This is a genomic window from Caballeronia sp. LjRoot31 (assembly GCF_964253885.1).
Taxonomy (GTDB): Bacteria; Pseudomonadota; Gammaproteobacteria; order Burkholderiales; family Burkholderiaceae; genus Caballeronia.
Genome location: NZ_CAXURX020000002.1, coordinates 970,736 through 1,084,996 on the forward strand (window position 1 = coordinate 970,736; position 114,261 = coordinate 1,084,996).

Annotated in this window: 103 protein-coding genes and 4 riboswitches (1 of these 107 running past the window's edge); of the genes, 60 read left to right on the top strand and 43 right to left on the bottom strand. The window is 60.6% G+C overall.

Going from position 1 to position 114,261, the window contains the following annotated elements; genetic code table 11:
* Positions 1-1,441: 1,441 nt before the first annotated feature.
* Positions 1,442-2,452 carry a LysR family transcriptional regulator gene (locus ACSQ8V_RS22750; RefSeq protein WP_436207235.1) on the bottom strand — a complete coding sequence of 337 codons (1,011 nt, stop codon included), beginning with the start codon at positions 2,450-2,452 and terminating at the stop codon, positions 1,442-1,444.
* Between the two features lie 197 nt (positions 2,453-2,649).
* Between ACSQ8V_RS22750 and ACSQ8V_RS22755 the strand changes: the two genes are divergently transcribed.
* From ACSQ8V_RS22755 to ACSQ8V_RS22775, 5 genes are all read left to right on the top strand, one after another.
* Positions 2,650-3,477 carry an alpha/beta hydrolase fold domain-containing protein gene (locus ACSQ8V_RS22755; RefSeq protein WP_436207990.1) on the top strand — a complete coding sequence of 276 codons (828 nt, stop codon included), beginning with the start codon at positions 2,650-2,652 and terminating at the stop codon, positions 3,475-3,477.
* A 39-nt stretch (positions 3,478-3,516) separates the two neighbouring features.
* Complete coding sequence (locus ACSQ8V_RS22760) at positions 3,517-4,707, top strand: efflux RND transporter periplasmic adaptor subunit (RefSeq protein WP_436183796.1); 1,191 nt, start codon at positions 3,517-3,519, stop codon at positions 4,705-4,707.
* Positions 4,708-4,834: 127 nt separating this feature from the next.
* Positions 4,835-8,029 carry an efflux RND transporter permease subunit gene (locus tag ACSQ8V_RS22765; RefSeq protein WP_436207236.1) on the top strand — a complete coding sequence of 1,065 codons (3,195 nt, stop codon included), beginning with the start codon at positions 4,835-4,837 and terminating at the stop codon, positions 8,027-8,029.
* 11 nt (positions 8,030-8,040) lie between these two features.
* Complete coding sequence (locus ACSQ8V_RS22770; RefSeq protein ID WP_213762187.1) at positions 8,041-9,603, top strand: efflux transporter outer membrane subunit; 1,563 nt, start codon at positions 8,041-8,043, stop codon at positions 9,601-9,603.
* Between the two features lie 120 nt (positions 9,604-9,723).
* Positions 9,724-9,963 carry a hypothetical protein gene (locus ACSQ8V_RS22775; protein ID WP_213762304.1) on the top strand — a complete coding sequence of 80 codons (240 nt, stop codon included), beginning with the start codon at positions 9,724-9,726 and terminating at the stop codon, positions 9,961-9,963.
* Between the two features lie 12 nt (positions 9,964-9,975).
* Here ACSQ8V_RS22775 and ppk2 read toward each other — a convergent pair whose 3' ends face one another.
* On the bottom strand, positions 9,976-10,872 hold the full coding sequence (gene ppk2, locus ACSQ8V_RS22780; RefSeq protein WP_213762188.1) for a polyphosphate kinase 2: 897 nt from the start codon (positions 10,870-10,872) through the stop codon (positions 9,976-9,978).
* 251 nt (positions 10,873-11,123) lie between these two features.
* Between ppk2 and ACSQ8V_RS22785 the strand changes: the two genes are divergently transcribed.
* From ACSQ8V_RS22785 to ACSQ8V_RS22795, 3 genes are all read left to right on the top strand, one after another.
* Positions 11,124-11,684 carry a DUF2878 domain-containing protein gene (locus ACSQ8V_RS22785; protein ID WP_436207237.1) on the top strand — a complete coding sequence of 187 codons (561 nt, stop codon included), beginning with the start codon at positions 11,124-11,126 and terminating at the stop codon, positions 11,682-11,684.
* 98 nt (positions 11,685-11,782) lie between these two features.
* Positions 11,783-12,730: a bifunctional Delta(1)-pyrroline-2-carboxylate/Delta(1)-piperideine-2-carboxylate reductase gene (lhpI, locus tag ACSQ8V_RS22790; protein ID WP_436207238.1), complete on the top strand. Its 948-nt coding sequence runs from the start codon at positions 11,783-11,785 to the stop codon at positions 12,728-12,730.
* Positions 12,731-12,818: 88 nt separating this feature from the next.
* Positions 12,819-13,154, top strand: coding sequence for a hypothetical protein (locus tag ACSQ8V_RS22795; RefSeq protein ID WP_436183801.1), 336 nt, complete (start codon positions 12,819-12,821; stop codon positions 13,152-13,154).
* A gap of 64 nt (positions 13,155-13,218) precedes the next feature.
* On the opposite strand, the gene ACSQ8V_RS22800 is transcribed toward ACSQ8V_RS22795, so the two are convergent.
* Positions 13,219-13,779, bottom strand: a complete 561-nt coding sequence (locus tag ACSQ8V_RS22800) for a histidine phosphatase family protein (RefSeq protein WP_436207239.1) — start codon at positions 13,777-13,779, stop codon at positions 13,219-13,221.
* Between the two features lie 40 nt (positions 13,780-13,819).
* Positions 13,820-13,981, top strand: a riboswitch (adenosylcobalamin (AdoCbl) riboswitch).
* Between the two features lie 18 nt (positions 13,982-13,999).
* Between ACSQ8V_RS22800 and ACSQ8V_RS22805 the strand changes: the two genes are divergently transcribed.
* Together ACSQ8V_RS22805 and ACSQ8V_RS22810 are read left to right on the top strand one after the other, a co-directional pair.
* Positions 14,000-14,233, top strand: coding sequence for a CbtB domain-containing protein (locus ACSQ8V_RS22805; protein WP_255631152.1), 234 nt, complete (start codon positions 14,000-14,002; stop codon positions 14,231-14,233).
* Positions 14,234-14,241: 8 nt separating this feature from the next.
* On the top strand, positions 14,242-15,009 hold the full coding sequence (locus ACSQ8V_RS22810; protein WP_436207240.1) for a CbtA family protein: 768 nt from the start codon (positions 14,242-14,244) through the stop codon (positions 15,007-15,009).
* Positions 15,010-15,093: 84 nt separating this feature from the next.
* Here the strand turns inward: ACSQ8V_RS22810 and ACSQ8V_RS22815 are convergent, their stop codons facing one another.
* From ACSQ8V_RS22815 to cobA, 5 genes are read right to left on the bottom strand one after another with little or no spacing between them, the layout of a single operon-like run.
* Positions 15,094-15,342 (bottom strand): DUF1289 domain-containing protein, encoded by a 249-nt coding sequence (locus tag ACSQ8V_RS22815; protein WP_436207241.1) that lies wholly within the window; start codon positions 15,340-15,342, stop codon positions 15,094-15,096.
* Positions 15,339-16,637 carry a cobyrinate a,c-diamide synthase gene (locus ACSQ8V_RS22820; protein WP_436207242.1) on the bottom strand — a complete coding sequence of 433 codons (1,299 nt, stop codon included), beginning with the start codon at positions 16,635-16,637 and terminating at the stop codon, positions 15,339-15,341. Before ACSQ8V_RS22820 ends, ACSQ8V_RS22815 begins: the two co-directional genes overlap by 4 nt.
* Before the next feature lies 1 nt (position 16,638).
* A complete protein-coding gene (cobO, locus tag ACSQ8V_RS22825) occupies positions 16,639-17,241 on the bottom strand; it encodes a cob(I)yrinic acid a,c-diamide adenosyltransferase (protein ID WP_213762293.1) in 603 nt (200 codons plus the stop codon).
* Positions 17,241-17,648, bottom strand: a complete 408-nt coding sequence (locus ACSQ8V_RS22830; RefSeq protein ID WP_436207243.1) for a cobalamin biosynthesis protein — start codon at positions 17,646-17,648, stop codon at positions 17,241-17,243. Before ACSQ8V_RS22830 ends, cobO begins: the two co-directional genes overlap by 1 nt.
* A complete protein-coding gene (gene cobA, locus ACSQ8V_RS22835; RefSeq protein ID WP_436207244.1) occupies positions 17,645-18,418 on the bottom strand; it encodes a uroporphyrinogen-III C-methyltransferase in 774 nt (257 codons plus the stop codon). The genes ACSQ8V_RS22830 and cobA overlap by 4 nt, the downstream gene beginning before the upstream one ends.
* 154 nt (positions 18,419-18,572) lie before the next feature.
* Positions 18,573-18,902, bottom strand: a riboswitch (cobalamin riboswitch).
* A 159-nt stretch (positions 18,903-19,061) separates the two neighbouring features.
* Positions 19,062-19,328, top strand: a riboswitch (cobalamin riboswitch).
* Between the two features lie 172 nt (positions 19,329-19,500).
* Between cobA and cobW the strand changes: the two genes are divergently transcribed.
* From cobW to ACSQ8V_RS22855, 4 genes are all read left to right on the top strand, one after another.
* Positions 19,501-20,589 (top strand): cobalamin biosynthesis protein CobW, encoded by a 1,089-nt coding sequence (gene cobW, locus ACSQ8V_RS22840; RefSeq protein ID WP_436207245.1) that lies wholly within the window; start codon positions 19,501-19,503, stop codon positions 20,587-20,589.
* A 3-nt stretch (positions 20,590-20,592) separates the two neighbouring features.
* Positions 20,593-24,366, top strand: coding sequence for a cobaltochelatase subunit CobN (cobN, locus tag ACSQ8V_RS22845; protein ID WP_436207246.1), 3,774 nt, complete (start codon positions 20,593-20,595; stop codon positions 24,364-24,366).
* Positions 24,363-25,361 (top strand): ATP-binding protein, encoded by a 999-nt coding sequence (locus ACSQ8V_RS22850; RefSeq protein ID WP_436207247.1) that lies wholly within the window; start codon positions 24,363-24,365, stop codon positions 25,359-25,361. Before cobN ends, ACSQ8V_RS22850 begins: the two co-directional genes overlap by 4 nt.
* 146 nt (positions 25,362-25,507) lie before the next feature.
* Complete coding sequence (locus tag ACSQ8V_RS22855; protein WP_436207248.1) at positions 25,508-26,035, top strand: vWA domain-containing protein; 528 nt, start codon at positions 25,508-25,510, stop codon at positions 26,033-26,035.
* A gap of 1 nt (position 26,036) precedes the next feature.
* Here the strand turns inward: ACSQ8V_RS22855 and cobJ are convergent, their stop codons facing one another.
* The 4 genes from cobJ to cobG are packed head-to-tail and all read right to left on the bottom strand — an operon-like array spanning position 26,037 to position 30,338.
* The gene (gene cobJ / locus ACSQ8V_RS22860) at positions 26,037-27,722 is read right to left on the bottom strand and encodes a precorrin-3B C(17)-methyltransferase (RefSeq protein ID WP_436207249.1); all 1,686 of its coding nucleotides are present in this window, start codon (positions 27,720-27,722) and stop codon (positions 26,037-26,039) included.
* Complete coding sequence (locus ACSQ8V_RS22865) at positions 27,710-28,435, bottom strand: precorrin-2 C(20)-methyltransferase (RefSeq protein WP_436207250.1); 726 nt, start codon at positions 28,433-28,435, stop codon at positions 27,710-27,712. The genes cobJ and ACSQ8V_RS22865 overlap by 13 nt, the downstream gene beginning before the upstream one ends.
* Complete coding sequence (locus tag ACSQ8V_RS22870) at positions 28,436-29,062, bottom strand: precorrin-8X methylmutase (RefSeq protein WP_436207251.1); 627 nt, start codon at positions 29,060-29,062, stop codon at positions 28,436-28,438.
* Entirely contained in the window at positions 29,055-30,338 is a 1,284-nt protein-coding gene (gene cobG / locus ACSQ8V_RS22875; RefSeq protein ID WP_436207252.1) for a precorrin-3B synthase, read from the bottom strand. The genes ACSQ8V_RS22870 and cobG overlap by 8 nt, the downstream gene beginning before the upstream one ends.
* 122 nt (positions 30,339-30,460) lie before the next feature.
* Positions 30,461-30,637: riboswitch (cobalamin riboswitch) on the bottom strand.
* A 135-nt stretch (positions 30,638-30,772) separates the two neighbouring features.
* Here cobG and cbiE point away from each other — a divergent pair.
* The 5 genes from cbiE to ACSQ8V_RS22900 are packed head-to-tail and all read left to right on the top strand — an operon-like array spanning position 30,773 to position 34,981.
* Entirely contained in the window at positions 30,773-31,981 is a 1,209-nt protein-coding gene (gene cbiE / locus ACSQ8V_RS22880; RefSeq protein ID WP_436207991.1) for a precorrin-6y C5,15-methyltransferase (decarboxylating) subunit CbiE, read from the top strand.
* A 24-nt stretch (positions 31,982-32,005) separates the two neighbouring features.
* Positions 32,006-33,097, top strand: coding sequence for a cobalt-precorrin-5B (C(1))-methyltransferase (locus ACSQ8V_RS22885; protein ID WP_436207253.1), 1,092 nt, complete (start codon positions 32,006-32,008; stop codon positions 33,095-33,097).
* Entirely contained in the window at positions 33,094-33,846 is a 753-nt protein-coding gene (locus ACSQ8V_RS22890) for a cobalt-precorrin-6A reductase (RefSeq protein ID WP_436207254.1), read from the top strand. Before ACSQ8V_RS22885 ends, ACSQ8V_RS22890 begins: the two co-directional genes overlap by 4 nt.
* Positions 33,847-34,575, top strand: coding sequence for a precorrin-4 C(11)-methyltransferase (gene cobM / locus ACSQ8V_RS22895; protein WP_213762206.1), 729 nt, complete (start codon positions 33,847-33,849; stop codon positions 34,573-34,575).
* A 10-nt stretch (positions 34,576-34,585) separates the two neighbouring features.
* Positions 34,586-34,981, top strand: a complete 396-nt coding sequence (locus ACSQ8V_RS22900; protein WP_436207255.1) for a DUF4186 domain-containing protein — start codon at positions 34,586-34,588, stop codon at positions 34,979-34,981.
* A 63-nt stretch (positions 34,982-35,044) separates the two neighbouring features.
* Here ACSQ8V_RS22900 and ACSQ8V_RS22905 read toward each other — a convergent pair whose 3' ends face one another.
* The gene (locus ACSQ8V_RS22905; protein ID WP_213762208.1) at positions 35,045-35,788 is read right to left on the bottom strand and encodes a TerC family protein; all 744 of its coding nucleotides are present in this window, start codon (positions 35,786-35,788) and stop codon (positions 35,045-35,047) included.
* A gap of 314 nt (positions 35,789-36,102) precedes the next feature.
* Between ACSQ8V_RS22905 and ACSQ8V_RS22910 the strand changes: the two genes are divergently transcribed.
* The 5 genes from ACSQ8V_RS22910 (at position 36,103) to ACSQ8V_RS22930 (ending at position 42,675) form a co-directional block, all read left to right on the top strand.
* Entirely contained in the window at positions 36,103-37,230 is a 1,128-nt protein-coding gene (locus tag ACSQ8V_RS22910) for an OpgC domain-containing protein (RefSeq protein ID WP_436207256.1), read from the top strand.
* A 484-nt stretch (positions 37,231-37,714) separates the two neighbouring features.
* Positions 37,715-38,275: a fimbrial protein gene (locus ACSQ8V_RS22915; RefSeq protein ID WP_213762210.1), complete on the top strand. Its 561-nt coding sequence runs from the start codon at positions 37,715-37,717 to the stop codon at positions 38,273-38,275.
* An 86-nt stretch (positions 38,276-38,361) separates the two neighbouring features.
* Positions 38,362-38,664, top strand: a complete 303-nt coding sequence (locus tag ACSQ8V_RS22920) for a hypothetical protein (protein ID WP_436207257.1) — start codon at positions 38,362-38,364, stop codon at positions 38,662-38,664.
* Between the two features lie 180 nt (positions 38,665-38,844).
* The gene (locus ACSQ8V_RS22925) at positions 38,845-41,535 is read left to right on the top strand and encodes a fimbria/pilus outer membrane usher protein (RefSeq protein ID WP_436207258.1); all 2,691 of its coding nucleotides are present in this window, start codon (positions 38,845-38,847) and stop codon (positions 41,533-41,535) included.
* A gap of 582 nt (positions 41,536-42,117) precedes the next feature.
* On the top strand, positions 42,118-42,675 hold the full coding sequence (locus ACSQ8V_RS22930; RefSeq protein ID WP_436207259.1) for a fimbrial protein: 558 nt from the start codon (positions 42,118-42,120) through the stop codon (positions 42,673-42,675).
* Between the two features lie 113 nt (positions 42,676-42,788).
* Here ACSQ8V_RS22930 and eutC read toward each other — a convergent pair whose 3' ends face one another.
* Entirely contained in the window at positions 42,789-43,610 is an 822-nt protein-coding gene (eutC, locus tag ACSQ8V_RS22935; protein ID WP_436207260.1) for an ethanolamine ammonia-lyase subunit EutC, read from the bottom strand.
* On the bottom strand, positions 43,595-44,974 hold the full coding sequence (locus ACSQ8V_RS22940) for an ethanolamine ammonia-lyase subunit EutB (protein WP_436207261.1): 1,380 nt from the start codon (positions 44,972-44,974) through the stop codon (positions 43,595-43,597). Before ACSQ8V_RS22940 ends, eutC begins: the two co-directional genes overlap by 16 nt.
* Positions 44,975-45,304: 330 nt before the next feature.
* On the opposite strand from ACSQ8V_RS22940, the gene mnmH reads away from it, so the two are divergent.
* Both mnmH and ACSQ8V_RS22950 read left to right on the top strand, forming a co-directional pair.
* Positions 45,305-46,372, top strand: a complete 1,068-nt coding sequence (gene mnmH, locus ACSQ8V_RS22945; RefSeq protein WP_436207262.1) for a tRNA 2-selenouridine(34) synthase MnmH — start codon at positions 45,305-45,307, stop codon at positions 46,370-46,372.
* Positions 46,373-46,411: 39 nt separating this feature from the next.
* Entirely contained in the window at positions 46,412-47,467 is a 1,056-nt protein-coding gene (locus ACSQ8V_RS22950) for a permease (protein WP_213762217.1), read from the top strand.
* A gap of 145 nt (positions 47,468-47,612) precedes the next feature.
* On the opposite strand, the gene ACSQ8V_RS22955 is transcribed toward ACSQ8V_RS22950, so the two are convergent.
* The 3 genes from ACSQ8V_RS22955 to ACSQ8V_RS22965 are packed head-to-tail and all read right to left on the bottom strand — an operon-like array spanning position 47,613 to position 50,173.
* Positions 47,613-47,771, bottom strand: coding sequence for a hypothetical protein (locus tag ACSQ8V_RS22955; RefSeq protein WP_436183827.1), 159 nt, complete (start codon positions 47,769-47,771; stop codon positions 47,613-47,615).
* The gene (cydB, locus tag ACSQ8V_RS22960; RefSeq protein ID WP_436207263.1) at positions 47,749-48,750 is read right to left on the bottom strand and encodes a cytochrome d ubiquinol oxidase subunit II; all 1,002 of its coding nucleotides are present in this window, start codon (positions 48,748-48,750) and stop codon (positions 47,749-47,751) included. The genes ACSQ8V_RS22955 and cydB overlap by 23 nt, the downstream gene beginning before the upstream one ends.
* A gap of 1 nt (position 48,751) precedes the next feature.
* On the bottom strand, positions 48,752-50,173 hold the full coding sequence (locus tag ACSQ8V_RS22965; protein WP_436207992.1) for a cytochrome ubiquinol oxidase subunit I: 1,422 nt from the start codon (positions 50,171-50,173) through the stop codon (positions 48,752-48,754).
* Positions 50,174-50,634: 461 nt separating this feature from the next.
* Between ACSQ8V_RS22965 and ypfJ the strand changes: the two genes are divergently transcribed.
* Entirely contained in the window at positions 50,635-51,546 is a 912-nt protein-coding gene (gene ypfJ / locus ACSQ8V_RS22970) for a KPN_02809 family neutral zinc metallopeptidase (protein WP_436207264.1), read from the top strand.
* A 335-nt stretch (positions 51,547-51,881) separates the two neighbouring features.
* A complete protein-coding gene (gene waaC / locus ACSQ8V_RS22975; protein ID WP_436207265.1) occupies positions 51,882-52,892 on the top strand; it encodes a lipopolysaccharide heptosyltransferase I in 1,011 nt (336 codons plus the stop codon).
* Between the two features lie 32 nt (positions 52,893-52,924).
* On the opposite strand, the gene ACSQ8V_RS22980 is transcribed toward waaC, so the two are convergent.
* Positions 52,925-53,575 carry a DsbA family oxidoreductase gene (locus ACSQ8V_RS22980; protein WP_436207266.1) on the bottom strand — a complete coding sequence of 217 codons (651 nt, stop codon included), beginning with the start codon at positions 53,573-53,575 and terminating at the stop codon, positions 52,925-52,927.
* Between the two features lie 223 nt (positions 53,576-53,798).
* Between ACSQ8V_RS22980 and ACSQ8V_RS22985 the strand changes: the two genes are divergently transcribed.
* Complete coding sequence (locus tag ACSQ8V_RS22985; protein WP_158934984.1) at positions 53,799-54,017, top strand: hypothetical protein; 219 nt, start codon at positions 53,799-53,801, stop codon at positions 54,015-54,017.
* A gap of 151 nt (positions 54,018-54,168) precedes the next feature.
* Here ACSQ8V_RS22985 and ACSQ8V_RS22990 read toward each other — a convergent pair whose 3' ends face one another.
* Entirely contained in the window at positions 54,169-55,509 is a 1,341-nt protein-coding gene (locus tag ACSQ8V_RS22990) for an NAD(P)/FAD-dependent oxidoreductase (protein ID WP_436207267.1), read from the bottom strand.
* Positions 55,510-55,712: 203 nt separating this feature from the next.
* Here ACSQ8V_RS22990 and ACSQ8V_RS22995 point away from each other — a divergent pair, with 203 nt between their 5' ends.
* The 3 genes from ACSQ8V_RS22995 to ACSQ8V_RS23005 all read left to right on the top strand — a co-directional run bounded on the left by ACSQ8V_RS22995 (position 55,713) and on the right by ACSQ8V_RS23005 (position 58,041).
* A complete protein-coding gene (locus ACSQ8V_RS22995; RefSeq protein ID WP_346730437.1) occupies positions 55,713-56,144 on the top strand; it encodes an OsmC family protein in 432 nt (143 codons plus the stop codon).
* Between the two features lie 447 nt (positions 56,145-56,591).
* Complete coding sequence (locus ACSQ8V_RS23000) at positions 56,592-57,683, top strand: calcium:proton antiporter (protein ID WP_436207268.1); 1,092 nt, start codon at positions 56,592-56,594, stop codon at positions 57,681-57,683.
* 208 nt (positions 57,684-57,891) lie between these two features.
* Positions 57,892-58,041, top strand: a complete 150-nt coding sequence (locus ACSQ8V_RS23005; RefSeq protein WP_213762224.1) for a hypothetical protein — start codon at positions 57,892-57,894, stop codon at positions 58,039-58,041.
* A gap of 169 nt (positions 58,042-58,210) precedes the next feature.
* On the opposite strand, the gene ACSQ8V_RS23010 is transcribed toward ACSQ8V_RS23005, so the two are convergent.
* The 3 genes from ACSQ8V_RS23010 to ACSQ8V_RS23020 form a co-directional block, all read right to left on the bottom strand.
* Positions 58,211-59,605, bottom strand: coding sequence for an NCS2 family permease (locus ACSQ8V_RS23010; protein WP_213762225.1), 1,395 nt, complete (start codon positions 59,603-59,605; stop codon positions 58,211-58,213).
* Between the two features lie 330 nt (positions 59,606-59,935).
* On the bottom strand, positions 59,936-61,663 hold the full coding sequence (gene ggt / locus ACSQ8V_RS23015) for a gamma-glutamyltransferase (RefSeq protein ID WP_213762297.1): 1,728 nt from the start codon (positions 61,661-61,663) through the stop codon (positions 59,936-59,938).
* Between the two features lie 278 nt (positions 61,664-61,941).
* On the bottom strand, positions 61,942-62,871 hold the full coding sequence (locus tag ACSQ8V_RS23020) for a LysR substrate-binding domain-containing protein (RefSeq protein WP_213762226.1): 930 nt from the start codon (positions 62,869-62,871) through the stop codon (positions 61,942-61,944).
* A 511-nt stretch (positions 62,872-63,382) separates the two neighbouring features.
* Here ACSQ8V_RS23020 and ACSQ8V_RS23025 point away from each other — a divergent pair.
* The 6 genes from ACSQ8V_RS23025 (at position 63,383) to ACSQ8V_RS23050 (ending at position 70,708) form a co-directional block, all read left to right on the top strand.
* Positions 63,383-65,083 (top strand): peptide ABC transporter substrate-binding protein, encoded by a 1,701-nt coding sequence (locus tag ACSQ8V_RS23025; RefSeq protein WP_436207269.1) that lies wholly within the window; start codon positions 63,383-63,385, stop codon positions 65,081-65,083.
* A gap of 93 nt (positions 65,084-65,176) precedes the next feature.
* Positions 65,177-66,097 (top strand): ABC transporter permease subunit, encoded by a 921-nt coding sequence (locus ACSQ8V_RS23030; RefSeq protein WP_213762228.1) that lies wholly within the window; start codon positions 65,177-65,179, stop codon positions 66,095-66,097.
* Between the two features lie 30 nt (positions 66,098-66,127).
* Positions 66,128-67,030: an ABC transporter permease subunit gene (locus ACSQ8V_RS23035; protein ID WP_213762229.1), complete on the top strand. Its 903-nt coding sequence runs from the start codon at positions 66,128-66,130 to the stop codon at positions 67,028-67,030.
* A 5-nt stretch (positions 67,031-67,035) separates the two neighbouring features.
* Positions 67,036-68,034: an ABC transporter ATP-binding protein gene (locus ACSQ8V_RS23040; RefSeq protein ID WP_436207270.1), complete on the top strand. Its 999-nt coding sequence runs from the start codon at positions 67,036-67,038 to the stop codon at positions 68,032-68,034.
* The gene (gene oppF / locus ACSQ8V_RS23045) at positions 68,027-69,010 is read left to right on the top strand and encodes a murein tripeptide/oligopeptide ABC transporter ATP binding protein OppF (RefSeq protein ID WP_436207271.1); all 984 of its coding nucleotides are present in this window, start codon (positions 68,027-68,029) and stop codon (positions 69,008-69,010) included. Before ACSQ8V_RS23040 ends, oppF begins: the two co-directional genes overlap by 8 nt.
* Positions 69,011-69,301: 291 nt before the next feature.
* Positions 69,302-70,708, top strand: a complete 1,407-nt coding sequence (locus ACSQ8V_RS23050) for an OprD family outer membrane porin (protein ID WP_436207272.1) — start codon at positions 69,302-69,304, stop codon at positions 70,706-70,708.
* Positions 70,709-72,150: 1,442 nt separating this feature from the next.
* On the opposite strand, the gene ACSQ8V_RS23055 is transcribed toward ACSQ8V_RS23050, so the two are convergent.
* The 5 genes from ACSQ8V_RS23055 to ACSQ8V_RS23075 all read right to left on the bottom strand — a co-directional run bounded on the left by ACSQ8V_RS23055 (position 72,151) and on the right by ACSQ8V_RS23075 (position 76,995).
* Complete coding sequence (locus ACSQ8V_RS23055; RefSeq protein ID WP_436207273.1) at positions 72,151-73,050, bottom strand: ABC transporter permease; 900 nt, start codon at positions 73,048-73,050, stop codon at positions 72,151-72,153.
* Positions 73,047-73,877 carry an ABC transporter ATP-binding protein gene (locus ACSQ8V_RS23060; protein WP_436183838.1) on the bottom strand — a complete coding sequence of 277 codons (831 nt, stop codon included), beginning with the start codon at positions 73,875-73,877 and terminating at the stop codon, positions 73,047-73,049. Before ACSQ8V_RS23060 ends, ACSQ8V_RS23055 begins: the two co-directional genes overlap by 4 nt.
* Positions 73,878-74,079: 202 nt before the next feature.
* Positions 74,080-75,153, bottom strand: coding sequence for an ABC transporter substrate-binding protein (locus tag ACSQ8V_RS23065; protein ID WP_213762235.1), 1,074 nt, complete (start codon positions 75,151-75,153; stop codon positions 74,080-74,082).
* 55 nt (positions 75,154-75,208) lie between these two features.
* Positions 75,209-76,084, bottom strand: a complete 876-nt coding sequence (locus ACSQ8V_RS23070) for a TauD/TfdA dioxygenase family protein (protein ID WP_436207274.1) — start codon at positions 76,082-76,084, stop codon at positions 75,209-75,211.
* Positions 76,085-76,308: 224 nt separating this feature from the next.
* Positions 76,309-76,995, bottom strand: coding sequence for an HD domain-containing protein (locus ACSQ8V_RS23075; RefSeq protein WP_436207275.1), 687 nt, complete (start codon positions 76,993-76,995; stop codon positions 76,309-76,311).
* A gap of 109 nt (positions 76,996-77,104) precedes the next feature.
* Between ACSQ8V_RS23075 and ACSQ8V_RS23080 the strand changes: the two genes are divergently transcribed.
* From ACSQ8V_RS23080 to ACSQ8V_RS23090, 3 genes are all read left to right on the top strand, one after another.
* Positions 77,105-77,272, top strand: a complete 168-nt coding sequence (locus tag ACSQ8V_RS23080; protein ID WP_436207276.1) for a hypothetical protein — start codon at positions 77,105-77,107, stop codon at positions 77,270-77,272.
* Positions 77,273-77,417: 145 nt separating this feature from the next.
* Positions 77,418-78,389: a GlxA family transcriptional regulator gene (locus ACSQ8V_RS23085; protein ID WP_436207277.1), complete on the top strand. Its 972-nt coding sequence runs from the start codon at positions 77,418-77,420 to the stop codon at positions 78,387-78,389.
* Positions 78,390-78,756: 367 nt separating this feature from the next.
* Positions 78,757-79,197, top strand: coding sequence for a hypothetical protein (locus ACSQ8V_RS23090; protein ID WP_436207278.1), 441 nt, complete (start codon positions 78,757-78,759; stop codon positions 79,195-79,197).
* Positions 79,198-79,215: 18 nt separating this feature from the next.
* On the opposite strand, the gene ACSQ8V_RS23095 is transcribed toward ACSQ8V_RS23090, so the two are convergent.
* From ACSQ8V_RS23095 to ACSQ8V_RS23110, 4 genes are read right to left on the bottom strand one after another with little or no spacing between them, the layout of a single operon-like run.
* On the bottom strand, positions 79,216-80,007 hold the full coding sequence (locus ACSQ8V_RS23095) for an amino acid ABC transporter ATP-binding protein (RefSeq protein ID WP_436207279.1): 792 nt from the start codon (positions 80,005-80,007) through the stop codon (positions 79,216-79,218).
* 2 nt (positions 80,008-80,009) lie between these two features.
* A complete protein-coding gene (locus ACSQ8V_RS23100) occupies positions 80,010-80,675 on the bottom strand; it encodes an amino acid ABC transporter permease (protein WP_213762241.1) in 666 nt (221 codons plus the stop codon).
* 26 nt (positions 80,676-80,701) lie between these two features.
* Positions 80,702-81,448, bottom strand: coding sequence for a transporter substrate-binding domain-containing protein (locus tag ACSQ8V_RS23105; protein ID WP_436207280.1), 747 nt, complete (start codon positions 81,446-81,448; stop codon positions 80,702-80,704).
* Positions 81,449-81,497: 49 nt separating this feature from the next.
* Entirely contained in the window at positions 81,498-82,238 is a 741-nt protein-coding gene (locus ACSQ8V_RS23110) for an IclR family transcriptional regulator (RefSeq protein ID WP_213762243.1), read from the bottom strand.
* A gap of 207 nt (positions 82,239-82,445) precedes the next feature.
* Between ACSQ8V_RS23110 and ACSQ8V_RS23115 the strand changes: the two genes are divergently transcribed.
* From ACSQ8V_RS23115 to ACSQ8V_RS23180, 14 genes are all read left to right on the top strand, one after another.
* Positions 82,446-83,342: a LysR family transcriptional regulator gene (locus ACSQ8V_RS23115; RefSeq protein WP_213762299.1), complete on the top strand. Its 897-nt coding sequence runs from the start codon at positions 82,446-82,448 to the stop codon at positions 83,340-83,342.
* A 125-nt stretch (positions 83,343-83,467) separates the two neighbouring features.
* Positions 83,468-83,890, top strand: a complete 423-nt coding sequence (locus ACSQ8V_RS23120) for a MarR family winged helix-turn-helix transcriptional regulator (RefSeq protein ID WP_436183847.1) — start codon at positions 83,468-83,470, stop codon at positions 83,888-83,890.
* A 61-nt stretch (positions 83,891-83,951) separates the two neighbouring features.
* Positions 83,952-85,052, top strand: a complete 1,101-nt coding sequence (locus ACSQ8V_RS23125; RefSeq protein WP_255631154.1) for an HlyD family secretion protein — start codon at positions 83,952-83,954, stop codon at positions 85,050-85,052.
* Positions 85,049-86,623 (top strand): DHA2 family efflux MFS transporter permease subunit, encoded by a 1,575-nt coding sequence (locus ACSQ8V_RS23130; protein WP_436207281.1) that lies wholly within the window; start codon positions 85,049-85,051, stop codon positions 86,621-86,623. Before ACSQ8V_RS23125 ends, ACSQ8V_RS23130 begins: the two co-directional genes overlap by 4 nt.
* 8 nt (positions 86,624-86,631) lie before the next feature.
* Entirely contained in the window at positions 86,632-88,035 is a 1,404-nt protein-coding gene (locus ACSQ8V_RS23135) for an efflux transporter outer membrane subunit (protein ID WP_436207282.1), read from the top strand.
* 76 nt (positions 88,036-88,111) lie between these two features.
* Positions 88,112-89,050 (top strand): LysR family transcriptional regulator, encoded by a 939-nt coding sequence (locus tag ACSQ8V_RS23140; protein ID WP_436207283.1) that lies wholly within the window; start codon positions 88,112-88,114, stop codon positions 89,048-89,050.
* Positions 89,051-89,154: 104 nt separating this feature from the next.
* Positions 89,155-90,348, top strand: coding sequence for a CaiB/BaiF CoA transferase family protein (locus ACSQ8V_RS23145; RefSeq protein ID WP_436183851.1), 1,194 nt, complete (start codon positions 89,155-89,157; stop codon positions 90,346-90,348).
* A 93-nt stretch (positions 90,349-90,441) separates the two neighbouring features.
* Positions 90,442-91,791: an MFS transporter gene (locus ACSQ8V_RS23150; RefSeq protein WP_436207284.1), complete on the top strand. Its 1,350-nt coding sequence runs from the start codon at positions 90,442-90,444 to the stop codon at positions 91,789-91,791.
* Positions 91,792-92,356: 565 nt separating this feature from the next.
* Positions 92,357-92,737 (top strand): hypothetical protein, encoded by a 381-nt coding sequence (locus tag ACSQ8V_RS23155; RefSeq protein ID WP_346730439.1) that lies wholly within the window; start codon positions 92,357-92,359, stop codon positions 92,735-92,737.
* A gap of 67 nt (positions 92,738-92,804) precedes the next feature.
* A complete protein-coding gene (locus ACSQ8V_RS23160) occupies positions 92,805-93,089 on the top strand; it encodes a hypothetical protein (protein ID WP_213762250.1) in 285 nt (94 codons plus the stop codon).
* Positions 93,086-93,370, top strand: a complete 285-nt coding sequence (locus ACSQ8V_RS23165; RefSeq protein WP_213762251.1) for a DUF6723 family protein — start codon at positions 93,086-93,088, stop codon at positions 93,368-93,370. Before ACSQ8V_RS23160 ends, ACSQ8V_RS23165 begins: the two co-directional genes overlap by 4 nt.
* A gap of 281 nt (positions 93,371-93,651) precedes the next feature.
* Positions 93,652-93,855: a cold-shock protein gene (locus ACSQ8V_RS23170; RefSeq protein ID WP_031362000.1), complete on the top strand. Its 204-nt coding sequence runs from the start codon at positions 93,652-93,654 to the stop codon at positions 93,853-93,855.
* A gap of 391 nt (positions 93,856-94,246) precedes the next feature.
* Positions 94,247-94,471, top strand: a complete 225-nt coding sequence (locus tag ACSQ8V_RS23175) for a hypothetical protein (RefSeq protein WP_213762252.1) — start codon at positions 94,247-94,249, stop codon at positions 94,469-94,471.
* 575 nt (positions 94,472-95,046) lie between these two features.
* Positions 95,047-96,765 (top strand): methyl-accepting chemotaxis protein, encoded by a 1,719-nt coding sequence (locus ACSQ8V_RS23180; protein ID WP_436207993.1) that lies wholly within the window; start codon positions 95,047-95,049, stop codon positions 96,763-96,765.
* A 533-nt stretch (positions 96,766-97,298) separates the two neighbouring features.
* Here the strand turns inward: ACSQ8V_RS23180 and ACSQ8V_RS23185 are convergent.
* Positions 97,299-97,760, bottom strand: a complete 462-nt coding sequence (locus tag ACSQ8V_RS23185; protein ID WP_213762253.1) for a response regulator — start codon at positions 97,758-97,760, stop codon at positions 97,299-97,301.
* 266 nt (positions 97,761-98,026) lie between these two features.
* Between ACSQ8V_RS23185 and ACSQ8V_RS23190 the strand changes: the two genes are divergently transcribed.
* The gene (locus ACSQ8V_RS23190) at positions 98,027-98,731 is read left to right on the top strand and encodes a response regulator (protein ID WP_213762254.1); all 705 of its coding nucleotides are present in this window, start codon (positions 98,027-98,029) and stop codon (positions 98,729-98,731) included.
* Positions 98,732-98,854: 123 nt separating this feature from the next.
* Positions 98,855-99,046 carry an AbrB/MazE/SpoVT family DNA-binding domain-containing protein gene (locus tag ACSQ8V_RS23195; RefSeq protein ID WP_436207285.1) on the top strand — a complete coding sequence of 64 codons (192 nt, stop codon included), beginning with the start codon at positions 98,855-98,857 and terminating at the stop codon, positions 99,044-99,046.
* Positions 99,047-99,139: 93 nt separating this feature from the next.
* Here ACSQ8V_RS23195 and ACSQ8V_RS23200 read toward each other — a convergent pair whose 3' ends face one another.
* Positions 99,140-101,167, bottom strand: a complete 2,028-nt coding sequence (locus ACSQ8V_RS23200) for an ATP-binding response regulator (protein WP_436207286.1) — start codon at positions 101,165-101,167, stop codon at positions 99,140-99,142.
* Between the two features lie 234 nt (positions 101,168-101,401).
* Between ACSQ8V_RS23200 and ACSQ8V_RS23205 the strand changes: the two genes are divergently transcribed.
* Positions 101,402-102,175 carry an SDR family NAD(P)-dependent oxidoreductase gene (locus tag ACSQ8V_RS23205; protein ID WP_436207287.1) on the top strand — a complete coding sequence of 258 codons (774 nt, stop codon included), beginning with the start codon at positions 101,402-101,404 and terminating at the stop codon, positions 102,173-102,175.
* Between the two features lie 116 nt (positions 102,176-102,291).
* Here the strand turns inward: ACSQ8V_RS23205 and ACSQ8V_RS23210 are convergent, their stop codons facing one another.
* Together ACSQ8V_RS23210 and ACSQ8V_RS23215 are read right to left on the bottom strand one after the other, a co-directional pair.
* Positions 102,292-102,675 carry a VOC family protein gene (locus ACSQ8V_RS23210; protein WP_436207288.1) on the bottom strand — a complete coding sequence of 128 codons (384 nt, stop codon included), beginning with the start codon at positions 102,673-102,675 and terminating at the stop codon, positions 102,292-102,294.
* A gap of 1 nt (position 102,676) precedes the next feature.
* Positions 102,677-103,651 carry a hydroxymethylglutaryl-CoA lyase gene (locus ACSQ8V_RS23215; protein WP_436207289.1) on the bottom strand — a complete coding sequence of 325 codons (975 nt, stop codon included), beginning with the start codon at positions 103,649-103,651 and terminating at the stop codon, positions 102,677-102,679.
* Between the two features lie 188 nt (positions 103,652-103,839).
* Between ACSQ8V_RS23215 and ACSQ8V_RS23220 the strand changes: the two genes are divergently transcribed.
* Positions 103,840-104,244: a PaaI family thioesterase gene (locus ACSQ8V_RS23220; RefSeq protein WP_213762260.1), complete on the top strand. Its 405-nt coding sequence runs from the start codon at positions 103,840-103,842 to the stop codon at positions 104,242-104,244.
* A gap of 93 nt (positions 104,245-104,337) precedes the next feature.
* Here the strand turns inward: ACSQ8V_RS23220 and ACSQ8V_RS23225 are convergent, their stop codons facing one another.
* Entirely contained in the window at positions 104,338-105,474 is a 1,137-nt protein-coding gene (locus tag ACSQ8V_RS23225) for a glutathione-independent formaldehyde dehydrogenase (RefSeq protein WP_213762261.1), read from the bottom strand.
* Positions 105,475-105,863: 389 nt separating this feature from the next.
* On the opposite strand from ACSQ8V_RS23225, the gene ACSQ8V_RS23230 reads away from it, so the two are divergent.
* Positions 105,864-107,222, top strand: coding sequence for an MFS transporter (locus ACSQ8V_RS23230; protein ID WP_436207290.1), 1,359 nt, complete (start codon positions 105,864-105,866; stop codon positions 107,220-107,222).
* Between the two features lie 1,056 nt (positions 107,223-108,278).
* Here ACSQ8V_RS23230 and ACSQ8V_RS23235 read toward each other — a convergent pair.
* From ACSQ8V_RS23235 to ACSQ8V_RS23260, 6 genes are all read right to left on the bottom strand, one after another.
* Positions 108,279-109,343 (bottom strand): zinc-binding metallopeptidase family protein, encoded by a 1,065-nt coding sequence (locus ACSQ8V_RS23235; RefSeq protein WP_436207291.1) that lies wholly within the window; start codon positions 109,341-109,343, stop codon positions 108,279-108,281.
* A gap of 117 nt (positions 109,344-109,460) precedes the next feature.
* A complete protein-coding gene (locus ACSQ8V_RS23240) occupies positions 109,461-110,045 on the bottom strand; it encodes a TetR/AcrR family transcriptional regulator (protein WP_436207292.1) in 585 nt (194 codons plus the stop codon).
* 143 nt (positions 110,046-110,188) lie between these two features.
* Entirely contained in the window at positions 110,189-111,685 is a 1,497-nt protein-coding gene (locus ACSQ8V_RS23245; RefSeq protein WP_436207293.1) for an efflux transporter outer membrane subunit, read from the bottom strand.
* Complete coding sequence (locus ACSQ8V_RS23250) at positions 111,682-112,728, bottom strand: efflux RND transporter periplasmic adaptor subunit (protein ID WP_436183863.1); 1,047 nt, start codon at positions 112,726-112,728, stop codon at positions 111,682-111,684. Before ACSQ8V_RS23250 ends, ACSQ8V_RS23245 begins: the two co-directional genes overlap by 4 nt.
* A gap of 7 nt (positions 112,729-112,735) precedes the next feature.
* Positions 112,736-112,945 (bottom strand): DUF1656 domain-containing protein, encoded by a 210-nt coding sequence (locus ACSQ8V_RS23255; RefSeq protein WP_165104258.1) that lies wholly within the window; start codon positions 112,943-112,945, stop codon positions 112,736-112,738.
* Between the two features lie 40 nt (positions 112,946-112,985).
* Positions 112,986-114,261, bottom strand: the 3' portion of a protein-coding gene (locus ACSQ8V_RS23260; protein WP_436207294.1) for an FUSC family protein. The gene runs 854 nt beyond the window's last position; only the last 1,276 of its 2,130 coding nucleotides appear in the window; the start codon falls outside the window, past its right edge; the stop codon is at positions 112,986-112,988.

A 114,261-nucleotide genomic window follows, 5' to 3' on the forward strand; every position in this document is an offset into this window, starting at 1 on the left:
CCTAAGCAACGAAAGAGAATGACATCGACTAATCGACGGGCCGCGCTGCGACAGGATGAAATGTAGTCAAGTGAGCGCTGCGGATAAATGATCGTTAAGCGAAAAGATTAATCGCGCTGCGCGAATAATCGAAGGAGCCCTTATGGAAAGGGCTTTTGCGACAGAACCACTATGAGTGAAAGGGATTTAAGCCCATACCGGTGGGAGGGTCGCTCGCGCCGGTGGACGGGGTGGGGTTTGGGTTGTTTTTGGGGTTAGTGGTCGGGGGTGATGCCGGGGTGGTCGGTTGTGGGGGTAGTGGGCGGGGTCTATGCCGGGTTGGTCGGTTCTGGGGTTAGTGGTCGGAGTCTATGCCGGGTTGGTGCTTTCGGCCTTAGTGGTCTGCGAGAGTCGGATTTTCTCTTTATCACTATTAGCCACTGTGCGTGGCGGCACGTCATTTCTTTGTCCAAAGCGACAAAGAAACGAAGCAAAGAAAGCGCTTTAACCGCTCTACCCTAAGTGTCCACAGCGTGCAGTTTTGATTCATAGGTGCCCCAAAAGCACGGTGCTCGCCAGAGCGGAGGATGTGTGAACCCCTCCTTCTCCGAACACGGATACCCACACGCTTCGCCACCAGTGATTGAACCTGCCCAAGGAGCACCCCGCGCTATCCGCGGACGACCGACCACCGAATTTGTATGCACGACGAACCACGTCGCCAACCTACCGGGTAATAAAGCCCCAAAATATGTAAGGCCGTAACCGATGAAAATAATCGTGTAAGCACGCAGCCAACTCACCAAAAACTGAAGCACTAAGCACGCATCGAGTTGCTAGGCACCACGCTGTGATCCACGAATATGGCCGTACGAACCGGGCCGCTAACCCATCAAAAACCACGGTCGGCAGTACGCGTGAGGCCGCGCGGGTTCCTTGGCAATGGTGCTTGCCCGAGAGCGTACGGGGCGAAGCGTGTTCGTGTCAGGATTCGCGAGAAGGAGGGGTTCAAACATCCGTGGCTCTGGCGAGCACCGTGCTTTTGGGGCACCTATGAGTGAAAACTGCACGCTGTGGACACTTAGGGTAGCGTGTTTTGAAAGCGTTTTCTTTGCTTCGTTTCTTTGTCGCTTTGGACAAAGAAATGACGTGCCGCCACGCACAGTGGCTAATAGTGATAAAGAGAAAATCCAACTCAGGCAGACCACTAAGGCCGAAAGCAGCAACCCGGCATAGACCCCGACCACTAACCCTGAAAGCAGCAACCCGGCATCAACCCCGACCGCTAACCCCATAACCGACCAACTCAGCACTGACCCCGACCGCCGCTTCCAAACCCATCATCCCTCAAACCCGTCCACCGGCGCGAATGAAAATCAATTTCGCAACAGCGTCAAAGAGCGAGGGACCCAACCCGAACAAGGACCGTAAGCAAGACAAAACAAAACAAAACAAAACTAAACTAAACCACCACCTCAGCGGTGCCGGCAACATCCGGCGTCCCATGCTTGACGATTGATTTCGCTGGCGTAGCCGTCGGCAGACAACGCTGCTCGGCATCCTCCTGCCCAGAAAGCAGCGGACACCGTTCAAATAACTCCGCAGCCCAGTCGACAAAAACCCGCACCTTAGGCGACAAATGCCGGTTATGCGGATAAACCACTGAAATCGGCATGGGCAACGGTTTCCACTGCGGCAGCACCTCGACCAGTTCACCGGAGCGCAAATGCGGAAGGGCCATGAACCTCGCTATCTGAACGATTCCAACCCCTTTGACGCCGCACGCGATATAAGCCTCGGCATCATTCACGGCAATCTTCCCGCGCATCTTCACGTCGACCGACTTTCCATCGACGACAAAATCCATATCCATCACGCGGCCGGTGCGGCTGGAGAAATAATTCACGGCCGTGTGCTGCTGCAAATCATCGATGGTGTGCGGTACGCCATGAAGCTCGAGATAATCCGGACTCGCCGCGGTCAGGCCCTGAAATACGCCGATCCGCCGCGCCACAAGACTGGAATCCTGCAGCGTTCCCACGCGAATGACGCAATCCACACCTTCCTGGATCAGGTCGACCGGTTTGTCGCCGAAACCGACCATCAACTCGATGTCCGGATAACGCGTATGGAATTCACAAAGCTGGGGCATGACGATCATGCGCCCGATCGAACCCGGCATATCGACGCGTAATTTGCCGCGCGGACCCTTGCCGGTATTGGCGAACGAACTCTCGGTTTCCTCGATGTCCGCCAGGATCCGCACGCAGCGCTCGTAATACGCGGCGCCGTCCGGCGTGAGGTTCAGGCGTCGTGTCGTGCGTTGCAGGAGACGCACGTTGAGGAACGCTTCGAGGTTCTGAATGATCGTTGTCACCGAGGCGCGCGGCATGTCCAGCGTGTCTGCCGCGCGTGAAAAACTATTGGTGTCGACAACTCTTGTAAACACGTGCATAGCTTGTAGCCGGTCCATTTTTCTCTCACCGTCAATGCTTTGCGGCGTCCGGAATAAGGATGCCGCTCAGACAGGAATGGGCAGTTTCGATTGCGATTGTTCGGTGCGACCGAATTGTGTTGCCGGATTATAGGCATTTATTTCAAATGTCGTTGCCCCCAGAATTCGTTCCATCGCAACTCGGGTGGGATGGCGCGGACGCGCTGAAAATAATCATGGTATCGACGCTGGATCTGGGCCTCTGCATAGAGGATGTTCGAATCGCGGGACATGCGCAACCCATAACCTTGCGCAGTTATCGCCCCGCCTCGGACGGTACCGTCCTGCCTGTCGTGCTCTATTTCCATGGCGGCGGCTTTGTGCGCGGCACGCTCGATGACGCCGACGTTACCGCCAGCACCATTGCCCGCGATACAGCCGCGTGGGTTATTTCGGTGGGCTACTCACTGGCCCCGGCTTTCCCGTTTCCCGCGGCTCCCGAGGATGCTTACCGGGCGGCGCAATGGGCCGTGGCGAACGCTCGTGCGCAACGCGCGGATGCAAACCGCATCGGGGTCGCGGGGCACGACGCAGGCGGCAACCTGGCCACGTGTCTCGCGGCGATCGCGCGGGATCGCGGCGACATCGTGATCCTGGCGCAAGCGCTGCTCGCGCCGTTGCTCGACCCAAGCATGACGCGCATGGCCGACGAGAACAAGGTGCGGTCGCCCGACATCTGCATGACGGAGTGCGCGCAGTGTTATCGCGCGTATCTGCCGAACGCTTCACAACGGCTTCATCCGTATGCAGCGCCGCTGGAATCGCGGCGCCTGGCCGGTCTGCCGCCTGCGCTGATCGCAAGCGCGCAGCATGACCTGCTGCATATCGAGGCAGAGAAATATGCCGGCGAACTGATTGCCGCGGGCGTACCGACGGAAGTCACGCGGCACGTCAATGCATCGCATAACGCGCTTGCAGCGGACCCGGCCGCACTCGCCGATGTGGTGGCGTTCTTCAAGAAACGGCTTCGCGCGCAGACGCTTGCGCCGCTCGCGGCACACTAAAAAATTTAATAAATCTCAACGACTTAATCGGAGCAACGCATGTCCATCACTCGCAAACGTCTTACCGTCGCGCTAGGTGCCGCGCTGGTCGTCGCAGGCATCGGAACATTCACTGCCATGCACGGTTTCGGCCGCGGCGATCTGCCGGTGAACGGTGCCGAAGCTGCCATCAAGCCGTCGGCGCCCGCCACGGAAGTGGATGTCGCCACGGTGGTCTCGAAGACCATCACGGACTACCAGAACTATTCGGGCCGCCTGGAAGCGATCGACAAGGTTGAGATCCGTCCGCTCGTGCCGGGGACTATCGTCGCGGTGCATTTTGCCGATGGCGCACTGGTGAAGAAGGGCGATCCGCTCTTTACCATCGACCCGCGGCCGTACGTGGCGCAAGTCGATCAAGCTGCGGCGCAACTCGCGGCGGCCCAGGCGCGCAACGGTTATACATCGACCGATGCCGCGCGTGCGGAGCGCTTGCTGGCGGACAACGCCATTGCCAAGCGTGATTACGACGAGAAGCAGAACGCTTCGCACGAAGCCGCGGCGAACCTGAAGGCTGCACAAGCGGCGCTCGAGACGGCGAAGATCAACCTGACGTACACGCAGATCGTGGCGCCGGTGTCGGGCCGGGTGTCGCGTGCGGAAATGACTGTTGGCAACATCGTGTCGACGGGTTCCAGCGCGCCGCTGCTGACCACGCTGGTGTCGGTGTCGCCTATCTACGCCTCGTTCGACGTCGATGAACAAACCTACCTGCGTTATCTGAGCCGCGACTCGCGTGCAAGCGTGCCGGTCTCGCTCGGCCTCGCGAATGAAGACGGTTTCTCGCGCGAAGGCAAGGTCGCATCCGTCGATAACCAGCTCGATACGGGCTCGGGCACGATCCGCGTGCGGGCACGTTTCGATAACGCCGACGGCACGCTTGTGCCGGGCCTTTATGCACGCATCAAGGTAGGCGGAGGCACGCCGCATCCGGCTGTGCTGATCGACGATGCGGCTATCGGGACCGACCAGGACAAGAAGTTCGTGATGGTGGTCGATCCAGACAACCGCGTGCAGTACCGCGAAGTCACGCTCGGCACGTTGAGCGACGGCCTGCGCGTGATCGCGAAGGGCTTGCAGCCGGGCGAACGCATCGTGGTGAACGGCCTGCAGCGCGTGCGCCCGAACGATGTCGTGAAGGCCAATTCCGTAGCAATGGCGAGTGCGTCGCCGGCTAAAGACGCTTCATAAGACGCGCTTCATAAGACGCTTAACAGCGGCTCCTCGTGTGTGTAGTACGTGGCGGGTTCGTTCCTGACGGGATCGACCGGCCGGCGGCTACGCGCGCGCAGCCTCTCATGCAGATAAAGAAAACGTCATGAACATTTCCAAGTTTTTCATCGACCGCCCGATCTTCGCGGGTGTGCTGTCGGTGCTCCTGCTGCTAGCGGGCATCATTGCCATGTTCAAGCTGCCGATCTCCGAATATCCGGAAGTCGTGCCGCCGTCCGTGGTCGTCCATGCGCAGTATCCGGGCGCGAATCCGAAGGTGATCGCCGAAACGGTGGCGTCGCCATTGGAAGAGCAGATCAACGGCGTGGAAGACATGCTGTACATGCAGTCGCAAGCCAACAGCGACGGCAACCTGACCATCACGGTGACGTTCAAGCTCGGCACCGACCCGGACAAGGCGCAGGAGCTGGTGCAGAACCGCGTGTCGCAAGCGCTGCCACGTTTGCCGGAAGACGTGACGCGGCTCGGCGTGACGACCATCAAGTCGTCGCCGACGCTCACCATGGTGGTTCACCTGAACTCGCCGAATAACCGCTACGACATGACGTATCTGCGCAACTATGCGCTGATCAACGTGAAGGACCGGCTTGAGCGAATCCAGGGCGTGGGCGAAGTTCAGCTGTGGGGTTCAGGCGATTACTCCATGCGTATCTGGCTCGATCCGCAAAAGGTCGCGCAGCGTGGCATGACGGCAACTGACATAGTCAACGCGATCCGTGAGCAGAACGTGCAGGTGGCGGCCGGTGTGATCGGGGCGTCGCCGACTTCGTCGAACGTACCGCTGCAACTGAACGTGAATGCGCAAGGCCGCTTGCAGACCGAAGCGGAGTTCAGGGATATCGTGCTCAAGACGTCGCCTGACGGCGCGGTCACGCATCTGGGTGACGTGGCACGGGTCGAGTTGGCTGCATCGGAATATGGCTTGCGTTCGCTGCTCGACAACAAGTCGGCGGTCGCCATGGCGATCAACCAGCAACCTGGTGCGAACTCGCTGCAGATCTCCGATTCGGTCCGCGAGACCATGAAGGAATTGAAGGCGGACATGCCGGCGGGCGTCGATTATCAAATCGTCTATGACCCGACGCAGTTCGTGCGTTCGAGTATTGAGGCGGTGATTCATACGCTGATCGAAGCCATCGCGCTGGTCGTGCTGGTGGTGATCGTGTTCCTGCAAACCTGGCGCGCGTCGATCATTCCGTTGCTGGCGGTGCCGGTGTCGATCATCGGTACGTTCTCGCTGCTGCTGGCGTTCGGCTTCTCGATCAACGCGTTGTCGTTGTTCGGGATGGTGCTGGCGATCGGGATCGTGGTGGATGATGCGATCGTGGTGGTGGAGAACGTTGAACGGAATATCGAGGCGGGGTTATCGGCGCGAGAGGCGACCTATCAGGCCATGCGCGAAGTGAGCGGGCCGATTATCGCCATCGCGTTGACGCTGACCGCCGTGTTCGTGCCGCTCGCATTCATGTCCGGCCTGACGGGTCAGTTCTACAAGCAGTTCGCAATGACCATCGCCATCTCTACGGTGATCTCGGCGTTCAACTCGCTGACGTTGTCGCCGGCGTTGGCAGCCCTGTTGCTGAAGGGCCATGACGAACCGAAGGACTGGCTTACCCGCGGCATGGATCGTGTGTTCGGTGGTTTCTTCCGCCAGTTCAACAAGGTCTTCAAGCGTGGTTCGGAGAATTACGGCAAGGGCGTAACCGGTGTCATCAACCGCAAGGCGCTGATGATGGGCGTGTATGTCGTGCTGCTGTGCGGCGCTGTGCTGATGAGCCGAGTCGTGCCGGGCGGTTTCGTGCCGGCGCAGGACAAGGAGTATCTGATCAGCTTCGCGCAATTGCCTAACGGCGCGTCGCTCGATCGTACCGAGGCCGTGATTCGCCAGATGACGGATATCGCGAAGCAAACGCCGGGCGTACAGAGCGCGGTGGAGTTTCCGGGCTTGTCGGTGAATGGCTTCACGAATTCATCGAGCGCCGGCATTGTGTTCGTGACGCTCAAGCCGTTTAGTGAGCGCAAGGGTGCAGCGCTTTCGGCAGGTGCCATTGCGGGTTCGTTGAATCAGAAATATGCGGCGATCAAGGGCTCGTTCATTGCTGTGTTCCCGCCGCCGCCGGTGCTCGGCCTGGGGACGCTGGGCGGCTTCAAGCTGCAACTGGAAGACCGTGGCGCGCTGGGCTACGCCGCACTGAACGACGCTACGCAGGCGTTCATGAAGCGTGCATCGGAGGCGCCTGAACTGGGCCCGACGTTCTCCAGCTATCAGATCAACGTGCCGCAACTGAACGTGGATCTGGACCGGGTGAAAGCGAAGCAACTTGGCGTATCCGTGACCGATGTATTCAGCACGATGCAGGTATATCTCGGCTCGCTGTATGTGAACGACTTCAACCGCTTCGGCCGTGTCTACCAGGTCCGGGTGCAGGCGGATGCGCCGTTCCGGTCGAGTTCCGAGGACATCGGTCTGCTCAAGACTCGTAACGCGAATGGCGAGATGGTGCCGCTGTCGTCGCTGGTCAAGGTGACGCCGACGTATGGTCCCGAGATGGTGGTGCGCTACAACGGCTACACCGCTGCCGACATCAACGGTGGTCCGGCTCCGGGTTATTCCTCGGGCCAGGCGCAGGCTGCGGTTGAACGCATTGCGGCTGAAACGCTGCCGCGCGGCATCAAGTTCGAATGGACCGACCTGACGTACCAGCAGATTCTTGCGGGCAATGCGGCCATGTGGGTGTTCCCGATCAGCGTACTGCTCGTGTTCCTCGTGCTGGCTGCTCTCTACGAAAGCCTGACGCTGCCGCTCGCCGTGATCCTGATCGTGCCCATGAGCATTCTCTCGGCGCTGGTCGGCGTGTGGCTCACGAAGGGTGACAACAACATCTTCACGCAGATCGGCTTGATGGTGCTGGTGGGCTTGTCGGCGAAGAACGCCATCCTGATCGTGGAGTTTGCGCGCGAACTGGAAATGCAGGGACGTTCGATCGTGGAGGCGGCTATTGAAGCCAGCCGTCTGCGCTTGCGGCCGATCTTGATGACGTCGATCGCTTTCATCATGGGCGTGGTGCCACTCGTGCTGTCGTCGGGCGCGGGGTCGGAAATGCGTCATGCAATGGGCGTGGCGGTGTTCTTCGGCATGCTCGGCGTGACGCTGTTCGGCCTGATGCTCACGCCGGTGTTTTATGTGCTGTTGAGAAAGCTGGCTGGCGGCGAACATCTCGTCGACAAGCATGGCCACAATCCGCACATGCGCGGTGTCAATGCTTCGCTCGAAGCATGAGAGAGATTGAAATGAAAACGTTGAATACAAAGCGATGGCTGGGATTGTCGGCGTTACTTGGGCTCTTGCTGGTCGTCGCGGGCTGCTCGCTTGCGCCGACCTACACGAAGCCCGACGTGAACGCGCCGGCAGCCTTCAAGGAAACACCGCAGGAAACAACGCAGCAAACGGCGTTGGCCCCTTCAGAACAGGGCACGTGGAAGACCGCACAACCGTCGGAACAGGTGCTGCGCGGTGAATGGTGGACGGTCTTCAACGACCCCACGCTCAACGATCTGGAACATCAGGCGCTTGAGGCGAACCAGAACCTGAAGGCAGCGGCCGCGCGGGTGAAGGAATCGCGCGCGATCAACCAGACCGCGCGGGCAGGCTTGTTCCCGACTCTGGATGCAGGCTTTGGTCCGACGCGCGAGAAGGTCTCGCCGTCCTCGCAGTTCCTTCCGGCCAACGCGAACGTACCGGCACAGACTTTGTGGCGCGCGGAGGGGAGTGCGTCGTATGAAGTGGATCTGTTCGGTCGCGTGTCGGACTCGGTGAGGGCTGCAAACGCCGACACCGAGCAAAGCGAAGCGCTGTTCCGGTCCGTGCAACTTGCGTTGCAGGCAGACGTGGCACAGAACTACTTCAACCTCCGCGAGCTCGATTCGGAAAGCGATGTCTTTACGCGTACCGTCACGCTGCGCGAGCAGGCCCTGAAGCTCGTGCAGAATCGCTTTAACGAAGGCGAGATCAGCGAGCTCGACGTGGCGCAGGCCAGGTCGGAACTTGCCACAGCCAAGTCCGACGCCATGACGGTGCAGCGCTTGCGCGCCGCATCCGAGCACAGCCTCGCGGTGCTGCTGGGTAAGTCGGCCTCGCAGTTCTCGATGGCGGCCAACCCGCTGAATCCCGTCGATATCAAGATTCCGCCGGGCCTGCCTTCTTCGTTGCTCGAACGCCGGCCGGACATCGCGGCGGCGGAACGTGCAATGGCGGCGGCGAACTCGCGTATCGGCGTGGCGAAGTCGGCGTTTTTCCCCTCGCTCAACATAACGGGCTCGGGTGGATTCGAATCGGCTACGCTTGGCGATCTCTTCAACTGGTCGAGCCGTACGTTCCTGCTCGGACCGTTTGCGGGCACGGCGTTGTCGTTGCCGATCTTCGACGGCGGACGTCGCAAGGGCAATCTCGCGAACGCACGCGCGATCTACGAAGAGGATGTCGCGAACTATCGGCAGCAGGTGCTGGTGGCGTTCCAGGAGGTGGAGGACAACCTCTCCGAGCTGCGCATCCTGCAGGATCAGACACGCACGCAAGCAGAAGCGGTAAGCGCGTCGAACCGGGCAGCGCAGCTCTCCCGCTCGCAGTACACCGAGGGCGCGGTCACTTATCTTGACGTGATCGATGCCGAACGTACCGTGCTGCAGTCGCAGCGCGCGGCGGTGCAACTGGCGGGTGTGCAGGCTACGTCGACGGTGAACCTGATCCGCGCACTGGGCGGTGGTTGGGGCGAGTTGCCGGCTGCGCCTGTCTCGCCTGCCGCACCTGCTACACCTGTTACGCCCGCCGCAGATGCAAGCGTCGCGTCGCGCTAGGCATTAAACGCTGCACTGGAAGCGCGATTGTTCAACCCGCGCGACAAGTGTCTTCGATTACAGCGGGTTTATCCGGAGGCTCCCGATCCGTAGAATTACAACATGGATACGGGAGCCGTCATGAAAGCTTTAATCGAACGACAACTCTACCGACCCGCCGTCGTTCTACCGTTGTTGGTCTTGATGCGCCTGATGGTGACGCTCGATTTCAACCTGATGCAAGTGACGTTCGTCGTGGTCATGAAGGGTTCGCAATACATGTTTCAAGCGGTATTCAGGCGTCGCCACGATCAAGCCGATCGTAGCAATGTCCGCGCGCCGCAGGTCCATGCCCTGCATGAGAAGACCTGTCACTGCTAACACTTTTATCGCTCAATATATTTCCGGCACGATGATGCTTTCGGGCACGGGCTGCCGCAGGTAATCTTCGTTGTACACGCGGTCGGGCAATTCGATCGTGGGGTGCTCGATCTCGTGATACGGCACCTGACTCAGCAGATGGTGAATGCAGTTGAGCCGAGCGCGTTTCTTGTCCACGGCCTGCACGACCCACCACGGCGCTTCGGGAATATGCGAGCGGTTCAGCATCTCCTCCTTCGCGTGCGTATAGGCTTCCCAGCGACGACGGCTTTCCAGGTCCATCGGACTCAGCTTCCACTGTTTTAACGGATCTTGAATACGCGCCTGGAAGCGAACTTCCTGTTCGTCGTCGGTGATCGAGAACCAGTACTTCAGGATCTGCACACCGCTGCGCGCGAGCATCTTTTCGAATTCCGGCACGGAGCGAAAGAACTCTTCGTACTCGGCGTCGGTACAGAAATTCATCACGCGTTCCACGCCCGCCCGGTTGTACCAGCTGCGGTCGAACAGCACGATCTCGCCGCCCGCGGGCAGATGCGAAACGTAGCGCTGGAAATACCATTGGGTGCGTTCGCGATTGTTCGGTGCGGGCAAGGCAGCGACCCGGCAAACCCGCGGATTCAGCCGCTGCGTGATGCGCTTGATCGCGCCGCCCTTGCCGGCGGCGTCGCGTCCTTCAAAGATCACCACCAGCCGGTGGCCGCTGGCGACAACCCAGTCCTGCAGCTTGACGAGTTCACCTTGCAGGCGGAACAGTTCGCGAAAGTAGATCTTGCGCTGCTCGCGCGCTTCGGCGGAAAACGCGCCCTCGCCGTCGAGGATGCGGTCGTCGACTTCCATCTCGAGTTCTTCGTCGTAACTGTCGATCAGGTCTTCTTCGAAGCGGCGCTGTTTATCCTGCGAAATCATGGGAAGCTCCGTTGGTTGGGCGTGTTGACCGCGTTGACTGGTCCCTGCAGGCAATACAAAACCCGGCAATCCTGCAAATTATCGATTATCCGGCCCGATAATTTCAGGAATGTTACGACAGGAGCGTCAAAAACGAAGCAACGGTTAGACGAATGATCCGCTTATCCGCGAGCGCCATGCGTGAACAGCCGGCCGCGATATGCGGTAGCGTTATCAAACTTTGCGCACTTTGCCCGGAAACCGGAAACCGCATGCACGACTCGTCCACTGGCACGCGGCACCCATCAACGGCCGAACGCTGGGCGCCCTACGTCTATTTCGTGATCGGGCAGCTCGGCTGGTTTGCCTGTGTACTGAGCGCCGCACGCGACGTGCCGTGGATGGGCGTGGCAACAACCATTGTGCTCCTCGCCGTGCATCTGGCGCGGGTTGAGCGGCCGTTGCAGGAGTTCAAGCTGCTGGTCAGTGTGCTGGTGGTGGGCGCGATCTGGGAGAGTGTGCCGGTCGCCACCGGGCTACTGGTGTATCCGAACGGCGTCGTGTTTCCGGGTATTGCACCTGACTGGATTCTTGCATTATGGGCGCTGTTCGCGGCCCAGTTCAACACCGCGTTCGGCTGGCTCAAGCAACACATGCTGCTTGCTTCGGTGCTTGGCGCCATTGCCGGACCGATGTCGTTTCGCGCCGGCGCAGCGCTCGGCGCGGTACGCTTTGCGCAGCCATGGCCCGCGACGATCCTGCTGGCTATCGGCTGGGCAATCCTGATGCCGGTGATGATCCTGCTGTCGCGGCGGTGGGACGGAGTTCACTGATTGCGGCTAAGGGTCAGTGGAAGTCAAGGCCGGCGCGTATTTTGTTTGCCTTTAGAATGCCCCGTTGTCGTTGCCAACGGCATTCTCCTTTGACCGCCATGACTGATACCTCTTCGCTTCCCGCTTCGCTGCCCCGTTTCGACGACGCGCAAACGGCGCGCTTGCTGCCCTTCGATCGCCTCGTCGATACCCTGAAGCTCACCATGCTCGACTATGCCGATGGCCTTATCACGAGCCCCGAGCGCATGGTGGTGCCGCTTCGCGACGGCGCCGTGATGCTCTCGATGCCCGCTGCCGCCGCCGATCTCGCCATGCACAAGCTCGTCAACGTATGTCCGAAGAACGGTGCGCTCGGGTTGCCGACCATTCACGGCCAGGTCACGGCTTTCGATGCTGCGACCGGTGTGCCGCTCTTCATGCTGGACGGTCCCACGGTAACCGGCCGCCGCACGGCCGCGGTCACCATGATCGGCATCCAGGCGCTGCTCGGGCGCGAGCCCTCGGCCGTGTTGATCATCGGCACGGGCAAGCAGGCTGTGTATCACGTCGAGGCGCTGAGCGCGCTGTATCCGGCCGCGCAGATCATCGTGCAGGGCACGCGGGCCGAACGCGCCGAAGCGTTTTGTGCGGAGCATGCGGGGTTATCGACGAAATTGAGTGCGCTAAAGGACGCTGATATTCCTGCGTCGATCGACGTCGTTATCGCGACGACCACCAGCAAGACGCCGGTCTATACGCTGCCGCCCATCCAGGGCCGGCTCTTGATCGGAGTGGGCGCATTCACGCCTGATGCGGCTGAAATCGCGGCATCGACGGTGCTTGCGAGCGATGTGTTTGTGGACGATCCGGCGGGCGCGCGGCATGAGGCCGGGGATCTGATTCAGGCGGGTATCGACTGGGATGAGGTACGGCCGCTTGCCAGTGCGTTGAGCGTTCAGGCGGCTGATTCAGCAATCAAGCGGCCAGTCGTGTTCAAGAGCGTTGGATGCGCGGCGTGGGATCTGGCAGCGTGCAGGGTCGTCCGGGCGATGCTCGGAGCAGGTTGACAAGCTGAGACACGCGCGCGTATTCAAGCTGGAATAGTCCTTGCTAACTATCTCATGGTGATCCGAGGATTATTTCAGGGCTTGATTGATGACTAGTCGAAACGAATTTGAACTGAGAGAAACGGATTGGCGCGGCCAGTCCGATGTAGCAACCATTGCAAAACAGGCATGGTCAGACGCGATACCCGCAGCCACGCCAACGGCGCCGTCTCGCGCTACGCCACCGGCGACGTACTTCATCTCGGTGCTCGAACTGGCGACGGGCGAGAAGCTTGGCAATGACGAACGGCTTCGCGCCATCGCGATTCTTGAAGCGCATTTTGCAATGGGCCGTCCCCGCACGTTGAAAGAAGCAATCAGAATCTGCGCGGGCGCGATCGATTCTTCGACGCTTCAGCGCATGGCGCGCGGAGCGATGGGCTGATTGCTTGTGCGCTTGCAGCGTTACTTCGGTTTTTCACGCCGCTGGTAAGAACGACGTGTTTTTATCATACGGAAGACTTGCATCGAAGGCGCCATGCTTCGCCTGAGCGGGTCAGCGTGATTGCCGAAAGCGGTTCCAGATCCATGCAATAGATTGCCGTAAGCGGCGCTTCCAGCACGCTCGCCAGCACGGTCTTGACTACGATTGCATGCGTCACGATCAACGTGACTCCCGCCTCTCGATTGCTCTCCAGCGCGCCCCATACCCTTGTTTGAAGGGCTTCCAGGCTCTCGCCGCCATGCGCCGCGCTTCCCGGTTCGGAAAGCCATGCGCCTAATCCGGCCGCGTCTTCATCATGAATCTCACGGATCGGACGGCCTTGCCAAAGACCGTAATCCAGGTCGCTCCATGACGCGTCAACGCTCGTCGTAATTCCGACCGCTCGGCCCGTTTGCATGGCAGCGTGTGCCGGGCTGGTGACGACGCGATCGGGTTGAAACATCGAAGCAAGGTGCGGGAGTCGGGCTAACTCAAGCTCATCGATGGCGTCGCCGGTACTCGGAAACGAGCCAGTTTTCATGGCGTGCGTGGTCGCATGGCACAGCAAGATAATTTCGGTTTTCATGGCGCTCGATTAATAGATTGCTTTACATTCCACTCACTCATTTTAGAATGACAAGCTTGCAGCGCGAGGAAGCCGGTGAAAACCCGGCACGGTCGCGCCACTGTGAGCAGATGTCGAATGGGACTGGTAACGCTTCAGCCTTCTTTCCGCATCTGCAAGTCAGACCCCCGCTGCAGCCTTTCTTTTGTCTTACGGGACGCGCATTCCCTTGGAGTCGTTCATGAACCATCCTGCCGTAGCCGCCGGTTTGTCCGGCAATAATCCCGCATTTGATGCACCCATACCCATTCCGGTGCGTGAAGTGTTGCCCTGGGCTGTCTTTATCGGCCTGCTTTTGCTGATCGCGATTTATTTTGTCGGTGCCGAACAGGGCGCGACTTCGATCTTCCAGGGCATGTATATCCACGAGTTTGTCCACGACGGTCGCCATCTGCTCGGCTTTCCCTGCCACTGAGACCGACCATGATCCGAAATCTTTTGATACGCGGCATGATCGCGGGACTTGTTGCGGGCCTGCTCGGCTTTTGCGTTGCTAAAACCTTTGGTGAGCCTGCGGTTGATCGCGCGATTGCTTTCGAGTCGCAGCAGGACAAGCTGCGCGACCAAGCGGACGCAGCGGCCGGGCATCCACACGATCCCGCCGACGATGTCGAACTCGTCAGTCGCGGCACACAAGCGGGACTGGGATTGCTGACCGGTGTCTGCGTGTTCGGGACAGCATTGGGCGGCCTGTTCTCGCTCGTGTTCGCTTTTTCGTATGGGCGGCTCGGCGCTTTGCGCGCACGGGGTACGTCGGCGTTACTCGGCTTGTTCGGCTTCGTGACCGTCGCGATCGTGCCGTTCCTCAAGTACCCGCCTAATCCGCCTTCCGTGGGCAATCCTGACACTATCGGCGCACGGACCGCGCTGTTTTTCGGCATGGTCGCGATCTCGCTGATCGTGGCGGTGTTTGCTGTGCGACTGCAGCGTCGACTGCAAGCGCGCCACGGCAACTGGAACGCGGTGCTGATCTCCGTTGCGGTGTATATCGTGCTGATGGCGCTGGCGTACCTTGCTCTGCCGCCGATCGACGAAGTGCCGAAACTGTTTTCAGCCGCGCTGCTGTGGAAGTTCCGCGTGGCGGCAATCGGTATTCAGGCGGTGATCTGGACCACGCTCGGTTTGCTCTTCGGCGTGCTCGCGCAACGTGAAATGGAACAGGCGCCGGCCCGGAGGATTGCTTCGGCCTGAGCGCTTCGTTAGTGCGTTAGGGCTTTAATGCTTTAGTGCTTTAGTGCGGATCCAATGAGAGGCGGCTTGCGGGCCGCCTCTTTTTCATAGCGCGCTCTTGCGTGCAAGCAGGGTATCGAACAGGGCGAGCTTGTCGCTGTCGGCCATCGTTTTCCATACCTTGATTTCTTCGCGGCTTCTGAAACAGCCTTCGCAATGACCTGTGGTCTTGTCGAGCCGGCATACGTCCGTGCACGGCGAGCCGACGGGTTGAAGCTGTCTGGCGCGCTCGATGGTGAACGTGAGTTCGAGCGGTACGTCTATTTCCATCGGCAGTTCCGTAGGCGTTGTCATAGCATTTCGCCGCGAAAGAGGGCGGCGGCGGCCACCGGATTCGTCGGCCAGTAAGTGTGCATGTAGGTAGCCGTGATCGGGCCGTGTCGATAGATCGCCTCACCTTCCACGCCGGTAGTCGCGTGCGTCGCGGTGAGCAACGGCGACATGCTGGTCGTCATCGACGAGTAGTGGAAAGTGTGGCCGGTATGGGTGCCGTGGCGGCTTTCAACACGCTGCATGGCGAGCCGGGCCAGGCGTTTTTGCATCTTCGCGTGGCCGGGCAGAAGGGCAAGCATGGCATGCTGAGAACCTTCGATATCCGTCAGTGAGTCGAGCAGATACAGCATGCCGCCGCATTCCGCGACCACCGCTTTACCCGCCTCAACGTGCGCTCGAATCGAGGCCGCGCTCGCAAGGTTCGCTGCAAGCCGGGCCGCGTGCAGTTCCGGATATCCACCCGGCAGATAGAGCGCATCGGCATGCGTGGGAACGGGTTCATCGGCGAGGGGGGAGAAAAACGCGAGCGTTGCGCCCATCGCCTCCAGCAGATCGAGATTAGCAGGGTAGATGAACGAAAACGCAGCATCGCGGGCAATGGCGATGTGCATGCCTTTCAGCAAACGGGGCGGTTGTTCAAGGGCGGCGTGATTGAACATGACCGCGGGCGGCAGCTCGCGCAACGTTGTTTCGCCGATGGCGTCTGCTGCCCGATCCAGCCGCGTATCGATGTCGGCCACCTCCGCTGCCTGCATGAGGCCCAGGTGCCGCCCGGGTAGCGCAATGTCGTCGATGCTCGACAGATGCCCGCAGTATCGAATGCCTTCAGGAATGGCTTCGCTCAACATTTGCGCATGCCGTGCCGACGCCACGCGATTGGCGAGCACACCGTGAAAGGACAGATCTGCGCGATAGCGCGCGAGCCCGAACGCCATTGCGCCGAAGGTCTGCGCCATGCCGTGCGCGCCGATCACGGCGAGCACCGGGACGCCGAACGTGGCCGCGAGATCGGCGCTGCTGGGCGTGCCGTCGAAGAGGCCCATCACGCCTTCGATCAGGATCAAATCGGCTTCGTCTGCTGCTTGCGCGAGCAGCGCGCGGCAGCCGCTTTCGCCGACCATCCACAAATGCAGCGAATACACCGGCGCGCCGGACGCGCGTTCCAGGATCATCGGATCGAGAAAGTCGGGGCCGGTCTTGAAGACCCGTACCCGCAAGCCAAGCCGTGCGTGATAGCGCGCGAGACCGGCGGTGACGGTGGTCTTGCCCTGGTTCGACGCGGGGGCGCTGATGAATAAAGCGGGGCAGGCGCGCACGTCAGAACTCGACGCCGCGTTGCGCCTTCACCCCTTGCTCGCGATACGGATGCTTGATCGGACGCATCTCCGTCACAAGATCGGCCGCTTCGATCAGCGCCTCGGGCGCATGGCGGCCCGTCACAACCACATGCAGCATCTCGGGCCGCGCGGTGAGCACCGCGAGCACTTCGTCGAGTGGCAGGTACTCGTATTTGAGCACCGTGCACAGCTCGTCGAGCACGACCATCTGATACTCGCCGCTTTCAATCATCTTGCGCGCGGCGTCCCAGCCTCGGCGAGCCGTCGCGATATCGGCATCGCGATTCTGCGTGTCCCACGTGTAGCCGTCGCCCATGGTGATGAAATCGCAGTTCGCGATTGCGCCGAGGAAATCGCGTTCGGACGTATGCAGCGCGCCCTTGATGAACTGAACCACGCCGAGCCGCATGCCGTGTCCGAGCACGCGTACGGCCATGCCGAAGGCCGCCGTGGTCTTACCCTTGCCCGTGCCCGTATTGACGATCAGGAGGCCCTTCTCGCGCGCGGCGGCGGCCTGCTTTTTCTCGTGACCTTCCTTACGTCGCTGGGTCATGCGCAGATGCGATTCTTCGTCCGTTTTCATCATGTTCTCTGGTTGTCAGTTTGTTGTTTGATTTCTTGTCCGAGGTCGTCTTCGGCAATCGCGACGGTCACGCCATCGGTCACTCTTTTTGGCACGATGATTCGCCCGTTGCGCGACGCGAGCAGCGCGCAGGGTTCGCAGACGCCGTCGATGCCTAGCAGCGCCTGAACCCGTTCCGACGCGCTGGTTTCAACCTGCGCGATGCGTTGCTTCGAGAAAAATTGCAGCGGCAAACCGTGGCGAGCGGCGAATTCGAGCAGGGCGGTTTCGTCCTTCTTGCTATCAATCGATGCCAGCGCTCGAGTGCTCGCCAGCGACCGCGTCCCCAGCGCCGCGAACACGGCGGCATGAATCTGTTCGACGCTTACACCGCGCCGGCAGCCTATGCCGATGACCCATGTGCTCATGATTGCTGCGCGACGTAATCCAGCGCGCTCGCAATCCCCAGCCCGGCGACCGAGCCGATCACGACGATCGCCGGTGCGCCGATTCCCGCGCGCTCCACCGCTTCCGCCAGATGCCTGAGCGGCGCTCGCAGATGCCGTTGATCGGGACGTGTAGCGCGTTCTATGGCGGCAGCCGGTGTCTCCGGATCGAGCCCTGCATCGACCAATGCGTGGGTGATATCCGTGAGCCGCCGTACGCCCATGTACACGACCAGCGTCATTTTCGTCGCGACCAGCGCGCGCCAGTCGGGCTCGGCTGCATGGTCGCCCGCTTCGCGGCTGGCACCGTGGCCGGTGACAAACACGACGCCCATGGTGTGATCGCGATGCGTGACCGGAATGCCGACGGCGGCCGGCGCGGCAATGCCCGCCGTGATGCCGCAGACCACCTCCACTTGCACGCCCGCCGCATGCAGCGCCTGGACCTCTTCGCCACCGCGCCCGAAGACGAATGGATCGCCGCCTTTCAGCCGCGCGACGACGTGGCCGGCGCGCACATGGGCCAGCATGTCTTCGATGATCGCCGCTTGCGGGGTAGACGGATGTCCGCCGCGCTTGCCGACGTAACGAATGACCGCGTTGGCGCGGGCGAACTTCAGCACATCGGGATTCACGAGGTCGTCGACGAGGACGACATCGGCTTCCGACAGCGCGCGCACGGCTTTGAGCGTCATCAGCTCGACGTCGCCGGGGCCGGCGCCGATCAGCCAGACGCGGGCGGGCGTGCTCATGATTGCGCCTCGTTGGCACGACCCGGAAACAGGCTGCGTAGTGAGCAGAACGGTTGGAGCGAGAGCGGGCGCAAGCGTTGCAAAATTGGATTCATGTAAGACGATATAAGCATTACGTCCTTCATCCGTCCCTCGCGGATGCGGCGTCCGGCGCGCTATTACAGCTAGAGCGGCCGGTATCCGGGCTTGGCGACCGCATTCCGCTCGTTTTCCCGCTCGCTGGAGCAGTGGCTGTGGAGGAAATGAACGCTCGATTCGAATGAGAGTCATGAGTGAGAGTCACGAATGAGAGTCAGTCGAAGCGGGCGCGGGTCGCTTGACCGTTGCGGGGACAGCACAGGTTTTTGTCGACACGGCGCGTGAGGCCTCTCAAGCGTAAGCCTTGAGCCTTGGGCCTTGAAAATAAGCGCGCGTGCATCCTGTTTCCCGTTTAACTACGCGCGCGGGAAAAGCGCGCGTGAGCACCAGACGCGGGCCAAAGATAGCACAGCGGGTGTTGGTTGCGCTGGGCTTTTACAGGCTGGAACCGGCCCGCAGTGCAGGTTTAGTGCGCGCGCACCGGCAAGATTTCTCGTTCGCAGGCAGGGCCTGAACCTACACTCAGGCGCTGTCCAAACCTTGACGCTAACCCCCCATCAGCCTAGACTTCGCGGTAGTTTCTGGTGCTCGCGCGCGGTCTCTGCTGCGCGCAGTTAAACGGGAAGCAGGAAGCGTTGCCGGAACCCCGGCCGTGCCAACCTGCGCTGCCCCCGCAACGGTAAGTGAAAATCGCGCGACGTGGTTTTACCCTGATTCACGCCACCTCGCACGGTAAAGCCGGCTTCGAAAAACCACTGCATGGATACATCATGTGGGAAGGTGAAGCGGCACTTTCGCCAGCCCGGATACCGGCCGGAACGAGTCAACACCTGAAGCGGACGTTTGTCGCGGGGATGCGGCATACGGTCGACACTTTTCACCATGCTTTTCCGGATTGCCATCCTGCATCGCGACATCCGCGCGCGCATTTCATTGCTCGCTTGGTTCAGGAAAGGGCGACGCATTCCGGCAGCAAGCAGCCAATCGATACTACGGAGCAACGGATGCAAATGCGCAAAATCCCGGTCACGGTCGTAACGGGCTTCCTCGGCAGCGGCAAGACCACGTTGATGCGGCACATCCTGCAAAACGCGAAAGGGCTGCGGATCGCGGTGATCGTGAACGAGTTCGGCGAACTGGGCATCGATGGCGAGATCCTGAAGGGCTGCAACATCGGCTGCGAGGACGAAAGCGCCACGGATCAACCGAATCTGTATGAGCTGTCGAACGGCTGTCTCTGCTGCACGGTGCAGGAAGAGTTTTATCCGGTGATGGAGCAACTCGTCGAGCGGCGTGATCAGATCGACCATGTGCTGATCGAAACCTCTGGGCTCGCGTTACCCAAACCGCTCGTGCAGGCTTTCAACTGGCCGTCCATCAAGAATGCATTCACCGTGGACGCTGTCGTGACCGTGGTCGACGGTCCGGCGGCGGCAAGCGGCCAGTTCGCGGCGAACCCGCAAGCTGTCGACGCACAACGCCGCGCCGATCCGAATCTCGATCACGAGTCTCCTCTGCATGAGTTGTTTGAAGATCAGCTTGCTTCAGCGGATCTGGTGATTCTCAACAAGACCGATCTGATCGATGAAACGCAGCAGCGTGCGGTGGAAGCGCTGATTCGCGGCGAGATTCCGGCAGGCGTGAAGATCGTGCCGGCGCAGATGGGGCAGCTTGATCTGCATGCGCTGCTCGGACTGGAGGCGGCATCGGAAACGACTATTCATTTGCGTGTCGATCATCATGGTTCCGTCGACGACGAAGGCCACGCCGATCATCATCATGACGACTTCGATTCAGTCGTGGTGGAAGCGCGGGTCGAGTCGCGCGACGCCGTGGTAGCCGCGCTGCGCTCACTGGTCGATGCAAACACGATCTATCGCGTGAAGGGTTTTGCGGCGTTGCCGGGCACGCCAATGCGGCTTGTCGTGCAGGGTGTAGGCCAGCGCTTCGATACCTACTTCGACCGCCGCTGGACCGCTGAAGAAGCCGCCAGCGAGACCAGCCGGTTCGTGCTGATTGGTGAGGATCTCGATCAGCCGCGTCTGCAACAAGCACTGGTTGCCGCGCTCGCCAACGCACCCGTACAGGCCTGATCCATGCATCTGCTACGCACGACGCCCGGCGGTTTTGTCGACGACGCAGCCGGCGTCATGCGTATCGACCAGACGCCTGCGCCGATCGTTGTGCTCAGTTCGGCCGACACAACGCTCTCGCTACTCGCGAGCGTCGTGCCGCATCTGGAAGCAGACTTTCCAGCGCTGCGGCTCGCCAATCAGGCGTTCTTGCGACAACCGGCATCGGTGGATTTTTACGTCGACGACGTGCTGAAACATGCACGCGTGATCGTTATCGATCACCTTGGCGGCGAAGCGTACTGGCCTTACGGAATCGAGAGCATCACCACGCTCGCGCGCCGCCATGGCCAGATGCTCGTGATGTTTTCCGGCGATCTGCAGGAAGATCCGAACCTCGTGGCAAAGAGTACGGCCGAGCCCGCATTGTGCGACCAGCTCTGGCGTTATCTGCGTGAGGGCGGCGCGAAAAATGCCGAAGAGTTTCTTCGTTGCATCGCGTTTCGGGCGTTGGGGTATGGGCGTGAAGCGCGTGCACCGAGTCCGCTGCCGGCAGTGGCAATCTATCATCCGGCGCGGCAGATCGCGACCATTGACGACTGGAGAACGCGTTGGGTTCAAGGTGCGCCCGTCGTCGCCGTGCTGTTCTACCGGGCCCATTTGCAGTCCGGCAATACGGATGTGTTCGATGCGTTGATCGAGGCCCTGGAAGCGCAGGGCCTCAACCCACTGCCGATCGCGATGGCGTCGCTGAAAGACCCGTTGAGTCGCGAAGTCGTGCAGCAGCTTTGCGCGGATCACGGTGCGTCGCTGGTGCTGAACACGACTTCGTTTGCTGCCGGCGTCATAGACGACCCTGTGCCTTTCGAACTCGCGGGCGACGCGCCGGTACTGCAAGTCATCCTTAGCGGGGGCAATCGCGAAGACTGGCTCAAGGATAACCACGGGCTGAATTCTCGCGATGTCGCCATGCATGTCGCGCTGCCGGAAGTGGATGGCCGCATCATCACCCGCGCGATCAGCTTCAAGGGGCTCGCGTATCGATGCAAGATCACGCAGGTGGATGTCGTGCGATATCAGCCCGATCTAGAACGGGTGCGTTTCGTGGCCGAGTTGAGCCAACGCTGGTGTCGCTTGCGGCAACTCGACAATGCCGAGAAACGCATCGCGCTCGTGCTCGCGAACTATCCGCTGAGTGAAGGCCGCATCGGCAATGGCGTGGGTCTCGATACACCCGCGTCCGTCGTCAACATCCTTTCGATGCTCGATAAAGAAGGGTATCGAGTGGATGACATTCCCGCCGATGGTGGCGCGCTGATGCAGGCGCTAACCTCGGGCGTGACGAATGATCCCGTGGTTCGCAACTTGCGTCCCGCGTTGCAAAGCCTCGCGCTTGACGATTACCTCGACGCTTTCGCGAAGCTGCCGGACAACGTCCAGCAGGAGTTGAATACGCGCTGGGGACCGCCCGAAAGCGATCCCACGATCCGGCGCGGCCGCTTCATGATCGCGGGCTGGCGCTGCGGGCATGTGTTCATCGGCATCCAGCCGGCGCGCTCGCGTGAGCGCGGCGACTACGCGAGTTATCACGACGCGGAGCTCGTGCCGCCGCACGCGTATCTCGCTTTCTACTTCTGGCTGCGGCTGCGATTCAACGTGGATGCGATCGTTCACGTCGGCAAGCACGGCAACCTTGAATGGCTGCCGGGCAAGAGCGTTGCATTGAGCGCGTCGTGCTGGCCTGACCTGACGCTGGGCGCCATGCCGCATCTATATCCTTTTATTGTCAACGATCCGGGCGAGGGTAGCCAGGCGAAGCGGCGGGCGCAGGCGGTCATTATCGACCACTTGATGCCGCCGCTCACGCGCGCTGAAAACTATGGTCCGCTGCAGGATCTGGAGCGTCAGGTCGACGAATATTATGAAGCGCTGATGGTCGACCCGCGCCGCGCGAAACTCCTGCGCAAGACGATTCTGGCGAGCATTGTTGAACATCGGTTACATGAGGAACTCGGACTCGATAAACCTCGCGATTCCAATACTGAAGATGCATTACTGACCCGCGCCGACGCATATTTATGCGAGCTCAAGGAGGCGCAGATCCGCGATGGCCTGCATGTGTTCGGTGCGTCGCCGCAAGGCGTGCAACGCCGCGATACCCTGCTTGCCCTCGGCCGTTATCCAACCGGCGACGCGCAAGGCGCGAACGCGAGCGTGCTCACCGCACTGGCTCGCGACTTGAATCTGGGCGACACGTTCGATCCCCTCGATGCCGACTGGAGCGCGCCGTGGACAGGTCCTCGTCCCGCTGAACTCGAAACGGTGATCGATGCACCGTGGCGCCATCATGGCGACACCCGCGAGCGTCTCGAACTGCTCGCAACGTCGTTGCTCGACAAGCCATCCGACACGGCGGGGCCGAACACATCGCAGGTACTCAAACGCCTGAACGGCGACTTGCTCGCACGGCTCGACGCTTGCGGCCCGCAAGAGTTAAAGCAGCTTCAACGCGGTCTCGACGGGCGTTTTGTGCCGCCGGGCCCGAGCGGATCGCCATCGCGTGGAAGGCCGGACGTGTTGCCGACTGGCCGCAATTTCTACTCCGTCGATACCCGCGCCGTGCCAACGCGCGCAGCATGGACGCTCGGCCTGAAGTCGGCCAACCTGCTGATCGAGCGCCACCTTCAGGAGCACGGCGACTATCCGCGCGCGATCGGCTTGTCTGTATGGGGCACGGCCACCATGCGCACCGGCGGCGACGATATCGCCCAAGCCATGGCGCTGATCGGCGTGCGACCGAAGTGGGCGGCGGGCAGCAATCGCGTGACTGATTTCGAAGTCCTGCCTATCACCATTTTCAATCGCCCGCGCATTGACGTGACGCTGCGTGTGTCGGGATTTTTCCGCGATGCGTTCGCCAACCTGATGCATCTCTTCGATGCCGCCGTGCAAGCCGTGGCCGAACTCAACGATGAGGCCGAAGACATCAATCCGATCCGTGCGCGCATCATGCGTGAACGCGACGAACACATGGCGCGCGGACTTGACGAGAAGGAAGCGCGCTTGCGCGCGGGTTGGCGCGTATTCAGCACCAAGCCGGGCGCATACGGGGCGGGTTTGCAGGAAATGATCGACGCCAAGCAATGGCAAAACGATGCTGATCTCGCGCGCGGTTTCCAAAGTTCAGGCGGTTATGCGTATTCGCAAAAGGGCGATGGCGTGGAGGCCCGCGACACCTTTGGCGCGCGCCTGTCGACCATCGACGTGGTGGTGCAGAACCAGGACAACCGCGAACACGACTTGCTGGATTCGAACGACTATCACCAGTTCCAGGGCGGCATGGTGGCGGCCGTGCGGCATCTTTCGGGTACCCAGCCGCAAGCGTATAACCCCGATCACAGTAATCCGGCCGCGCCCCGCATCCGCACGTTGCAGGAAGAAATTTCGCGCGTGATCCGCTCGCGCGTCGTCAATCCGAAATGGATCGACGGCGTGAAGCGGCATGGTTACAAGGGTGCGTCGGAACTCGCTGCAACGGTAGATTATCTGTTTGGTTACGATGCCACCGCGCGGGTCGTATCGGATCATCAGTACGCGCTTGTTGCCGACGCCTACGTCAACGACGCCGACACCCGCGAGTTCATGCAGCAGCATAATCCGCACGCGCTGCACTCGATCTGCGAGCGTTTGACCGAAGCGATGCAGCGCGGCTTATGGCAAAGTCCAGGCGCGTATCAGGACCAGATCGAACGCCATCTGCTGGACGCCGAACAGCAACTCGAAGGGCAACGAACGTGAACGAATTCATCTTCCCGTTTGCCGCATTGGTCGCTCAAGAACCCTTGCAGCAAGCACTTTTACTCGCCGCGGTCGATCCGGCGCTGGGCGGCGTGCTGGTCAGCGGTCCGCGTGGGACCGCGAAATCGACGACTGCACGCGCGCTTGCCGAACTGCTGCCCGAAGGGCAGTTCGTGACTTTGCCGCTGGGGGCAAGCGAAGAACAGTTGATCGGTTCGCTGGATATCGAAGCTGTCTTGCGCGACGGCGGCGTGCGCTTTTCGCCGGGTTTGCTCGCGAGGGCGCATAAGGGCGTGTTGTACGTCGATGAAGTGAATCTGCTGCCCAATCAACTCGTGGACCCGTTACTCGACGTAGCCGCGAGTGGGGTGAACGTGATCGAACGCGACGGCATTTCGCATCGGCATGAAGCGCGGTTTGTGTTGATCGGAACCATGAATCCGGAGGAGGGCGAACTCAGGCCGCAATTGCTGGATCGCTTCGGCTTGGCGGTGGAATTGCAGAATTGTTTCGATGCTGAAAAACGCCGTGAGATCGTCAAGGCACGTCTCGCATTCGATACGAATCCTGACGCTTTTCGCTCGCGATTCGCTGGACAACAAGATGCCTTGGCTTTGAGACTTCGCCAAGCCAGAGCGACGCTTCCGATCCTCGAATTCGACGACGCAGTTCACGCGCGCGTCAGCGAGTTATGTATCAATGCTCATGTGGACGGCTTGCGCGCCGATCTCGTCATGCTGCGCGCAGCGAGAGCGCTGGCAGCCTTTGAAGAAGTTTCAGCGGTGAACGTGGAACACGTTGAGCGCGTGGCTGAATCGGTGTTGCTGCATCGGCGCAAGGCAGGCAGTGCGCCTAGCAATCAAGGCTCTTCTGAGCCTAGCCCACGACAACGTCCCAATGACATTGACGAAGCAAGCTTCGGCTACATGCCTCCCGAGCCCGTAGACATCACAGCAGTCAAGAACGTAAGGCCGCTTGCAGCAAAAAAATCCTGAGCCGTCGAAGACCGGATGCACAGGCCGAACCCGGCCGCCTTCGATGGCTAGAACCTTCCTCGCTGGGTGGAACACGATCACGCGCAGGGGAAGCGAGCACGCGCATCGACTGGTTGCAAACGCTGCTGGCGAAACGCAATCATCCTTTGGATAAAACGCATCTGAGGTTTCATCGCGAGCAAGGCGACAGCACCGCGCTGCATTGCTTCGTGCTTGATTGCTCCGGCTCCATGCTAAGCGGCAAGCGGCTTGCGCTGGCTAAAGGACTGGTCGTGGCGCTGTTCGACCGGGCGTACCGTGAGCGTGCAGAGGTGGCGCTGGTCTGCTTCGGCGGTGCGACGGCGCAAGTGCGTCGCGAACCCGGGGCGGCACATTGGTGGAACGATCGCTGGCTTGCGCCGATAGGTGGCGGCGGAGGAACGCCGCTCGCGCTGGGCGTACGCACTGGCGCCAATGTGCTTCTGAAGGCAGCACGTCGCCGCCCTTCGCAGCGGCGTTTCCTGTGGCTGCTGACCGACGGCCGCAGTCCGGAAACGCCATCGCGTCCCGACGCAGCGGATCAGATTGTCATCGTCGATTTCGAGAGCGAGGCGGTGCGTTTAAGGCGTTGCTTGACGCTCGCCGAGTCTTGGCAAGCCGAGTACCGTACGGCCGCTTCCATGACTTCCGCCTAGTTCATTCGTACCAGCGTGGCGTGTATACCCAGTCTCCATCGCCGTTGGTCCGGGGAAAGCTACGCGTCGTGGTCGAGCCAACAATCACCATCGTGCGCATATCGACCTGGCTGGAATGAAGTTTATCCAGCGTCGTGGTAGTCAGTGTTTCACCCGGCCTGCCGATGTTTCGACCCAGCACGATCAGGGTCACGCCACTCCGATGCTCACGCACGATATCCAGCGCACGATCGAGTTGCCACGGCCGTGCGCGCGAGACGGGGTTATAAAACGCCATCACGAGATCGGCTTGAGCGGCGTGCCGCAAGCGCGTTTCTATCACGGTCCACGGCTTGAGGTTATCCGAAAGCGACAGCATGCAGAAGTCGTGGCCGAGCGGCGCGCCGGCCCGGGCAGCGGTGGCGAGCGCGGCGGATACACCCGGTACGACTTGCAATTCCACCGCGTTCCACTGCTCGTTATCGCGGGCCTCATCAAGCGCTTCGAGCACGGCGGCGGCCATTGCAAAGACCCCGGGGTCTCCCGACGATACAACCACTACATTACGTCCGGTACTCGCCAGTTCGAACGCGTGACGCGCGCGCTGCATCTCTTCACGGTTGTCGGTGCAGTGAAGAGTTTGATGCGGCGCGAACGGACCGGCCATGCTCACATAGGTCTCGTAACCGAGCACATCGTCTGCTTGCGACAAAGCCTGTTTTGCCGCGGGCACCATCAGATTCGCGCTACCGGGGCCGAGACCAATCACGGTGAGCGTGCCACGTGCCTGCCCGAGCGTTGAAGGATCGACCGGTTGTGGCGCGAGGGCAATCACGATGCCATCGCCACGGGACTCAAGCGTTTCGAAGCCTGCTGGAAGCGTTCCGAAGCGCAGCGGCAAGTCCAGCGTCCGTGCGGCTTCTGCAAGCGGTGCAGAAGCCATCATGCTCAAAGGCGCGAGGACTGCCGCCAGCGACATCGGTGAAAGGCGATGTCCACGCAACATGAGACGCACACCTTCGACGATCGAGTCTTCCGACGACAACGCCGTCACGTACACAACCGCGCAGCGCGGATGAATCATCAAGTCGCCCGCAACCTCGCTGGTATGCGGCGTGATGCGGATCGCCAGGCCTGCGTCGGCAGCGCGTGGCAAGTCTGCTGCGTCGAGCCACGGCGCATGACCTTCAACGCGCGTCGTGGCGCCCGCAAGCAGGTCCGACACAAAACGTTTCCCATGCTCGATATCGGCAAGCACATAACCCGCCGGCGGATTCAGCAAGCACGTGCCGAAGCGTAGTTCTCCGCTTGTGGTGATCGCTGGTGCAACGTCCAGCGCCGCCGCGATTTCGCGGGCCATCACGTTCACCCCACCCAGTCCACCAAGCAAAGGCACGACTGCACTTCCGTCCTCAGCCACGGCCAGCACGGGCGGTTCATGGGTTTTGTCGGCGAGTGCGGATGCGAGGCATCGAATCACGATACCCGCCGCGCATAACGCGACAATCGGCGTGTTGCGGCCATAGAGTTCGCGCAGATGCGAACCAAGCTCAGTGAACGCGACATCGCCCTGCACGCGGCTCGCGAGACCATGAACGAGCGAACCCGGATACTGGGCCTGAATGCGGCGCGCGGTATCGATTGCCCCCGTCCCCAGCACCACGATTGCCACAGGAACCCGATCGTTCAACGCGGTTACGCCTGCCATTTTTCCCCCGGCACGACGAGCAGCGAGAAGTAGGGCGACGCCATGGGATCGACTTCTTCCAACGGCACGATGCGCTGGTTCGCCATGGTCGCGCGCTCGACATACAACGCGCGTTTGTCCAGGCCCAGTTCGGTGAGCACGCGGCGCACTTTATCGAAGTTGCGACCGAGTTTCATGATCACGGCGGCGTCGACGGTGGCGAGGCGTTCCCTGAGATCTGCTTCCGGCAGCACGCCCGATAACACCGACAAACTCTGGTTCCGGTACACGAGCGGCACGCCCAACACGGCGACGCCGCCCAGCATGGAGCAGACACCCGGCACGACGTGCGCTTCGAAGCGTTCGGCCAAACGGTCATGCAGATACATGTACGAGCCGTAGAAGAACGGATCGCCTTCGCAGATCACGGCCACATCGCGGCCCGCTTCCAGATGATCCGCGATGCGGATGGCGGATTCATCGTAGAAGTTGCCGATGATCGTTTCATAGCAAAGCGGCGGCTCCAGCGCTTCGGTCGTGACCGGATACACCAGCGGCAAACGCGTTTGCGTCTCGTTGAGATGCCCTTCAATGATCCCGAACGCATTGCCTTTCTTGCCCTTCGCCACGAAGTAAGCGACCACCTGCGCGGAGGTCAGCAAACGCAGTGCCTTTACTGTTATCAGCTCGGGGTCGCCAGGACCGACACCGAGGCCATAGAGGCGTCCGCTCATCTATTCAGTCTCCGTTGCCAGTGCGTTCACGGCCGCCGCCGCCATCGCGCTGCCGCCACGCCGGCCGCGTAACGCGACGAAGGGCACGCCGCGGCTATCGGCGGCAAGCAGTGCCTTCGATTCCGCCGCGCCGATAAAACCCACCGGAAAGCCCAGGATCAACGCAGGTTTGGGCGCGCCCGCGTCGAGCATGTCGAGCAGATGGAAGAGCGCGGTGGGCGCATTGCCGATCACCACCACGCTGCCTTCAAGATCCGGCCGCCACAATTCGAGCGCGGCGGCCGAGCGCGTGTTGCCAAGCGCGCGAGCGCGTTCAGGCACGGATGGATCGTTGAGCGTGCAGATCACGCGGTTGTTTGCCGGCAATCGCGCACGCGTGATGCCTTCGGCGACCATGCGTGCATCGCAGAGAATGGAGGCGCCTTGACCAAGCGCTGAGCGGCCTGCCGTGCCCGCGCCGGGTGAGAACACGAGGTCATCTATCACATCCGTCATGCCACATGCATGGATCACACGCACGGCAAGTTTCTCGAGATCGGCTGGAATGGCCGAGAGGTTGGCCTCGGCGCGGATAGTCGCAAACGACGCGCGATAGATCGCCTGGCCGTCGCGAATGTAGTCAAGCATCAGAGTGGCTCCGGGCTAGCCAGCGGGCTGCCTGTTCAATGGTGAGATGGCGGGCAACGGCCTCAGGCGCATTGCCGTAAAGATCGTAGCGACCGGGAGCGACGGCAATCAAGGTGGTTTCCACACGGTGCGCCGCCGCGCATGAGCGCGGGCAGCCGCTAAGGTGGACGTTGCCTGCTGGTGGCATGGACCGCGCGAGAAGGTGCGCGTCGGCTTTGGTATCGGCGAAACTTTTCGCGCAGCCTTGCGAACCTGTACACGCAATCAGGCGCGCGAATGGTTCGTCGGGGTCTGTCGCGAGGCCGAGTGCAGCGAGTTGTTCAACCACCGCTTGGGCCTCGGCAGACGGAACATCGAGCAGCATGGCGCTTTGCCACGGCGTCATGCGTAATCGTGGCGCGAGATCGGCAAGTGCGAACAGCGTCGCGGCATCCAGGCGCCCGAGCGGGACTTGCGCACCAACGCACACGCTGTCGCCCGTCCCTTGACGATGCACGCCGAAACGCAGCCTTGCATCGGATATGGGACGGCGCCAGTGTTCAACGTCACGATCCAAAGGGAAACCAAGCTTCTCCTGAACGCGGCCAAGAATGTCTTCGATGGAACACGTCGTCAGCAGATCGCGCATTCTGGACTGCCAGGGCTGCGCGAGATCGAGGAAGGTATGCAACAGCGCATCGACCAACGCGGGGACGTGGCCGGTTTTCACCGCAGCCAACGCAGGCGCATCGTTTTCAAACCGCGGTGGACAGCCCGCAAGCCCGAATACAAACCGTTCCGCCGATATCGCTGAAAGCCAGACATCATGAGGATGATCGAGCATCGCAAGGCGCTCGCCACTATCCACCATCAACGCAAATTTCGGCGATAGCTCGTGCAACCGCGCGTCGCGCTGCATCTGCCCGATTAACGTGGAAACGAGCGATGCGGCGTCGAGCAAGGCGTGCGGATCGAGGCCCGCCAGCGGACTGGACATGACGTTACGCTGGTCGTCGGAACCTGGCGTGAGAGGGCCGAGTCCCGCGTCGACGAGCCGCGAGACGAGCACTTCCTGCGAGTCTTCCCTTACGCCGCGGATCTGCAGATTCGCGCGATTGGTCACGTCGATGAAACCTGAACCGAACGTCCGCGACGCGTGCGCCACCACCCGCGCCTGCGCCGCACTCAGTTCGCCCCATGCGAGGCGAATGCGGCACAGGCCGCCGTCACGCGCAGGCACAATCCGCATCAGCCCCGGGCAAGCCGACGGCCGCGATGCTTGCGGTAATAGGTGCATAGTAGTGAGTGGTTCGTTCAAAGCGTGACCCGTTCGGTCTCGCGCGGCGCCTCGAGCATGCCGGACCCTTTGAGAGGATGGCACGTTCGCGGCATCGGTACACCCCGCCCGATGCTGGCTTGCACGAAGAATTCCGGTCGGCAGGTCTCTTGGCTTGCAGGTCGCCGTCCGTACCGGCCTTCCCAGTCGAAACCAGTGGCAGTGGAGCGCGGACTCGCTGCGTACAATTGCGGGGGCAGCCACAGTTCTGCTGTGTTCCCTGTTAGGCCCGTAAGGGCACCGACTAACCGCGGTATTATGCCCGTTTTTGCGGCGGTTAAAGCGCATTGGCGGCAGGCCGGATGTGCTTTAACCGGATTGTCTCGACCACGTTGCAGACGCGGCGTAATCAGTGAATGAATCAAGCAGTGAATGAATCAAGCGAGGATCGGCGGATGTCACCGTGGTTGACCGTGGTAGGGATCGGGGAGGATGGCTGGCGCGGCCTGAGCCGGCACGCGCGCCAGGCGCTGCTTGCTGCCGATACGATTTTTGGCGGCGCGCGTCATCTCGCGTTGTTGCCCGCCCGGATTGGCGGCGAACGTCGCGTATGGCCTACGCCGTTCACGATCGCGTCGGTACTCGAACATCGTCACGAACGTGGACGGGTGTGCGTGCTTGCAAGCGGCGACCCGATGATGTTCGGCGTCGGCACGACGTTCGCCCGCGAACTGGCTGCGGATGAATTCAGCGTAGTGCCCGCGCCATCTTCGTTGTCGCTGGCCGCCGCGCGTTTGCACTGGGCGCTCCAGGACGTCGCGGTGGTGTCGCTGGTTGGGCGGCCGGTCGCGGCGCTCGAAACGCAGCTTCATCCCGGCGCGCGCCTGATTGTTCTAAGCGCTGACGCTGCGAGTCCCGCCGCGGTCGCTGGGTTGCTGACAAAGCGCGGCTTCGGCGCAAGCCGCCTGAGCGTGTTCGAGCATCTCGGCGGCGATGAGGAGCGCCGTATCGATCGCGTGGCCAGCGCGTGGACGGCAAGTGACGTGGCCGCGCTCAATCTGGTGGCGATCGAATGCATTGCAGAGAGCCACGCGCTGCGCTTGCCGCTGACGCCCGGTCTTCCCGACGATGCATACCGGCACGACGGCCAGCTCACGAAACGCGATGTCCGCGCGATCACGCTGTCGCGGCTTGCGCCCGAGCCGGGCGAACTGCTGTGGGACGTGGGCGCGGGATGCGGGTCGATTGGTATCGAATGGATGCGCACGCACCCGAGTTGCCGTGCCATCGCGATCGAAGCGAATGGTCAGCGTCAACGCCTGATCGAACACAATCGCGATGCGCTCGGCGTGCCCGGACTACAACTGGTCGAGGGCGAAGCGCCGGGCGCGTTGGCCGGACTTCCCGAGCCCGATGCTATTTTTATCGGCGGTGGAGTGACCACGCCAGACATGCTTGAGACGTGCTGGTCTCATCTGAAGAAAGGCGGCAGGATGATCGTCAACGCCGTCACGATCCAGAGCGAGGCGACGCTGATCGCGTGGCGCGCGCTTCATGGCGGGGAGATGACGCGTATCGGCGTTGCCCATGCACAGCCGTTAGGCGCCTTCGATACCTGGCGTCAGGCATTGCCCATTACGCTGCTGCACGCGGTTAAACCATGACGTTCATGCTCATCCGATACCACCATGCGTGACGAAACGCCCGAACAGCCCGCGCCGCTACGCACTGGACTGACCACGGGCAGTTGCGCGACCGCGACGTCGCTTGCGGCGGCGCGATTGCTGCTCGCGGGTCACGTCAGCGAGCACGCGGACATTACGTTGCCGAAGGGGCAACAGGTCGTGATGCCGCTCGTGTTCTGCCGTCTTGCCGGAGACAATTGCGCGGAAGCAGGTACCGTGAAAGACGCCGGCGATGACCCCGACGTCACCCACGGCGCGATCGTTTTTGCACGCGTTCGCTTGCTTGAAGAACCGGGCGTGCGGTTTCTCGCGGGACCGGGCGTGGGCACCATCACGCGCGCCGGACTGGCACTTCCCATAGGCGAGCCCGCCATCAATCCCGTGCCGCGCAAGATGATGACGGATCACCTTTCGGCACTCGCAACCGAGCACGGGTACGGCGGCGGCTTCGAAGTCAGCATCGGCGTGGAAAACGGTGCCGAACTCGCACTCAAGACGATGAATCCGCGCTTGGGGATTGTCGGCGGGTTATCGATTCTCGGCACGACGGGCATTGTCCGGCCGTTTTCCTGCTCGGCTTATATTGCTTCAATTCATCAAGGTATCGACGTTGCCCGCGCGAACGGGTACGTGCATATTGCGGCGTGCACGGGCAATCAGAGCGAGGACGCCATGCGTGTGCGTTACAGCTTGCCGGACATCGCGCTGATTGAAATGGGCGATTTCGTGGGCGCTGTGCTCAAACATTTGCGGCGGGCGCCGGTCGAGAAGTTGAGCCTGTGCGGCGGCTTCGGCAAGATCAGCAAGCTGGCCGCGGGACATATGGACCTGCATAGCCGTCACTCGAGCATCGACCTGCCGCAGCTCGCCGGCTGGGCTGCGAATGCGGGTGCAAGCGACCGGTTGCAACAGGCCATGCGCGTGGCCAACACGAGCCAGGAAGCGCTGCTGCTCGCGCACGAACAGGGGGTGCCGCTCGGCAACACTGTCTGCGAACACGCGCGGCAATTTGCGTTGAGCGTGGTGCCTGAAGGGATTGCCGTGGAATGTTTTGCGATCGACCGGCAGGGACGCATCGTGGGGGCAGCGCAATGAAACGGGTCTTGCTATTGGGCGGCACCGGCGACGCATTGACAATCGCGCGCCGTCTCGGCCCTACTCATATCTATAGCCTCGCGGGGTTGGCCCGCACACCGGGCGATCTGGCCTGCGGCGTGCGCGTGGGTGGTTTTGGAGGCGTAGAAGGGTTAAAGGAATTCATTGACGCAGAATCCATCGGCTTGGTAATCGATGCCACGCATCCTTACGCCGCGCAAATGAGCCGTCACGCGAGCGTGGCCAGTGCGCAGAAGTCCGTTGGATGCTGGGCGCTTCGCCGCGCACCGTGGCAACCGCAAACCGGAGACGATTGGCGGGAGGCCGCAGATTTCCCGGACATAGTCCACGCCCTCGCGCCTTTTAAATATCCGCTCTGGACGCTCGGCCGCGAACCGCTTGCGCATCTTGATGAGATTCCCCCTTCGCAACACTGGACCATTCGCTGTCTCGACCCACACCCCGGCAACGCGCGCGCGACAATCATCGGTGCGCGTGGACCGTTTTCGCTCGATGGCGAACGCGCGCTCTTCGACGCACAGCAAACCGATGTTCTGGTCAGCAAGAACAGCGGCGGTGCGGCCACCGAAGCGAAACTGGCGGTAGCGCGGGAACGAGGCTTGCGCGTGGTCGTGCTGCAGCGGCCGATCCTACCGCCGGTCGAACGCGAGTTCTCCGATACAAGCTCGCTTCTGGACACGCTCGCTGCATGGCTCCATCCGCATCCACTTTTCGATAAAACCCCTTAAATGACGGTCTATTTCATTGGTGCCGGACCCGGAGATCCCGAACTCATCACGGTGAAGGGGCAACGCCTCATTCGCACGTGCCCGGTCATCTTGTATGCCGGATCGCTCGTGCCGGAAGCCGTGTTGAGCGGGCATGGCGCACAAAGCGTGGTAAATACGGCGGATCTTCACCTCGACGAAATCGTCGCGTTGCTCGAAGCCGCGCACGCTAAAGGGCAAGACGTCGCGCGCGTGCATTCCGGCGATCCGTCGCTATACGGCGCAATAGGCGAGCAGATACGGCGTTTGAATATGCTTTCTATTCCTTATGAAATCGTGCCCGGCGTCACGGCTGCTGCGGCATCCGCTGCGTCGCTGGGCTGCGAATTCACGTTGCCCGGCATCTCGCAGACGGTGATCCTTACGCGTTTCGCCACGAAGACATCAATGCCCGAAGGCGAGCAACTTGCCGATCTCGCACGTCATCGCGCGACCATGGCTATTCACCTTGGCGTGCGTCATATTGAACGGATAGTAGTTGATCTGATTCCGCATTACGGCGCGCAGTGCCCTGTCGCTGTGATCTTTCGTGCAAGCTGGCCCGACGAAGAGAAGGTACTCGGTACGCTCGCCGATATCGCGGGAAAAGTGCTCGAAAAAGGCATCGAACGGACAGCGCTGATCGTGGTCGGGTATGTGCTGAATGCGGAAGGTTTTACGGATTCGTCGCTGTATCGCAAGCCATCCTGAGCCACGTGCCATGCGCGATCTCGACACCGTTTTCGACGCCTTGTCGCATTCGAATTTTCGAATGCGTTTCCGGCTTGGTGCGCGTGAGCAAGCGTATTTGCGCGAGCACGGCATGACGGAAGTGATCGGCCACGCGCGTGAATTGATCACGCGGCGGCTTGCACCTGAACAACCGCCCAACGACGGCAAGCAGACGCCGTTTCGTGGCCACCCGGTGTTTATCGCGCAGCACGCCACCGCGACTTGCTGCCGGAGTTGCCTCGCCAAGTGGCATGGCATAGAAGCGGGGAAACGACTGGACGATGACGAACGGGATCATGTCGTGCAGGCAATCGAACGTTGGCTGAAGGCGCAAAAAGTGACGGGCGCCGATAAACCGCCACGTCAGCCCGACTTGCCGTTCTGATAAGGAACCGAAGACCCCGCCGCACGGTTTTGAGCCGCGCGGCGGGGTCGACTTATCGCGTCATCATTCCAAAGCGCGTTTCTTCTTCGCCCGTCGCGACAGCATGTTCAGCGCCTCGACCAACGCCGAGAACGCCATCGCTGCATAAATATAGCCCTTGGGAACGTGCGATCCGAACCCTTCGGCGACCAGCGTCATCCCGATCACGAGCAAAAAACCGAGCGCGAGCATCACGACAGTCGGGTTCCTTTCGATGAAACGCGACAGCGGTCCCGCTGCGAACATCATCACTGAAACGGCCCCGACCACCGCCACGAACATGATGGGAATGTGCTCCGTCATGCCGACCGCGGTCACGATGCTGTCGATGGAAAACACGAGATCCAGCACCAATATCTGGCCGATCGCCGACCACGGCGTGAGCGTGGAGGTCTTCACGGCACCGCCGTCATTGCCACCTTCACCCGCGACGTGATGATGGATCTCAGTGGTCGCCTTCCATACGAGGAACGCACCGCCGGCAATGAGGATCAGGTCGCGCCACGAGAAGTCATGTCCGAACGCGGTGAAGATCGGGGCGGTCAGGCGCACGATCAGCGCGACCGTGCCGAGCAGGCCAAGCCGCATGATCAGCGCCAGCCCAATGCCGAGCCGCTGCGCACGCGCACGATGCGCTTCAGGCAGTTTGTTCGTAAGAATGGAGATGAAGATCAGGTTGTCGATGCCGAGCACGACTTCCATGACAAGCAGCGTCGCCAGTGCGGCCCACGCGCCTGGGTCGCTTGCCAATGCAACTAAATAGTCCATGAGATCCAAGGGTCTTGGGGAAGTAGGAAGAACCGATTACGGCGCCTACGCGGCAGCCGTTCGCGATGATACGTGACGCGTCAAGCAAAAATGTAAGCTTAATGAAATAATTGAGAGCGCTGCAGAGCCAAAAAGTTCGACGGATGCAGGGTTGATATCGACAAATCCATCAAAATGGTGCGACGCGAAAATGCGGGTAAACTCTAGTGCTGCGCGCCATATGGTAACTGTGCACTTACTTTAGCCGGAACCGTACCGGAACCCACGCCTTCAATCTTCACTGCCCGCGTCCGGCAGCATTTTTCAGGTTTCACATGCAGGGAAAATCCCAACGCCTGGTTGAATTGGACTTTTTTCGCGGTCTCGTACTGCTGGTGATTCTGGTCGATCATATTGGCGGCAGCATGATATCCCGCGTGACGCTTCACGCGTTCGCGCTCAACGACGCCGCCGAAGTCTTCGTGTTCCTTGGTGGATTTGCCACCGCGACCGCCTATGTGTCAATGTCGGGCCGCCGCTCCGAATCGGCCGCGCGGGCACGATTTTTCCGGCGCGCATTCGAAATCTATCGTGCGTTTCTCATCACTGCGGCCCTGATGCTGGCGACAAGTTTCGTGCTGCGGCCATTTTTCGGCAGTGCGCCGAATCTGGCTACCGCCGACCTGGACAGCTTCCTCGCCGCGCCGTTTACCGTGCTTGCCGACGTGCTGCTTTTGCGCCGTCAGCCGTATCTGTCTTCCGTGCTGCCCATGTATGCGTTCTTCGCGCTGGCCGTGCCGCTGGTGTTGCCGCTGGCTCGCAGCAAGCCGTGGCTATTATTGGGCGCCAGTATCGCGTTGTGGACAGCGGCGGCGCCCGTTGCCGAGTATTTGCCGTCGGCGGATGACTCGCTGTGGGACTTTAATCCCGCCGCATGGCAGTTGATGTTTGTTCTCGGTGTGCTCGCGTGCTGCCAGCCGGTCTATCAGCGGGTGAGTTCGCACCGGTTCGGCTGGGTGGTGAGCGTTGCTGCGCTCGCGATTGTCGCGGGCATGGCGTATTACAAACTGCTCGTGCTCCCCGTTTCCTTCGATGGCGATTTCAAGCGCAATCTGGCCGGCGCGAGAATTGTCAATTTCTTGGGCATCGCGTGGCTTGCGGGCGACCTGGCACGCTACGGAATAGTGAAGCAGATTGCGCGGCGCTTGTCGTGGGTCGGCGCGGTCGGCCGCGATGGACTGATGTGCTTCGTAGCGGGCGCGGTGATCTCGTTGTGTGTGGATTCGGTATTGTTCACGCTCACTGGCGGACTGATTGATGTCCCGCTGGGTTTCGCCGCCGACGCTGTCGCGCTGGGTCTGTTGCTGGCGATTCCACATCGCCAGCGTGTCCTTGACGTGATCGGTTTAAGACCGGTTGTGCCGGTCGCGAAGAGCGAAGGGGAAGGGCGCGTGGTTCGATGAACGGCGGCCGACCTCGTCCTTCGTTAAGTAAGAACGCGCGACTAACGAACTACGCTGCGTAGCATCCGCTTGCTACGCGGCACATCATTGCTGGATCGGGCGGGTCCTCATAACCACAACAATTCCCGCACAAGCCTCGGCTCCCGAAAACCCTCACTCATCTGAACCTGTACGAAAGCAAAAAAGGCGTCCGCACCACGGACGCCTTTTTTGCATTCAAAGACCCGCGCCAGGTCACCCCCCGTTTCATTTTTAGGAATTCTCAGTTTTGTCCTAATTCTTTAAGAGAGCTCCGAGGGTCATCTGAGGAGCCCCGTCTTAATATTCATTCACTCGCAGACGAACCGGTTCATCGCCTCCCACACGAATCCAGACGATGAAAAAACAGGTGGCTCGCACTGCGCGCTCAGCATCGTGGGACGAAGTAGTCCTAAGCGCTGTAAGTGTCTACAAACCCACATTCATTTCTCTATTGGAAACGTTCATGAAATCCTTCATCTCCACCCTCGCTGCTGCTGCAACCTTGGCCACCCTGGCGCTCGCTTCAACCGGCGCAAGCGCTGCTGACGGCACGATCACTTTCACGGGTGCCGTGACCGATACGACTTGCTCGATCGATGCAAAAACCACTGGCGCCGCTGACAAGAACGTCACGTTGCCGACGGTGACGGGCAGCGCGCTGAGCGCCCCAGGCGCAACGGCCGGCACGACAGGCGCGACCGACCTGACCTTTGCGCTGAGCGGCTGCTCGACCGAAACGAAGGCGGTTGCCCGTTTCGAGAACGGTCCGACGATCGACCAGACCACCGGTTATCTGATGAACCAGGCACCGGCCGGTGCGCAGAACGTTCAGGTTCGTTTGCTCAACGCATCGCGTCTGCCTATCAACGTGGTCACAGGCGCAAACAATGACCTGGCAGGCAACGGTGTCGCAATCGTGTCGGGTGCCGCGAACCTGCAGTACTTCGCTCAGTACTACGCCACCGGCAAGGCCACAGCTGGCCCGGTCAACACCTCGGTCCAGTACACGGTCGACTACCAGTAAGCCGTATCAGCAGGCATCTGCGGGGTGCAGATGCCTGTTTTTTTACCGAAATTTCGAGATACGTTTTTCACGGAGAAATATCAATCATGAAGTCCATTAGTCGAATTGCATGTGGTTTGGGTCTGGTCGTGGCCCTCTTGGCCGGCAGTGCGGGCGCGAGCGTGACCGTGAGCGGCACGCGGGTGGTGTATCCCCTTGAAAATCGTGAGTTGGCGATGGGTGCAGGCCAGACCTATACGAACGACATTGGCGGGATGGTCGAGCCGCGCGGCACCGCGCAGTTTCCGATCAAGAACCTGAAGACGGTTCCTGCCAACGCGCACGTCAAGTACCAGGGTATCAGCGATTTCGGCGGCGCCCTGCCGTTCGAAGCACCTATGACCCCGTAAGGCCCCGCAAGACTCGCCGTAAGGCTTCGCCCCGCGCCGGGGCGAATTGAAGGTGTCGCGGGCCATATCGAGCCGACGCCTTCCCCCAACACTCAACACGCGTTTTACCGAACGGACTGTCCCGAACAGCCCGGTGGGTCAAGTCGCGTCTGAATTGACCTAACCATCGCAGGCTGAATCATGAAACTCGCTGCTCAAACCGCATTCAATGCTCAGTACCCGGTCGCATTCCGGCTGCGCCTGAAGCCGCTTGCCGCGATCGCTTTCTCGATGATGGCGTGCGGTGCGATTTCTCAAGCCGTGGCGGAGGCCGCGACAACGCCGCAAACCCAGACCGGCGCCGTCGATGAAGTCAGTTTCGACAACATGTATCTGCGCGGGGACGCGGGTACGGCCATCGACACCAGCCGTTTCACGCGCGGCAACGCGGTGACCCCGGGAACGTATTCGGTCGACCTGATCGTGAATGGCGCGCGTCTGGCGCGTGAAGACATTCGCTTTGTTTCAACCGACGGCAAGCTGGGCTCAACGCCTTGTTTCAACCGCGCGCTGTTGCAGCGCGCGGGCGTGGATCTGGCGAAGGCCGATGCGGCCGCGGGACGTGGCGCGGCAACGACTGCGGCAACAACTACTGCCCACGCCGACACCTGCGCTGAAATTGGCGCCATCGTACCGGGCGCGACGGTCGATTTCGACTTCACGCAGCAGACGCTCGAACTGAGCGTGCCGCAAGCGTTCATGAAGAACTCGGCACGCGGTTATGTGCCGCCCGAACAGTGGGACCAGGGCGTCAACGGTGGTTTCATCAGCTACAACGCGAACACGTATCACACGGCGAGCTCGGGCGTCGGTTCGAGCCAGAGCTACCTCGGCCTGAGCGCCGGCCTGAACATTGGCGCGTGGCATATCCGCCACCAATCGTCGATATCGACCGGAACCGGTCAAAAGACGCAATTCGACAACATCGCGACCTACGCGCAGCGCGACGTGACGAAGCTCGGGTCACAACTGACCGTGGGCGATACGAGCACGACCGGCGAGATCTTCGACAGCGTATCGTTTCGCGGCGTGCAACTGGCCACCGACGACCGCATGCTGCCTGAATCGATGCGCGGTTACGCGCCGGTCGTACGTGGTACCGCGGAAACGAACGCCCGCGTGACGATCCGTCAGAACGGCCAGGTGCTGGAGGAAACGAACGTCGCGCCGGGCCCGTTTGAAATCAACGATCTCTACTCGACCGGCTACGGCGGCGATCTGGTGGTGACCGTGACGGAAGCCGATGGCCGCAGCAAGGAATTCACGGTGCCGTTTGCGTCGGTGGCGCAATTGCTGCGCCCCGGCGTCACGCGTTTCAGCGCGACCGCCGGCCAGTTGCGCAACGATTCGCTCGATACGAAACCCGTCTTCGCCCAGTTCACGATTCAGCGCGGCCTGACCAACACGGTCACCGTTTACGGCGGCGCGGTCGCGTCGAGCGGGTACGGTGCAGTGAACGTGGGCGGTGCGTTGAACACGGGTATCGGCGCATTCTCGATGGACGTGACGGGCGCCTTCACCAGCATCCCGAACGCGCAGTCGATGCACGGCACGAGCTTGCGCGTGGGTTACAGCAAGTTCATCGCGGCAACAGATACGAACGTGTCGGTCGCGGCGTACCGCTTCTCGACGGCGGGTTACATGAACCTGAACGATGCCGCGTCGGTGCGGGATATTGCAGATCACGGTGGCGATATCAACTCGGTTTATCGGCAGCGTAACCGCATGCAGGTGTCGATCAATCAAAAGCTGGGCGACCACGGCACGATGTTCGTGACGGGTTCGTCGCAGAACTACTGGAACCACGGTGGTAACGACACGCTGTTCCAGGCCGGCTACACCAACGCGTTCAAGTACGGAACGTACAGCCTGACGGCTGGACGCACGCGGTCGATGGACGGCCAGATGTCGAACGAATTCATGCTGAGCACCACTATTCCGCTGGGCCACAAGGCGCATGCGCCGATGCTGACCACGACCGCCTCGCATACCTCCGACGGCGCGACGAACATGCAGGCGAACGTGAGTGGTTCGCTGGGTGAAACGAACCAGTTCTCGTACAACGGATATGGTACGTATAACGCGGGCGGCAGTTCGGCCAACAACGGCAACGCGGGTTTGAGCGCGACGTATCGGGCGCCTTATGCGACGTTGAATGCATCGGCGAGCGCGGGTGGCGGCACGCGTCAGGTGTCGGCCGGCGTGCAGGGTTCGGTGGTGGCGCATCCGGGCGGGGTGACTTTATCGCAGACGGTGGGCGACACGATCGGGATTGTAGAGGCGCCTGCTGCAGCCGGTGCGATGGTGACGAGTTCGCCGGGAACGAAGGTGGATTCACGCGGTTATGCGGTGGTTCCGTACTTGTCGCCTTACACCATGAACGAAGTGGATATTGATCCGAAGGGCACGTCCACCGATGTCGAATTTAAATCGACGTCAGCGCAAGTGGCGCCGCGTGCAGGCTCTATAGTGATGATGAAGTACGAGACGGTGAGTGGTCGGGCTGCATTGATTCAGGCGCCGAAACTGGGTGGTGGGACGTTACCATTTGGAGCGAGTGTGGAAGACGAACAAGGCAAGAGCGTGGGTGTGGTCGGTCAGGACAGCAGAATATTTGCACGGGGTCTTGAGGATCAGGGAGCGCTGACGGTGAAGTGGGGAAATGGCCCGGTCGAACAATGCCGGATTGCTTATACGCTGCCGAAGAAAGATGCGAAGGCGTATAACCCCGGGTATTTGTCGCTGCAGTCGCATTGCGTGTTGGGAAGTGAAATGGTGGCGAGTGGGAGGGGGGCGGTTGCAACAGTCGTTCCCGCGACCGCCGAGCGATAAGGCCATTGAAGGGGCCGCGTTCTCGACACGTCAGGCGGTAGGCAAACATCACATAACCGCAAGGTCACGTTCACGCGGTGTCAGGTGCCAAACTATGAGACGACGAATTTCATGTTGAAACGACTTGTGATAATCCTGTTTTGCCTGCTTCAGATAACGGTTGGCGTGTCAGTGTCGGTTGCAGCGACCACCGTGTGTTCTATAACGGGAGGCCTCAACTATGCTCCTGCCGTCACCGACAACCTTTTTCCGCGTGACGCTCCCATCGGCACGCAAAGTCCGCCTTACTCCACAACGGTGCAAATTGGATGCATTCCAGACAGCTCAAGTCACACGATACAGTTATATATATACGCGCCCAATGGCGTAAACGTAGCTGGAAACCAGTACTACTTCCAAACGAATCTCCCAGACGTTGCCGTTAGGTACATTATTGAAAATGCAACAGGCACCTCTTGTAGCCCGTACTCGGAAGGCTGGCCGTCGCAGGTCAAACAAGGTAAACGAACCATCAACTGCCCACTCGCGGCTTCCAGTACAGGCATTCCGCAAATATTCAGTCTAAAACTGACGGCTTATTTTTTGAAGCTCGGCACAGCTACAACCGGCAATTTGACGACGATCGCGCCAGTCATCATTAACGAATATTTGCCGGACGTTGGTGGTACGTTTAACCTGTTCTCAGGTGCCGCAAGTGGTACGTTTTCCATCGCCGCATGCACGGTCACGACACCTTCCATTGCCGTGACCATGCCGAAGACCTACACCTCCCGATTGCCGAACGTCGGATCAACCGATGGTGAAACGAGCCTGAACATAGGCCTGAACTGCGACGCAGGTGTCAAGGTGTACACCACGCTAACCGACGTGAGCACGCCTTTGAACAACACGACAACGCTGTCGCTCAGTTCGGACTCGACTGCGCAAGGTCTCGGTTACCAAATCCTTTATAACGCGACGCCCGTCAAGTTTGGCGTTGATTCGTCGGTACCGGGAAACGCGGGTCAGTTCGTGTTGACACCCGCGCAAACCACGGGCGGCACGGTGACAGTTCCGCTAACCGCCCGGTACATCCGTACAGGCAAGATTGGCAGCGGATCGGTGAACGCGAAGGCGACCTTCACCATGTCGTATCAATAGGAAACGTGAGCGGGACAAGGTCTATCACGAGACCGGCAGAGCGAAGCAACGGTATCGCACAATGACGCCGTTGCAAGCGCTGCGTGCGATGACTTCCGCCTTCGCGCTTTGCCTTAACGCGGCAACGCCGAGCCCGATTCTCCCGCCGCCGGCAGCAACGCATCGCTGTCGTCCTTGAGCTTGACGCCTGTCAGCTTCAGACGCCTCGCTTCGGTCAACAGGTAATGCAGCTTGAACGCTGCCGCGTCGTAACCAAGTCCTTCAGGCCGGACGTTTGAAATACAGTTGCGCTCCGCATCGCTTTTGCCGATGCGCGGCTCATAGGTCAGGTAGATACCGAGACTATCGGGCGAACTCAAACCCGGCCGTTCACCAATCAGCATCACTACGATCCGCGCCCGCAAAAGCTCACCGATACCATCGCCGAGTGCAACCCGCGCCTGCCTGGCGACGACAATCGGACCGATGCTGACGCCTTCCAGCTTCGAGCGCATCCGCTCAAGCAGCGGTACGGCATGACCCGCGACGGCATAGGCCGACAAACCATCGGCGACGACGAATACGATATCGAACGCAGCGGGCGCCGCGGCCGCGTAATCGCGCAGCCGTGCGGCGCTTTCATCGTTCAGTTTTCTGCCCAGATCCGGGCGCCGCAGATAATGATCGCGATCGGGGGCAGCGCTTTCAACGTCGAGCGTATCAAAACCCGCTGCACGCAACGATGCATGCAGGGCGTCTACATCGAGCGGTTGATGCACGGCGTCGCGGGCTTGCGCATGCGAAAGATTAAACGCAAGCAGCGGCGCCGTCGGCAGGCTGCTGCCCGCCCGGCCCAACGCAATGCGCGCATTGGTGAAGCGGCGCAACGCGTCCCACGGATTGGTGCTGACGGAAGAAGGGGGATCGTCGAAATCGGCCATCAGGCGCTTATCCATTCAAGCAGCGGTTGCGGTGCGGACTGGTTCAGCAATCTGCCGCGCGAATCGGCGATTCGCATCGATTCAAGCCAGGCCTCGAACTCCGGCGCGCGCCGCAAGCCGAGCACATTGCGAACATACAGCGCGTCGTGAAACGAGGTGCTTTGATAGTTCAGCATGATGTCATCCGCGCCGGGAATGCCCATGATGAAATTGACATTGGCGACACCGAGCAGCGTGAGCAGGTTGTCCATGTCGTCCTGATCGGCTTCAGCGTGATTCGTGTAGCAGATGTCGCAACCCATGGGGACACCGAGCAACTTGCCGCAAAAGTGATCTTCCAGTCCCGCGCGAATGATCTGCCGGCCGTCATACAAATACTCGGGGCCGATGAACCCGACCACCGTGTTGACCAGCAGCGGGCTGAACTTGCGGGCGACCGCGTAAGCGCGCACTTCGCAGGTTTGCTGATCGACGCCATGATGGGCATTGGCGGACAACGCGCTGCCCTGACCGGTTTCGAAATACATCAGGTCGTTGCCAACGGTGCCGCGTTTGAGCGACAACCCGGCTTCATGCGCTTCCTGAAGCAGCGCCAGCGAGACGCCAAAACTGCTGTTCGCTTTCTCGGTGCCTGCGATCGACTGGAACACGAGATCGACCGGCGCACCTTTCTCGATCGCGGCAATCGTGTTGGTCACATGCGTGAGCACGCATGATTGCGTGGGGACCTCGTAGCGTTGCCGGAAGTCGTCGATCATTACGAGCAGCGTCGTGATCGCGCTCAACGAATCCGACGCCGGATTGATACCGATCACGGCGTCGCCGCAGCCGTACATGAGGCCGTCGAGCATCGATGCGGCAATGCCCTTGACGTCGTCGGTCGGATGGTTCGGCTGCAAGCGCACCGACAGATGTCCGGGCAAGCCGATCGTATTGCGAAAGCGCGTGATGACCGGCCGTTTTTTCGCGGCGAGGATCAGGTCCTGGTTGCGCATGAGCTTCGATACGGCCGCGACCATCTCCGGTGTCAGCCCCGCGCTCACGCGGATCAGCGCGGCCGAGTCGGTGGTGTCCGCCAGCAGCCAGTTGCGGAAATCGCCCACGGTGAGATGCGAAATCTCGGCGAAAGCCTGGGGCGAATGATCGTCGATGATCAGGCGCGTGACCTCGTCACTCTCGTACGGGATCACGGCCTCGTTGAGGAAGGTGCGCAACGGCACTTGCGCCAGCGCCATCTTCGCCGCTACGCGTTCTTCTTCGGTATCGGCTGTCACGCCTGCCAACTGGTCGCCGGAACGCAGCGGGCTGGCTTTCGCCAGCAGCGTCTTCAGGTCGTCGAAACGGTAAGTCCGCAGACCGATGGTCTCGTTATAGGTCATCGTGTGATCCTTGTTCCAAGGCTTCTCCAGGCACTTATCCTGCGCTCGCCGGCCGGGTAGCACATCCGGCATCCGGCATCCGGCCGGCGAGCGCAGGTTGAGCCGCATCCTTCGGCGATGACCGGGGCCGGTGGCCGATCCAGGCGTCGATCTCGAAGTATGCGGCGAAACGATGAACAGCCAAAAATGCGGAAATGGTAATTTGAATGGAGCAGGCAGTGTATCCATGCCGGATCGCCGGTCTGGACGGCGCGCCGGGCGCATCGCGACCCGATTTTCCGCGTGCGATAATCCCGATCTTCCCATCCGGCCACTTTTGCGCGGCGCACCTTGAAAAACCTGCTTGTTTCCCTCGATCGCCTGGCCGATTTCGACGAGATCGTCGACGTCCGCACGCCGCTCGAATTCGCGGACGACCATATCCCCGGCGCGATCAACGCCCCCGTGCTGAGCAATGAGGAGCGGGTGCTGGTCGGTACGATGTACAAGCAGGTGTCGCCGTTCGAAGCGTCCCGCGTGGGCGCTGCGCTGGTCGCGCGCAATATCGCGCAGCACCTCGATACGACCTTTGCCGACCGGCCGCGCAACTGGCGTCCGCTGATTTATTGCTGGCGCGGCGGTACCCGGTCCGGCTCCGTTACCACGGTGTTCAGCATGATCGGCTGGCAGGCGCGGCAACTGGCGGGCGGGTATAAGACCTACCGGCGCGCGACGCTCGATACGCTCGACCATTTGCCCGCCACGTTCCGATATATCGCGCTGACAGGCCCCACCGGCAGCGGCAAAACGCGTCTGTTGCACGCATTGCACGAGGCCGGTGCGCAGACGCTGGATCTGGAACAACTGGCGGCACATCGCGGCTCCCTGCTCGGCGCGTTGCCGGGTGAGCGGCAACCATCGCAGAAATGGTTCGACACGCTGCTGGTCTGCGCGCTACGCGGCTTCGATCCGGCCCGGCCGGTGTTCGTCGAGGCGGAGAGCAGGCGGATCGGCACGATCTCCTTGCCCCTCGCGCTGCTGGACACGTTTCACCGCGGCGCGTGTGTCGAGGTCGAGGCAAGCCGCGAGGATCGCGCCACATTCCTGCTGCACGATTACGCTCATCTTTTCCAGGATCCGGAGTCATTCAAGCAGCAACTGTCGCGGCTGATCGGGCTGCATAGCCGCGAGCGGGTGAGCGGCTGGCATGCGTTGATCGACGCGGGTCGGGAGGCGGAGCTTGCCCGCGAACTGATCGACCTGCATTACGATCCGGCCTACGCGCGCAGCAGTCACCAGAATTTCAGCGAATTGCCGCACGCCACGCACATGCTGTTCCGGCCGAACGACGCCGATGTGGTCGAGCAGGCAAGGGCGCTGCTGGCACGGCTTGAGGCCGTGCCTGTTACCTCAGCCTGATGCCGTTTCAATCCAATCCAATACAAACTACCCAAGACCATGCAATCCACTCTTCGACAACCCCGCGTCGCGCTCGGCTGGATCACGTTCCTGCTGATCGCGGTCGTGGGCCTGTTTTACGTCAAATGGTTTCCTTACTACAACCGTGCGTTCGTGGCGGCCAGTCAGCATTCCATCGGCAAATCAATCCTGATGGGCACCGCCGCGAGCGCGCCCGCGCCGTCGTGGCAGGCGGCTATCGACTATGCCATCGCCTATGGCAAGGCGATCTGGCAGGCAATGGTGCTGGGGCTTCTGCTCGGCTCGGCGGTGCAGGCGCTGATTCCGCCGCAATGGGTGGCGCGCGCGCTCGGCAAGAGCGGCTTCGGCAGCGTGGTGAACGGCGGCCTGATGTCGCTGCCGGGCATGATGTGTACCTGTTGCGCCGCGCCGGTGGTGGCCGGCCTGCGGGCGCGTCAGGCGGCGCCGGGAGCGGCTATCGCGTTCTGGCTCGGTAACACCGTGCTGAACCCGGCCACGCTGATTTTCATGGGCTTCGTGCTCGGCTGGCAATGGATGGGACTGCGGCTCGCGCTTGGCGTACTGATGGTGTTCGGTCTGGGTTACGCCGTGAACCGGATGGTGACGCCCAAGGAAGCTGAAGCGTCGCGCATCGAGATGGCGAAGCTGGTCACAACGGAAGATCCGGGTACGGCATTCACGCGCTGGGTTCGCATTCTCGGACGCATGACGATCCGGCTTGTGCCCGAATACATTGTGCTCGTGCTGGTGCTTGGTGCCGCGCGGGCGTGGCTGTTTCCGCATATTGGTCCGAATATCGACAATAGCGTGCTGTGGATTGTGGGACTTGCTATTGCCGGCACGTTGTTCGTGATCCCGACAGCGGGCGAAGTGCCGATCATCCAGGCAATGCTGTCGCTCGGCATGTCCGTCGGTCCCGCAGGCGCGTTGCTGATGACGCTGCCGCCGGTCAGCTTGCCGTCGGTCGCGATGCTCGGCCGTTCTTTTCCGCCGCGCGTACTGACGTTCGTGGCCGTTGCGGTGGTGGGGTTCGGGATTGTCGCGGGGCTGCTTGCTGTGGCGCTGGGGTTCTAGGCGCGCGTGATGTAATTCGTAGCGTCCACGACACGAGAGGCCGGTTTCAACGCGAGTTGAAACCGGCCTCTTTTTCATGAGTATGAGTATCAGTATCAGCTGCTGATTGCAGCGGATGCGCGCGGCTGAATGCCCCTGCCACGTTCTAACGCGTAGCCGCCTGAATCAGCAGCTTGAACGGCAGCGCCAGCAGCATCGCGCCGCCTACGCCGACGCACCAGAGCGCGACGAACCACAACGTACTCTTGAGCCGCGAAGACCCGCGGCGGTCGCCGCCATTCTTAGTGATAGTGATGTTCGCCATGGCGCACCTTGCCGCGAAAAACCCAGTAACCCAGCGTCGTGTAAGCGATGATCACGGGCAAGATCACCGCCGCGCCAATGAGCGTGAACATCTGGCTCGAATGCGGAGCCGCGAGTTCCCAGAGGGACACGCCGGGGAAGATGGCATGGGGCGAAATGCTCGCCACCAGGCCGCTATAACCGAGCAGCACGAACGCCAGCGCCATCATGAATGGCCGTGTTTCGTGCCGTGAACGGATGGACCGGCGCATCAGCCACGCACACGCGATCACGAGCACCGGTACCGGCAGGAATCGATAGAACCAGGGGGTATCGAACCAGCGCGTTGCAATGCCCGCGTCCTGCAGCGGTGTCCAGATACTGACAACCACAATGGTCCCGAGTTGCAGCAGCGTCAACGGCCACACGATCCGGTAAAAGCGGCGTTGCAGATCGCCTTCCGTTTTTGCGATCAGCCAGCAGCAGCCCAGCAGCGCATAGGTGACCACGAGCGCGAGTCCGGTGAACATGCTGAACGGGGTGAACCAGGTGAAGGCATCGCCGGAAAAACGGCCATCCGTGACCGGAATGCCATTGAGAAATGCGCCGAGCGTCACGCCCTGGAAGAACGTCGCACCCGCCGATCCGCCGATAAACGCAAGATCCCACATGTGCTTTGTACGAGTCGCCTTCGATCTGATCTCGAACGTAACGCCGCGAAAGATCAGGCAGACCAGCATGAACATCAACGGCAGATAAAGCCCGGACAGCACGGTTGAATAGATCATGGGGAACGCCGCGAACAGGCCCGCGCCGCCCAGCACGAGCCAGGTCTCGTTGCCGTCCCAGACCGGTGCGACGGTGTTCATCATGACGTCGCGATCACGCGCTTCGGGGAAGAATGGAAACAGAATGCCGATGCCGAGATCGAAGCCATCGAGCACGACATACATCAGCACGCCCAGCGCGATGATCGCGGCCCACGTCAGGGACAAGTCCATCTCATGCTCCTTCGATTGAATGCGTCGCGGCGGACAGCGGCCGGCGCGCGGTAAGGTTGTCGTCGTCCATGCGCGGTGCGTGCGTGATCGTGCCGTGCGTGCCGGGCAATGCCGGGCCGGTTCTAAGCAGCTTGAGCAGGTAGTAGATGCCGGTACCGAACACGAGCGTATAAACAATCACGAAGATCAGCAGCGTCACGCCCACTTGTTGCGCGGTCACCGGCGACACGGCCTGCGCCGTGCGCATGACGCCGTACACCACCCACGGCTGACGACCCGCTTCCGTCGTCACCCAGCCGGCGAGCAGCGAGATGAAACCCGACGGTCCCATCACGAGCACGAAGCGCTGGAACATCTTCGATTCGAACAGGTTATTTTTTCGCCGTAGTACGAAGCCGGCCACGCTCATCAGGATCATCAGGACACCTAGCCCGGCCATGACCCGGAAGCTCCAGAACACAATGGTCGAGTTCGGCCGATCCTCTTTCGGAAACGACTTGAGCCCGCGGATTTCACCGTCCCAGCTATGCGTGAGGATCAGGCTGCCCAAGTGCGGAATCGACACGGCGTATTTCGTGGTTTCGGCTTCCATGTCCGGGATGCCGAAGAGGTTCAGCGCAGTGCCGCCTTTCTCCGTATCCCACAGGCCTTCAATAGCCGCGATCTTGGCCGGTTGATATTCGCGCGTGTTGAGGCCGTGCTGGTCGCCGACCATGGCCTGAAGCGGGGTGAGCACCAGCAGCAGCCAGAGCGACATCGAAAACATCTTCCTGATGGCCGGGTCCTTGCGTCCTTTCAGCAAGTGATAAGCCGCGCAAGCGGCCACCACGAGCGCCGCGACAATGAACGCCGCGATCGCCATATGCGAAAGCCGGTATGGAAACGACGGGTTGAAAATGATCTTGAACCAGCTCACCGGCACGACATGATCGCCTTCGATACGGAACCCCTGCGGCGTCTGCATCCAGCTATTCGATGCAAGAATCCAGAATGTCGAGATCAGCGTGCCGATGGCGACCATCAGCGTGGCGCCGAAGTGCGCTTTCGGACCGACCTTGTTCCAGCCGAACAGCATGATGCCGAGGAATCCCGCTTCCAGGAAAAACGCGGTCATCACTTCATAGGCGAGCAGCGGGCCGGTGATCGGGCCGGCAAAGCTCGAAAAGCCGCCCCAGTTGGTGCCGAACTCGTAGCTCATCACGACACCGGACACCACACCCATACCGAACGCGACGGCGAACACCTTCGACCAGAACAGGCATAACTCCTTGTAGACCGGCTTACCGGTTTTGAGCCAGGCGCCTTCGAGCACAGCGATAAAACTCGCCAGCCCGATGCTCAGCGCCGGGAAAACGATGTGGAAAGAAACCGTAAAAGCGAACTGGATACGCGCTAGATCGAGCGCTTGCTGAGTGGCATGCATGGCAGGTTGTGCAGCCATCGCGGGCGCGCTCGAAACGAGCTCGCGGGCGGGCGCTGGTTGGTTGGACTGAGTACGACGGAAGCGACTCTAAGCCAGTTTTTGAGATGAATGGTGCGGCGCGGCAGGGGGCAGGAATGTGCGGAAATGTCGCAATTTTTAGGATGGGTGATCTGTAACTAGCTGTTTATAAATTGTTTTTTTGAGAGATCGGATTAATGCCCAAAACCGGCGGTCTTCCGATTCCGCGACAATCAACCGCACTGCGTCAAAGACGGTCCGCCGCGTGGCGGCGACGAAGGGCGCGTTTGGCGCGTAGCATGCCGCGAGGTTATCAGCGCGATTCTCCGGTGGTGTGCCGGCATACGCCGGGTACCATGACGGAACAGCATCGCAGGCGTTTTCCGGGCCGGAATAACCGCTCTGCAGCAAAGCCAGCCAAACACCGCGACGGGAGAAAAACCATGCGTCTTGATGACGAAGCAGAGAGCCGCAATGTGGAGGACCGGCGTGGGGCCGGGGGTGGCGGATTTCGCATTGGCGGAGGGCGCTCGATCGGTATCGGCACGATTGTCGTGGCGTTGGCGGCCGCCTATTTTTTCGGTATCGATCCCATGCTGATCCTGAGTGGCGGTTCAACCGGGCAGAGTGGTTCATACAGTCAGCAGCAGCCGCAGACGCAGCAACGGCAGATGGACCCGCGCGCTCAGCCGCAGGCAAGCGCGAGCGATCAAGACGCCGTGTTCGTGCGCCGGGTGCTCGGCAACACCGAGCGCACGTGGCAGCAGATTTTCCGGACCCGCTACAACCAGGATTACCCGGCGCCCAAGCTCGTCCTCTTCACCGGCGGCACTGCGACCGCGTGCGGAACCGGCCAGTCAGCCATGGGGCCGTTCTATTGCCCGAACGACCGGACGGTGTACATCGACTTGTCGTTCTATCGGGAGTTGCGCGACCGCTTTGGTGCGGGCGGAGATTTTGCGCAGGCGTACGTGATTGCGCACGAAGTCGGCCACCATGTGCAGAACGTGCTCGGCATCATGAATAAAGTCGATACCGCCCGGCAACGGATGTCGCGGGAACAGGCCAACCAGTTGTCGGTGCGTGTCGAGTTGCAGGCGGATTGTTTCGCGGGTGTCTGGGCCAACGTGGCGCAGAGGAACAACGCGAAGCTGATCGAGCCCGGTGACTTCCAGGAAGGGCTGAACGCGGCGGGAGCAATAGGCGACGACCGGTTGCAGAAGGAGACGCAGGGACGCGTGGTTCCGGAAGCGTTTACGCATGGCACGAGCGCGCAGCGGCAGCGCTGGTTGAATCGCGGACTGGCGACGGGCGATCTGGGGCAGTGCGACACATTCGGCGCCAGAACGCTCTGAGCGCTGTGTTTTGCCAGCAGCCGCATGACGCAATTTTCAATGCGAAGGCGCTCGCACGTTCGGCGCTTTGTTCATGAAAGACCGTGAAACAGTAGTGAAAACCGCTATTTCGACGGATAATTCGGGCAGAACGCGCAGCGCAGAACTTACAAATACTGACAGCGCGGCTTTACGCCAATTTACAGAATTCCGGCTTTCAAATCGATCTTGACCCGAACGGCTTTCGATCTGCCGAACGCGGCACGGGTCAAGCGAGCCAGCCGACCAGCGCCACGGATTCAGGTGTTCCATCTGAATCCGTGGCGCTGGCGAAATAAAGGTCCCATAGCATCCCCATGAAGCGAATCCTGATTGTCAAGGTGACATCATTGGGCGATATCGTAGAGACGCAGCCTGTGGTCTCCGATCTTCGCCGTGCATTTCCGTCCGCCAAGATCGACTGGGCGGCAGACGCGGCCTTCGCCGACATCATTCGCTGGAATCCGGCCGTGGACCGAGTGTTGAGCGCGCCGCTGCGCAAGTTTAAAAAAGCGCGCAGCTGGGCGGATTTGAAAGACATTGCCGCGTCTATCGGAGAACTGCGGGCCGAGAAGTACGACGTTATTCTCGATATCCACGGCGTGTACAAGAGCGCGATCATTGCGTTCCTGGCTCGCGGGCGCCGGCGTTATGGCTACAAGAACAAGGATCTGGGCGAACTCGGCGCGGCGTTTGCGTACAACAAACGCTTCGGGCCGCGGCCGAAAACGGACGCGTGGCGCGGCATGCGCGTGAGCGTGGCCGACGCGCTGGGTTACACGCTCGACGAAACCCCTGACTTCAATCTTCGTCTGCCGCCGCTGGCTACGCCGTTGCAGCTTCCTCAGGGCGCGCCCATCGCCATGCTGTTCCACGCTACCTCAGCCGATGAAAAGAAATGGCCGATCGACCGATGGGCCGAGACGGGGCGTTCTCTGACGGCGCGGGGTTATCGGATCGCGTTGCCGTGGGGTACCGAAGGCGAGCGCCGGGAGGGCGAGCAGATTGCGGCGCTCGTGCCGGGTGCGATCGTTTTGCCGAAGCTGACGGTGACCGAATGCGCGCATTGCATCGAGGCGTCGGCGCTGGTCGTGGGCATGGATACGGGGCTGGTCCACCTGGCGTATGCGCTGGGCCGGCCCACGGTGATGATTTTCACGGCAACGTCGCGCGGGCATTTCGGCATTGGCTCGTCGACGCATTCGGTGTCTGTCGGCGACCAGCGTGCTCCGCCCGATGTCGCGACGGTGCTGGAAGCAATAGAGGGCGTGTTGACGGGAACGGTGGCGTCCGCAGCGCACGATGTAGCGACGGGCGCCGTGTCTTGATTCGAGTCGTTAAAGCATCCCGACGAGCGCGTTCAAGCGGCCGAAAACCCTTCCGGGAACAGGCGTCCGAGCGCTGCTTCAAAATGTTCGATGGGCGCCGCGCCGCGCAACGCGATGGGCGGCGGCGGTTCCTGATCGCCCACGCCGTCACGCGACAGCACGACGAACGGCACGCCTGTCACGCCGAGCTTCTTCGCAAACTCTTCGTCTTCGATCACCGCGTCGGTGAGTTCATCGCCGAGCAATGCTTCTTCCAGCGATTCCGGATCGATGCTGCAGGTAGCGGCAATATCCAGCAGCGCATCGGTATCGCCGATATCGATGCCATCCTCGAAATACGCCTTGAAGATTGCACGATGCACAGCGTCGAAACGGCCCGATTCGCGCGCGAAAAATGCGGTCTCGAACGCCTTGCGGCTATTCGGTTGAACCGGCGGGAGGCGCAGCAACAAACCGCGTTCGTTGGCTATCGGGTAGACGGAGTTTTCCCAGGTTTCATGCAGGAAGTCGCTATTCGGATCGAGCGGGGGCGTGGGTTCGGGGCGCAGTTCGAACGCGTGCCAGCGGACTTCAACCGCGTCGCCATAGGTCTGCTTGAACTGGTCGATAACTGGCACTTCCAGATAGCAGAAAGGGCAGACGAAATCCGACCAGACGTCGAGGTACAGCTTGGAGCTTGTCATATCAGGGCGGTCCAGAATTGGTCCAAATTAGTCCAAAATTCTACCCGACATTGGACTTTAGCCCCGTCCGCTCTTTACGCGGGCTTTCGCGGTCAGGCGATGTCATTTCTGCTGGCTGCCGGTCCACAAGCTGGGTTCCTGGATGCTTTCGGATAGTTGTCGCCGAAAGGGAGACGACACCCGTTCGTGATAGGATCCGCCCACTATTAAACAGGGGGCCGCAATGGCATTCAAAGAAACGAAGGGCAATAAGACCGTTGAGGCACTCGTAATGCCGGCACCGGGTGCAATGTTCAAGGGCTATATCCGCGTTGTCACGGAACACGTAAACGGGCCCATTGGGCAGACAATTGGACGTGGATGTGGTCGTCCGGTCAAAACCGAGCAGGCTGCGCTTGAACTCGCTGAGATCGAAGCACGCCGGGTAATCTCGGGCAAGTAAGTTGGAAAAGCAGCTCTGAGCGACCGCTCGGAGCTGGCTGGAGGCGTCACGTTTGTTAGTATCTGCCCCGCGTCCATGCTGCAAGGGCTTTCGAAGCTATAAAAGCCACAAACACCCTCTGTAAAATTCTGTATTCCTCTGCTTTTCGCGCTTAAAACCCACCGTCCAGTTCGATCTTCGTGCCGTCGCTGAAGCGGCTCAGCCGGAATGCTCGCGGGTCCACCAACGGTTTGTCGTTCGCGACCAGATCGGCCATCAGCTTCCCGGCACCCGGCCCGATCCCGAAGCCGTGACCCGAAAAACCGGTGGCGATAAACATGCCCGGAACCTGTTCTGCGGCCGATATCACCGGCACCGCGTCCGGCGTGACGTCGATATAACCCGCCCACGCCTGCGCCACTTTCACGTTTCCAAGCGCCGGAAAGAGGGCACGGAACGCGTTGATGGCGACATCGTTGAATTTTTGGGTGGGTGCCGGATCGAGCGTGCGCACGGTTTCGAAGACGGTCGGCTGGTCGAGTCGCCATGTCCGAGGCTGGCGCAACGCCTCGAAGAATCGCTCGCCGAACGCGAAGTCCATCGACCTGAACTGGCTTTTCAGCGCCGGGAGGTATTGGCTGAATAGCCGGAAGCTGTCGGGGGTAATCTCGGCCAGGCTGCGGAACGCATTCGCGATCGTGTAGCCGCCATCCAGCCGTTTGCGGTATCCGACCGTCTGGTTGCAAGCACTGACTTCGGGGCCGCCGTCGACCGGTTCCGTGCGCAGTACCGACGACCTCACACTCAGCTGCGGCAGTTCAACGCCAACGCTGCCGGCGAACAAGCGTGTCCACGCACCGCCCGCTACCACCACGCTCGAGCAGCGGATCGGGCCGTATTCGGTCACGACGCCACTGATCGCACCCGCGCTCGTTTCGATGCCGCGCACCGCGCACGGCGTTAAAACCTTTACGCCCTTGGCGCGCAGCGCGTGGGCAATGGCGGGTGCCGCGCGCTGCGGTTCCGCCCGGCCGTCGGAAGGCGTGTAGATGCCGCCGGGAAACTTGCATGCGGCGCCCGGCATCAGCGCGGCCGTCTCGTCGCTCGATGTGATGCGTGAGTCGATACCCTCGCGGCCCACCAGCCCGACAGCGCGTGCCAGCCAGTTTTCGTGATCGGCGAGGCCCTTGAGGTCGTCGGCGGCGTAGAGGATGCCGCATTGCCGGAAACCCGTGTCAATGTCGAGCGTCCGGTCCAGCTCGCGCCACAGCTTGAGGCTTTCGAGACTGAGTTCCAGCTCGCGCAAATCGCGGTGCGTCGCGCGGCACCAGCCCCAGTTGCGGCTGGATTGCTCGCCGGCAATATGGCCTTTCTCGCAGACGGCTACCGAAATGCCCTTCCCGGCGAGAAAAAGGGCCGTGCTCACACCAATAATGCCGCCGCCGATAACGACAACATCGACACGCTCGGGTAAATCACGATCTTCGATGACTTCAACTACTTGTGGACCCATCTATCCTCCTTAATAGGGCAGGCGCGAGTGCAGGCTCGGGAAAATGGGCCTCGGCAACTGCCCGCTGTGCTTTCGGGCATCCTGTGTGCTTTGCTCTACCGATGGCCCGTCAAAAGCCGACCCTTGTGCAACCGGCTTGACGGTCGATTCCATGCTGCGGCGTTATGCGCGGCATATCCCCCCTGACTTTCTGGAGAACACTTGTGCAAAAGACAGCATCGGCCAAATGGAGTGGCGGCATCAAGGACGGTAAAGGTTACATTTCGACGCAAACCGGCGTGTTGAAGGACGCGCCCTACGGTTTTGCATCGCGCTTCGAAGGCGGCCCCGGTACGAATCCCGAAGAACTGATCGGCGCCGCGCATTCGGGTTGTTTCACGATGGCGCTGTCCCTGCAACTCACGCAGGCGGGCCTCACGGCGGAAAGCCTCGAGACGAAGTCTACCGTGACGCTGGAGAAGGACGGCGACGGGTTCTCCATCACCGCCTGCCATCTGGATTTGAAAGGTAAAGTGCCCGGCACAGACAAAGCGACGTTTGAGAAGCTCGCGAACGCGGCGAAAGAGGGCTGCCCGGTGTCCAAGCTGTTCGCTGGAAACGCGAAGATCACGCTGAACACGGAATTCGTTTCCTGAGTTTCGTTTGACCGAGGCACTCAAGGGCGCGTCCGCGAAACCGGGGGCGCCCTTTCTTTTTGCAGAGCCTGCCGTCGGTGGTCATCGTGTGCTGCAGACAGAACCCCGCGGACCTGCCCACAGATACTCAACGGACATACGCTACCGACTAAAATCAGACGCGCGACTTATCCACATTTTTTGTGGATAGCCATGTGGACAACGTGCGGGAGCGGTCTCCAACTCATTGACGCATAACGGTTTACGGTTCCCCAACGTTTCGCAGGCAGGAACGCTGTGCGCAGCCGGCCATGCATCTTCGGGCAGTTGTTGCAAGCCCTGAAACCGACCGTTCCGGCCAAGAACCTGTAATCTGACGGCACTTTCAAGCAAATGGCCGGACTAGACCGTGGAGCCGGCCAGCTTTCCTGAATTTCCGTCCACACGCAGCACCGCCCTGGAGCATCGATGAAATTCAAGCTGGACTGGACGTGCATTGCGCCATTTGCCGCACTTGTGATCCTGGGACTGACGTTCGCCATGCCGAACGGCTTCCTGTTCGTACTCGCCGCTATCGCACTCGCGGCGGCCGTATTCGCCGCGGTCCATCATGCAGAAGTGGTGGCGCACCGTGTTGGCGAACCGTTCGGCACGCTGGTGCTCGCGATCGCGGTGACAGTGATCGAAGTAGCGCTGATTGTGTCCGTCATGGTGTCGGGCGGCCCGGAAAAAGCGGCGTTGCCGCGCGACACGGTGTTCGCCGCGATCATGATCGTGTGCAACGGTATTGTCGGGCTCTGCCTGCTCGTGGGCGGGATGCGCCATCACGAGCAGAATTTCCAGTTGCAGGGCGCAAGCGCGACCCTCGCTATCCTGTGTGCGCTGTCGGTTCTGACAATGGTTTTGCCCAACTTCACCAGCACGGTGATGGGGCCGGGGTTGTCGACGTCGCAACTGGTGTTTGTGGGCGTGACGTCGCTCGTGCTTTACGTCGTGTTCGTATTCGTGCAGACGGTACGGCATCGCGACTATTTCCTGCCGCCAGTGCCGGCGCTCGATCCGAATCGAGCCGAATCCGACGACGTTCATGCTCCGCTGCCGACCAATGGCTACGCGTGGACCTCCGGCGGTTTGCTGCTACTTTCGCTGATATCAGTGGTTGGGCTGGCGAAATTGCTCTCGCCGGCGGTCGAGGCGGGCGTTGCCAGCGCCGGAGCGCCCGAAGCCGTGGTTGGTGTGGTGATCGCTGCGCTCGTGCTGCTGCCGGAAGGCGTCGCCGCATTGCGCGCGGCGCGACTGAACCGGTTGCAGACGAGCTTGAATCTGGCGCTTGGGTCGGCGCTGGCGAGTATCGGGCTGACCATTCCGGCCGTGGCGGTCGTGTCGCTTGCGATCAGCCAGCCGATCGCGCTCGGCCTCGGTTCGAAGGAAATCGTACTACTCGCACTGACCTTGATAGTGAGCGTCCTGACGCTCGGCACCGGACGCTCGACGGTGCTTCAAGGCGTGGTTCACCTGGTTATTTTCGCTACCTTCCTGTTTCTTTCCGTCGTGCCTTGAGTACTTCGGTGCGAGAGGCGGCGCGTCTTCGGCCCGGAACCGCTTTTGAAAACAAGGGCCGACCAATCCGGGCAGGAGCCAAGCGCTGTTGTTGTGCAGACGCTTCATAGCTATCGCCGATCTCAAAATCTTTTGCATTGCAGCATCGAATGCGTATAATAAGGGTATTCCCTAACGGGTAATCCCTGATTCGCACTGAGGTGCTCTCATGAAAACCACCGCTCAAAGTTCGCTTGTCGTTTCGTTCGGTTCCTGGTTCCGCAAGGCGAAGGCTGTCGTTCGCCGCGAAGCTGCCCACGCACTGAACCTGCATCTGCAAAATTGCGCAGTGCTGGCTGAAGCGTATCGCCGGAAGTAAATCGGTTGCGGCTTGGCCAATCGACGTGCCGATCGAGCCGTTTCATCGCTCTCGAACGTCGGTTAGCATGCCTTTGGTGGCGTTAAAAAGGTTGCCGGGAAAATCGCCGGCAACCGCGGTGCCGATACTGAACGTGCTGACTGCGCTAAATGCTTTTTAGCCCGTCAGGTCAGATTGCCCATCCGCCGAGATAAAACACGGCAAGCACTGCGGCAATCATCACCGTGCCAACGTTCAGCTTCTTGTATTCGCCGGCAACTACGCGCCCGATCACGAGCGTACAGAAACCGAGCATGATGCCGGTCACAATATTTGCCGACAGCACAATGAACACGGCGCAGACAAGACCCGACATGGTGTCGACAAGATCGTCCATGTGAAGTTTGCTCACGCTTGCAAGCATCAGCAGACCGACATACATCAGTGCCGGAGCCGTCGCGTAGGAAGGCACGAGTCCGGCGAGCGGCGAGAAGAACATCACCAGCAGGAACATCACGCCAACGGTAGCGGCCGCCAGGCCCGATTTTGCGCCTGCCGCCACGCCCACCGTCGATTCAATATAGGCCGCAGCCGGCGCACCGCCGAGACACGCAGCAACAATTGAACTGACCGAGTCCGCCGTCAATGCCCGGCCGCCGTTCACAATCCGGCCTTTCTCGTCTATCTGGCCTGCCTGGCCTGCGACCGCGCGAATCGTGCCGGTGGCGTCGAAGACGGCGGTCATCACCAGTGCAAACACACTAGGCAGCACGGCCAGAGACAGCGCGCCGCGAATATCCATGGCGCCGATCAGCGAAGCATGGCCGGGCGCGCTCAGCGAGGGCAACGCGAATACGCCGGTGAAACGAACGGCGGGATCGAAGGCCAGTCCCAGCGCCGACAACCCGACCACCACCAGCAGGATCCCGCCCGGCACGCGCCGGCGTTCCAGCCCGATGATCGCAGCGAGCCCGAAGACCGACATCAATACGGGAAACGCCGTGATATGACCGAGCGAAACGGGCAAACCCGCGCCCGGATTCTTGACGATCAGGCCGACATCGTTCGACGCGATCAGCAACAGAAACAAGCCGATCCCGATCCCCGTGCCATGCGCCACGCCTGCCGGCAGATTGCGCAGGATCCACGAGCGCACGCCGGTGACGGAGATTGCGGTGAAGGTGACGCCCATCAGGAAGACGGCGCCGAGCGCGACGGAGGGCGAGAGCCCTTTGCCCAGCACCAACCCGAACGCGGTGAACGCGGTGAGCGAGATTGCACAGCCGATCGCGATAGGCAAGCGAGCCCAGATGCCCATCAGGAGCGAGCCGAACGCAGTCGTCAGGCAGACCGCCACGAAGACGGCGCGGGTGTCGAATCCGGCCTTGCCGAGCATGGCCGGGACGACGAACACGGAATAAACCATCGCCAGGAAGGTAGTAATCCCGGCGATCACTTCGCGCCGCTGGGTACTGCCGCGCGCACTGATTTGAAAGTATCGGTCGATCAATCCGCCTGATTGGGACGCGTGTGCGTCATCCTGGATGTCGATGCCGCCAAGCGGCTGGATGTGGGGTTCCATCATGAGCTGTTCTCCTTTATCAGCAGGCTGAAACAAGCGGACCGGATGGTCTTTGCAAGACCGGGTGCGCCGTCTTCAGGGTCGTCTCGATAGGTTTATTTATAGTGTTGGCGGGAGCCAACGCATTGGACTGGGGCCAGCACAGAGACTAGGGCAACATTAAGCCGCCTCCAATCTCAAAAATGGGATTCCAGTCATGCCGCGATCCTTATAAGGTTCGTTTCAATACGGCTTTGACGGAGCAGGCGTACGATATAAAAGCAAAAAGGGCCAGGTCTCGAATGACCTGGCCCTTTTGTCTGTCCGGAACCGACCTGAAACTAATGCAGCCGCTTACTGGATCACGCGCGTCACGCCCCGGCCACGCGGATCGGCAACAGGTTCCGGCGTCTTGTCATCGATCTTGATGACCTGGATATCGCCGTTGAAACCCTGTTTCGCGAGCGTATATCCCTTCGCCTCCAGTTCCTTCGCGAGATCGCCGTCAATGGGCTTGTACGGCTCCCAGAAAATCGTGTTCGGCGGCAGCAACTGATGATGAAAGCGCATTGCCGCGACGGCTTCAGGCAAGGGCATGGAGAAGTCGTAGACGTTGCTGATCACCTGGAAGATCGATGTAAAGATACGCGAGCCGCCCGGCGTCCCGATCACCATGGCAACCTGATCGTCCTTCGTGAGGATGGTCGGGGTCATCGAGGAAAGCGGGCGCTTGCGCGGTTCAATGGCGTTGGCGTCGCTGCCCACTACGCCGAACATGTTCGCCACGCCCGGCTTCGAGGAGAAGTCGTCCATCTCGTCGTTCAGCACGACACCCGTGCCGTCCACCACCACACCGGAGCCAAAATAGCCGTTGATGGTGTACGTATTCGATACCGCGTTGCCCCACTTGTCGACCACCGAGAAGTGCGTGGTTTCAGCCTTTTCCGGCATCGTGGTGCCCAGGCCCGGAACGACGCTCTTGGTGTCCGACGGTGTGTCGGGATTGACCTCGGATGCACGCTTCAGGATGTAGTCGTCGTCGATGAGCTGCGCGATCGGCACCTTGTAGAAATCGGGGTCGCCAAGATACTGGGCGCGATCCGCGAATACGCGTTTTTCAATTTCCGCGGTCAGGTGGATGTACTGCGCGGAATTGAGCGGCACGTTCGCAAACTTGTCCTTGAGATCGGCCTTCATCTTCAGCAACTGAACGAGGCCGATACCGCCGGAACTCGGCGGCGGCGCGGTAATGATGCGATAGCCGTTCCAGCTCGCGAGAACCGGCTGCCGCCAGACCGCCTTGTATTCCTTCAGGTCCTGCGTGGTGATCAGGCCGTGGCCGGCCATGGCGGTTGCGATCATATCCGCCGTCTGGCCTTCATAGAAGCCCTTCGCACCCTTGTCCGAAATGCGTTGAAGCGTCGCGGCCAGTTCCGGCTGCTTGAAGTTCACGCCTTTGTTCAGGGTTCCGAAGTAACTGTCGAAGTTGGTCTTGCCGGCGAAGTCCTTGGACGCTGCGTCCTTGCGTTCCTGCAATTGGTCGCTGACTTCAAAGCCGTCCTGTGCATACTTGATCGCGGGCGCGACGACCTGTTTCCATTTCAGCTTGCCGAAGCGCTTCTGCGCTTCCCACATGCCCGACACCGTGCCCGGCACGCCGACCGCGCGATACCCATACAGGCTCATGCCCTTGATGACTTCGCCTTTGTCATCGAGATACATGTTCTTCGTGGCTGCAATAGGGGCGCGCTCACGATAGTCGAGGAAGTACGGACGATGATCCACGTAGAGCGTCATGAAACCGCCGCCGCCCAGGTTGCCCGCTTCCGGATACGTCACCGCCAGCGTGAAGGCGATCGCGACGGCCGCATCAACGGCATTGCCGCCTTCCTTGAGGACCTGCTCGGCGGCGTCGGCTGCGAACTTGTCGGCGACTGCCACCGCCGATGCCGTCAGGACAACGGGTTGCGCCGCGACTTTTGCGTAGGCGGGGGCGCTTTCGACAAACCCGAACGAGAGCGAAAACGCCATCGCAGCGAGCGTTCCAAGGGCGAACGGACGGGTGCGATGCAGCGAACTCATGGACTTCTTCATGGACATCTTGCTCCTCCTGAAAATGGGTGCCCGCCTTGGAGTATGGGTCTTTCCCTGTCGCCTTTTCCGACGAAGGGCTTAGGCGGAGACGCTCCGGGGCTTATACCACGGGCGTAATTGATTCCGAAAGGGCGGGAAGCCCCGTGCTTGACCGGGAGCCAGGCGTGATGGTCCGGAGAGCGTGGGCGGTCGATCGTGACCGGTGCTGACGGTGTCTCGCCACTCCGTGAAAGCGTGAAGCGCTCCCGCGGAGCAGGACCCGTGCGTCAAGCCTCTGCGCTCGCGGATGCCGGCGCTTCGTCGAGGGAGTACGTTGCCACCACACGCAGCACGGACTCGCGGAACGACGCAACCAGATCCGAGCGTATGCCGCTGCTCGGATACGACAGCACGTACTCGTATTCGATCGCTGCATCGAACGGCCGCACGACCACGCCGTGCGCGCGCCACACCTTGGCTGCAAACGGTTCGACGATCGACACACCCAGGCCGCCCGCGACCATGGCATAGCGCGTGTGCGCGGTGTCGGTCAACACCGTGTAGTTCGCCCGGTCTTCGCCCGCCGCGAACAGCGATTGCTCGGCCTCATAAGGTTGCCTTGAATTCGGCACCCAGCCGATGATGCGTTCGCCGCGCAGATCCTGCGCCCGCACGGTTTTTTTCTTCGCCAGCCGATGCGACGCCGGCATCGCGCACTGCGCCTGCGCGCGCAGCAACTTCTCCACCTCGATCCCCGCGACCTTCGCAAACGCCTGGCTGATGGCGACGTCTGCCTTGTGGTTTTGCAGGATCGTGAGCACCTCGGGGACTCTTACCGAGTCGACGCGAATGGGCACACCCGGATGGCGCTCGACGAAGTCGGCCAGGATGGGCGGCAGCAGGGTGCTCGCGATCACCGGCATGCACGCAACGGTCAGCCCTTCGGACGCCTCGTCGCGAATGATCTCGGCGACCTGTTTCAGGCGTTCCAGCCCCAGGAAATTCTCTTCAACCGACTTATAAAAGCGCAACCCGGCGTTGGTCGGATTCAAGCGCCCGCCGACGCGGCTGAACAGGCTGAAACCGAGGTCAGCCTCTAAATCCGCGATCAGGCGGCTGATGGCGGGCTGCGTGACGTGCAGCGCGCGCGCGGCCCCGACGCTGGTCCCCATCATGATTAACGAGCGGAAAGCTTCTATCTGGCGAAAACGGATCATTATCTTGAATTACCTTGCACGAACCTCAAGGACGCCGATGGTAGCGCGAACTACGCGCGCCTGGTGATTTACGGTCGCGCGCGCGTATATGAAGCGCAAGTGAAATCGTTCGCCGCCTGCCTATACCCAAAACACATGGACTATAAGCACATGTGAGTGGATTCCACTTTATTGCTCTGAAATACTCCCGGCGAACCTGGTTCCGTCGTCAGTTCGTAGGGCGTGTGTAATGATTTTTGAAGCTGACTGTTGGCGACGGAAACGGAGACGGATAGGCGACAAGGGCGGGCACACGATGCCAACCCTTGAACGGCATATTCGAAAGTGAAATGTTAGGTGGGCTAAGATGCTGGCCGCCGTCCGTCTGCTATCCGTCCGCTTCGGCACGCGAACCGCGGTACATAGCGGCTGATAGCCGCACATAACGGCACGCATCGCCGTTGCACAGGGTCAAAAGCCCTTATGCTCCAGCGCTCAGTGCTTGATGAACACATAAATAATAAGGATCCCCATGACGTTGTTTGCAGCTCTTGTTGCTCGTAGCACCCGCATTGACGCGTGTTTTCGTCCGGGCGATGCTGTTCATCGCCGCGTTTCAGGCAAGTGGCTTCCTGCCCTTGCCGCGAGTGTCTGCGTTGCGGCCGCAAGCAACGTTCATCTGGCTCATGCGGCTATCGTGCCGCCCGGCGTGCAGCTCGCGGCCAAGCAGGAACTGGTGCGCAACAACGCGTCCGAGGTCGAGACGCTCGATCCGAACCTGGCTGAGACTGTGCCGTCCAACAATGTCACGCGCGACCTGTTCGAAGGGCTGACCGCAACCGATGCCGACGGCACCGTCGTGCCGGGCGTGGCGGAAAAATGGGAACAGAAGGATGCAACCACGTGGATTTTCCATTTGCGAAAGAATGCGAAGTGGTCCAACGGCGAGCCGGTGGTCGCGAACGATTTCGTGTATGGCTGCCAGCGCCTTGTCGACCCGAAGATCGCCTCGCCCTACGCCAGTACATTCGGCATCTTCCTGCTGAACGGTGCCGACATTGTGGCGGGTAAAAAATCACCGGACACGCTGGGCGTTCGCGCAATCGACCCGTACACGGTCGAAATCAAGACACCGTATCCGGTGTCGTTCATCCCGGAACTGATGTCGAATACGAATCTCGGACCGGTCAACAAGGCCGCCGTCGACAAGTACGGCCGCGACTGGACCAAACCCGGCAAGCTGGTGAGCAACGGCGCGTTCATGCTTAAGGACTGGCAGGTCAACAACAAGCTCGTGCTGGCACGCAACCCTCAATACTGGGACGCCGCTCATGTGCAGTTGTCGCAAGTGACGTACCTTCCGGTCGAAAGCGAGACCACGGACATCAAGCTGTTCCAGTCGGGCGACAACGACTGGGTGTATCAGTTGCCGTCCGGCATGTACCCGAAATACAAGCAGGAGTTCGCCGCCGACATGAAGATCGCGCCGATGCTCGGACTGCGCTACTACTCGTTCAATAACAAAGACCCGTTGCTCAAGGACGTGCGCGTGCGCCAGGCGCTCTCCATGGTGATCGACCGCGACATCCTCGCGCGACGTGTCACCGCGGACGGCCAGATCCCGGCGTATGGCGTCATTGTGAAGGGTGTGAAGGGTGCGGACGTGACGGCTTACGACTGGTCGACATGGCCGATGGCCAAGCGCGTGGAAGAAGCGAAAAAGCTGCTCGTGCAAGCCGGCGTGAAACCGGGCACGACGCTGCACTTCGCAACGAACACCAGTGACTATCACAAGAAAATGGCTATTTTTGCGGCCTCGGAATGGAAAACGAAGCTCGGCCTGGACACGCAGATCGACGCGATGGAGTTCAAGGTCCTGCTGAAGAAGCGTCATAGCGGCGACTACCAGATTGCACGCAATGGCTGGGTCGCGGACTATAACGACGCGACCACGTTCCTGCAGCTTGTGCAATGCGGTTCGGACCAGAACGACAGCGGCAATTGCAATCCGAAGGCCGACGCGCTGATCAAAGAAGCGAACGAAAGCACGGACCAGGTTAAACGCACGCAGTTGCAAACCCAGGCCGCGAAGCTCGTGATGGACGACTATCCGATCCTGCCGCTGCTGCAATACACCACGGTCAGGCTGGTGAAAAGCTACGTGGGCGGGTATTCGCTGAAGAACCCGATGGACCGTTACCGCAGCAAGGACATGTATATCGTGGCGCATTGAGCGCGACGCACTGCCCCCCAATACTATCCAGCAAACAGCAAGAGGCGGTTGCCGTGACGCGCTCTGTCGCGGCGCCGCCAGGAGAGATGTCCCATGTGGTCCTATACGTTAAGGCGCGTGCTGCTGACGGTGCCGACGCTGCTGATTGTCATTACCGTCTGCTATCTGCTGCTGCACGCTACACCGGGCGGTCCGTTCGACGGTGAGCGCAAGGTCTCCGCGGAGGTGCTCGCCAACCTGCAGGCGAAATACCATCTCGGCGAGCCGCTGTGGAAGCAGTATTTGCTGTATCTCAACAGCTTGCTGCACGGCGATCTGGGGGCATCGTTCCGGTACGCGGACTGGAGTGTCAATGACCTCGTGCTGCGTGCGTTGCCGGTGTCCCTGACTATCGGCGGCGTGTCCATGGTGCTCGCCATTGTGCTCGGCGTCGTGCTTGGTATCGTCGCCGCGCTCTATCGCAACAGCCCGGCAGATTATCTGCTGATGATCATCGGCAACGCGGGTAGTGCGTTTCCCTCGTTCGTGATCGGACCTGTGCTGATCCTTGTGTTCGCGATTACGCTGAAGTGGCTGCCGGCCGGCGGGTGGAACGCCTTCCATGTGCGCTACATGGTGTTGCCAATCGCGCTGCTCACCATCATCAACGTGGCGACCGTGGGACGCGTGACACGCGGCAGCCTGATCGAGGTGATGAACACCAACTACATCAGGACGGCCTATGCCAAGGGCTTGTCGCGCTGGACGGTCGTGCTGCGCCATGCGCTGCGGCCGACCATGATTCCCGTGGTCTCGGTGATCGGACCGCTCGCGATCGGCTCGATCACGGCAGCGGTCGTGACCGAGTCCGTGTTCTCGTTGCCGGGAATCGGCAAGCTGATCGTGAACGGCGCTGCCAACCGCGATTACACGCTCGTGCTGGGACTGGTCGTGCTGGTGACCGTGGTCGCAGTACTGCTTAATCTGCTGGTCGATCTCGCGTATGCGTGGCTCGATCCGAAAATCCGCTACTGAAATAATGAGTCAACCAGCATGAGGTCCGCAATGAAACAAGGAACGCTCGTCCCCGCGCTCGAGAGCGTGCTGGCCGTGCCGGTGGAAGGCCGCAGTCCGTGGCAGGACGCCCGTATGCGCTTCGCGCGCAACAAGGCCGCCGTGGCCAGTCTCGTGATCCTGCTGCTGATCACGCTGGCCTGTGCGATCGGGCCCATGCTGCTGCCGAACGCCTTCGATTCCACCGACTGGAACATGATGAGTTCCACGCCGACGTTTGCAAACTGGCATCTGTTCGGCACGGACGATACCGGCCGCGACCTGCTCGTGCGCTGCCTGGTGGGTGGCCGCGTCTCGCTGCTGATCGGCGCGCTCGCGACGCTGACGTCGGTCACGCTCGGGATTGTGTGGGGCGCTATCGCTGGCTTCGTAGGCGGCCGCGTGGACAACGCGATGATGCGCATTGTCGACATGATGTACGCGATCCCGTACCTGCTCATCGCCATCCTGATGGTCACGCTGCTCGGCCGGGAGTTCTACCTCGTGGTACTCACCATCACCGTGTTCTCGTGGATGGATATGGCGCGGGTCGTTCGCGGGCAGACGCTGGCAATCCGGTCGAAGGAATACATTGAAGCAGCGCGCGCTATTGGCGTTTCCACCAGCGGCATCATCCTGCGCCACATCGTGCCGAACCTGCTCGGCATTGTGGCTATTTACACAACGGTTACGGTTCCTGGCGTTATTCTTACGGAGTCCGTGCTATCGTTTCTGGGACTCGGCGTTCAGGAGCCCATGACCAGTTGGGGCGTGCTGATCCAGGATGGCGTTGGTGTGATGGAAACAGCGCCCTGGATTCTCCTGTTCCCGGCGGCGTTGTTGTCGGTGACGCTGTATTGCATCAACTTTGTTGGCGACGGTCTGCGCGACGCGCTCGACCCGAAGGATCGGTAAGCACCATGTCACTGCTCAAGGTAAGTAATCTGGAAGTCGCCTTCGACTCGCCCGACGCCGTGGTCCGCGCAGTCAACGGCGTGAGTTTCGACCTGGAAGAAGGCAGCACGCTGGGCATTGTCGGTGAATCGGGGTCGGGCAAGAGCCAGAGCATCCTCGCCATGCTCGGGCTGCTCGCGACCAACGGGCGCGCAAAGGGTAGCGCGATCTATCAGGGTGAGAACCTGTTGACCATGCCGGCGAAGAAGTTGAACCGCATTCGCGGCAATCGGCTTTCCATGATCTTCCAGGACCCCATGACGTCGCTGAATCCGTATCTGACGATCGAACGCCAGATGACGGAAGTGCTTGAACTGCACAAGAACATGACGCGCCGCGCTGCGAAGAAACGCTCGATCGAGATGCTGGAAGCGGTGCGTATTCCCGAAGCCGCACATCGTATCGATCAATACCCGCATGAACTGTCCGGCGGCATGCGCCAGCGCGTGATGATCGCCATGGCGCTGTTGTGCGAGCCGCAAGTGCTGTTCGCCGATGAACCCACCACCGCGCTCGACGTCACGGTCCAGGCGCAGATACTTCAGCTCCTGCGCAACCTGCAACATGACTTCGGCACGGCGATCGTGCTGATTACGCATGACCTTGGAGTGGTCGCCGGTCTGTGCGAGCAAGTGATGGTGATGTACGGCGGCCGCGTGATGGAACAATGCAACGCGGACAACCTGTTCGCTCGTCCTTCGCATCCCTACACAATCGGTTTGCTGCGCGCATTGCCGCGGCTCGATCAGAGCGACGCGCCACTTGTTGGTATCCCCGGCAATCCGCCGAATATGGCGCATCCGCCGTCGGGCTGTCCGTTCCAGGAGCGCTGCATAGATGCGAGCCAGCGTTGCGCTGAAGCAGTCCCGCCGCTCGAATCGTTTGGCGGTGACACCACCTGGCTGCGAGCCTGCAATCGCCCGGTCGAGCAGATGAAGTCGTTGCACGAGGTGGCCCATGTCTGAGCAAACCATCCTGTCCGTCCGCGACGTCCAGGTTCATTTCAGCGTCAAGGCGAAGAGCAAGTTGCCGTGGGCACCGTCGCGCACGCTGAAGGCCGTGGACGGCGTGAGTTTCGATCTGAAGGCCGGCGAGACGCTCGGCGTGGTGGGTGAATCGGGTTGCGGCAAGTCGACCTTGTCGCGTGCCATCCTCAATCTCATTCCCGCCACGCACGGCGAAATCGTGTGGATGGGCAAGGATCTCAGCGGCGCCACGGCGAAACAGTGGCACGGAGTGCGGCGCGACATCCAGATGATTTTCCAGGACCCGCTGGCTTCGCTCGATCCGCGCATGACCGTGGGGCAGATCATCGCGGAACCTTTGCGTGAACATCGGCCGGGCATGTCGAAGGACGAAATGAACCAGCGGGTGCGGGCGATGATGGCGAAGGTCGGTTTGCGCGAGCAGATGATCAACCGCTACGCGCACGAATTTTCAGGCGGCCAATGCCAGCGGATCGGGATTGCGCGTGCGTTGATCGTGGAACCGAAGCTGATTGTCTGCGACGAACCCGTGTCGGCCCTCGACGTTTCGATCCAGGCGCAGATCGTCAACCTGCTCAAATCCTTGCAGCAGGAAATGAAGCTCGCGCTGATCTTCATCGCGCACGATCTGGCCGTGGTCAAACACATCTCGGATCGCGTAATGGTCATGTATCTCGGCCACGTCATGGAGCTCGCCGACAAACATTCGCTTTACGCGCGTCCTCGGCATCCGTACACGCGCGCGTTGCTTTCCGCGGTACCGGTGCCAAATCCGGCCATTGAACGGACGAAGGTCGTGCAGATCCTCTCCAGCGATATTCCCAGTCCGATCAATCCCCCAACGGGTTGTGTCTTTCATACCCGTTGCCCCATAGCGGAGGCGCGTTGTTCTGTTGAAGTGCCGCCGCTGCGCACGCTTGAACATGGAGTCGCGGCAGCCTGCTTACTCGCCTGATGATTGGCGTGGTTATTGGCGTGATGATTGGCGTGGTTAATCGCTTGATTTAACGGTCGTTTCGACACTCCCCGGCCAAACCCGATGGTCCCCATTCTTGACGGGGGCCGGGGAGTCGTTCGCTCGATCGTGAAGTTTTCGTAGTCCCGGTAGTCCCAGTAGTTCCTGCTGTCACAACCCTCCGGTGAGTCGTTCCGAGCCCGGCGTGAGCTTTTCCGTTCGCGCTGAAATTATATGAGAACGGCCATCGGCCTATTTACTCGCCGCCCGTTAGAATTAAAAGACAAGCACATGAAACAACAAAAGCGTTCACTCGCTCTATCTCTAATTGTTTTCACTGGTTTGATGAACCCGGCCATTTCTGCTTTTGCAGACGATGATGATGTTGAAACACGTCATACTGAGGCACCTCCGAGTTCGCCGCCAAATTCCGAGGCGAATGCGCCGATCAGTAATCAGGCGAAGTCCCAGGGGTTTATCGAAGATTCACATTTTAACCTTCTGTTTCGCAACTATACTGAACACTTCGAATCAGAGGGTATCAAGAAGAAGGACGCTTCGGTTCTTGCCAATCAGGCGGTATTTGAATCCGGGTATACGCGGGGATTATTCGGTGTCGGTTTTGACGCGTCGTTGTTCAGCGCGTTCAAGCTGAATGGCGGTCAAGGCGCCGGTAACCGTGTGCATTTGAATCACGACGGGCAAAGCGGGCAGAATCAGCTTGCCTGGACCTACCCGGGCGTGTGGGACGTGAAAGCGCGAGTATCGAATACGGTTGTTAAATATGGTCAACAGTTATTCGATAGCCCCTTTCTCGTTCCTCACGATAACCGCGGATTGCCGCCAACCTACCGTGGCGTTTCCCTCGCGAGCGATGAGATCAAGAACCTGACGCTGAAGGCGGGGAGTGTGGACGCGGTGCTGGCACGCGGTCAGACCAGCGTCTCGTCGTTGTCGACCGAGTATGGTGGAACGCACTTCAGCCGCTTCACGTTTGCGGGCGGTGACTATACGCCTAACGACGATACAGCCGTGTCGTTATATGGAAGTCGTGCTGAAAATGTGTGGGATCAATATTATCTGTCGCTCTCGCGCAGTATTGGGGATCCGTCCCAGATCCGCTGGACGGGCGGCCTGACTTATTACTACACCCATGACGTTGGGCAGAGTCGCGAAGGCTCCATCAATAACCACGCGTATAGCTTGCTGCTCTCGGGTACGCATAACGCGCACACGGTAGCGGTGGGATTCCAGCAGATCGCGAGCAATCAGTTCTTCGATTATGTCGGCCAGTCCGCGGGCGATTATCTGGCGAATTCGTTGGACGTCGACTACAACGCGCCGCATGAAAAATCATTGCAACTCAGTTACACGGTCAACATGAGCGGGTATGGTGTTCCGGGTTTGAAAATGACGTTGTGGAGCGCGTATGGTTGGGGTGCGGATGCTTCGGACATGGCGAATCGGTACGCCGATTCTTCAAACGCCTTGCATGATCTCTACTGGAAGAATGGCGAGCCGGTTCATGGCACCCATTACGAGTTTGGCTTCATTCCTTCCTATACGTTCGGCTCAGGAAAGCTGAAGGGAACCACTGCAAAGTTTTATTACATGCATCACCACGGCAGCACGTACTATTCGGATTCCAGTAGCGATGTTTATCGGTTGATGGTGAACGTTCCGGTTAATGTTTTTTGAAGCGTGTTTTGAAGGTCTTTTAAAAAATCGATGGTCATTGGATGGCCAAAAGGGTGCGGTGAGTGGCGTGATGGGCGTGGCTCCACGGCATGCAACCCAGTCGATAAAGCGTGGATCTTCAACCGCGCGTTCAGCCCGCCAGGTGTGCCCCCCGGCGGGTTTTTGGGGCCTGGCGCTAAGAGGTTATTGCGGAATTGGTTTTCGTTCGCACTGGGGGGATGAGGTCCGCTGGCGTTTGGTGGTCAGGGGTCAGGGGTCAGGGGTCAATGCCGGGGTGGTCGGTTCTGGGGTTAGCGGTCGGAGTCTATGCCGGGTTGGTGCTTTCGGCCGTGGTGGTTTGCGAGAGTCGGATTTTCTCTTTATCACTATTAGCCACTGTGCGTGGCGGCACGTCATTTCTTTGTCCAAAGCGACAAAGAAACGAAGCAAAGAAAGCGCTTTTAAACCACGCTACCCTAAGTGTCCACAGCGTGCAGTTTCTATTCATAGGTGCCCCAAAAGCACGGTGCTCGCCAGAGCGACGGATGTGTGAACCCCTCCTTCTACGAACACCGATACCCACACGCTTCGCCACCAGTGATTGAACCTGCCCAAGGAGCACCCCGCGCTATCCGCGGACAACCGCCCGCCGAATTTGTACGCACCTCGAACCACGCCGCCAACCCACCAAGTAACAAAGCCCCAACAATGCGTAAGGCCGTAACCGACGAAAATAACGGTGTAGGCCGCGTAGCCAACTCACCAAAGACTGAGGCAGTAATACGCGTCGCGTCGAGCTGCGGTGGATCAAGCTGTGACCCGCGAGAAAAGCGAGCCGACCAAGCAGCCACCCCAAAAGACGCGTGAGGCCGTACCGGTTCCTTGGCCACACGTGCTTGCCCGAGAGCGTACGGGGCGAAGCGTGTTCGTGTCAGGATTCGTGAGAAGGAGGGGTTCAACCATCCGTGGCTCTGGCGAGCACCGTGCTTTTGGGGCACCTATGAATGAAAACTGCACGCTGTGGACACTTAGGGTAGCGTGGTTTAAAAGCGTTTTCTTTGCTTCGTTTCTTTGTCGCTTTGGACAAAGAAATGACGTGCCGCCACGCACAGTGGCTAATAGTGATAAAGAGAAAATCCGACTCTTGCAGACCGCTAACACTGAAAGCAGCAACCCGGCGATGACCCCGACCACTAACCCCAGAACCGACCGCCCCGGCATCAACCCCGACCACTAACCCCAGAACCGACCGCTAACCCCAGAACCAACCACTAACCCCAGAACCGACCACCCCGGCATAGACTCCAACCGCTACCCCAAGATCCCGGCAACTCGGCACTGACCTCAACCACCAACTCCAACGACCAAAGCACCGCCCTAAGCCGCACCGGTAAACCCAAACCAAAACCCAAACCCCGAGCAGTGCGAACGAAACCCAATTTCGCAACAACTTCCAAGACCCTCTAACGCTGCACGCCCCAACGACGCACGGTGAGCCGTTCGAACGTATCGAACACCAGATGCTCGACGATCAGACCGATCACGATCACCGCCGCCAACCCTGCGAATACCTTGTCGGTATACAGCTCGTTACGATTTTGAAAGATGTACCAGCCGAGCCCGCCATTTCCGGAACTGGCGCCGAACACCAGTTCCGCCGCGATCAGCGTTCGCCATGCAAACGCCCACCCCACACGGAGCCCGGCCAGGATCGAAGGCAAGGCTGCGGGGACCAGAATCAGCAGCACATGCCGAAGCCCCTTCAGCCCGTAATTTCGGCCGGTCATGCGCAGCGTTTCCGGCACGGATTGAAAGCCGGAGTAGGTGTTCAACGCGAGCGGCCACAACACCGAATGCACGAGCACGAACAACAGGCTTCCAGTCCCCAGGCCGAACCACAGCAACGCGAGCGGTAGCAGCGCGATGGATGGCAAAGGATTGAACATGGCTGTCAGCATGGACAGCAGGTCGCGGCCAAAGCGCGTAGACACGGCAAGCGATGTCAGCACGAACGCCAGCGCCACGCCGAGCAGATAACCTCTCAACAGCACGGACAGGGAGATCGCCGTTTTAGCGATCAGTTCGCCCGACCAGATACCTTGCACGAACGCCGTCAATGTATCGGTGAAGGTAGGCAACAGCAGGTCATTGCCAACCGCTCGCGCTGCCACTTCCCATATTCCGATCAGCACCAGAGCGATCAACGCCTTGCGTAACCACGTCTGATTCGAAAGCCGCTTGCCGAACGGTAACGGTACTTCTACGGCGACATCCTTTAGCGGTTCGGGAATCCGTTCGTATTCTTCGCGAACCGGTGGCACGAGCGCGGCAGGTTCCAACGAGGGGATGGTGGGCGTGCTCATTGAACGGCCCCCGTGTCTTCAAACAGCAACCGATGAATGCGCGCAACGCTTTGCTGAAAGTCGGTGCGCCCCGAGCTGTCCTTGTTGAACTGGTGGCTGTTCAATTCGGCGCGAACCCGGCCAGGATGCGGTGTCAGCAGCAAGATGCGGTTGCCGACAATCAGCGCCTCCTCGATCGAATGCGTGACGAACAGCAGCGTGAAACTCGCCTCTTCCCATAAACGCAGCAGCTCCTCCTGCATCTTGCGGCGCGTGAGGGCGTCGAGCGCGGCGAACGGTTCGTCCATCAGCAACACGCGGGGTTGCATCGCCAATGCGCGAGCGATCGCCACGCGCTGTTTCATGCCACCGGAAAGCGTGTGCGGGTAGGCATCGGCGAAAGCAGAGAGGCCAACCTTATCGAGGAAATGCAGCGCTTGTTCGCGCGCCTCCGCGCGGCTCAACTTCTTGCCTACGCGCAACGGAAACGCCACGTTTTGGAGCACGGTTTTCCACGGCGGCAACTGATCAAATTCCTGGAACACGACAATGCGATCCGTACCGGGACCTCGCACGGGTTTATCGTCGATCCGGATCGTTCCCGCGGTCGGTTCGATGAAGCCAGCGACCGCTTTCAGCAGCGTTGACTTGCCGCAACCGGATGGTCCGAGCAGCACGAAACGGTCGCCGCCATACACGTCGAAGCTGACCTCGTGCGTCGCGCGCACGATGCGCTCGCGGGTGCGGTACTCGAGGCTGACTTTATCGACGGTGAGAAGCCTGGCGCTCGTCGCGGGAGAATCACTGTGCCCGGGCGGCGGATAAAGAACGGTAGGATTGGCGGCCATGGCTGTGCGTATATGCATAAAACACGACCTTAGCGGCGCGTCGCGCGCGCGTGAACCAATCATTGCGCATATTCAAAACACGCCGACGCATAAGCGACGGTTTTGCCGTTCCAGTGCCGTAATCGTACGTTCAGGCGATGATCGAAAAAACGCCCGCTGGCGCTGCGGGCGTTGTTAAAACGGGGCCATGCGGCAGGCAGGTTCAGCTTCCGTTGCCGAGCGCCGGATCGGCGAAGAAATAGTCTTGCCATGACTTTGGCTCGTTCTTGATCGCGCCGACCCGGTACATGAACTGGGCGAGCCCAAGCGTATTTTGCGGCGTGATCTTGAACTGCGTGTCCGGGTTCTTGATGATCCCGATCAGCAGCTTGCGATCAATCCTGGCATTGTTCACGCGGATATAGGTATCCGCAGCCGCTTCCGGATTCGCCGAGACGAAACGCGCGGCATCCGCGAGCGCGGCGATGAATGCGCGATACGTCTTAGGATTGTTATCGCGGAATTTTTCGGTCGCGTAGAGCACGGTGGACGAGCCTGGGCCGCCGAGGACATCGTAGGAATTCAACACGATATGCGCTTTCGGATTGCCCGCCAGTTCCTGCTCCTGGAACGGTGGATTGCCAAAGTGCCCGGTGATCTCCGTCCCGCCGGCAATGATCGCCGCGGCGGCATCCGGGTGCGGAAGGGCTTGCGTCAGCTTGTCCAGGCGATCGTAGTCCTTGTCGCCCCAGCGCTTCGCGGCGGCGAACTGCAGCACGCGCGATTGCACGGACACCGATACCGCCGGCACCGCAATGCGGTCTTTCTCCGTGAAATCGGCGATGGTCTTCACGTTCGGATTATTCGATACGAGGTAGTACGGCAGGTTGCCCAGCGAGGCCACGCCCTTGACGTTCTGCTTGCCGTGCGTGCGATCCCAGATCGTCATCAGCGGCCCGATGCCGGCGCCTGCGATATCGATGGAACCGGACAACAGGGCGTCATTGACAGCCGCGCCTCCGGATAACTTCAGCCAGTCCACCTTGATATCGATGCCGGCTTTCTTGCCTTCCTGTTCGATCAGGTTCTGGTCGCGCGCGACGTTCAGCAGCAGATACACCACGCCAAACTGTTCCGCGATCCGGATGGTGCCCTCGGCGTGCGCAGGCGTGGCTGCGGCAAGCGACGAGATGGCAACGGATAAGGAAACAAACGCCGCAGTGAGCGAGCGCAGCGACGAACGGGAACCCCCTGGTCCCCGCCGAGAGAGGGACGCAAGTGAGAACGGAAGCGGCATCGAAAGTCCGAAGAAGTGTTTTTAGAATTGAATGTGAAACAGGGTCTAAGGACGCTCAGAACGGCGTATCGCCTTCGATCGTCGTTCGATACATCTTCCGGCGCAGATGGTCAGGCGTGCCCGCTGCGAGATGCATGAGGGAGCGGTTGTCCCAGAACACGAGGTCGTGCTCGCGCCATACGTGCCGGTAGATATGCTCGTCGCGCACGCTGTGTTCAAAGAGGGCTTGCAGCAGGTCGCGGCTCTCGTCTTCGGGCAGGCCGATCACGCGCGTGGTGAAATGCTCGCTCACGAACAGCGCCTTGCGGCCGTTTTCCGGATGCGTGCGAATGATCGGATGAACGACCGGTTTGACCTGCGCGATCTGTTCGGCGGAGAGGTTGGGGCGCCACGGGCTGCGCTTTTGCAACTCGGCGTATTTCGCCAGATAGGTGTGCTCGGCAGAGCGCCCCTCAACGGCGTCGCGGAGCGCTTGCGGCAGCGTATCCCATGCCAGATGCATGTTGGCGAACAGCGTGTCGCCGCCTTCCGCGGGCAATTCCTGCGCGTGCAGCAACGAACCGAGGCTCGGTGTTTCCTTGTACGACAGGTCCGAATGCCAGAAATGCCCGGCATCGCCGAGACCAATCGGCTTGCCGTTTTCCATCACATTGGAGACGATCAGGATCTCCGGGTGGCCGGTCAATTGGAACTGATGCAGCACGTGGATTTGCAGCGGACCGAAACGGCGGCTGAAGCTGATTTGCTGGTCGGGCGTGATCCGCTGGTCGCGAAACACGACCACGTGATGGTCGAGATGAGCGCGGTGAATGCGCTTGAAATCTTCGTCGGCAAGCGGCTGGCTCAGGTCGAGACCTGTTACTTCAGCACCCAACGGTGAGCTTTCAAACGGCGTGATCTCGATGGTCTGGTGTGGGGATAAGGTCGTCACGCGGGACTCGTTAGTTCGATTAGGAGCGTCAATTCGGGGCGGGAACGCTTGAGGCAACGCGTCGCTCAAGCACCGACAACATACGCCGCAAAAGTCCAAGGTCAGACCGCGAATCTAAGATCCTGTGCGAACCAGGTCAACGAACCAAATCCCATACGCTTATCTGTTTTAACGATAAACGGGCCGCTCCAGTGGAGGAGCGGCGATTCCGCCTCGCCGAATCATCAATGATCATGCGCCGGATCGCTGCAATGAGCGCACCCGGCGGCGCTGTCATTCCACGACGACCCCAGGATCAGGCTGCAGAAATTGAGGCGCTTGTAGGTGGGGTCCTTGAGGGCGAGCACATCGGCCTTCACGTTGCCGAACGTGCTTTCCGGCTTCTTGATCGTGCCGTGAGCGAACGCATCGATGATCCCCTCCTTGAAGTTCACCTCACGCGGATGCACGGAGATGACCTGTTTGCGCTGGGACTCGGTGAACTCGTCGTAAGCGAGTCCGAGCACGTCCATCTCCACGCCCGCCGTGACCAGCGCGACCACCGGCTTCTTGTGCTGCGGAATGCCCGGCGTGGTGTGCAATGCGATTGAATCCCAAACCTGTTCTATGTCGTGTTCGCCAATGCCGTAACCCTTGAGGAAGTCGCGCGCGGCGTTCGCACCGTCCACTTCGAAACGATCATTCGCGCTGCTGTACGCGTCGATCAAGCCCATGTCATGGAACATGGCCCCTATGTAAAGCAGTTCCGCGTCATAGGCCAACTGACGCCGTTCGCCGGTCAACGCGCCAAACAGGAACACGCGGCGCGAGTGGTTATACAGCAGGTCCGGCTCGGTGTCGCGAACGAGTTCGGTCGCCGCGCGCGCCATGGCGCTGTCGGGAATGCGGATGCCGGCGATGGTGGTAGTCATGTTCAATGTTCCTTGAGTGTTGGGCTTCTCCACGATGCCGCGTTCGATGCCGCGAACACCTTGCTAAAATGCGCTGTTCGGAGCGGGTCATCGGGAGAAACGAAAGAGGGTGGACGACAAATTCAGTGTGGCCGCGCGCCGCCACGGCCGCAATGCATTGGGTCCGTCGAAGTCTGCCAACCGCACGGCGTCTGCTGCCAAGCGCGTAAAACGCGTGAAAAAACAGCCCTTTCCGTGGGACTGGAGTAAAGCGCTATGGGACCTGAGTAAGCGCTAAAGCGCCAACTCTGGTCGACACGCTTACTCCGGTCGACCGCAATGAATTGCATGGGACGGGAGTAAGCGCTATGGGACCGGAGTAAGCGCTGAAGCGCTAACTCCGGTCGACACGCTAACTCCCGTCGACAAAGGAGCATGACCTCATGCGTAGCGTCGCTATCGCGATTTTTCCGCAAGTGCAGGCGCTAGATGTAGCGGGTCCACTCGACGTATTCGCCGAGGCGAACGGTTTCGTCGCGCCGGATGCGGGGTACGCGATCACGCTGGTCAGCGCGGACAATGCGCCGGTGCGCGCATCGAATGGCACCCGAATGCTGGCGGACACGACATGCGAGGAGCCGCGGCAGCGCTACGATATCGCCCTCGTGGCGGGTGGTCCCGGGCTGCCCTTCGATCCCCCCGATCCGCGCCTGAGCACGTGGCTGCGCGACGTTGCTTCTCGTTGCGAGCGCTACGGTTCGATCTGCACCGGCGCGTTCGCGCTGGGTCATGCCGGTCTGATCGATGGGCGTCATGTCACAACGCACTGGCAAAATGCGCCGCAACTCGCACGGCAATTTCCGCTGGCCCAGGTTGAGCTCGACCGTATACATATTCGCGACGGCAACCTGGTGACATCGGCGGGCGTGACGGCGGGGATTGACGTTGCCCTCTCGCTTGTTGCCGAAGATCACGGCTCGCGTATCGCGCTCGCTGTCGCCAAGCGTCTGGTGGTATTTGCGCAGCGCCGCGGCGGCCAGTCGCAATTCAGCCCGTACCTGAGTGCGCCTGCCGACGAAACGTCGCCCGCAGCCAAGGTGCAGGCGTACGTGATGGAGCATATTGGCGAACGCATGACGGTGGAAAAGCTGGCGCAGATCGCGGGCATGAGCGAGCGCAATTTCGCGCGCGCGTTCGTCGAGGCGACCGGAGTGACACCGCATGATTTCGTGGAGCGCGCGCGTATTGATGCAGCGCGCAACGCGCTGGAAAGCAGCACGACGCCGTTGAAAACGATCGCGTACGAGTGCGGCTTCGGAACGGCGGACCGCATGCGAATTGTGTTCCGGCAACGCCTGGGGGTGTCTCCGAATGATTATCGTCTGAGCTTTCAGAAACTCGGGGCGGACGCTTGACGATGGCTCACCGGCGCATGCTGCCTAGCCGTCATGTGTTCCAGACACTTCGGCGCGGACGACTTGATGCAACACACGAACGCACGTCACGCGCGGGGCGATGATCGTCTATGGCGATGTCAAACTCCGGCCGAGCGTTTCGCGTTATCGCTTACCGTATGCTGGACCACTTCATGCTCATGCAAGACATGAGCATCCGCGAGTGAACTGCTGTCTTTTCGACACTCTCGGGACATGTCAAACCGCAACACAATGACCGAGGCCGCCCCGCCTTCCTGTCAATCCGAGAGCGTTTTTCCTCATCTGGCCGACGCCATGGTTCCTTCTCGAATCGCTCGGAGCCGGTCCAATGAATCTGGAGATTTTAATGAAAGATGCTTATGAACGGCGTGCGCTATTGCTGCATCTGGGCGATGTGCTGGAGGCGCTGTCGTGCTTGTCGCGTAGCGACCGGCGCCACGCTACGCTCGGCGACGCGATTGCCCGTGAGGACTCGCTTGCCAGTTTCACATGGCTGGGATATCTCGATGCCGCCCTGACCCCGCAACAGGTGAACGAACGCGCGACCGCGGCATTTTTCCTCTGGCCAAAAACCCTGCTCGATGAAGACCTGAACCGGTCATTGCTGGCGTCGACGGTGCAGCATGATCTCTTCGCCGGCAATACCCAGGGGTGGGAGCGTTACGTCAAGGAGCGCAGAACCGACGTGGCATGGTTTGCGGAAGGTTTGCAAGCACCGTCAGACGAAGCCAGACCGGAATCGCGTTTTAGCCGCTGGCCGTGGCCGGCAGAGACCGGGGCATCCTGAGGCCTTAAAGTTTTTTGCTCATGCCGCCTGTTCGCGCGACAAGACCGCCTGCAAAAAACTGCGTGTGCGGGCTTCGCGCGGCGCCCCGAAGATCTGTGCCGGGAGTCCCGCCTCGATCACGCTGCCATGGTCCATCACCACGACCGTGTCAGCCACATCGCGCGCAAAATTCATCTCATGCGTAACGATCAGCATGGTCATGCCTTCGCTCGCGAGAGCCTGCATGACCTGCAGCACCTCACCGACCAGTTCGGGATCGAGCGCGGACGTGGGTTCATCGAAGAGCATGACTTGTGGACGCATCGCAAGCGCCCGTGCAATCGCTACGCGTTGCTTCTGCCCGCCGGATAAAGTGCCCGGATAAACGTCTGCCTTATGACCGAGCCCGACCTTCGCCAGCAGGGCGCGCGCCTGGGCGTCGGCCTCCGCCGCGCTCACGCGGACCAGCGAGCGCGGCGCGAGCGTGACGTTCTGCAGCACGGTCAGATGCGGAAACAGGTTGAACGATTGAAATACCATGCCGACATCCCGGCGGATTCGGTTCAGGCCGTTCTCATCGATCATCCGGCCGTTGTCCACCAGCGCATGACCGCAGATCCGGACCGTGCCTTCTTCGGCCGTTTCCAGCCCGTTCAGGCAGCGCAGGAAGGTGCTCTTGCCCGAGCCGCTCGGCCCGATCACCACAATCACCTGAGATGGCTGCACGTCCATATCGATACCGTTCAGCACGCGGTTGGGTCCGAACGACTTCGCCAGTTGCCTGACTGAAACAATGGGCTCATTCATACTCATATTCACGGTCGTGCTCATGGTCAGACTCTCCCGTCGGCACGCAGTGATTTTTCTGTCTTGCGCAATACCAGCGACGTCGCGCTCGTCAGGATCAGGTAGATGAACGCGATCACTATGTACACCTCGAGCGACCGGTACGACACGCTAATGATCTTCTCGCCTTCGTGCATCAGGTCGTTGATTGTCAGCAGGGAGACCAGCGCCGAGTTCTTGATCAACGCGATGAACTCGTTGCCGAGCGGCGGAATCATGCGTACGAACGCTTGCGGCAAGATCACTTTGCGCATGGCCATTCGATAAGGCATCCCAAGCGATCGCGCGGCTTCCATCTGGCCACGATCCACTGATTGAATCGACCCTCGCACGATCTCCGACACATACGCGCCGCTATAAACGCCGAGTCCGAGCACACCGCACGCGAACGCGGGCAGCATGATGCCGAACTGCGGCAGGCCGAAGAACAGGATGAAAAGCTGCACGAGCAAGGGCGTGCCGCGTATGAACGTGAGATAGGCAGTGCAGATGCCATAGACCACGCGGCGCTGCGGCGCGAGCCTGCCGATCCCTACCAGCAGGCCGAGCACGCAGCCGAGTACGAGTGAGCAGGCCGTGACTTCGACAGTCGTCGCAGCGCCGGTCGCGAGTGCTTCCCAGCCTGCCCATACGGGTGAAAAATCGAGCGTCATCGGTTACTCCGGTAAGGACCGCCGCGTTACTGCTTGCCGAACCACTTCGTGGTGAGCGCGTCGTAGGTGCCGTTGGCGCGCAATGTCAGCAGCGCCTTGTTCATCTGCGCCGTCAGCGCGGTTTCGTCCTTGCGCAGCGCGAAGCCGTACAGCTCGGTGGTGAGTCCCTTGTCGAGTACACGCACGTTGGGTTGTACCTTCGCGTATTCCACGGCAGCGGGACGCCCGGTGACCGCGGCATCGGCGCGGCCGATGTTCACCAGATCGAACATCTCCTGGTTCTTTTCAACTTCCACGCGCTGTACCTTCGGATAGTTGTCTTTCAGGAAGGCGACCGATTTCGTGCCGACCTGCACGGTCACTTTCTTGCCGTCGAGATCCGCGGGCGTCTTGATCGACGTATCGTTCTTGCGCACCAGTACAACGAGGCCGCCCTTGTAGTACGGATCGGTGAAATCGACGACATTGCGGCGTTCGTCCGTCATGTAGATGCCCGACGCGGCGACGTCGAAGCGATTCGCGATCAACCCTGGAATCAACCCTTTGAAGTCGATGTCCACCCATTGCACTTTCTTGCCCATGGTCTTGGCCATGGCTTCGATCAACTCGATATCGAAGCCGGTGCGCTTGCCGTCCTTGACGAATTCGAGCGGGGGAAAGGTCGCATCGGTCGCCACGCGGATGGTGTCATCGGCGGCGCGGGCGGCGGGCGCGGCGGCCACACCAACGACAACAGCGAGCGCGAGGGCGGAGAGTGCCTGGATCAGTTTCATGCTGGTTTCCTTGGATAGCGTGGACCACGCAAAGTTGAAAATAAGGGGCTCAAAGCTTGTAGCCGATGCGATCTGCGGCAGCGCGCGTGAGTTGCGCCAGTTCGGCTTCACGTCCCGCAATGCGAGCAACGGGCGCCATCAAGGTAATGGTTCCTTCCAGTCGTCCCGCATCCGATATAAGCGGGGCGCTCACGCCCCATACGCCTATATCGACTTCACTCTCGCTCGTCGCAAATCGCCGACGGCGAATCTCCTCCAGTTGCACCCGTAGCGCGGCGGCGCTTTCCGCGTCGTCGGGTGCGCTGCCGGCGATCAGGACATCGGCCTTGGCTTCGGGCAGGAACGCGAGCAGTGCTTTCGCCGAGGCGCCGCGTGTCAGCGGATGCGCGCGGCCACGGGCGAACGAGCAGCGCAGCGGCTGGTCGCTTTCAATCATTGAGAGGCACACGACCGCGTCGTTGATCGGTACAAGCAAGCCGACACTCTCGCCGGTCCTTTGCACGAGCGCCTGGATCTCATCGCGGCTTTGAGTGACGAGCTGCGCGTTCTGGTCGAAACCCCATGCGAGTTGTACGCTGGACGGACCCGGTTCGAACAGGCCGGAGTTCGCATGCTCCTGCAAGAGTCCCCACTGCTTGAGCGAGCCCAGCAGCCGGTACACAGTGGACAAAGGTGCGCCAATATCCGCGGCGATCTGCTTGGCGCCGATCGGCCGCCCCGCACGTGCGACGCTGGTCAGCGCGTGCAGGACGCGATCGATGACGGAGGAGGATTCGGCCGGATGCTTCATGACGGAAGTTTCACTCGCCAATTCTCAAAAAAAGAAATCAATTCTTATCGGATGAGAAAATGACCCGATGAGGCGAGTTTCCCTTCGGCGCTGCACGATGATCGGCAAAAAAGTCCGGCTTGCAGGAGAATCCGGGCGTTGCCCAAAGGAATTGCCTGGCTGCAAAGCCGACTGAAAGACCCCGCGCTGCACCCCAAGGACCGAGACATGGACTATCTGACAAGCCTCAAAGTGTTCCGCGCGGTCGTGGAGGCGAAGAGTTTCACGCGCGCCGCCGATCTGCTTGGCGTGTCGCCGCCGGTCGTGTCGCGCGCCATCGCCACGCTTGAGCAACGGCTGGGCAACCGGCTCTTTCACCGCACCACACGCCACATCTCTTTGACCGAGACCGCCGAGCAATTCTTCGCGGGCTGTTCACGTGTGCTGGATGAACTCGACGCGCTGGAGGCGCAGGCGTCGGATCGCACCAGTGATCCGACCGGCATGCTGCGGCTGGTCGCTCACACGACGGCGACGGTCAACCGGCTGGTCCCGCTGATCGCCACTTTCCGCCGTCGATACCCGCTGATCGGACTCGACGTCACGCTGACCGAGCGTCCCGTGGACCTGGTGGCGGACGGTTATGACCTTGGTGTCGTGCTGCCCTTCATGCTGACCAGCGACACTACTGTCACGCGCCTGCTCGAGCGCATTCCGCTCGTCATTGTGGTGACGCCTGGGTATCTGGAAGGCAAGCAGCGGCCGATGCATCCGTCCGCGCTCGCCGGGCTTGAGTTCGTCGCGATGCATGCGTCGATCCGCAAGCCCATGCTGACGTTCCGGCTGGACGGAGGCGAACAGATCACGGTGCCGCTGAAGGCGGACGTGACGTCGAACAACGCGGTGCTCAACCGCGAACTGGTGCTGGAGGGCTTCGGCCTGGGTGTATTGCCTTCTGCGCTGGTTCGCGACGAACTGGCGTCCGGCAAGCTGGTGTCGTTGCTGGACGACTTCGAGATCGTCGATGGCGCGATCGAGATTCGTTTGGCTTACAGCAGTCGCACATTGCTGCCGGCCAAGGTGCGGGCGTTCATTGAACACGCGGTGGAATTCTTCGAAGCTTAAGCGAAGCGGCCAGGCTTTCATTTTAATTTCACATCAATTTCCTTTCGATTGTTGACGGATTCGTCATTAATTTGATGCGCGCGATAACGGTTGACCACGTGCATATGCACACTTAATCTGTGCACATGCACACACGACCTTCCAGACACGACGACTGTTTTGCGGTTCGCCAGGCTGCGCGGCACATCTCGCAGTTGTACGAGCGGCATTTGTCGGCGGTGCAGATCACGCCGACGCAATTCAGCATCGTCTCCGCGCTTGCACGCACGCCGGACATGACGATGGCGGAACTCGCGCAGGCCATGGTGATGGAGCGCACGACGCTGGTCCGGGTGCTGCAGCCGTTGCTGCGCAGCGGGCTTGTCCTGGCGGAGCTGGGCGGACCTTGCCAGCGGCGTTTGCAGTTGACGCTGACCGAAGGCGGACGGACCAAGCTCGCCGACGCGCTGCAGCACTGGCAGGCAGCACAAGAAGAATTCGAGGCGAAGTTCGGGCGCCGGCAGGCGGCACGTCTGCGGCGCGAACTGTTCCGCCTGACCAGCGAGTGAGCCACGCGAGCCATTCGTCACCCCCGCATGAAGAATTCGACGCAACCAACAGGACTCACCGATGACCACTCCTTCCACGCCGATTATCTCCACCGCCGCGCCCACGGCTGAGCGCGGAGCGCGGCGGCCTTTTCGACTCGGCTGGATGCCGCTCGCGATCATCGTGGTGGTGATCGTGATCGCTGCCGCGGCGACGTACTGGTTCACCGTGTTGCGCTTCGTTCAAAGCACGGACGACGCGTATGTCGGCGGCAACGTGACGGTGATGGCGCCGAAGGTGAACGGCTTCGTTACCGAACTGCTTGTCACCGATAACCAGCGCGTGAAAGCGAACCAGGTGCTGATCCGGCTCGACTCACGGGACTACGACGCGAGGCTTGCACAGGCCAATGCAGACGTGCAGGGCGCGCGTGCCGCAGTCGCGGAACTCGAAGCGAAGCAGCAACTACAGGCCGCCGTGATCAACCAGAGCCAGGCAGAGGTGCGGGCATCGGCGGCGGAAGTTACGCGCAGTGCGTCCGACCAGGTGCGTTACCGGCAACTCGTCAAGGACGAGGCGGTATCGGACCAAGTAGTCGAACGCGCCGACGCGGATTACCTGAAGGCCCGCGCCACGCTCGATAACAGCAACGCAGCGGCACTGGCCTCGCAACGCCAGCTCGCCGTGCTGGCCGCACAGATAGACGACGCCCGCGCCCGTGTCGCGACCGCTGAAGCGTTGCGGCGCGTAGCCGAACTGAACGTGGAGTACACGACCATCCGCGCGCCTGTGGACGGTTATGTCGGTAACCGGACGGCGCGCGTGGGCATGCTCGCGAACACGGGGGCGTCGCTGCTGACGATCGTGCCCGCCGACGGCTTGTGGATCGATGCGAACTTCAAGGAGGACCAGCTCAAGAAGATGCATGTGGGCGACCGCGTGGACGTTGAACTCGACGCCTCCAGCGGGACCTTTCAAGGTCATGTAGAAAGTCTGGCGCCAGCGACCGGTGCGACCTTCAGCGTGCTGCCGCCCGAGAACGCGACCGGCAACTTCACGAAGATCGTGCAGCGCGTCCCGGTGCGGATTCGCCTCGACGTACCGAAGGACATGCAGAACGTGTTGCGCGCCGGCCTTTCGGCGACGGTCAAGGTTCACCTCGACAGCGCGAGCCGTTCATGAGCCCCGCCGTTCCACTGAACCCCGCCAACCAGCCCACGAGACAGCGTATTTTCGCGTTCGCACTGATGTGCCTGGGCTTTTTCATGGCGACGCTGGACATCCAGATCGTGGCGTCGTCGCTGAAGGAAATCGGCGGCGGTTTGTCGGCGAGCCAGGACGAACTTTCGTGGGTGCAGACCTCGTATCTGATCGCGGAAATCCTGGTGATCCCGATGTCAGGCTGGCTCTCGAAAGTGTTCTCCACGCGCTGGCTCTTCGTGGCTTCTGCGGTCGGTTTCACCGTCACGAGCATGCTGTGCGGCCTCGCGTGGGACATCAATTCGATGATCATTTTCCGCGGCCTGCAAGGTGCGCTCGGCGCGGCAATGATCCCGACGGTCTTCACCACGGCATTCGTGCTGTTCCCCGGCAAGCAGCGGCTGATTGCATCGACGACGATCGGCGCGCTCGCTTCTCTCGCCCCGGCGATTGGCCCCGTGATCGGGGGATGGATCACGTCGCAATGGTCATGGCACTGGCTGTTCTATCTGAACCTCGTGCCGGGACTGGTCGTCGCGATCATGGTGCCGAAGTTCGTGCACATCGACGAACCGGACCTGTCGTTGCTGAAGAAGGGCGACTACCTGGGCATCGCATTGATGTCGGGTTTCCTTGGTTGCCTTGAATATGTGTTGGAGGAGGGCCCGCGCAAGAACTGGTTCGGCGACGATGTGATCATCACGTGCACGTGGATCTCCGCTATCTGTGGCTTCCTGTTTCTTGTGCATGCATTCACTGCGAAAGATCCCGTTGTCGATCTGCGCGCGCTCGCGGTCAGGAACTTTGCAATTGGCTGTTTGTTGTCGTTCGTGACGGGCATCGGCATCTTCGTCGCTGTATTTCTCACGCCGCTGTTCCTCAGCCGCGTGCGTGAACTGGATTCGCTGCAGATCGGGATTGCGTTGTTGTCGGTAGGTGTCTTTCAGTTGCTTGCGCTCGGCGCCTATGCGTTCGCTTCCCGTCTGGTCGACATGCGCTGGTGTCTGCTCTTCGGCCTCGTGTGTTTTGGTCTTGGCTGTTATTTCTACGTGCCGCTTACGAACGACTGGGGCTGGCAGCAACTGCTATTGCCGCAGGCGCTGCGCGGTATTGGCCAGCAGTTCGCGGTGCCGCCTATCGTGACAATGGCGCTGGGCTCGCTGCCGCAATCGCGCCTGAAGTCGGCGAGCGGACTGTTCAACCTGATGCGTAATCTCGGCGGCGCGATTGGCATTGCGGTCAGCGCGACCATGCTCAACGACCGGCTGAATTTTCACTATCTGCGCATCAGCGAGCGCGTCACGACGGGCAGTCCGGAGACGGAAGCGTTCTTGTCGAGGCAATTTACGCACTGGGGATCGGTGGCCGGAGATGCGCTGAACGCGACCAACGCGGGCCTTGCCAACCTGCATGCACTGGTGTTCCGCGAAGCGCTGGTGATGACCTTCTCCGACACCTTCTACGTACTCGCAATGTGCTTCGCGGTCGGCATAGTCAGCGTGCTTTTCGTGCGGCCCATTGGCGCCGCGCCGCCTTCTCCTGACGCTCATTGAGGTCGACCATGTATAAGATTTTATTGGCACTGGCAGCAAGCATGACGCTCGCGGCGTGCGCCGTGCAACCCGCGAGTCATGCGGATTTACCGTCGACCGTACAGTCGATAGCACCCGCTAACTGGAGCGCCGACGCGCCGCAAGACAACCTGGATGCCGCCGCGTGGTGGCAGCAATTCGGCGACCCGGTGCTGCATGAATTGGTGAGCTCGGTGCTGAGCCAGAACCTGGATGTTCGAGCTGCACTGGAGCGGGTGAAGCAGGCGCAGTCCGTGACCACGCAGCGTCGCGCGGCGCTTCTTCCGGAGCTTGACGCGACCGGCACCGCTGCTGATGCACGCCAGAACGCGCCGCCGCCGCTGGGCTATGTTCGTCAGGCTGGCTTCGGTGTAACACTCGGCTGGACGCCCGACGTATTCGGCGGCGAGCGCCTTGAGTTGCTGGCGGCACAAGCGCAATTGACCGGCCGTCAACATGATGTCGATGCGCTTCGTCTCGCGCTGGCGGCAAATACGGCATCGGCGTATGTGGATCTGCGCTGGGCGCAAAGCGAGCAAAAGATCCTGCAGGACAATATCGCGATCCGGGAACGTGCGCTGCGCCTGACGCAAGAACGCATGCAATACGGGCTCTCGCCGCGCCTTGACGTCACACGCGCGCAGAACCAGTTGAGCGAGTTGCAGGCGCGTCTGCCGCGTGCCGGCGCCACCATTCAGCATCAGCTAAGTTTAATCGCGGTGTACTCGGGTCGCACGCCGGAATCCGTGGATGCATTAGTGCTCGCGACGCCGGGGACCATTCCGACACCGTCGAACGCGGTGCCCCAGATGCTGCCCTCGGAAGCGCTGCTGCGCCGTCCCGACGTCCGCAGTGCCTACGCCGAGCTCACGCAACGCGCAGCGGAAGTGGGCGTCGCGCAAGCGGACCGCTATCCGAAGTTCTCGCTGCAACTGACCGACGGTTTGCTGGCGTCGTCGTATCTTGGCTTGCCCACGCTCACCGACAACCTCTTCAGCGCGGCGCTCAATGCGACCAGTCCTATCTTCAATGCGGGACGCATCACGGCTGGCATCGAGCAGAGCCAAAGCCGCATGCGTGAGTCCGATCTGCGTCTCCGGCAGACCATGCTGCAAGCGTTGAAAGATGTGGAGGACACGCGAACCGATCTTGTCAGCACGTCGGAACAGGCCGACCGCCTGAAGGAAGCATTGCAATCCTCCGACCAGTCGCTGCGCCTGTCCACTCAACTTTATAAGGGCGGTGCGAGCGGTTTCCTCGATGTACTCGCGGCACAGGAAGCGTATCTGCAGGACTCGGATGCGCTGAACCAGGCGAGGCGTGAACACGCGCTGGCAGCGGTCGCGTTGTACCGTTCGCTCGGCGGCGGCTGGAGCGAAGCCAGGCAGGAGTGACGAAGCAGGAGTAATGCGTAGTGCATGCCTCGGGTAACATCGGACATCTTTTGTGTTCATTTGCTTAACCACCCGCATGGCACTCAAAAACCTGTTGAGACGGCTTGACCTGACCACGCTGCAGCTTTTCCTCGCGGTCTACGAGGAGGGCACGCTGACTCGCGCGGCCGAGCGCGAGGCGATTGCGATATCGGCCGCGAGCAAGCGGCTGCTCGAACTCGAACAGGCCGTGGGCGCGACGCTGTTTGTCCGCCGGGCACGGGGCATGGAGCTCACGCCCGCTGGCGAAACCCTGCTGCATCACGCGCGCCGCGTGTTGCGCGATGTCGAGAACATCGGGATCGAGTTGGCCGAACACGCGACCGGCGTGCGCGGTTATGTCCGCATGATGGCGAACCTCTCGGCTATCGTTGAATTCCTTCCTGAAGACCTGCGGGCGTTCTTCTCGATGAACGAGCGCATCAAGCTCGACCTGGAAGAGCGCCCGAGCAGCGGCGTGGTGCAAGGCATAGCGGACAGCCTCGCCGACGTCGGCATCTGCTCAGGCGAAGCCGATACGCGCGGCCTCGATGTCTCGCACTACCGGCACGACTTGCTGGTCGTGGTGATGCGCCAGGATCATGCGCTCGCGGTCCGCGAGCAGGTCACGTTCGTCGAAACGCTGGATAGCGATTACGTCGGGCTGCATGCGGCCAGCTCCATCAACCTGCGCACGCAAACGGCCGCGCGTCAGGCGGGTAAACCATTGAGGCTGCGCATCCAGGTGCCGGGTTTCGATGGCGTCTGCCGCATGGTGCAGGCTGGTCTGGGCATCAGCGTGCTGCCGCTGAAGGTCTTCAACACTGTTGGCCGTCCGCTCGGACTCACAGCCGTCATGCTCGACGAAACCTGGAGCCAGCGCGATCTGATAGTCGTAGTACGCGATGTTGCCGGACTCCCGCCAGTGAGCCGGATGCTGTTCGATCATCTGCTTGCCGTGGAGCACACAGAGCACGAAGGGCCGAAGGGCGGCTGAGCGTTCGCCGTTCGCGAACGGTCATTGGCGAAATGCGGTTGGACGGGGCGCGTTGCCGGCTCCTAAGCTGTCTTCCAGATTAGGTTTTTCAGGAGACATGCATCATGGCTGGACCGCTCGCAGGCATTCGCGTCATCGAAATCGGCACTCTGATTGCGGCGCCGTTCGCCGCCCGCATGCTCGGGGAGTTCGGCGCCGACGTCATCAAGATTGAAGCGCCGGATAATGGCGACCCGCTTCGCAAATGGCGAAAGCTGCACGAGGGCACGTCGCTCTGGTGGTATCTGCAGTCGCGCAACAAGAAGTCCGTGTGCGTGAACCTGAAGTCACCGGACGGCGTCGATGTGGTCAAGCGTCTCGCCGCGGACGCCGACGTCGTCATTGAAAACCTCCGTCCCGGTGCGCTCGAAAAACTCGGCCTTGGCTGGGACGTGCTGCACGCAATCAATCCCAAACTCACGATGGTCCGCATCTCCGGATATGGGCAGTCGGGACCGTATCGCGATCGTCCGGGCTTCGGCGCGATCGGCGAGGCCATGGGCGGCATTCGCTATACAACCGGCGAAGTCGATGGCGCACCGGCACGCGTGGGCGTGTCTCTTGGCGACTCGCTGGCTTCGCTGCACGGGGTGATCGGCGCGTTGATGTCGATCCTGCGCGTGAAGACCGGGCAGGGCCTGGGCCAGGTCGTGGATGTGTCGCTCGTGGAAAGCGTCTTCAACCTGATGGAAAGCCTGATCCCCGAATACGACTTGCTCGGGCACGTGCGCGAGCGCAGCGGCGGCGCGTTGCCGGGAATCGCACCGTCGAATACGTATCGCACCGAAGACGGCGCTTTTGTGGTGATCGCGGGCAACAGTGATCCCATCTTCAAGCGCCTGATGCACGTAATAGGCCGCACCGATCTCGCCGATGACCCCGCACTTGCCCGCAACGACGGCCGCGCCGCACAGAGCGCACGGCTGGACGAAGCCATCACCGCATGGACCACGTATCATCCGATTGACGACGTGCTTGCCGCGCTCGAAGCGGCGCAAGTGCCATCCGGCAGGATCTATTCCGTGGCCGACATTGTTGCGGACCCGCATTATCAGGCGCGTGACATGTTGCTTGATGCCGCGTTGCCCGGCGGGGTGTCGGTGAAGATGCCGGGCATTGTGCCCAAGCTCTCCGACACTCCCGGCGAAGTTCGATGGCAGGGGCCGGCGCTTGGAGAACATACGGACTCCGTACTGTCTGATCTCGGTTTCAATCCAAGCGATGTCGCACGGCTACGCAGCGAGGGCGCTGTGCAATAAGCGCCGCTGCTCCTATCCGCAGGACCTTCCCTCAACATCACCAGAACACACATGACCGGACGGCCTTCGAGCCAGTCCGGCAAGGAGACGATCATGAGCGATCTTGGCGCCACTGCGGCCGTGCCGCAGGCAAACAGCGAAAACGACTTAAAAGCGGTTATCAGCAAGGTTGCCTGGCGGCTGATGCCGTTAATCATGATCTGCTATTTGTTCGCGTTTTTCGATCGCATCAACATCAGCTTTGCGAAGTTTCAACTGCAAAGCGATCTCGGTTTCTCAGACACCGCCTACGGTCTCGGCGCCAGCCTCTTCGTGATCGGCTACGTATTGTTCGAAGTGCCCAGCAACCTGGTGCTTTACAAGGTCGGCGCCCGCCGCTGGATCGCGCGCATCATGATTTCGTGGGGCATCGCCACTAGCGCCATGGTGCTGGTCGGCAACGAATGGCAGTTCTATGCGCTACGCTTCATCATCGGCGCAATGGAAGCGGGCTTCGCCCCAGGCGTTCTGTACTACCTCACGTTATGGTTTCCCGCGAGCCATCGCGGTCGCATCACGTCCATGCTGTTTCTTGCCTCGGCGTTCTCCGGGCTGGTTGGCGCGCCGTTGTCGGGTCTGGTCCTCGGGCACATGGACGGCGTGCTTGGCATCCGCGGATGGCACTGGCTGTTTCTGCTCGGCGGTTTGCCGTGTATCGTCCTCGGCCTGCTGGTACTCAAGCTGCTGAAGGACCGCATCGAGGACGCAGGCTGGCTTAGCGCCTCGGAAAAGTCACTGCTGGCAAGCCGCATCCAGCGGCACGCTCCTCACTCGGGCGGCGGCAGTTCATTGCTCGATGCAATCAGGACACGCGGCTTCCTTACGCTCGGACTGATCTATTTCTTGATTCAGGTGGCGTCGTATGGGCTCAATTTCTGGGCGCCGCAACTTATTCGAAGCGCTGGTACGCACAACCCGACCACCATCGGCCTGCTGACCGCCGTGCCCTATATTTGCGGTGCGATCTCCATGGTCGTGGTGGGCCGTCTCTCCGACGCCTCGGGCGAACGCCGTCAATTCGTTTGCGGACTGTTAGTGATGGCGGCGATCGGTTTTTTTGCCGCCGGTATCTTCGATAAACAAACGGGCCTCCTGATCGTTGCGCTCGGCGTGATGGGGGCGGGCGTGGTGGCCTCGATCCCGGCGTTCTGGGCGCTGCCGCCGAAGCTCCTGACGGGGGCGGGCGCAGCCGGCGGCATAGCGTTGATCAACACGATCGGGCAATTCGGCGGCATTGTGAGTCCGGTGATGGTCGGACGGGTTCGCGACCTGACCGGCAGCACGACGCCCGCGTTGTACGCGATCGGCGCGATGAGCCTCATCGGTGCGTTGCTCCTGCTGTTCGGTTTGCCGGCGATATTGCGGCAGAAGGATTCGACGGAGGGCCGCGTTTCCCGGAGATAACGTGGCCCGGCGGTTTTATTCTCAGGGGCCATTTGACGCTTTATAGGACCAACGAAACTTTCGTTGTAGCGTCGGGGGAAATCCGGTCGCAACCGGATACGTTGTTAAATATGGACAAGGGTTTGTCGCAATGGGCCAATATAAATAAATCAAGGTGCCCGCGACAAATACTCCCGGTCGCTTTATTCAGTGGATTAGCGTGCTGGGAAATTGCACCTGTTTTTGTCCGGGAGACTTGTTTTCACTCGGCGTTTGACGCGCTAAAACGACTTTAATCGGTATCCAGATTCGGATTCGGCCAAAAATACCGTCTCATACGAAATTTGTGCAATCACAGGGAAATGCGACCGGCGTACTTCAACTAATGCTTTAAAAATTGTCGTGGCACCTGCGCTGGTCAAGCGACTCCGCCATCCTTGCAATGCCGGGCAAACTTCGATTTGCCTTGCCTCACGCAACGATTTAGCGCATTCTTAATCGTTCCGATGCCGATGACCGTCAGTTTGCATATCGGTCTTCAGCAGATTTCCACGACGGTCAGCGCAGTGTGTCCAGCGAGTGCGTTATGACCATCCATACCATCGAATATCGCGGCTATGCATTGCGTGCTTATTCGCAGCAGATTTTCCCGCCGCATGGCGATCCGTTTGCAAAAGGTCCCAAGCGGTTTTCCGCGATTGTTCAGATAGACACCGTACCGTCCGACAGCGCCACGTCCAAGCGCTATTCACCAGCCATCAAGGGTGTCGAGCCGGCCAGCGCCGACGACGCTATTGATCTGGCCATGCAATACGGTCGAGACATCATCGACGGCAAGGTTCAGGCCGGTGCACTGTATAACGCGCGAAGCGGGCGCTTTTCCCGCTCGGTGCGGCGGTTCCAGCCATCTGCGCCGGTGCCACCGTCCGCACCTTCGCAGCCAGGCGGCGCAGACAACGCCACATGAGCGGCAACGCTCGCAGTAGCCACGCGTGACAAGACCTCGGGGCGTCGCGCAATAACTTAAGAACATCATGAACGACACTGTAAGAAGCTATCGCGGCCTCGAAATTTATCCCCTGATCTACCCGCACAAGCCGCGCGGTGCGGACGGTTCCCGCCATTACGACTCGGGTTTTGACGCCGCCGTGAAGATTTCGCGGCGCGGCGTGGATGACAGCACGACCACCAGCCGCGTGTATCGCGTGCCGGGCACCGGTCCGTTCAGCGGCTCGGGTGAAGCGCGCCTGGCGTCCACGCGTTATGCAGAAAGCCTGATCGACGGCAACGTCGCGGGCGAATCGATCGCCGATCTATGAGTTATTCGCTCGATCATCCGCCCGTGGCCTCTTCGCTCGATAACCGGACGGCCGACAAGCCGGCCGGGTGGGCCAATTACAACGTGGCGGCCTCGTCCAGGCGCGCAACGGGCGGCACCATGCCCACGCTACGTATCACGCGGCTGAGCGACAAGCGCGTGATCTATCCGTTTGTCGGCTGCGCGGACATGCCGCTTTTCCCCGACGCACAAAGCGCGCGCGATTACGCGGAGCAATATGGCGCAAGCCTTGTGGACGGTGACATCGCGGTGCCTGAGTGACAGTTGTGGTCGACCAGACAGTACTTGCCGGGCGCGTGGAGCGGCGGCAGTCCACCGCAAATCGGCGAGGGTCGTTTCATTGTGTGACTAGGCGCGGTCCGAAATAGCTTGACACCTTACCCCGCGACACGTAACCTGAAGGTCGAAGTATTCAAGAAGCTCGATTGCTGTTCATCATTCTGCCTCGTTATCTCCGCGGTATTTGTTGTCCTCTCACTTCCTTGAAGCTTCTCTCGCCTCAATACGGGGTTGCATCATTTTTATATTTTCAAGGAATTCTCATGGATACCGGTATCGTCAAGTGGTTCAACGACAGCAAGGGCTTCGGCTTTATCACGCCTGACGCAGGCGGCGACGACCTCTTCGCCCACTTTTCGGAAATTCGTAGCGACGGCTTCAAGACGCTCGCCGAAAACCAAAAGGTTAGCTTCGAAACCAAGCAAGGCCCGAAGGGTCTGCAAGCTTCGAACATTACCCCGCTGTAATTGGTGGTGTAATTGATTTATCGCGTAAGTTGGCTCACGCCAATTTACGCGAGCAGTAAATGTTTTCGCGGAGCTTCGGTTCCCGGTTGCGGCAGTCGATTTTGTTGAACGGCGCCGCTACCACCAGCATTGCACCTGTCTGCCTCTGCTTGCATCTGTTTGCACTTCCACTTTAGTCCGCTTTAGTCCCTCTGCAATCTCCTGCAACTTCGCTGCCACACGTCGCGATCTAAAACGAACGCTAATTGTTCGTTGGCGCGCTTGTGATTTCGGCTGCTTTCTGCTGTTTTTCTGCTGTCTCCTCTGCGAATTTTTAAGGCCTCGTGCCTGTTATCAACGCGTCCTGACAATCAATGTTTGTCGGACCCGCGTTTGTTCGTGTGTATCACTTATGCATAACTCTAATATTTATTTGTACAACGGCTATAAGGTCGTTCCTTCCGCGCATCGTCTGCCTGATGGATCATTCGCGTCGAACCTTTTGCTCGAGCGCCATAGCGGCAGCGAGAAGGGCAACCGCTACCAGTTCCACGTTCTCGATTACTTCAAGAACGAAGCGCAAGCGCTCGGTCATTCACGCCAGTGGGCGCGGCAATGGGTCGACACCCGCGGCTAATCGTTAGCGGCGGGTTGGCGGTGGGTCCCTTCTGGGTCCGCGGTGAGTTATTACTCGATTCATCGAAACGGCTTGCGGTTAAAAGCATGCCCCAGACATCTGTTTTCCCAAGTTCGATCTAGCCGGCTTGCTCTCATAGTTTCCCGGCACGCGCGACAAGCGCATGTGTCCCGTCGGCGCACCATCTGGTGCGCCGTTTTCGTCTCAAGTCCATCGAAAGCGTTTTGCTCTATCGGGACGCCGTTGCGCTTGTCCTGCATCGGCTTAAAAACGAACTCCACAATACCCGTAAAAACTTTGCATATTTACCTTAAGCAACCCTCCGGTACGGTCGTTAAACCCTTTGCCTATGTCGACAAATGTGTGACGGAACATCAGGAAAAGCTTGGCGCGTTTGAGGGTGAGAGCCTCGCCGTCAATGAACACTTTGCGACAGGCACGGCGCGCGGACACGGGATCGACCTGTCCGCGTTGCACTCATACCGCTGCCGGCGCTTGGGGGGCCAAGAACGGCGGCGGCTATTCAGCGCTCAAGAGCCCGTTCGGGCAGGAGTCACCACGTGAATCTCAAAGACATGACCATCAAAAGCAAGCTTATTGCTGGATTTGGTGTGCTCTCAGCCATTGTGCTCGGTGTGTCAGCGATGTCGCTACACGCGCTGAGCAGTTCGACCGATGAGTTTTCGAACTACGTCCATGGTCCTGGCGCGCGGGCCGACGTGGCAACGCAGGTTCGCACTGCAGTCGACCGACGTGCCATTGCAGCGCGCAATCTTGTCCTGGTGACGAAACCGTCGGACCTGGAAATCGAGAAGGCCGACGTCGCGCGAGCGTCGGAAGACGTGCATGCGAAGCTGAAACTGTTGAAAACCATGGTCACGAGCGGACCCGGCAGCAGCGATACCGCACGCAGTCTGGTGGGCGAAATCGATCGCGTGGAGACGCTGTACGGGCCGGTTGCGAACGACATCGTGGCCCTCGCGCTCGCGGGCAAGCACGACGAGGCGATCGTCAAGATGGATGACGAATGCCGGCCTCTGCTGGCTGCGCTCGTGAAGGCGACGGATGCCTACGCTGATTTCACGCGCAGCCGTCAGGACCAGTTGGTGCGCGACTCGGAAGATGAGTATCAGATGCAGCGCAACCTGCTGATCGCCATTTGCGTGGCCGCGATCGCCACGGCATTGGCGGCGGGCGCTTTCATCACGCGCTCGATCACGCTGCCGATCCGGCGTGCCGTCGATGTCGCCAGCACGGTGGCACGCGGCGATCTTCGCAGCCGCATCGTGGTTACTCAGAACGATGAAACGGGCCAGTTGCTCGGCGCGCTCGCTGACATGAACGCGCGGCTGATCGAAACGGTGAGCCGCGTGCGTGAAAGCAGCGGCAGCATCGCGAGTGCGTCGTCGGAGATTGCGACGGGGAACACCGACCTCAGCCAGCGCACGGAGGAACAGGCGGCGTCGCTGGAGCAAACGGCGGCGAGCATGGAAGAGCTGACGTCGACGGTCAAGCAGAACACCGAAAACGCGCAGCAGGCCAGCGCGCTGGCGACAAGCGCTTCGGATGTCGCCCAGCGCGGCAATAAGGTGGTCGGGCAGGTAGTCGACACGATGCACGGCATCAGCGAAAGCTCGGCGAAGATTGCGGAGATCACAGGGATTATCGAAGGGATTGCTTTCCAGACCAATATCCTGGCGTTGAACGCAGCGGTTGAAGCGGCGCGGGCCGGGGAGCAGGGCCGCGGTTTCGCGGTGGTCGCGAGCGAAGTGCGCAGTCTCGCGCAACGGTCGTCGAATGCGGCCAAGGAGATCAAGGACCTGATTGCGAACTCGGTGACGCAGGTCCAGAACGGTTCGGCGCTTGCCAGCCAGGCCGGCGAGACGATGTCGGAGGTGACCCAGGCGGTCGCGCGAGTGACTGACATCATGGAGGAGATTGCGGCGGCATCGATTGAGCAGGGGCGAGGCATAGAACAGGTGAACCAGGCCATCACGCAGATGGACGAAGTGACGCAGCAGAACGCAGCGCTGGTGGAAGAAGCGGCGGCGGCATCGCAGTCACTGCAGGATCAGGGCAGGCAGTTGACGGAGGCCGTGGCGTTCTTCCAGATGGAGGGCACGACGGTTGCGTCACGTCCAGCGGTTGTGCCGATGGTTAAGCCGACGGTTAAGCCGGCAGTTCGCGCTGCGGCTTTGCCGGTCACCAAACGAGCTATTAAACGCTCGCCTGCCGTGTTGGTTGCACCACTGAAAACGGCAGGTGCCGGCGAGGAGGGCTGGAGCACGTTCTAACGCACTGTGCCACTGTCCGGCGGGTGAATGAAGCGGCGCGACTGCGGTCGCGCTGCCTTTAACTGTACCTATAGGCGTTTCGGTGGGCTGCGCGTTTATACGCTGAATCGCATTACGTCCTTATATCCGTATGACGCTATCGATAAAATTATATTTCGTTATACGAATGATTATGGGTTGGTCTCGTCGCACTGAACTCTCTATGTATCGATACGCTGGCTTTTAAACGTTCGCTTGTCCGTCAACGGCTCGATCGCTGCCTCGATGTGTCTTTATCCCTTTCTAATGCCGCGAATTTGCGGTATTCCTGCCGGGCGAGCACGTGCACCCCAGCAGTGCGCTCACCCCGAATGCACCAGGAACTGGAGCCGTCGATGTCCTTATATCTTCTTGCCCTCCTGATCGGCGTTGTTGCCGGCCTCCGCGCGATGACCGCTCCCGCCTGCTTGAGGTTGCTCTCGCTGCTGCCCGAGTGAGTGGCGTCGACGTCGGCATCGGCGCTGTTTCAACGTGTTTTCAACGCAGCTTCAGCTTCAGTATTGGTGCCGCTTCGGTATCGAGAAGTAGGTAGCCAGCATTTCCGCCAGGCGCCAGGTGGCGCAGGGACGCCGGCAGTGGGCGTCGAAGCCTGCATCTTTCAGGGTTTCAATAGGATCGGCGGGCCAGATATTGCTGATCGCGACCAGCAGCCGGCCGGTGATGTCGGCGTCGGGGCGCAGCGCGGCGATGAAGGCGTAACCGGATTCGCTGTCGAGCCGCGTGTCCAGTATCAGTGCCTGGGGCTTCCAGTTTTGCAGCAGCGAACGCGCCGATTTCAGGTTCTGGGTATGCATGACCTGCAACCCCGTCAGCCGCAGCAGCGCGGCGAGCGATTCCCCGATCAGTTTGTCCTGGTGGGCGATCAGTACCCGCGGTGAGCCAATCGGCATGCGTGCCTGCTTGCCGCTCCATAATGCAAAGTGTCTCTCGTCATCAGTGCCTGAACGACTGCTCATGGTGTCCTCCTCATGGTTTTATGTAACGGGACGGGCGCCGGGCCGTATCACCTCCATTGACGGCAGCTTCGAATCCGGCGATGGGACTGCTGCGGAACCGATGAGTCAGTGTCGCGGTTAAGCGTTTGCCGCAAAACCCGGTCGAGGAGGGGACGCGTGCGAATTTTTCGAGGGGGATGCGGACCCCCCTTCGTATCCCTGCGAAAGGGGGGGTGGCGAGACCCCGACATGCCGTTACCATCAGGGTGTGATTTACGGGAATAGCGATGGAAAACGGCAATTTCAAAACGGTGCTGCTGGTCGAGGATGAGGGGCTCACTAGAAGCGCCATGAAAAGCCTGATCCTGGCCAACGAACCGTTGCTCGATATCGATGAGGCTGACGGCTTCGAACAGGCGACGGAGAAGCTGTCCGCGCGCTCGTACGATCTCGTTTTCCTCGACTATCAATTACGGGGCAATTCCACGGGACTCGATCTGCTGAACTGGATCGGGGAGCAGGAGCGCGAGGTACAGACCATCATGCTGTCCGCACAAGACGACCGCGATACGGTGCTGGAATGCATCAGGAGCGGCGCATGCGGCTTTATTTCGAAGGCGAGTGAGCAAGGGGCGGGCGTGTTCCGCGAGGCTCTCAAGACGATTTTGAGCGGCCGCGTGTATTTGCCCAATAGCGTGCTGGGAAAGGGCGGCCACAGCCCCAAGCCGGTGTCCACGCATTCCGGCGTGACGGTGGAGTCGTTGAACCTGCCACCCCGCCTGACCGAGACGCTGCGCTATTTGTTGCAGGGTTTGTCGAACAAGGCGATCGCGAGAAAAATGAATATCAGCGAGAACACCGCCAAGGAGTATTCAAGCGATCTCCTCGCCCGGTTTCATGTGACTCGGCGGACGTTCCTGATCGTGGAAATGGCGCGGCGGGGGATCGAGATGCCGATGGGCAACACGGCGATTGCGGGCGCGCCCCGATAGGCAAGGCTGGACCTGAGAGATTGATAAAAATAAGTGTGATGAGGTTTTGCCGGTATTTGTGCCTCTACAATGGCGCCGAGGTCCTGCCGCCGTGGCAGAACGAGGCCAATACCGGGATTCCACATGCATGTCGTGATAGAAAAAACCGGCAATAGCGGCGCGCTGCTGGTTGCCGACGCGGAAGCCGGACGCCTCGCCACGATGCCTGCGCGTTTCGCCGCGTATGACCTCAATCACCTGCTGGCTGGCATTACCCAGGACAACATGCATGCCGAGGTCGGCTGCGGCCCGGCGGCTGGCGCTGAAGCCTTCTGAAGTTGCATTTGTTGGCTTTGTTGCCTTTTGCCGGCGACATGTGCAGGCGGGCTTGACGACCGCTCGCGCTCAGGGCGGTCGATTCATCTTCCCTCAGCAAGCCTTTGCGGCATCGCCCACCGAGCGCCCCGATATCAGCGACGCAATCTGCCGGCGCAACTCCGCCGGACTGACCGGCTTGCTCAGCACGTCGTGGTCGCATGCAAGCGGCACGATGGTCGCAGCCGGCTCGCCGGTGACAACCAGGCACGGGCAGCGCCGCCCGAGTTTCACCGCACCGAGCATGGCCACGTCGCGTGCCGTTTTTGAATCGCGCAAACGGAAATCCGTGATGATGAGATCCGGATAACGTTCGATGGTGTTCAGCGTTTCCTCAAACTCTTCGAAGCTGCTCGCGGAGTCGAACAGCACGCCCCATTGCACGAGCAACGCTTCCGTCGATGCCCGCACGAGGCTGTCGTCCTCCACCAGCAACACATAGAGTCCGTCCAGCGGCACGGTCTGCAAATCGGCGGTCTCACCCCGCGCACGCGGCGCGGTTTCGCCGAGAGGCGAACCGCAAATAGGCATTTCGAGCGAGAAGCGCGAACCGCGTCCTTCGGTCGATTTCAACTCGATCCGATGCTCCTCCAGGATGGACACCACGGCGTTCACGATCGACAGGCCGAGACCCAGTCCCCGATCGTTGTCCTGCTCGGCGTTGCCCACCTGGAAGAACGGCTGAAAGATCGAATCCCAATGTTCCGATGCAATGCCAATGCCGTTGTCCACCACATCAATGCGCGTTCGCGTGGCCGACCGCACCACGCCCACAATAACCACGGGCTTGGCTTTCTTGCTGGCATCGGCGTAACGAATGCCGTTCGATACCAGGTTCACGATGGCCCGCCCAAGCCAATGCGCGTCGCTGCGTACGTACACGGGCGCCTGAGGCATCCGCAGCCGCAACTCGACGCCGTGCATGGCCGCGAGCGGGCGCAGTTGTTCGGCCGCTTCCAGCACGGCGATCTTGAGGTCGAACACGTGATAGCGCGGCACGACCCGGCCCGACTCGAGCCGCGAGAGGTCGAGTACTGCGTTGAGGAAGCGCGCAAGGATCACCGACGACCGGCCGGATTCATCGATCAGCCGGGCGGCTTCGGTGACATCGTCGTGATGCAGCGCTTCGGAGGCAGCTTGCAGGAAGAGATTGAGCGCGTGCATGGGCTGCCGCAAATCGTGCGTGGCGGCGGCGAGGAAATTCGATTTCTCCCGGCTTGCGGTTTCCGCGGCCAGCATCTGTTGCTCTTTGAGCGCGAGCAATGCGTTTGTTTTGGTATCCTGATCTTTCTTCGATGCCAGCAGGTCCAGGTTCTTTCGTTCCAGTTGAACGTTTGCGGTGAGGAGCTCGTTATTGAGCACGCCGAGCGCACGCTCTGCCGCAAAGCGCTCACGCGATACCCGCTCCGCATGCACGCACACGCCATGACCGATCACGACCACGTTGAAGAGATAGAACAGGCCCATGTAGAAGTCTTCGGGCGAGAGAATCCTGATGGTGAGCTGTAGCAGGATGATCGATGAAAACGTGACCACGGCAGCCGTCAGCGCCACCCTCGACTTCAGGTAGAAGAAGCCGAACTGGAAGAAAAACACAAGGTAGAGGCCAACGAAATACCACGTGTAATTGAACGGTCCCGGCGACAAAGCCACCAGCAGAAGCAGTATCAGATTGCAGCCGTAGACGCCGGTGAGGATCACGCGCTGGGACGTGGCATGCGTCGCGAACGAGGCCCTCAAGGTCAGGCTGCCCACGAACACCAGCAACACAATGCCGGCCAGCCGCAGCGCCATGATCTGCATGAAGACGGGGGCTAGTACCGCGCTTTCGCGCCCGAAGTTGAAGTCGTACCAGAGAAAGCAGACCCATACGGTCAGCGCGAGCAGCGCCGATGCACGGCGAAATGCGCAGAAACGACGGCTGTGGTCTTCGAGGAACTGGGTTTCGAAGGCGGCTTCGGGAAAGGGCTTCGGTATCGATAGATTGCGGACGAGGCTTAGGCCCGCATCACGCGCGGATGACGAAAAGAGCCGCGACGGTTTGGGCGTGGCGATGTCGGCAACATGCTCGGGAACGTCCATGATTCGCTCACTCGAAAAAGGGCGTGATCGATTACTTTAGCTGACCGCGCGCCTGATGCAAACATCGTTTTTTACTAAGTATCCCTGGTGCTTACCGTCCATGACTGCATGTCATGGGCTTGATGACCGGCGCGCGCTCGCTAACGGCAAGCGCTCACGCTACGCTCGCTTTCAGGTTTGCCAGATCGATATTCTTCCAGTTGTTATTCGTCTGATCTTTAAAAGGGTGGCCCCATGTCACGCATTTTCATTACAGGATCCGCCGATGGACTCGGTCAAATGGCCGCCCGTCTGCTCGTCGCGCAAGGCCATCAGGTGGTGCTGCATGCCCGCCATGCCGAGCGTGCACATCAAGCGATGCAAGCCGTATCGGGCGCGGAAGCTGCCGTGTCCGGCGATTTGTCGAGTATCGAAGAGACTACTCGCGTCGCTCTTCAGGTGAACCGGCTTGGACACATCGATGCCGTGATTCATAACGCCGCCGTGGGGTATCGCGAGCCGAGGCGTATTGAGACCGTGGATGGCTTGCCGCATGTTTTCGCGATCAACACGCTCGCACCCTACATCCTGACTGCATTGATCGATAAGCCCCGACGCCTGGTTTATCTCAGCTCGGGCCTGCATGAAAGCGGCGATACCCGTCTCGACGATCTGCTTTGGCAACAGCGGTCCTGGCAAGGCGCAAGCGCCTATTCCGATTCAAAATTGCACGACATCTTGCTTGCGTTCGGCGTGGCTCGCCGCTGGCCTGGCGTGTTGTCAAATGCGGTGCATCCGGGCTGGGTACCGACCAGGATGGGCGGCGCTGGCGCACCCGATGACCTGAAAGCGGCGCCGCAAACACAGGCGTGGCTCGCCGTCAGCGACAATCCTGCTGCAAGGGTGACCGGTGAATATTTCTTCCATATGAAACGGCGCGAGCCGAGCGTGGCCGCCCGCGATGCGGGTTTGCAGGATCGATTGATCGAGGCGTGTGAGCGCTTGTCGGGGATTCGGCTACCGGAGTGAGAGAGCACTCAGGGGTGGCGCGAGGGCATGCCGGCGTCGTGCGCCATTTGTTGCCGCTTATAGGGGCGTATTCGGACGCAATAAACGCTGCTGCCCGGCAAACCCCGCGCGGCCACTCAAATCAACTCGGAAATCTCGATCAGATTCAGATCGGGATCGCGGAGGTAGACCGAGCGAATTTTCTGCGTGGCGCCGGTACGCTCAACCGGTCCTTCTATGATCGGCCACTCGCACTGGTTCAGGTGCGCGATCACGTCGTCCAGCGGCACGGCCGCGATGAAGCACAGGTCCAGCGCGCCCGGCACCGGCACATGCGCCTTCGGCTCGAACTCCTTGCCGCGCACATGCACGTTGATTTTCTGGTTGCCGAACTTGAACGCAGTCCTTCCCGCGCCGAAGGTTTCAAGCTTCATTTGCAGGACTTCAGTGTAGAAATGGCGCGTCGCGGCTTCGTCGACGCAAGTCAGAACGAGGTGATCCAGGTGATCGATGATGGCCATGTCAGGCTCCTTCCTTGGCAAATGGCTGTTGTGCGGGGGCGCCGCCTGCGTCAACTGGCGGTGCATCGTGCAGGTCGAGCCGGCGGCCTGCTTTGAGGATCTGGCTCGGCACGTCGTGGCCTATCAGGCCCGGCAGCAACGCTGCTGCGTTGAGCGCCGCGGTGAGATTGACGCCGGTGTCGTAGCCGTCCAGTTCCAGCATATGTACCAGTTCCTCCGTACACACGTTGCCGGTTGCACCGGGGGCATAAGGACAACCTCCAATGCCGCCAAGCGATGCATCGAAACGATCGATGCCCGCGCTCAACGCCGCCAGCGTGTTGGCCAGCGCCATGCCGCGCGTATTGTGGAAGTGCAGCGTGAGTTCGAGTGCGGGGAATGCCTCACGCACGCGTTCGCATAGTGCCTTCACCTGTGAGGGAAACGCCATGCCGGTAGTGTCGCAGAGTGTCACCCCATGCACGCCGAGTCCGGCGAAACGCTCGGTCCAGCGCAGCACTTCTTCCACCGCAACGTCACCTTCCATGGGGCAACCCATCGATGTGGACAACGACACGTTGATGGCTACGGGCGTTGCTTTCACCACGCCGATCACTTCGCACAATTGCGCGAATGACTGTTCGCGGCTCATGCGCAGGTTCGCGCGGTTATGGGTCTCGCTTACCGACATCACGAGGTTGACTTCATCGACACCACATGACAACGCGCGTTCCGCTCCGCGCACGTTCGGCACGAGCACGGTGTAGACCACGCCTTCACGCCGCGCGATGCCATGCATCACGGCTTCAGCGTCGCGCAACGCGGGAATGGCTTTCGGCGATGTAAACGACGTCACTTCTATCTTCGCGAATCCGCAGGCGCTCAGGGCGTTGACCAGGGCGATCTTCGCGTCGGTATCGACGAATTGTTTTTCGTTCTGAAAGCCGTCGCGGGTCGCGACTTCCTGGATATACAGGCGTTTCATGGGGCTCCTCATGTCGGATGGCGGTGCGTTATACGGACATGATGAACCTGAGTCGACGGCCTGAAAATCAGTGGATTTTCCATGACCGTTTCCAAATTGGAAAGGCTTGCGCGAGGGGCGGGCGAGGGCCTTCGCACGCAAAACGTTTCGTCATGGCACAGTCTTGGCTGAACATTACTTTGCGGCAGGAGATTTTCCCGATGTCCGATTTCATTCTCGACAATCCGTTTCTCGAATTCCTCGATGCGCGCCTGGTTGCGTGGAAGAGCGGTTACGCCGAGTTCCGCATGCCGATTCAAGCCCGTAACCTCAACCGGCAGGGCGTGTTGCAAGGCGGCGCGGTGGCGACTTTACTCGATGCCGCGTGCGGCTACGCCGGCGTGTATGCAGCAGAAGGCGAAACGGTCATTCATGGTTTCACGCTTTCGCTGACGGTGAATTATCTCGATACGGGATTAGGCGAAAGCGTCACGGCGAAGGGGTTTATCGAGCGGCAAGGGCGCAGCATCTTTTTCTCTCGCGGCGAAGCATGGGTGGATGACAAGCTCCTGATTGCGAGTGCGCAAGGGACGTTCAAATACGTCGGCACGCATGGGAAGAAGTGACTGTTTTTAGCTGCACGCAGTCGAAAAAGCGCCGGTTTCCCGGCGCTTTGCCTTGGCCTTCGACCTTGACCAGCGTACATGCATGCGACGGACTCAAGCCGCCGGCTTGAGCACCACTTTCGTCCAACCGTTGTCGCGCGCATCGAAGTGCTGGTAACCTTCGGGCGCTTTCGCAAGCGGCAACTCATGCGAAATAATCACCGATGGTTTCGCCTTGTCCGCAGCAATCAGGTCGCGTAGCTTGCGGTTGTACGCCTTGACGTTGGCCTGCCCCGTCGCAATGTGCTGGCCCTTCATCCACATCGTACCGAAGTCGAAGGCGAGCTGACCCTTCTGCATCAGCTTGTCCTCCGACTTCGGATCTTCCGCCACGAACACGCCCACCACGCCGATACCCCCTGTCGCCCGCACCGACTTGACGAGGTTGTTCATCGTCAGGTTCGGCACTTCATGGCCCTTGCAACTGCATTGATAACCGACGCACTCGCAGCCCCGGTCCGCGCCTTCGCCACCGGTCATCTCCAGGACCTGCTCGACCGATGAACCGTCGCTGTCGTCAATGGGGATCGCGCCGATCTTCTCCGCCAGCCTGAGGCGGTCGGGGTGTGAATCGACGACCATCACCTTGCTCGCGCCTTTGATGGACGCCGACATTGCGGCCATCAATCCGACCGGCCCGGCGCCATAGATAACCACGCTGTCGCCCGGTTCCACGCCGGCCAGCACGGTCGCGTGGTAACCGGTCGGAAAGATGTCGGATAGCATCACGTAGTCGTTTTCCTTCTCCTCGGCATCGGGTGGCAGCAGCAGGCAATTGAAGTCACCGAACGGCACACGCAGGTATTCGGCCTGTCCGCCTTCGTACGGCCCCATGCCGGCAAAACCGTACGCCGCGCCCGCCATGCCCGGGTTGGCCGTCAGGCAGAAACCGGTCAGGCCCTTCTCGCAGTTCTTGCAAAATCCGCAGCCGATGTTGAACGGAAGACAGACGCGATCGCCTTTTTTGATCCGTTCGACGGCGTTGCCGACTTCTACGACCACGCCCAGGTTTTCATGACCGAAGATGCGGTTCGTTTCCATGTCGGTCCGGCCTTCGAACATATGCAGGTCCGAGCCGCAGATGTTCGTGGTCGTGATCTTGACGAGCACGTCCGTCGGACGTTGAATTTTCGCGTCCGGCATCTCCTTCACTGTCACCTTGCGCGGACCTTCGTACACGAGTGCTTTCATCGTTGCTCCTTGAATGGATGGGATGGCTTTTCCATGGGCTCGCCGGACGGCGGCTGACGATGTATTCAGCAGTGCGCGTTCCCGCCACGGCCTGTCGGTGGGTAATTCGGTGAGCTATTAGGTGAGCTATTTTGTGAGCCGGTAACGATGACGTGCGAACGTCCGTTGCGCGCAGATTTTGCAAGTGATAGGCGTGCTCACATTCATCAGAAGCGCTGTGCTCGCGTCGGCTGCGATGTCGCTTCGGTCCTATCACCATGACGCGATCGTTCTAGGAGCGGGGTTTATGGTCGCATCTACTCAAAGGGACCCATCCAGCGCGTTTCCGGTGTGCCGGCCCGCTAAAAAAACCATCCTGCATCACCGTTCCTTTTCCCGGGAGTCATCGAATGTCGAGAACGTTGGAAGCATCGCCCCCTGAAGTCGATCTGAAAACGCTGCGTAAGGTGATCCTCGCGGCATCGATTGGCAATTTTGTCGAATGGTTCGACTTTGCCGCGTACGGTTTTCTCGCGACCATCCTCACGCGGGAGTTTTTCCCGAGCGGCGACCCGGCGGTTGGGCTGCTCAAGACCTTCGCCGTTTTCGCTGTGGCGTTTGCATTCCGGCCGCTGGGCGGCATTGTGTTTGGCGTGATTGGTGACCGCATTGGCCGCAAGCGCACGCTCGCGTTGACGATCCTGATGATGGCTGGCGCGACCACGCTGATCGGTTTGTTGCCGACCTATGCCGCAGTCGGTGCGTTCGCGCCGTTCCTGCTGACGGTCATCCGCTGCGTGCAGGGGTTCTCCGCGGGCGGCGAATATGCGGGCGCATGCGCCTACGTGATGGAGCACGCGCCGCAGCACAAGCGGGCGCGTTACGGCAGCTTCGTGCCGGTATCGACGTTCTCGTCCTTCGCGGTGGCCGCGATCGTTGCGTACGCGCTCGACGCGTCGCTTTCCGCCGATGCCATGAGCGCCTGGGGCTGGCGCGTGCCGTTCCTGGCCGCCGCGCCTATCGGCCTGATCGGGTTGTACTTGCGCATGAATCTCAACGAAACCCCGGCTTTCCGCGCGCTTGAAGGCGAGCATGACGTGGCGCATGCGCCGCTGCGCGACACGCTGCGCACGCAGGCTGGGGGCATTTTGAAACTGGGGGCGTTCATCTCGGTGACTGCGTTGTCGTTCTATATGTTCACTACTTATTTCGCGACCTATTTGCAAGTGGCTGGCGGGTTGAATCGCGCAACGTCGTTGCTGATTACGGTGATCGCGTTGTTTTTCGCGGCGGCGCTGTGTCCGCTGGCCGGACTGTATTCGGACTGGGTTGGGCGCCGGAAGACTGTATTGACGACGTGCGTCGTGCTGATCGCGACCGTCTATCCGTCGTTTTCGCTGGCGGGGTCGGGGCGCTTTTTGCCATCGGTGATTGGCGTGGGGATACTGGCGATTGGCGCGGTGTTGTCGGGCGTGGTCACGGCGCCGTTGTTGTCGGAGGTGTTTCCGACGCGCACGCGTTATACCGCTTCTGCCATTACCTATAACCTGGCGTATACGGTTTTCGGCGGCACGGCGCCGCTCGTCGCCACGTGGCTGATCACGACGACGGGTAACAACATGTCGCCTGCTTTGTATTTGATCGTGATTTCGGTGATGGGATTGATCGGCGGATTGATGTTGCCGGAAACGTCAAAGGTCTCGCTGCATGGTGCGAGTGCCGTTCAGTCTGATGTTGGTGAGGGGGTTGCTTTTACTGGGGTTAATTAGGCGGTTAGGGGTGGTTTGTTTCGGGTGGGTTGTTAGGGTTCTGGGTTAGTGGTCGGGGGCAATGCCCGGTTGCCAGGTTCTGGGGTTAGTGGTCGGAGTCTATGCCGGGTTGCTGCTTTCGGCCGTGGTGGTCTGCAAGAGTTGGATTTTCTCTTTATCACTGTTAGCCACTGTGCGTGGCGGCACGTCATTTCTTTGTCCAAAGCGACAAAGAAACGAAGCAAAGAAAGCGCTTTCAACCACACTACCCTAAGTGTCCACAGCGTGCAGTTTTGATTCATAGGTGCCCCAAAAGCACGGTGCTCGCCAGAGCGAAGGATGTTTGAACCCCTCCTTCTCGCGAATCCTGACACGAACACGCTTCGCCCCGTACGCTCTCGGGCAAGCACAATTACTAAGGAACCCGCACGGTCTTACAGGTATTTACGGCTGCGGTTTTTTGACAGGTTACCTACCTGGTCTGTGCGACCGTATTCATAGGCCACAGCTTCATGCGTGTTTGTGTTTACTGCTTCAGTTTTTGTGAATTGGCTGCGCGTTCTGTACAGCTATTTTCGTCGGTTACGGCCTTATGCATTCTGCAGCGTTGTTTCTTGGCGGGTTGGCTACATGGTTCGTTATGCGTACAAATTCGGTGGTTGGTCGTCCGCGGATAGCGCGGGGTGCCCCTTGGGCAGGTTCAATCACTGGTGGCGAAGCGTGTGGGTATCGGTGTTCGGAGAAAGAGGGGTTCACACATCCGTGGCTCTGGCGAGCACCGTGCTTTTGGGGCACCTATGAATAGAAACTGCACGCTGTGGACACTTAGGGTAGCGGGTTTTAAAAGCGCTTTCTTTGCTTCGTTTCTTTGTCGCTTTGGACAAAGAAATGACGTGCCGCCACGCACAGTGGCTAATAGTGATAAAGAGAAAATCCGACTCACGCAGACCGCTAACATGGAAAGCACCAACCCGGCACTGGCTCCGACCGCTAACCCCAGAACCTGGCAACCCGGCATCAACCCCGACCACTAACCCCAGAACCCTAACAACCCGCCAGAGCCTATTAACCAGGAACCTACCGCTCGGCATGCCCCGAAGCTGCGATCACCTTATCCACAAATCGCAGTTTTTCCACGACGGGTGGCGCGAGCGCGAACGGATACGCATCCGGCATGCCGAGACTGCGATTCAGGCTGTTTAACGCATAGGTAAGCGGAAACCACTGTTTCATCAGATGATCGAAGGTGGCTTCGCCGGGCGGTGCCTTAGCCTCCAGCGTAGGATCCAGCGAGTTCCCCGGCATGAGCGCGACGCCGCAGGCCATCGCTGTATCGACGGTATCCACGATGTGCAGGTAATGCGCCCAAGTCTCCGCCCAATCCTCCCACGGATGCGTGGTCGCGTACGCACTGACAAACGATTTGCCCCAGTTCGGCGGCGCGCCGTCTTTATAGTGCTTAGCCAGCGCCTCGCGATAATTCGCCCGCTCATCACCGAATAGCTTACGAAAGCCCGCGATCCACGGCGTATTGGCGACCAGCCGATCGAAATAGTAGTGACCAATCTCGTGCCGGAAATGACCCAGCAAAGTCCGGTACGGCTCGCCCATCGCAAGCCGGACGCGTTCGCGTTGCGCGTCATCGGCTTCAGCGATGTTCATGGTGATCAGGCCTCTATCGTGACCAGTCAGCACTTTTTTGCCGCGTTTGTCTTCCAGGAATTTGAACTGCAGCCCGGTCTTCGGGTTGACCTGACGCGACTCCACGCGCAGCCCCAGCGCACCGAGCGTGTAGAGCAGGCGGCGTTTGGCCGCTTCCAGCCTGAACCAGTAGTAACGGCGGTTCGCCACCCGCAGATTGGGAATGGTGTGCGTCAGGCGGCAAGCGTGACACAGTGGGTCGGTGGAGTCGGCCGGAACCATCCAGTTGCAGACTTTTTCGACTTCGTAGTTATGACAACGCTTGTACAGGATGTCTCGATGTTCAGGGTGCCGGCTGCGCCAGAGGCCGTCGCCCATGTCCTCGAAAGCGCTGATTTCAGCGATTTCCGGGATAAAACCAAGCAGCGATTCGCAGCGTTCGCAGCGAAAATTCTCGAAGAACACCAGCTGATTGCAATGATTGCAATGGAAAGTTTTCATAGGCCGGGGGTATCGAAGTACATGGCGCATGTTCCCCTAGTATGGACATGCGCGCTGGAAGTGCTTCGAAGCAACCCGCATGCCGCCGGGAAAATGACTCCAGGGACGGCTTCAGACCTAGCTTACGCGTTCTGTCAGATACGCGGTCACGACCGTTTTATATTCATCGACGAGCAGACGGCGCTCTTTCGGCTTCGCCGCCAGGTAGAGCGGCACCAGGCTTTTGACGATCTGCAGCAGCACTTCCGCGATGCGAAGGGTGTCCGCTGGAACCAGGTCCTCGCGACGATACGCGAACAACTCGGCGAAGCGCTGGCGGAGCCGATGCCGGTCGTCGTCGCTGCGGCCGGACGGAATCGATGCCGCCAGCAAGGGCAAATACGCAGGGTACTCGCTGATGAACCCTGTCATCAAGTCGATCAGTTGCGCAGCCAGATCGGGCGTGGGCGCAATCCGGGCTTGCTCGGACAAAGCGCTCCAGCGCTGATCCATGCGGTCCCCATACTCGGTACGCAGCGCAACGGCGAGCACATTCTTGTTGGGGAAGTATTGATACACCGCGCCAATGGAGGTTCCGGCGCGCGTGGCGATCTCGGTCATGGTGGCGGCATCGAAACCGCGTTCCGCGATGATGGCGCCCGCCGCCGCCAGCATGTCCTGCATCCGCCGTTCGGCGCGTTCTTGCTGGGGGATGCGTCGCATGGGCAAGTAGGGGAATGTGAGGAGACGCTCGGATTATAAGAGAGTGATTCGTGCGTCGGCATAGCTAGTTACAACGCGATCCGGCTAAATCCTTACTAAGGATGACGATCTAACTCATCAGCCAACGAACTCGCCCATCCGCTTTATTGACTCGGAGCGCCAGCACTTGTTTTCACCGGCGCGGCGGCTGCCTTGGCCGGGTCCGGGGCCGAGTTTGGATCCATCTCCCAGCCGCCGCCCAGCGCGAGGAACAGGTTGACCTGATCGAGCGCGACCTGTCCCCTCGCCGCAGCCAACTGCCCATTCGTCGATGTCAGGGTCCGCGTCGCATCCAGATCCGCAATAAACGATTCGCGCCCCGCGACATAAAAACGATGGGTCTGATCGGCGGATTCAGCCGCTGATTTCTGCGCGGCCGTCAATGCATCGGCGCGGGTGTAATCGGCGGCATAGGTGGCGAGGCTGGATTGGGTTTCCCGCAGCGCCTTCAACACGACGCCATCGAATTGGGCTAGCGCGGCATCGGCGCCGTATTGCGCTGCTTGAATCCGCCCGCGCTGACCGTTCGCCGGGAAGGTCCAGCTAATCAGCGGACCGAAGCCCCATCGTGCGGTTGGTTGCGTGCCGAGATCCTCCAGCACCCCTGTCAGCCCCGCCGATGCCCCGAGGGTCACCGTTGGAAACAGCGCACCCGTGGCTACGCCGATCCGCGCTGTCGATCCAGCGAGCTTTCGTTCCGCCTCGCGTACGTCGGGACGCCGGCGCAGCAACGCGGCGCCATCGCCGACGGGCAGCGGCTGCGCAATCACCGGCGTCTTGTTGCAGGCAAACACGCCCTTGGGCAGATCGGCGGGCGAGCGCGCCAGCAGCGTGGCGAGTTGGTACTGCGCGATCCGCCGCCGTGCCGTGTAGGCCGGAATATTCGCCGAGAGCGTTTCCACTTGCGTCTGGCCGCTCGTGACATCGGGCGCATTGCCGCGACCTGCCTGCTGCAAGCGCCGCGATACGGAGACCCGCTGGCGTTGCAAATCGAGCGAGCGCTGCGCGATGCCCAGCTCTTCCGCCGCCGAACAATTCTGCACGTACGCCCGTACTACATCCGCCACCACCGTGATGCGCACGAGATCGGCTGCGGCCTGGGTTGCGTCGCTATCGGCGCGCGCGGCTTCCACGCCCCGGCGAATCGTGCCGAACAGATCGAGCTCATACGAAATGTTGATGCCGATATCGCCTTCGTTCGCGACCGGGATCTTTTCAAAGATCAAGTATTGCTCCGCCGATTCCTGCGCGCGTTTGAACGCAGCCGACGTACCGCCCGAAAAGCCGCCTTGCGCCTGCGCGACACTGAGCGCGGCGCGCGAGCGGCCGAGATTGGCCGCGGCGACGCGCAGATCCGTGTTCGACGCCATGGCTTGCTGGACCAGATCGTCGAGGACGGGGTCGTCGTAAAGACGCCACCAATGCATTGGCACCGGACCGATCGATACCGTCGACTGGCCATCCGCGCCGTCGAGCGGGGCGTTGGCGAAAGGCGCATTGACGACGGCATCTTTCGGTACCGAGTAGTCAGGACCGACCGTAAAACACGCGGCGAGCGCGAGCACGAACGGCGTCAGGACGAGAGCGCGCGGCATCTTCATTGACTTGCACCCGGCGTTGCACCCGGCGCGGAGGCGGTCGCAGCGCCAATACCGCTAACCGGCGAGACACCGCTTGCGGCGCTCACGGAAGCGGCAGCGGAGGCACCTGAAGCAGCAACGACACCGCTTGCGCCACCGGGTGTATTCGAACCCGCCGTATTCGATTTAGCGAGCGGCGTGATATCGCGAACCGACACTGTCGCCGTGCGTCCCGCGATCATGCGAAAGTCCGCCGGCACTTCATCCAGCGCGATCCGCACCGGAATCCGCTGCGCGAGCCGTACCCAGCTGAACGCCGGATTTACGTTCGGCAGCAGATTCGATCCCTGCACCCGGTCGCGATCCTCGATCCCCGCCACGATGCTCTGCACGTGCCCGCGCAGGATTTTTGTCTCGCCCATCACCTTGATATCCACCGATTGCCCGATATCGATCCCGTGCAGCTTGGTCTCTTCGAAATACCCATCGACACGGAACGAGTGCAGGTCCACCACCGACAACACCGAGCGTCCCGCCGTCACATACTCGCCTGTACGCGGCGCGCGATCGTTGAGATAACCGTCGACCGGGCTCACTACCGTCGTGCGCTGCAAATTGAGCCGGGCGGTATCGATAGCAACATCGGCATCCGCCAGCGCCGCTTCAGCGGTTTGCACGCGCGACTGGCTTTCTTCAGTCACTTCACGCGCGACGAGGTCGCCGAGCGTGCGGTTGCGGGCATCTTCGCGGCGGGCCTGATCGAGGGTCGCGCGCCGTTGCTGGGCGGTTGCCTGTGCCTGGCGCAGCGCGAGCTCATAACGCGCCTGATCGATGACAAACAGCACCTGGCCCGCGCTCACCGGCTGGCTGTCGACCACGTTCACGCTCACGATCAGGCCGCCCACGTCGGGCGCGACTTGCACGACGTCGGCGCGCACATGGCCGTCGCGGGTCCAGGGCGCGAACATGTAGTAGTCGACCAGCCGCCACAACACGAATGCGGCGATCGCCACGACGACGAGCGTAAAGAGAATTTGTCCAACGGAGAACCAGGCTTTTTTCACGATAATTTCACGGTAATAGCCGATGCGAAACAATGACAACGATGCCGAGCACGATCACGTAGATCGCGAGATCGAAAATGGAGCGATGCCAGACGAAACGGTACAGGCCGACGCGAGCGAACACCCGCGTAACGACCAGGCAGAGCAGGTACGAAACCAGCATCAGTACCAGCACGGCGGGCAGGAACACGCCGTAGATATCGATTTCACCGATCATCGCGGAGTGCTCTGGAAAAAGGAGTGGAAGGAGCGGCGTGTCATGCAGCAGGCTCCGGTTGGGGCGGCAACGCGGACGCGAGCGTATCCGGGAACAGCGATAAACGCATGCCCACCAGCGCATGTAACGCGTCACGAATCTGGCGTCCGGGGACTGTCTTGTCCGGCTGTGCCGCCTCGGCCGCCGCTTCGGCCTGCACCGCACCGCCGCGCCTTGTGATGCGATCCAGTGCTGCGTCGATAGCCGTCTCCAGGCTCGCCGGCACCGGCTGACGCGCGCCGCGGTCCACGCACTGCTGGAAATACGCGCGCACACCTTCCAGCACACCATCGACCGACGCGAGATCGGTGTCGTGCAGACGGCGCCGCAGACGCCGCAGATCGAGCGAGTTGAAAGCAATGCGCAGATCGCGAAAACTTTCGATGGACGGATGGCGCTGGTCGTCGCTGGCGGCGAGACGCGGGATGATTTGCATGAGACGGTCGATCATGCGCGCGGTGAGATTTTTCTGGTCATCGACGGGCCGGGTCGACGCGCTCAGCGCTACGTCGCGCCAGCCCGACCGGATCAGCCGGGCCGCGGCCAGTTCAGCGCCGAAAGGCCGGGTCACGCGGGTCCAGACGAACGCGAATAACAAACCCGCCGGGCCAGCCAGATTGCTGTTCATGAAGGTCAGGAAGTTCGCATCGTAGGTGCCCTGGATGCTGATGAACGTGGCGGTATTCACGGCCGTGAGCATGGTCGCGAGGTTGAATTGCGGCCGCGGAATCAGCGTGCCGATCAGGATGAAGGGGACCGCGAACATGATCACGAGCATGGGGAAGTCGTGCACCGTCGGCAGGATGACGAATAGATACAGCCCCGCGAGCACCACGGCAAGACAGGTATAGATAAAAAACGAGAACACCTGGGGCGCGGGTTCATCGAGGGCGGCGAAGAAACAGCACGCCACCGCGGCCAGCGTGACCGCGCCCGCGCCGTCGTTCCAGCCGGATGCAATCCAGAGGCTCGACGCGATGAAAATGGCCAGCACGACCGAGCCCGCCGAAAACAACAGCATGCCGCGATCGAAGTACTGCTGCGTGCCGCCAAGCCGCCAGTGCCGGTAACGGGGCCGCCAGCTGCCTTGTTCGTTCGTGATGATCACGCGCAGCGCGCGGCAATCCTGCCAGACGTCGACCAGTTGTTTCAAGCGCCACAGGGTGTTCGACAACAGCGCGCCGTCCCAGGTCCGCAGAGCGTCCGCGTCTGGTTGCAGGCCAGCGATCCGGCCGCGCAGCGCGTCGGCCTTGGGGTCGTTATTGGCATTGATGGAC

Bases quoted from the DNA above. Each gene is read 5' to 3' on its own strand.
- ACSQ8V_RS22750 (WP_436207235.1), bottom strand. From the start codon at position 2,452: ATGGACCGGCTACAAGCTATGCACGTGTTTACAAGAGTTGTCGACACC.
- ACSQ8V_RS23065 (WP_213762235.1), bottom strand. From the start codon at position 75,153: ATGCCGCTTCCGTTCTCACTTGCGTCCCTCTCTCGGCGGGGACCAGGG.
- ACSQ8V_RS22775 (WP_213762304.1), top strand. From the start codon at position 9,724: ATGAAAGCTTTAATCGAACGACAACTCTACCGACCCGCCGTCGTTCTA.
- ACSQ8V_RS23225 (WP_213762261.1), bottom strand. From the start codon at position 105,474: ATGAAAGCACTCGTGTACGAAGGTCCGCGCAAGGTGACAGTGAAGGAG.
- cobA (WP_436207244.1), bottom strand. From the start codon at position 18,418: ATGAGCACGCCCGCCCGCGTCTGGCTGATCGGCGCCGGCCCCGGCGAC.
- ACSQ8V_RS22770 (WP_213762187.1), top strand. From the start codon at position 8,041: ATGAAAACGTTGAATACAAAGCGATGGCTGGGATTGTCGGCGTTACTT.
- ACSQ8V_RS23020 (WP_213762226.1), bottom strand. From the start codon at position 62,871: ATGATCCGTTTTCGCCAGATAGAAGCTTTCCGCTCGTTAATCATGATG.
- ACSQ8V_RS23185 (WP_213762253.1), bottom strand. From the start codon at position 97,760: ATGAGCAGTCGTTCAGGCACTGATGACGAGAGACACTTTGCATTATGG.
- ypfJ (WP_436207264.1), top strand. From the start codon at position 50,635: ATGCGTCTTGATGACGAAGCAGAGAGCCGCAATGTGGAGGACCGGCGT.
- ppk2 (WP_213762188.1), bottom strand. From the start codon at position 10,872: ATGATTTCGCAGGATAAACAGCGCCGCTTCGAAGAAGACCTGATCGAC.
- ACSQ8V_RS23180 (WP_436207993.1), top strand. From the start codon at position 95,047: ATGACCATCAAAAGCAAGCTTATTGCTGGATTTGGTGTGCTCTCAGCC.
- ACSQ8V_RS23055 (WP_436207273.1), bottom strand. From the start codon at position 73,050: ATGAGCACGCCCACCATCCCCTCGTTGGAACCTGCCGCGCTCGTGCCA.
- ACSQ8V_RS22785 (WP_436207237.1), top strand. From the start codon at position 11,124: ATGCACGACTCGTCCACTGGCACGCGGCACCCATCAACGGCCGAACGC.
- cobN (WP_436207246.1), top strand. From the start codon at position 20,593: ATGCATCTGCTACGCACGACGCCCGGCGGTTTTGTCGACGACGCAGCC.
- ACSQ8V_RS22940 (WP_436207261.1), bottom strand. From the start codon at position 44,974: ATGACCTATAACGAGACCATCGGTCTGCGGACTTACCGTTTCGACGAC.
- ACSQ8V_RS22805 (WP_255631152.1), top strand. From the start codon at position 14,000: ATGAACCATCCTGCCGTAGCCGCCGGTTTGTCCGGCAATAATCCCGCA.
- ACSQ8V_RS22980 (WP_436207266.1), bottom strand. From the start codon at position 53,575: ATGACAAGCTCCAAGCTGTACCTCGACGTCTGGTCGGATTTCGTCTGC.
- ACSQ8V_RS23190 (WP_213762254.1), top strand. From the start codon at position 98,027: ATGGAAAACGGCAATTTCAAAACGGTGCTGCTGGTCGAGGATGAGGGG.
- cobW (WP_436207245.1), top strand. From the start codon at position 19,501: ATGCAAATGCGCAAAATCCCGGTCACGGTCGTAACGGGCTTCCTCGGC.
- ACSQ8V_RS23220 (WP_213762260.1), top strand. From the start codon at position 103,840: ATGTCCGATTTCATTCTCGACAATCCGTTTCTCGAATTCCTCGATGCG.
- ACSQ8V_RS23135 (WP_436207282.1), top strand. From the start codon at position 86,632: ATGTATAAGATTTTATTGGCACTGGCAGCAAGCATGACGCTCGCGGCG.
- ACSQ8V_RS23040 (WP_436207270.1), top strand. From the start codon at position 67,036: ATGTCACTGCTCAAGGTAAGTAATCTGGAAGTCGCCTTCGACTCGCCC.
- ACSQ8V_RS22760 (WP_436183796.1), top strand. From the start codon at position 3,517: ATGTCCATCACTCGCAAACGTCTTACCGTCGCGCTAGGTGCCGCGCTG.
- ACSQ8V_RS23095 (WP_436207279.1), bottom strand. From the start codon at position 80,007: ATGAGCACGACCGTGAATATGAGTATGAATGAGCCCATTGTTTCAGTC.
- ggt (WP_213762297.1), bottom strand. From the start codon at position 61,663: ATGAGTTCGCTGCATCGCACCCGTCCGTTCGCCCTTGGAACGCTCGCT.
- ACSQ8V_RS23075 (WP_436207275.1), bottom strand. From the start codon at position 76,995: ATGACTACCACCATCGCCGGCATCCGCATTCCCGACAGCGCCATGGCG.
- ACSQ8V_RS23125 (WP_255631154.1), top strand. From the start codon at position 83,952: ATGACCACTCCTTCCACGCCGATTATCTCCACCGCCGCGCCCACGGCT.
- ACSQ8V_RS22990 (WP_436207267.1), bottom strand. From the start codon at position 55,509: ATGGGTCCACAAGTAGTTGAAGTCATCGAAGATCGTGATTTACCCGAG.
- oppF (WP_436207271.1), top strand. From the start codon at position 68,027: ATGTCTGAGCAAACCATCCTGTCCGTCCGCGACGTCCAGGTTCATTTC.
- ACSQ8V_RS23255 (WP_165104258.1), bottom strand. From the start codon at position 112,945: ATGATCGGTGAAATCGATATCTACGGCGTGTTCCTGCCCGCCGTGCTG.
- ACSQ8V_RS22830 (WP_436207243.1), bottom strand. From the start codon at position 17,648: ATGAGCACATGGGTCATCGGCATAGGCTGCCGGCGCGGTGTAAGCGTC.
- ACSQ8V_RS23120 (WP_436183847.1), top strand. From the start codon at position 83,468: ATGCACACACGACCTTCCAGACACGACGACTGTTTTGCGGTTCGCCAG.
- waaC (WP_436207265.1), top strand. From the start codon at position 51,882: ATGAAGCGAATCCTGATTGTCAAGGTGACATCATTGGGCGATATCGTA.
- ACSQ8V_RS23155 (WP_346730439.1), top strand. From the start codon at position 92,357: ATGACCATCCATACCATCGAATATCGCGGCTATGCATTGCGTGCTTAT.
- ACSQ8V_RS23030 (WP_213762228.1), top strand. From the start codon at position 65,177: ATGTGGTCCTATACGTTAAGGCGCGTGCTGCTGACGGTGCCGACGCTG.
- ACSQ8V_RS23110 (WP_213762243.1), bottom strand. From the start codon at position 82,238: ATGAAGCATCCGGCCGAATCCTCCTCCGTCATCGATCGCGTCCTGCAC.
- ACSQ8V_RS22915 (WP_213762210.1), top strand. From the start codon at position 37,715: ATGAAATCCTTCATCTCCACCCTCGCTGCTGCTGCAACCTTGGCCACC.
- ACSQ8V_RS22905 (WP_213762208.1), bottom strand. From the start codon at position 35,788: ATGGACTATTTAGTTGCATTGGCAAGCGACCCAGGCGCGTGGGCCGCA.
- cobG (WP_436207252.1), bottom strand. From the start codon at position 30,338: ATGCACCTATTACCGCAAGCATCGCGGCCGTCGGCTTGCCCGGGGCTG.
- ACSQ8V_RS23160 (WP_213762250.1), top strand. From the start codon at position 92,805: ATGAACGACACTGTAAGAAGCTATCGCGGCCTCGAAATTTATCCCCTG.
- ACSQ8V_RS22755 (WP_436207990.1), top strand. From the start codon at position 2,650: ATGGTATCGACGCTGGATCTGGGCCTCTGCATAGAGGATGTTCGAATC.
- ACSQ8V_RS22810 (WP_436207240.1), top strand. From the start codon at position 14,242: ATGATCCGAAATCTTTTGATACGCGGCATGATCGCGGGACTTGTTGCG.
- ACSQ8V_RS22800 (WP_436207239.1), bottom strand. From the start codon at position 13,779: ATGAAAACCGAAATTATCTTGCTGTGCCATGCGACCACGCACGCCATG.
- ACSQ8V_RS23115 (WP_213762299.1), top strand. From the start codon at position 82,446: ATGGACTATCTGACAAGCCTCAAAGTGTTCCGCGCGGTCGTGGAGGCG.
- ACSQ8V_RS23140 (WP_436207283.1), top strand. From the start codon at position 88,112: ATGGCACTCAAAAACCTGTTGAGACGGCTTGACCTGACCACGCTGCAG.
- ACSQ8V_RS23060 (WP_436183838.1), bottom strand. From the start codon at position 73,877: ATGGCCGCCAATCCTACCGTTCTTTATCCGCCGCCCGGGCACAGTGAT.
- ACSQ8V_RS22955 (WP_436183827.1), bottom strand. From the start codon at position 47,771: ATGGCGAACATCACTATCACTAAGAATGGCGGCGACCGCCGCGGGTCT.
- ACSQ8V_RS22865 (WP_436207250.1), bottom strand. From the start codon at position 28,435: ATGAGCGGACGCCTCTATGGCCTCGGTGTCGGTCCTGGCGACCCCGAG.
- ACSQ8V_RS22925 (WP_436207258.1), top strand. From the start codon at position 38,845: ATGAAACTCGCTGCTCAAACCGCATTCAATGCTCAGTACCCGGTCGCA.
- ACSQ8V_RS23085 (WP_436207277.1), top strand. From the start codon at position 77,418: ATGCGTAGCGTCGCTATCGCGATTTTTCCGCAAGTGCAGGCGCTAGAT.
- ACSQ8V_RS22890 (WP_436207254.1), top strand. From the start codon at position 33,094: ATGAAACGGGTCTTGCTATTGGGCGGCACCGGCGACGCATTGACAATC.
- ACSQ8V_RS22950 (WP_213762217.1), top strand. From the start codon at position 46,412: ATGCAATCCACTCTTCGACAACCCCGCGTCGCGCTCGGCTGGATCACG.
- ACSQ8V_RS23100 (WP_213762241.1), bottom strand. From the start codon at position 80,675: ATGACGCTCGATTTTTCACCCGTATGGGCAGGCTGGGAAGCACTCGCG.
- ACSQ8V_RS23175 (WP_213762252.1), top strand. From the start codon at position 94,247: ATGCATAACTCTAATATTTATTTGTACAACGGCTATAAGGTCGTTCCT.
- ACSQ8V_RS23230 (WP_436207290.1), top strand. From the start codon at position 105,864: ATGTCGAGAACGTTGGAAGCATCGCCCCCTGAAGTCGATCTGAAAACG.
- ACSQ8V_RS22885 (WP_436207253.1), top strand. From the start codon at position 32,006: ATGCGTGACGAAACGCCCGAACAGCCCGCGCCGCTACGCACTGGACTG.
- ACSQ8V_RS22985 (WP_158934984.1), top strand. From the start codon at position 53,799: ATGGCATTCAAAGAAACGAAGGGCAATAAGACCGTTGAGGCACTCGTA.
- ACSQ8V_RS23235 (WP_436207291.1), bottom strand. From the start codon at position 109,343: ATGAAAACTTTCCATTGCAATCATTGCAATCAGCTGGTGTTCTTCGAG.
- lhpI (WP_436207238.1), top strand. From the start codon at position 11,783: ATGACTGATACCTCTTCGCTTCCCGCTTCGCTGCCCCGTTTCGACGAC.
- ACSQ8V_RS23205 (WP_436207287.1), top strand. From the start codon at position 101,402: ATGTCACGCATTTTCATTACAGGATCCGCCGATGGACTCGGTCAAATG.
- ACSQ8V_RS23145 (WP_436183851.1), top strand. From the start codon at position 89,155: ATGGCTGGACCGCTCGCAGGCATTCGCGTCATCGAAATCGGCACTCTG.
- ACSQ8V_RS23170 (WP_031362000.1), top strand. From the start codon at position 93,652: ATGGATACCGGTATCGTCAAGTGGTTCAACGACAGCAAGGGCTTCGGC.
- ACSQ8V_RS23210 (WP_436207288.1), bottom strand. From the start codon at position 102,675: ATGGCCATCATCGATCACCTGGATCACCTCGTTCTGACTTGCGTCGAC.
- ACSQ8V_RS23200 (WP_436207286.1), bottom strand. From the start codon at position 101,167: ATGGACGTTCCCGAGCATGTTGCCGACATCGCCACGCCCAAACCGTCG.
- ACSQ8V_RS22920 (WP_436207257.1), top strand. From the start codon at position 38,362: ATGAAGTCCATTAGTCGAATTGCATGTGGTTTGGGTCTGGTCGTGGCC.
- ACSQ8V_RS23130 (WP_436207281.1), top strand. From the start codon at position 85,049: ATGAGCCCCGCCGTTCCACTGAACCCCGCCAACCAGCCCACGAGACAG.
- eutC (WP_436207260.1), bottom strand. From the start codon at position 43,610: ATGGATAAGCGCCTGATGGCCGATTTCGACGATCCCCCTTCTTCCGTC.
- ACSQ8V_RS22815 (WP_436207241.1), bottom strand. From the start codon at position 15,342: ATGACAACGCCTACGGAACTGCCGATGGAAATAGACGTACCGCTCGAA.
- cobJ (WP_436207249.1), bottom strand. From the start codon at position 27,722: ATGGCAGGCGTAACCGCGTTGAACGATCGGGTTCCTGTGGCAATCGTG.
- ACSQ8V_RS23150 (WP_436207284.1), top strand. From the start codon at position 90,442: ATGAGCGATCTTGGCGCCACTGCGGCCGTGCCGCAGGCAAACAGCGAA.
- cobM (WP_213762206.1), top strand. From the start codon at position 33,847: ATGACGGTCTATTTCATTGGTGCCGGACCCGGAGATCCCGAACTCATC.
- ACSQ8V_RS23195 (WP_436207285.1), top strand. From the start codon at position 98,855: ATGCATGTCGTGATAGAAAAAACCGGCAATAGCGGCGCGCTGCTGGTT.
- ACSQ8V_RS23165 (WP_213762251.1), top strand. From the start codon at position 93,086: ATGAGTTATTCGCTCGATCATCCGCCCGTGGCCTCTTCGCTCGATAAC.
- ACSQ8V_RS23245 (WP_436207293.1), bottom strand. From the start codon at position 111,685: ATGAAGATGCCGCGCGCTCTCGTCCTGACGCCGTTCGTGCTCGCGCTC.
- ACSQ8V_RS23090 (WP_436207278.1), top strand. From the start codon at position 78,757: ATGAAAGATGCTTATGAACGGCGTGCGCTATTGCTGCATCTGGGCGAT.
- ACSQ8V_RS22965 (WP_436207992.1), bottom strand. From the start codon at position 50,173: ATGCATGCCACTCAGCAAGCGCTCGATCTAGCGCGTATCCAGTTCGCT.
- ACSQ8V_RS22795 (WP_436183801.1), top strand. From the start codon at position 12,819: ATGACTAGTCGAAACGAATTTGAACTGAGAGAAACGGATTGGCGCGGC.
- ACSQ8V_RS23005 (WP_213762224.1), top strand. From the start codon at position 57,892: ATGAAAACCACCGCTCAAAGTTCGCTTGTCGTTTCGTTCGGTTCCTGG.
- ACSQ8V_RS22765 (WP_436207236.1), top strand. From the start codon at position 4,835: ATGAACATTTCCAAGTTTTTCATCGACCGCCCGATCTTCGCGGGTGTG.
- ACSQ8V_RS23240 (WP_436207292.1), bottom strand. From the start codon at position 110,045: ATGCGACGCATCCCCCAGCAAGAACGCGCCGAACGGCGGATGCAGGAC.
- ACSQ8V_RS23010 (WP_213762225.1), bottom strand. From the start codon at position 59,605: ATGATGGAACCCCACATCCAGCCGCTTGGCGGCATCGACATCCAGGAT.
- ACSQ8V_RS23025 (WP_436207269.1), top strand. From the start codon at position 63,383: ATGACGTTGTTTGCAGCTCTTGTTGCTCGTAGCACCCGCATTGACGCG.
- ACSQ8V_RS23035 (WP_213762229.1), top strand. From the start codon at position 66,128: ATGAAACAAGGAACGCTCGTCCCCGCGCTCGAGAGCGTGCTGGCCGTG.
- cobO (WP_213762293.1), bottom strand. From the start codon at position 17,241: ATGAAAACGGACGAAGAATCGCATCTGCGCATGACCCAGCGACGTAAG.
- ACSQ8V_RS22910 (WP_436207256.1), top strand. From the start codon at position 36,103: ATGCAGGGAAAATCCCAACGCCTGGTTGAATTGGACTTTTTTCGCGGT.
- ACSQ8V_RS22900 (WP_436207255.1), top strand. From the start codon at position 34,586: ATGCGCGATCTCGACACCGTTTTCGACGCCTTGTCGCATTCGAATTTT.
- ACSQ8V_RS23105 (WP_436207280.1), bottom strand. From the start codon at position 81,448: ATGAAACTGATCCAGGCACTCTCCGCCCTCGCGCTCGCTGTTGTCGTT.
- ACSQ8V_RS23215 (WP_436207289.1), bottom strand. From the start codon at position 103,651: ATGAGGAGCCCCATGAAACGCCTGTATATCCAGGAAGTCGCGACCCGC.
- ACSQ8V_RS23050 (WP_436207272.1), top strand. From the start codon at position 69,302: ATGAAACAACAAAAGCGTTCACTCGCTCTATCTCTAATTGTTTTCACT.
- ACSQ8V_RS22870 (WP_436207251.1), bottom strand. From the start codon at position 29,062: ATGCTTGACTACATTCGCGACGGCCAGGCGATCTATCGCGCGTCGTTT.
- cbiE (WP_436207991.1), top strand. From the start codon at position 30,773: ATGTCACCGTGGTTGACCGTGGTAGGGATCGGGGAGGATGGCTGGCGC.
- cydB (WP_436207263.1), bottom strand. From the start codon at position 48,750: ATGGACTTGTCCCTGACGTGGGCCGCGATCATCGCGCTGGGCGTGCTG.
- ACSQ8V_RS23000 (WP_436207268.1), top strand. From the start codon at position 56,592: ATGAAATTCAAGCTGGACTGGACGTGCATTGCGCCATTTGCCGCACTT.